General features: G+C 54.8%; 112 protein-coding genes, 1 other RNA gene and 9 pseudogenes (1 of these 122 running past the window's edge). 55 read left to right on the forward strand and 67 right to left on the reverse strand.

Annotated elements, in window-relative coordinates; translation table 11 throughout:
• The 15 genes from ETEE_RS03740 to ETEE_RS03800 all read right to left on the reverse strand — a co-directional run.
• Positions 1–5: the 5' end (the start) of a head-tail connector protein gene (locus tag ETEE_RS03740; protein WP_034166080.1), read on the reverse strand. It extends 319 nt beyond the left edge of the window; only the first 5 of its 324 coding nucleotides appear in the window; its start codon is at positions 3–5; its stop codon lies beyond the left edge, outside the window.
• A 75-nt stretch (positions 6–80) separates the two neighbouring features.
• A complete protein-coding gene (locus ETEE_RS03745) occupies positions 81–1289 on the reverse strand; it encodes a phage major capsid protein (protein ID WP_034166078.1) in 1209 nt (402 codons plus the stop codon).
• A 9-nt stretch (positions 1290–1298) separates the two neighbouring features.
• On the reverse strand, positions 1299–1898 hold the full coding sequence (locus ETEE_RS03750) for an HK97 family phage prohead protease (RefSeq protein WP_034166077.1): 600 nt from the start codon (positions 1896–1898) through the stop codon (positions 1299–1301).
• A complete protein-coding gene (locus ETEE_RS03755) occupies positions 1891–3117 on the reverse strand; it encodes a phage portal protein (protein ID WP_038631226.1) in 1227 nt (408 codons plus the stop codon). The genes ETEE_RS03750 and ETEE_RS03755 overlap by 8 nt, the downstream gene beginning before the upstream one ends.
• A gap of 147 nt (positions 3118–3264) precedes the next feature.
• Entirely contained in the window at positions 3265–4998 is a 1734-nt protein-coding gene (locus ETEE_RS03765; RefSeq protein ID WP_034166098.1) for a terminase large subunit, read from the reverse strand.
• Entirely contained in the window at positions 4995–5489 is a 495-nt protein-coding gene (locus ETEE_RS03770) for a phage terminase small subunit P27 family (RefSeq protein WP_005288507.1), read from the reverse strand. Before ETEE_RS03770 ends, ETEE_RS03765 begins: the two co-directional genes overlap by 4 nt.
• Positions 5490–5613: 124 nt before the next feature.
• Positions 5614–5964 carry an HNH endonuclease gene (locus ETEE_RS19745; protein WP_034166152.1) on the reverse strand — a complete coding sequence of 117 codons (351 nt, stop codon included), beginning with the start codon at positions 5962–5964 and terminating at the stop codon, positions 5614–5616.
• Positions 5906–6028: a hypothetical protein gene (locus ETEE_RS22185; protein WP_265102060.1), complete on the reverse strand. Its 123-nt coding sequence runs from the start codon at positions 6026–6028 to the stop codon at positions 5906–5908. Before ETEE_RS22185 ends, ETEE_RS19745 begins: the two co-directional genes overlap by 59 nt.
• 574 nt (positions 6029–6602) lie before the next feature.
• Complete coding sequence (locus tag ETEE_RS21795) at positions 6603–6914, reverse strand: hypothetical protein (RefSeq protein ID WP_227625201.1); 312 nt, start codon at positions 6912–6914, stop codon at positions 6603–6605.
• Between the two features lie 95 nt (positions 6915–7009).
• Positions 7010–7258 carry an Rz1-like lysis system protein LysC gene (gene lysC / locus ETEE_RS21800; protein WP_420842366.1) on the reverse strand — a complete coding sequence of 83 codons (249 nt, stop codon included), beginning with the start codon at positions 7256–7258 and terminating at the stop codon, positions 7010–7012.
• Positions 7149–7550, reverse strand: coding sequence for a hypothetical protein (locus ETEE_RS20780; protein WP_038631236.1), 402 nt, complete (start codon positions 7548–7550; stop codon positions 7149–7151). Before ETEE_RS20780 ends, lysC begins: the two co-directional genes overlap by 110 nt.
• A 103-nt stretch (positions 7551–7653) precedes the next feature.
• The gene (locus tag ETEE_RS03785; protein ID WP_049703962.1) at positions 7654–8436 is read right to left on the reverse strand and encodes an antA/AntB antirepressor family protein; all 783 of its coding nucleotides are present in this window, start codon (positions 8434–8436) and stop codon (positions 7654–7656) included.
• Positions 8437–8625: 189 nt separating this feature from the next.
• Complete coding sequence (locus ETEE_RS03790) at positions 8626–9171, reverse strand: glycoside hydrolase family 108 protein (RefSeq protein WP_034166122.1); 546 nt, start codon at positions 9169–9171, stop codon at positions 8626–8628.
• Positions 9168–9449: a phage holin family protein gene (locus tag ETEE_RS03795; RefSeq protein ID WP_034162745.1), complete on the reverse strand. Its 282-nt coding sequence runs from the start codon at positions 9447–9449 to the stop codon at positions 9168–9170. The genes ETEE_RS03790 and ETEE_RS03795 overlap by 4 nt, the downstream gene beginning before the upstream one ends.
• Entirely contained in the window at positions 9446–9817 is a 372-nt protein-coding gene (locus ETEE_RS03800) for a phage holin family protein (protein WP_014526530.1), read from the reverse strand. The genes ETEE_RS03795 and ETEE_RS03800 overlap by 4 nt, the downstream gene beginning before the upstream one ends.
• Positions 9818–10015: 198 nt before the next feature.
• On the opposite strand from ETEE_RS03800, the gene ETEE_RS03805 reads away from it, so the two are divergent.
• Positions 10016–10294, forward strand: a complete 279-nt coding sequence (locus ETEE_RS03805) for a hypothetical protein (RefSeq protein WP_014526529.1) — start codon at positions 10016–10018, stop codon at positions 10292–10294.
• A 205-nt stretch (positions 10295–10499) separates the two neighbouring features.
• Here the strand turns inward: ETEE_RS03805 and ETEE_RS03810 are convergent, their stop codons facing one another.
• The 13 genes and pseudogenes from ETEE_RS03810 to ETEE_RS03855 all read right to left on the reverse strand — a co-directional run bounded on the left by ETEE_RS03810 (position 10500) and on the right by ETEE_RS03855 (position 17270).
• Positions 10500–11036, reverse strand: a complete 537-nt coding sequence (locus tag ETEE_RS03810; protein WP_034166109.1) for a DUF1133 family protein — start codon at positions 11034–11036, stop codon at positions 10500–10502.
• Positions 11037–11052: 16 nt separating this feature from the next.
• The gene (locus ETEE_RS03815) at positions 11053–12090 is read right to left on the reverse strand and encodes a DUF968 domain-containing protein (protein WP_227625198.1); all 1038 of its coding nucleotides are present in this window, start codon (positions 12088–12090) and stop codon (positions 11053–11055) included.
• A gap of 20 nt (positions 12091–12110) precedes the next feature.
• A pseudogene (locus tag ETEE_RS03820) lies at positions 12111–12314 on the reverse strand (LexA family protein); the annotation flags it as partial.
• Positions 12311–13126: a KilA-N domain-containing protein gene (locus ETEE_RS03825; protein WP_034166126.1), complete on the reverse strand. Its 816-nt coding sequence runs from the start codon at positions 13124–13126 to the stop codon at positions 12311–12313. The pseudogene ETEE_RS03820 and the gene ETEE_RS03825, both read right to left, overlap by 4 nt.
• Positions 13127–13281: 155 nt before the next feature.
• Positions 13282–13677 (reverse strand): RusA family crossover junction endodeoxyribonuclease, encoded by a 396-nt coding sequence (locus tag ETEE_RS03830; protein ID WP_038631239.1) that lies wholly within the window; start codon positions 13675–13677, stop codon positions 13282–13284.
• Complete coding sequence (locus ETEE_RS03835) at positions 13674–14201, reverse strand: phage N-6-adenine-methyltransferase (RefSeq protein WP_034166140.1); 528 nt, start codon at positions 14199–14201, stop codon at positions 13674–13676. Before ETEE_RS03835 ends, ETEE_RS03830 begins: the two co-directional genes overlap by 4 nt.
• Entirely contained in the window at positions 14198–14419 is a 222-nt protein-coding gene (locus ETEE_RS19755) for a GNAT family acetyltransferase (RefSeq protein WP_227625202.1), read from the reverse strand. Before ETEE_RS19755 ends, ETEE_RS03835 begins: the two co-directional genes overlap by 4 nt.
• Positions 14420–14436: 17 nt before the next feature.
• Positions 14437–15174, reverse strand: coding sequence for a replication protein P (locus tag ETEE_RS03840; protein ID WP_038631242.1), 738 nt, complete (start codon positions 15172–15174; stop codon positions 14437–14439).
• Positions 15171–15578, reverse strand: coding sequence for a conserved phage C-terminal domain-containing protein (locus ETEE_RS22295; RefSeq protein WP_420314969.1), 408 nt, complete (start codon positions 15576–15578; stop codon positions 15171–15173). Before ETEE_RS22295 ends, ETEE_RS03840 begins: the two co-directional genes overlap by 4 nt.
• A 56-nt stretch (positions 15579–15634) precedes the next feature.
• A pseudogene (locus ETEE_RS22300) lies at positions 15635–16112 on the reverse strand (helix-turn-helix domain-containing protein); the annotation flags it as partial.
• Positions 16109–16324 carry a DUF4222 domain-containing protein gene (locus tag ETEE_RS19760; protein WP_337588730.1) on the reverse strand — a complete coding sequence of 72 codons (216 nt, stop codon included), beginning with the start codon at positions 16322–16324 and terminating at the stop codon, positions 16109–16111. The pseudogene ETEE_RS22300 and the gene ETEE_RS19760, both read right to left, overlap by 4 nt.
• Before the next feature lie 155 nt (positions 16325–16479).
• Complete coding sequence (locus ETEE_RS03850; RefSeq protein ID WP_034166046.1) at positions 16480–17010, reverse strand: YmfL family putative regulatory protein; 531 nt, start codon at positions 17008–17010, stop codon at positions 16480–16482.
• Between the two features lie 56 nt (positions 17011–17066).
• Positions 17067–17270 carry a helix-turn-helix domain-containing protein gene (locus ETEE_RS03855; RefSeq protein ID WP_034166047.1) on the reverse strand — a complete coding sequence of 68 codons (204 nt, stop codon included), beginning with the start codon at positions 17268–17270 and terminating at the stop codon, positions 17067–17069.
• A gap of 87 nt (positions 17271–17357) precedes the next feature.
• On the opposite strand from ETEE_RS03855, the gene ETEE_RS19765 reads away from it, so the two are divergent.
• The 11 genes and pseudogenes from ETEE_RS19765 (at position 17358) to xis (ending at position 23583) form a co-directional block, all read left to right on the forward strand.
• The gene (locus ETEE_RS19765) at positions 17358–18026 is read left to right on the forward strand and encodes a LexA family protein (protein ID WP_034166048.1); all 669 of its coding nucleotides are present in this window, start codon (positions 17358–17360) and stop codon (positions 18024–18026) included.
• A 129-nt stretch (positions 18027–18155) separates the two neighbouring features.
• Positions 18156–18623, forward strand: coding sequence for a hypothetical protein (locus ETEE_RS20970; protein WP_034166050.1), 468 nt, complete (start codon positions 18156–18158; stop codon positions 18621–18623).
• A gap of 728 nt (positions 18624–19351) precedes the next feature.
• Positions 19352–20290, forward strand: a complete 939-nt coding sequence (gene rdgC / locus ETEE_RS03870) for a recombination-associated protein RdgC (RefSeq protein ID WP_038631244.1) — start codon at positions 19352–19354, stop codon at positions 20288–20290.
• Positions 20287–20538: pseudogene (locus ETEE_RS22305) on the forward strand (ead/Ea22-like family protein); the annotation flags it as partial. The gene rdgC and the pseudogene ETEE_RS22305, both read left to right, overlap by 4 nt.
• A gap of 142 nt (positions 20539–20680) precedes the next feature.
• Entirely contained in the window at positions 20681–20869 is a 189-nt protein-coding gene (locus tag ETEE_RS03880; protein ID WP_034165593.1) for a hypothetical protein, read from the forward strand.
• 3 nt (positions 20870–20872) lie between these two features.
• Positions 20873–21262, forward strand: a complete 390-nt coding sequence (locus ETEE_RS03885) for a hypothetical protein (protein ID WP_051905075.1) — start codon at positions 20873–20875, stop codon at positions 21260–21262.
• Entirely contained in the window at positions 21259–21561 is a 303-nt protein-coding gene (locus ETEE_RS03890) for a DUF4406 domain-containing protein (protein WP_034165592.1), read from the forward strand. The genes ETEE_RS03885 and ETEE_RS03890 overlap by 4 nt, the downstream gene beginning before the upstream one ends.
• The gene (locus tag ETEE_RS03895; protein WP_034165591.1) at positions 21554–22159 is read left to right on the forward strand and encodes a 3'-5' exonuclease; all 606 of its coding nucleotides are present in this window, start codon (positions 21554–21556) and stop codon (positions 22157–22159) included. Before ETEE_RS03890 ends, ETEE_RS03895 begins: the two co-directional genes overlap by 8 nt.
• Positions 22159–22443 (forward strand): DUF4752 family protein, encoded by a 285-nt coding sequence (locus ETEE_RS03900; RefSeq protein ID WP_034165590.1) that lies wholly within the window; start codon positions 22159–22161, stop codon positions 22441–22443. Before ETEE_RS03895 ends, ETEE_RS03900 begins: the two co-directional genes overlap by 1 nt.
• The gene (locus tag ETEE_RS03905) at positions 22436–23236 is read left to right on the forward strand and encodes a ParB/RepB/Spo0J family partition protein (RefSeq protein WP_034165589.1); all 801 of its coding nucleotides are present in this window, start codon (positions 22436–22438) and stop codon (positions 23234–23236) included. The genes ETEE_RS03900 and ETEE_RS03905 overlap by 8 nt, the downstream gene beginning before the upstream one ends.
• Positions 23237–23298: 62 nt before the next feature.
• Complete coding sequence (gene xis, locus ETEE_RS19775) at positions 23299–23583, forward strand: excisionase Xis (RefSeq protein WP_014526505.1); 285 nt, start codon at positions 23299–23301, stop codon at positions 23581–23583.
• Here xis and ETEE_RS03910 read toward each other — a convergent pair.
• The 7 genes from ETEE_RS03910 to ETEE_RS03940 all read right to left on the reverse strand — a co-directional run bounded on the left by ETEE_RS03910 (position 23561) and on the right by ETEE_RS03940 (position 30640).
• Complete coding sequence (locus tag ETEE_RS03910; protein ID WP_034165588.1) at positions 23561–24790, reverse strand: tyrosine-type recombinase/integrase; 1230 nt, start codon at positions 24788–24790, stop codon at positions 23561–23563. The two genes, xis and ETEE_RS03910, sit on opposite strands and share 23 nt — an antisense overlap.
• A 385-nt stretch (positions 24791–25175) precedes the next feature.
• Positions 25176–25652 (reverse strand): SoxR-reducing system protein RseC, encoded by a 477-nt coding sequence (gene rseC, locus ETEE_RS03915; protein ID WP_034165587.1) that lies wholly within the window; start codon positions 25650–25652, stop codon positions 25176–25178.
• Positions 25653–25659: 7 nt separating this feature from the next.
• Positions 25660–26613, reverse strand: coding sequence for a sigma-E factor regulatory protein RseB (gene rseB, locus ETEE_RS03920; RefSeq protein ID WP_034165586.1), 954 nt, complete (start codon positions 26611–26613; stop codon positions 25660–25662).
• Positions 26613–27251: an anti-sigma-E factor RseA gene (gene rseA / locus ETEE_RS03925; RefSeq protein WP_034165585.1), complete on the reverse strand. Its 639-nt coding sequence runs from the start codon at positions 27249–27251 to the stop codon at positions 26613–26615. The genes rseB and rseA overlap by 1 nt, the downstream gene beginning before the upstream one ends.
• Positions 27252–27280: 29 nt before the next feature.
• The gene (gene rpoE / locus ETEE_RS03930) at positions 27281–27856 is read right to left on the reverse strand and encodes an RNA polymerase sigma factor RpoE (protein WP_034165583.1); all 576 of its coding nucleotides are present in this window, start codon (positions 27854–27856) and stop codon (positions 27281–27283) included.
• A gap of 433 nt (positions 27857–28289) precedes the next feature.
• Positions 28290–29660, reverse strand: coding sequence for a branched-chain amino acid transport system II carrier protein (brnQ, locus tag ETEE_RS03935; protein ID WP_034165582.1), 1371 nt, complete (start codon positions 29658–29660; stop codon positions 28290–28292).
• Positions 29661–29899: 239 nt separating this feature from the next.
• A complete protein-coding gene (locus tag ETEE_RS03940; protein ID WP_034165581.1) occupies positions 29900–30640 on the reverse strand; it encodes a tRNA1(Val) (adenine(37)-N6)-methyltransferase in 741 nt (246 codons plus the stop codon).
• A 243-nt stretch (positions 30641–30883) separates the two neighbouring features.
• Here ETEE_RS03940 and srmB point away from each other — a divergent pair, with 243 nt between their 5' ends.
• Positions 30884–32230, forward strand: coding sequence for an ATP-dependent RNA helicase SrmB (gene srmB / locus ETEE_RS03945; protein WP_034165580.1), 1347 nt, complete (start codon positions 30884–30886; stop codon positions 32228–32230).
• 330 nt (positions 32231–32560) lie between these two features.
• Here the strand turns inward: srmB and ETEE_RS03950 are convergent, their stop codons facing one another.
• The 3 genes from ETEE_RS03950 to ETEE_RS22235 all read right to left on the reverse strand — a co-directional run bounded on the left by ETEE_RS03950 (position 32561) and on the right by ETEE_RS22235 (position 34242).
• Entirely contained in the window at positions 32561–33109 is a 549-nt protein-coding gene (locus ETEE_RS03950; RefSeq protein ID WP_225865113.1) for an Ail/Lom family outer membrane beta-barrel protein, read from the reverse strand.
• Between the two features lie 13 nt (positions 33110–33122).
• Positions 33123–33599 carry a hypothetical protein gene (locus ETEE_RS03955; protein ID WP_034165579.1) on the reverse strand — a complete coding sequence of 159 codons (477 nt, stop codon included), beginning with the start codon at positions 33597–33599 and terminating at the stop codon, positions 33123–33125.
• Positions 33600–34095: 496 nt separating this feature from the next.
• The gene (locus tag ETEE_RS22235; RefSeq protein ID WP_081854092.1) at positions 34096–34242 is read right to left on the reverse strand and encodes a VENN motif pre-toxin domain-containing protein; all 147 of its coding nucleotides are present in this window, start codon (positions 34240–34242) and stop codon (positions 34096–34098) included.
• A 370-nt stretch (positions 34243–34612) separates the two neighbouring features.
• Between ETEE_RS22235 and ETEE_RS19790 the strand changes: the two are divergent.
• The 3 genes and pseudogenes from ETEE_RS19790 (at position 34613) to ETEE_RS19805 (ending at position 37580) form a co-directional block, all read left to right on the forward strand.
• Positions 34613–35713: pseudogene (locus ETEE_RS19790) on the forward strand (IS3 family transposase).
• 531 nt (positions 35714–36244) lie between these two features.
• The gene (locus ETEE_RS19800; protein ID WP_144242792.1) at positions 36245–36931 is read left to right on the forward strand and encodes an SIR2 family NAD-dependent protein deacylase; all 687 of its coding nucleotides are present in this window, start codon (positions 36245–36247) and stop codon (positions 36929–36931) included.
• 148 nt (positions 36932–37079) lie between these two features.
• Complete coding sequence (locus tag ETEE_RS19805) at positions 37080–37580, forward strand: hypothetical protein (RefSeq protein ID WP_071881883.1); 501 nt, start codon at positions 37080–37082, stop codon at positions 37578–37580.
• A 73-nt stretch (positions 37581–37653) separates the two neighbouring features.
• Here the strand turns inward: ETEE_RS19805 and ETEE_RS21510 are convergent, their stop codons facing one another.
• From ETEE_RS21510 to ETEE_RS03970, 5 genes are all read right to left on the reverse strand, one after another.
• On the reverse strand, positions 37654–37815 hold the full coding sequence (locus ETEE_RS21510; protein WP_156119375.1) for a hypothetical protein: 162 nt from the start codon (positions 37813–37815) through the stop codon (positions 37654–37656).
• Between the two features lie 289 nt (positions 37816–38104).
• Positions 38105–38368 (reverse strand): hypothetical protein, encoded by a 264-nt coding sequence (locus ETEE_RS03960; RefSeq protein ID WP_034165577.1) that lies wholly within the window; start codon positions 38366–38368, stop codon positions 38105–38107.
• 21 nt (positions 38369–38389) lie between these two features.
• Positions 38390–38665 carry a hypothetical protein gene (locus tag ETEE_RS19815; protein WP_071844130.1) on the reverse strand — a complete coding sequence of 92 codons (276 nt, stop codon included), beginning with the start codon at positions 38663–38665 and terminating at the stop codon, positions 38390–38392.
• Positions 38637–49712 (reverse strand): two-partner secretion domain-containing protein, encoded by an 11076-nt coding sequence (locus ETEE_RS03965; protein ID WP_034165576.1) that lies wholly within the window; start codon positions 49710–49712, stop codon positions 38637–38639. Before ETEE_RS03965 ends, ETEE_RS19815 begins: the two co-directional genes overlap by 29 nt.
• A 64-nt stretch (positions 49713–49776) precedes the next feature.
• Positions 49777–51516: a ShlB/FhaC/HecB family hemolysin secretion/activation protein gene (locus ETEE_RS03970; RefSeq protein WP_034165574.1), complete on the reverse strand. Its 1740-nt coding sequence runs from the start codon at positions 51514–51516 to the stop codon at positions 49777–49779.
• A gap of 670 nt (positions 51517–52186) precedes the next feature.
• Here ETEE_RS03970 and ETEE_RS21810 point away from each other — a divergent pair.
• A pseudogene (locus ETEE_RS21810) lies at positions 52187–52614 on the forward strand (IS4 family transposase); the annotation flags it as partial.
• A 79-nt stretch (positions 52615–52693) separates the two neighbouring features.
• Here the strand turns inward: ETEE_RS21810 and grcA are convergent.
• On the reverse strand, positions 52694–53077 hold the full coding sequence (gene grcA, locus ETEE_RS03985) for an autonomous glycyl radical cofactor GrcA (protein ID WP_015872299.1): 384 nt from the start codon (positions 53075–53077) through the stop codon (positions 52694–52696).
• 400 nt (positions 53078–53477) lie between these two features.
• On the opposite strand from grcA, the gene ung reads away from it, so the two are divergent.
• Positions 53478–54173, forward strand: a complete 696-nt coding sequence (ung, locus tag ETEE_RS03990) for a uracil-DNA glycosylase (protein ID WP_034165570.1) — start codon at positions 53478–53480, stop codon at positions 54171–54173.
• A 45-nt stretch (positions 54174–54218) separates the two neighbouring features.
• On the opposite strand, the gene grpE is transcribed toward ung, so the two are convergent.
• Positions 54219–54797, reverse strand: a complete 579-nt coding sequence (gene grpE / locus ETEE_RS03995; protein WP_034165569.1) for a nucleotide exchange factor GrpE — start codon at positions 54795–54797, stop codon at positions 54219–54221.
• A gap of 172 nt (positions 54798–54969) precedes the next feature.
• Here grpE and nadK point away from each other — a divergent pair, with 172 nt between their 5' ends.
• From nadK to bamE, 3 genes are all read left to right on the forward strand, one after another.
• On the forward strand, positions 54970–55848 hold the full coding sequence (gene nadK, locus ETEE_RS04000; protein WP_015872303.1) for an NAD(+) kinase: 879 nt from the start codon (positions 54970–54972) through the stop codon (positions 55846–55848).
• 111 nt (positions 55849–55959) lie between these two features.
• Positions 55960–57621 carry a DNA repair protein RecN gene (recN, locus tag ETEE_RS04005; RefSeq protein WP_034165568.1) on the forward strand — a complete coding sequence of 554 codons (1662 nt, stop codon included), beginning with the start codon at positions 55960–55962 and terminating at the stop codon, positions 57619–57621.
• 167 nt (positions 57622–57788) lie between these two features.
• Entirely contained in the window at positions 57789–58139 is a 351-nt protein-coding gene (bamE, locus tag ETEE_RS04010; protein WP_034165566.1) for an outer membrane protein assembly factor BamE, read from the forward strand.
• Positions 58140–58180: 41 nt separating this feature from the next.
• On the opposite strand, the gene ETEE_RS04015 is transcribed toward bamE, so the two are convergent.
• On the reverse strand, positions 58181–58465 hold the full coding sequence (locus tag ETEE_RS04015) for an RnfH family protein (protein ID WP_034165564.1): 285 nt from the start codon (positions 58463–58465) through the stop codon (positions 58181–58183).
• On the reverse strand, positions 58458–58892 hold the full coding sequence (locus ETEE_RS04020; protein WP_034165562.1) for a type II toxin-antitoxin system RatA family toxin: 435 nt from the start codon (positions 58890–58892) through the stop codon (positions 58458–58460). The genes ETEE_RS04015 and ETEE_RS04020 overlap by 8 nt, the downstream gene beginning before the upstream one ends.
• 153 nt (positions 58893–59045) lie before the next feature.
• On the opposite strand from ETEE_RS04020, the gene smpB reads away from it, so the two are divergent.
• From smpB to ETEE_RS04040, 6 genes are all read left to right on the forward strand, one after another.
• Positions 59046–59528, forward strand: a complete 483-nt coding sequence (smpB, locus tag ETEE_RS04025) for an SsrA-binding protein SmpB (RefSeq protein WP_015872308.1) — start codon at positions 59046–59048, stop codon at positions 59526–59528.
• 48 nt (positions 59529–59576) lie between these two features.
• Positions 59577–59940: a transfer-messenger RNA gene (gene ssrA, locus ETEE_RS19820) on the forward strand.
• 184 nt (positions 59941–60124) lie between these two features.
• Entirely contained in the window at positions 60125–61348 is a 1224-nt protein-coding gene (locus ETEE_RS04030) for an integrase domain-containing protein (protein WP_034165561.1), read from the forward strand.
• Complete coding sequence (locus ETEE_RS04035; RefSeq protein WP_034165560.1) at positions 61345–62457, forward strand: hypothetical protein; 1113 nt, start codon at positions 61345–61347, stop codon at positions 62455–62457. The genes ETEE_RS04030 and ETEE_RS04035 overlap by 4 nt, the downstream gene beginning before the upstream one ends.
• A complete protein-coding gene (locus ETEE_RS19825) occupies positions 62438–62773 on the forward strand; it encodes an STAS-like domain-containing protein (protein WP_034165559.1) in 336 nt (111 codons plus the stop codon). The genes ETEE_RS04035 and ETEE_RS19825 overlap by 20 nt, the downstream gene beginning before the upstream one ends.
• 139 nt (positions 62774–62912) lie before the next feature.
• Positions 62913–63260, forward strand: a complete 348-nt coding sequence (locus ETEE_RS04040) for a hypothetical protein (RefSeq protein ID WP_045425719.1) — start codon at positions 62913–62915, stop codon at positions 63258–63260.
• 378 nt (positions 63261–63638) lie between these two features.
• Here the strand turns inward: ETEE_RS04040 and ETEE_RS04045 are convergent, their stop codons facing one another.
• Genes ETEE_RS04045 through ETEE_RS04050 form a run of 3 tightly spaced genes read right to left on the reverse strand, consistent with a single transcriptional unit; the run spans position 63639 to position 65220 of the window.
• Positions 63639–64214, reverse strand: coding sequence for a phage polarity suppression protein (locus ETEE_RS04045; RefSeq protein ID WP_038631249.1), 576 nt, complete (start codon positions 64212–64214; stop codon positions 63639–63641).
• 14 nt (positions 64215–64228) lie between these two features.
• The gene (locus ETEE_RS19830; protein ID WP_071818543.1) at positions 64229–64471 is read right to left on the reverse strand and encodes an ogr/Delta-like zinc finger family protein; all 243 of its coding nucleotides are present in this window, start codon (positions 64469–64471) and stop codon (positions 64229–64231) included.
• Positions 64468–65220 carry a hypothetical protein gene (locus ETEE_RS04050; RefSeq protein WP_049703874.1) on the reverse strand — a complete coding sequence of 251 codons (753 nt, stop codon included), beginning with the start codon at positions 65218–65220 and terminating at the stop codon, positions 64468–64470. The genes ETEE_RS19830 and ETEE_RS04050 overlap by 4 nt, the downstream gene beginning before the upstream one ends.
• 551 nt (positions 65221–65771) lie before the next feature.
• On the opposite strand from ETEE_RS04050, the gene ETEE_RS04055 reads away from it, so the two are divergent.
• The 6 genes from ETEE_RS04055 to ETEE_RS04080 all read left to right on the forward strand — a co-directional run bounded on the left by ETEE_RS04055 (position 65772) and on the right by ETEE_RS04080 (position 70703).
• Complete coding sequence (locus ETEE_RS04055) at positions 65772–66038, forward strand: helix-turn-helix transcriptional regulator (protein ID WP_034165550.1); 267 nt, start codon at positions 65772–65774, stop codon at positions 66036–66038.
• A complete protein-coding gene (locus ETEE_RS19835) occupies positions 66035–66586 on the forward strand; it encodes a host cell division inhibitor Icd-like protein (protein WP_034165548.1) in 552 nt (183 codons plus the stop codon). The genes ETEE_RS04055 and ETEE_RS19835 overlap by 4 nt, the downstream gene beginning before the upstream one ends.
• Entirely contained in the window at positions 66583–66810 is a 228-nt protein-coding gene (locus ETEE_RS04065; protein ID WP_034165547.1) for a hypothetical protein, read from the forward strand. Before ETEE_RS19835 ends, ETEE_RS04065 begins: the two co-directional genes overlap by 4 nt.
• On the forward strand, positions 66807–67127 hold the full coding sequence (locus ETEE_RS04070) for a DUF5375 domain-containing protein (RefSeq protein WP_034165546.1): 321 nt from the start codon (positions 66807–66809) through the stop codon (positions 67125–67127). The genes ETEE_RS04065 and ETEE_RS04070 overlap by 4 nt, the downstream gene beginning before the upstream one ends.
• A gap of 15 nt (positions 67128–67142) precedes the next feature.
• Positions 67143–69476, forward strand: coding sequence for a primase-helicase zinc-binding domain-containing protein (locus tag ETEE_RS04075; protein WP_034165544.1), 2334 nt, complete (start codon positions 67143–67145; stop codon positions 69474–69476).
• Positions 69477–70406: 930 nt separating this feature from the next.
• Complete coding sequence (locus ETEE_RS04080; protein WP_034165543.1) at positions 70407–70703, forward strand: YciI family protein; 297 nt, start codon at positions 70407–70409, stop codon at positions 70701–70703.
• 116 nt (positions 70704–70819) lie between these two features.
• Here ETEE_RS04080 and ETEE_RS04085 read toward each other — a convergent pair whose 3' ends face one another.
• The 5 genes from ETEE_RS04085 to uilS form a co-directional block, all read right to left on the reverse strand.
• Positions 70820–71206 (reverse strand): RidA family protein, encoded by a 387-nt coding sequence (locus tag ETEE_RS04085; RefSeq protein WP_034165541.1) that lies wholly within the window; start codon positions 71204–71206, stop codon positions 70820–70822.
• 36 nt (positions 71207–71242) lie between these two features.
• Positions 71243–71569 carry an AzlD domain-containing protein gene (locus ETEE_RS04090; RefSeq protein WP_034165540.1) on the reverse strand — a complete coding sequence of 109 codons (327 nt, stop codon included), beginning with the start codon at positions 71567–71569 and terminating at the stop codon, positions 71243–71245.
• On the reverse strand, positions 71562–72299 hold the full coding sequence (locus ETEE_RS04095; protein ID WP_174434943.1) for an AzlC family ABC transporter permease: 738 nt from the start codon (positions 72297–72299) through the stop codon (positions 71562–71564). Before ETEE_RS04095 ends, ETEE_RS04090 begins: the two co-directional genes overlap by 8 nt.
• A 63-nt stretch (positions 72300–72362) precedes the next feature.
• Positions 72363–73646, reverse strand: a complete 1284-nt coding sequence (locus ETEE_RS04100) for an L-cysteine desulfidase family protein (protein ID WP_034165538.1) — start codon at positions 73644–73646, stop codon at positions 72363–72365.
• A gap of 526 nt (positions 73647–74172) precedes the next feature.
• The gene (uilS, locus tag ETEE_RS04105; RefSeq protein ID WP_034165536.1) at positions 74173–75033 is read right to left on the reverse strand and encodes a UilS family quorum-quenching N-acyl-homoserine lactonase; all 861 of its coding nucleotides are present in this window, start codon (positions 75031–75033) and stop codon (positions 74173–74175) included.
• A 441-nt stretch (positions 75034–75474) separates the two neighbouring features.
• Here uilS and ETEE_RS04110 point away from each other — a divergent pair, with 441 nt between their 5' ends.
• Complete coding sequence (locus tag ETEE_RS04110; RefSeq protein ID WP_034165534.1) at positions 75475–76182, forward strand: ribonuclease T2 family protein; 708 nt, start codon at positions 75475–75477, stop codon at positions 76180–76182.
• Positions 76183–76821: 639 nt separating this feature from the next.
• On the opposite strand, the gene ETEE_RS04115 is transcribed toward ETEE_RS04110, so the two are convergent.
• A complete protein-coding gene (locus ETEE_RS04115; RefSeq protein ID WP_034165533.1) occupies positions 76822–78291 on the reverse strand; it encodes a sensor domain-containing diguanylate cyclase in 1470 nt (489 codons plus the stop codon).
• Positions 78292–78536: 245 nt separating this feature from the next.
• Complete coding sequence (locus ETEE_RS04120; RefSeq protein WP_174434928.1) at positions 78537–79529, reverse strand: TDT family transporter; 993 nt, start codon at positions 79527–79529, stop codon at positions 78537–78539.
• A 107-nt stretch (positions 79530–79636) separates the two neighbouring features.
• Between ETEE_RS04120 and ETEE_RS04125 the strand changes: the two genes are divergently transcribed.
• The 9 genes from ETEE_RS04125 to ETEE_RS04165 all read left to right on the forward strand — a co-directional run bounded on the left by ETEE_RS04125 (position 79637) and on the right by ETEE_RS04165 (position 89636).
• Positions 79637–80515: a LysR substrate-binding domain-containing protein gene (locus ETEE_RS04125; protein WP_034165531.1), complete on the forward strand. Its 879-nt coding sequence runs from the start codon at positions 79637–79639 to the stop codon at positions 80513–80515.
• Positions 80516–80669: 154 nt separating this feature from the next.
• Positions 80670–81194 carry a Dps family protein gene (locus ETEE_RS04130; protein ID WP_012849587.1) on the forward strand — a complete coding sequence of 175 codons (525 nt, stop codon included), beginning with the start codon at positions 80670–80672 and terminating at the stop codon, positions 81192–81194.
• A gap of 152 nt (positions 81195–81346) precedes the next feature.
• Positions 81347–81832, forward strand: coding sequence for a DUF1198 family protein (locus ETEE_RS04135; protein WP_034165529.1), 486 nt, complete (start codon positions 81347–81349; stop codon positions 81830–81832).
• Between the two features lie 609 nt (positions 81833–82441).
• A complete protein-coding gene (mprA, locus tag ETEE_RS04140; protein ID WP_034165528.1) occupies positions 82442–82960 on the forward strand; it encodes a transcriptional repressor MprA in 519 nt (172 codons plus the stop codon).
• A 343-nt stretch (positions 82961–83303) separates the two neighbouring features.
• On the forward strand, positions 83304–84479 hold the full coding sequence (gene emrA / locus ETEE_RS04145) for a multidrug efflux MFS transporter periplasmic adaptor subunit EmrA (RefSeq protein ID WP_034165527.1): 1176 nt from the start codon (positions 83304–83306) through the stop codon (positions 84477–84479).
• A gap of 17 nt (positions 84480–84496) precedes the next feature.
• The gene (gene emrB / locus ETEE_RS04150; RefSeq protein ID WP_034165525.1) at positions 84497–86032 is read left to right on the forward strand and encodes a multidrug efflux MFS transporter permease subunit EmrB; all 1536 of its coding nucleotides are present in this window, start codon (positions 84497–84499) and stop codon (positions 86030–86032) included.
• Between the two features lie 202 nt (positions 86033–86234).
• Positions 86235–87281 (forward strand): extracellular solute-binding protein, encoded by a 1047-nt coding sequence (locus ETEE_RS04155; RefSeq protein WP_081854083.1) that lies wholly within the window; start codon positions 86235–86237, stop codon positions 87279–87281.
• Positions 87282–87294: 13 nt separating this feature from the next.
• Positions 87295–88956 (forward strand): ABC transporter permease, encoded by a 1662-nt coding sequence (locus tag ETEE_RS04160; protein ID WP_034165524.1) that lies wholly within the window; start codon positions 87295–87297, stop codon positions 88954–88956.
• Positions 88953–89636, forward strand: coding sequence for an ABC transporter ATP-binding protein (locus ETEE_RS04165; protein WP_034165523.1), 684 nt, complete (start codon positions 88953–88955; stop codon positions 89634–89636). The genes ETEE_RS04160 and ETEE_RS04165 overlap by 4 nt, the downstream gene beginning before the upstream one ends.
• A gap of 118 nt (positions 89637–89754) precedes the next feature.
• On the opposite strand, the gene degP is transcribed toward ETEE_RS04165, so the two are convergent.
• Positions 89755–91170 carry a serine endoprotease DegP gene (degP, locus tag ETEE_RS04170; RefSeq protein WP_034165522.1) on the reverse strand — a complete coding sequence of 472 codons (1416 nt, stop codon included), beginning with the start codon at positions 91168–91170 and terminating at the stop codon, positions 89755–89757.
• A 222-nt stretch (positions 91171–91392) separates the two neighbouring features.
• Positions 91393–92916: a dGTPase gene (gene dgt, locus ETEE_RS04175; RefSeq protein ID WP_034165521.1), complete on the reverse strand. Its 1524-nt coding sequence runs from the start codon at positions 92914–92916 to the stop codon at positions 91393–91395.
• 158 nt (positions 92917–93074) lie between these two features.
• Here dgt and mtnN point away from each other — a divergent pair, with 158 nt between their 5' ends.
• The 3 genes from mtnN (at position 93075) to ETEE_RS04190 (ending at position 95528) form a co-directional block, all read left to right on the forward strand.
• Positions 93075–93773, forward strand: coding sequence for a 5'-methylthioadenosine/S-adenosylhomocysteine nucleosidase (gene mtnN / locus ETEE_RS04180; protein ID WP_034165519.1), 699 nt, complete (start codon positions 93075–93077; stop codon positions 93771–93773).
• 3 nt (positions 93774–93776) lie between these two features.
• Entirely contained in the window at positions 93777–94640 is an 864-nt protein-coding gene (gene btuF / locus ETEE_RS04185; protein ID WP_034165518.1) for a vitamin B12 ABC transporter substrate-binding protein BtuF, read from the forward strand.
• 276 nt (positions 94641–94916) lie between these two features.
• Positions 94917–95528, forward strand: coding sequence for a TRIC cation channel family protein (locus ETEE_RS04190; protein ID WP_034165517.1), 612 nt, complete (start codon positions 94917–94919; stop codon positions 95526–95528).
• Positions 95529–95605: 77 nt separating this feature from the next.
• On the opposite strand, the gene erpA is transcribed toward ETEE_RS04190, so the two are convergent.
• Both erpA and clcA read right to left on the reverse strand, forming a co-directional pair.
• Positions 95606–95950 (reverse strand): iron-sulfur cluster insertion protein ErpA, encoded by a 345-nt coding sequence (gene erpA / locus ETEE_RS04195; protein WP_034165515.1) that lies wholly within the window; start codon positions 95948–95950, stop codon positions 95606–95608.
• A gap of 91 nt (positions 95951–96041) precedes the next feature.
• Positions 96042–97481 carry a H(+)/Cl(-) exchange transporter ClcA gene (clcA, locus tag ETEE_RS04200; protein WP_045425676.1) on the reverse strand — a complete coding sequence of 480 codons (1440 nt, stop codon included), beginning with the start codon at positions 97479–97481 and terminating at the stop codon, positions 96042–96044.
• A 229-nt stretch (positions 97482–97710) separates the two neighbouring features.
• Here clcA and hemL point away from each other — a divergent pair, with 229 nt between their 5' ends.
• The 4 genes from hemL (at position 97711) to ETEE_RS04220 (ending at position 102394) form a co-directional block, all read left to right on the forward strand.
• Entirely contained in the window at positions 97711–98994 is a 1284-nt protein-coding gene (gene hemL / locus ETEE_RS04205; RefSeq protein WP_034165514.1) for a glutamate-1-semialdehyde 2,1-aminomutase, read from the forward strand.
• Between the two features lie 357 nt (positions 98995–99351).
• A complete protein-coding gene (xapA, locus tag ETEE_RS04210) occupies positions 99352–100185 on the forward strand; it encodes a xanthosine phosphorylase (protein ID WP_034165513.1) in 834 nt (277 codons plus the stop codon).
• 44 nt (positions 100186–100229) lie between these two features.
• Entirely contained in the window at positions 100230–101438 is a 1209-nt protein-coding gene (gene tsgA, locus ETEE_RS04215) for an MFS transporter TsgA (RefSeq protein WP_034165512.1), read from the forward strand.
• Between the two features lie 56 nt (positions 101439–101494).
• On the forward strand, positions 101495–102394 hold the full coding sequence (locus ETEE_RS04220; RefSeq protein WP_034165551.1) for a LysR family transcriptional regulator: 900 nt from the start codon (positions 101495–101497) through the stop codon (positions 102392–102394).
• Between the two features lie 90 nt (positions 102395–102484).
• On the opposite strand, the gene ETEE_RS04225 is transcribed toward ETEE_RS04220, so the two are convergent.
• Both ETEE_RS04225 and ETEE_RS04230 read right to left on the reverse strand, forming a co-directional pair.
• A complete protein-coding gene (locus ETEE_RS04225; protein WP_034165511.1) occupies positions 102485–103189 on the reverse strand; it encodes a GNAT family N-acetyltransferase in 705 nt (234 codons plus the stop codon).
• 140 nt (positions 103190–103329) lie between these two features.
• Complete coding sequence (locus ETEE_RS04230) at positions 103330–104520, reverse strand: CynX/NimT family MFS transporter (RefSeq protein ID WP_034165510.1); 1191 nt, start codon at positions 104518–104520, stop codon at positions 103330–103332.
• A gap of 99 nt (positions 104521–104619) precedes the next feature.
• Between ETEE_RS04230 and ETEE_RS04235 the strand changes: the two genes are divergently transcribed.
• Positions 104620–105411 carry an AraC family transcriptional regulator gene (locus ETEE_RS04235; RefSeq protein ID WP_034165509.1) on the forward strand — a complete coding sequence of 264 codons (792 nt, stop codon included), beginning with the start codon at positions 104620–104622 and terminating at the stop codon, positions 105409–105411.
• Between the two features lie 788 nt (positions 105412–106199).
• Here ETEE_RS04235 and ETEE_RS21155 read toward each other — a convergent pair.
• Positions 106200–109007, reverse strand: coding sequence for a Fic family protein (locus ETEE_RS21155; protein ID WP_071881885.1), 2808 nt, complete (start codon positions 109005–109007; stop codon positions 106200–106202).
• 537 nt (positions 109008–109544) lie between these two features.
• On the opposite strand from ETEE_RS21155, the gene ETEE_RS22310 reads away from it, so the two are divergent.
• Positions 109545–109658 (forward strand): FaeA/PapI family transcriptional regulator, encoded by a 114-nt coding sequence (locus tag ETEE_RS22310; protein WP_081854090.1) that lies wholly within the window; start codon positions 109545–109547, stop codon positions 109656–109658.
• A gap of 367 nt (positions 109659–110025) precedes the next feature.
• Positions 110026–110124, forward strand: a pseudogene (locus tag ETEE_RS22240) (transposase); the annotation flags it as partial.
• A 225-nt stretch (positions 110125–110349) separates the two neighbouring features.
• On the opposite strand, the gene ETEE_RS04240 reads toward ETEE_RS22240, so the two are convergent.
• Positions 110350–111366 (reverse strand): IS110 family RNA-guided transposase, encoded by a 1017-nt coding sequence (locus tag ETEE_RS04240; protein WP_038631256.1) that lies wholly within the window; start codon positions 111364–111366, stop codon positions 110350–110352.
• 73 nt (positions 111367–111439) lie between these two features.
• On the opposite strand from ETEE_RS04240, the pseudogene ETEE_RS20795 reads away from it, so the two are divergent.
• Positions 111440–111821: pseudogene (locus ETEE_RS20795) on the forward strand (IS3 family transposase); the annotation flags it as partial.
• A gap of 52 nt (positions 111822–111873) precedes the next feature.
• Here the strand turns inward: ETEE_RS20795 and ETEE_RS20800 are convergent.
• Positions 111874–113130: pseudogene (locus ETEE_RS20800) on the reverse strand (IS3 family transposase).
• Between the two features lie 56 nt (positions 113131–113186).
• Between ETEE_RS20800 and ETEE_RS21820 the strand changes: the two are divergent.
• Positions 113187–113704 (forward strand): annotated as a pseudogene (locus ETEE_RS21820) (DDE-type integrase/transposase/recombinase); the annotation flags it as partial.
• A 944-nt stretch (positions 113705–114648) separates the two neighbouring features.
• Here ETEE_RS21820 and ETEE_RS21160 read toward each other — a convergent pair.
• Positions 114649–115239, reverse strand: coding sequence for a LuxR C-terminal-related transcriptional regulator (locus ETEE_RS21160; protein ID WP_144242793.1), 591 nt, complete (start codon positions 115237–115239; stop codon positions 114649–114651).
• Positions 115240–115343 lie beyond the last annotated feature (104 nt).

The raw sequence follows: 115343 nt of genomic DNA on the forward strand, positions 1-115343 counted from the left end.
ATCATAGAAGTTCTCCATGCCCGCCAAACGGCGGGCATAAAAAAACCGCTTTCGCGGCAGAGTGTCGTGCTCGGATCCGGTTATACCGGTTTGCCTACCAACGCCTTGATGGCAGCGACATCCTCCAGCACGCAATCGAAGCGGTGGAATGCCAGGAAGGCGGTCTGGTCAAGCTCTGCATAGCGCTCATCGAGACGCTTCAGCGTCATGTAAGTGACACGGCGCAGGATAAAGCGATCGAAATCGCCCAGGAACACGAACTTTTTACCCGCCGCAATCCCATCAATCGCCTGATCGATAACATAGGGTACGTTCAGGATTGTCGCCGGGGTGCCGCCCGCGACATCAGGCAACCACAGCGGGCGATTTTGACCATCGACCATCTCTTCGATAGCCTGCAGCGTAGCGTCGTTAAATGCCCAGCGGAATTTACCCCCGCCGCGATAAGCAGGATCGATAGCATGCTTAAGCGCGTTCATTTCCTGCCACGTAAACTTCGTAGCAACAGCCGTGCTCACTGTCCCCGTCACTGAGGTAACCAGGCCTTTCGGCTGCACTGGCGTACCGGTGCCAGTACCCTGCACAAGATACTTCGCCTCGCCTCGGCCAATACGCTGGCCAATACGGGATGCCAAATAGGCGCCAATATCAACGCCGCTATCCTGCAGCAGCTCGTTGGATACTCGGATCATCTTTGACGACAGCTTCTTAGCACCCAGCGTTGCACTGCCGAAGGTGACATCTTCCTCAGACACAGCAGTATTTTCGCCCAGCAGCTCACCCTCTTCGGCAGTCCCGTCCGAGGTAGCCCAGGAGATATCGCGCCCTTCAGCCGTTGTCAGGATCTGTGCCACGCTGGCAATGCCGCCGTAAGCTTTCATTGAGTCGACGATTTTGTTCATCATCGTCTTCGGAACGGTATAACCACCTTTCGCGTCAGGTGACACCCCCTGCGCACGCAGCTCTTGGCGCTCTTCCTGAGACAAGCCACCAAAACCGCTCCGTAAATAGCGATCAAATGCGGCTGCACGGCGCTCTGCCTGCTGGGCATCAGGATTGTCTTGGCCGCCACGCTGTTCAGGCTCGTTGGCTACCACGGTATCCAGATCGATACGACGCAGCTCTTCTTCGCGCGTAATCTGCGCATCCAACGCATCCAGCTCTTGCTTGGCCGCGTTCCATTGAGTGCGCTGCTCATCGCTCCAGGTGTTATCACCGATTTTTTCATGCAGTGCGCGCATATCGGCCGCGATCGTATTACGTTTTTGTTTCAGTTCATGCAATTTCATATTTTTTCCTTACGCATTAAGAAGAGTCAGCAGACGCTCACGCGCCATTCGTTTATTGATGGCCTGCGCCAGCGCTCCGCTGTCGCGCGCCTCCTGCCAGGCTTTCATGGAGCGAACCCCAGAATCGGCCTCTTGATAAGCCGGATAGGTCACCGGGCTCACATCAAATAGCCGAGAAAAACGAGAGATCTCGCGGATGACGATACCTTCATCATCCTCGTACCAATGCTCACCATCGCGCGCTATGCGGAAGGAAAAAGAGGATTGGTTAATATCACCGCGCATCATCGGAGCAATAACCAGATCGCGGATCGTCTGCGTATCCGGCGCTTCAATGTCATATCTCAGCCCATTATCATCAACAGCCAACGAGAGTGTGCCGGCGGTGCTGCGGCCTAGAATAAAGTTGGGATCGTGGTTAAAGAGGCCTCGCACGTCATCACTCAGTACATCGTCAAACGCTCCCGGCTTAATAATCTCCCGAAAGCCCCATAACGGCTCTGAGCGGCTATTGAACACCGAGCCATACCCGATAATCCGCGTCGGCTGCTCGCTGTGTTGCTCCGCCCTGACCTCGCCGCTATAACAGCGAACCTCGCGATCATCCATCGGTGTTATCCTCACTTTTTTTGTCAGTGGTAAAGTCTTTCGCCGGGTTGGCCGCATTCACGCTAACCAGCATTTCATCCAGCCCATCGACTGGATTCATATCCTCAAAGGCTCGCGCCTCATTGCGGCTCATCCAGCCATCGGTGATGGCGTAGTGATAGAATTGAGCGCGTTCCTGCGGCGTGCCACGCAGCAATCCAGTCAGGTTAAAACGGACATAGAAACCGGCAGCCCGCTCTGCACGGGTGAATAAGCGGCGATTAAGCTCCTGCTCCCAATTCGTCACCCAAGGCATCATGGTGTAACGAACAAACTGAATAGCCTGCTGAGTGATATTGGAGAACGTAGCCTTCTCCAGATCGTTAATCATGTGAGCGGGAACGTTGAAAATTCCGGCAATCATCGATCTGTTCAGCTTTGACATATCAATGATCTGGGCGTCAATCGGCGATACAGTCAGTGCCTTATAATCCATATCGACTGGCAGCAGCATGGTTTTATTTTCCTGGCTGCGTAACGCCAGTGATGCCTTCTTCCACTGTTCTTTAAGCCATGCCCAGGAATCATTATTCAGTTGGCCTTTAACGGATACGATCCCAGCTGGACGCGCGTTTCCGCTAAAGAAGCTCTCCGTATACTTCTGCCCGCTCATACCCATGCCGATTGTTTCGGCATGCTGCATGATTGGGCTAAGCCCCATTTTCTGGTTATTCCCCAGCGCCCGGATATGGATCATGTCATCAGGGCTAATGGCAAAAGCGCCCTCCTCGTTATATAGGCCATAGGTATAGCGCCCACCGGTTTGCAATAACGCTGTTTGCCATGGCATACAGCAATCCAGCCCAATGACCTCGCCGCGTCGATTCCGTTTTACCCAGGTGTAGCCATTCCCCCACCCCAAAATGTGACGCTGTTTTAACTCGCGCCACTTATAGCTGGTTTGCCAGGCATTCGGCTCATCATGGATGAGGTAAAAAACAGGGTGATCACGTGCCACCTCAACCTTTTTGTCATGCTTGCGCATTACGTGAAGCGGCATCTGGGCAAGGTTCGACGATAGGACGTAAATACAGGAGTAAACTGCCGCCAATTTCATGGCTGTTTCTGGGCTAACACGCTCCCCTGAAAGCAGTATCCCCCCCGTATCCACTGACTCCGCAGTAAGCGGATTCGCCGGGTTTTCCAGTGACTCACTTCTAAATATCGCATCAAGAAGCACGCGCCCTCCTTCTGGCTATTGCCAGGGCCCCAGCCAGCAGCAACCCGCCAGAGATCATAAGAGCCGGAGCGACGCCAAGCTGGAGATAGACGCCAGCCGTGAACAGGCCGAAACCGACCAGCCCGATAACATCGGAAATGAGTGATTTCATAAGATTAAGAGGTCATCATCCGGATCGAGAGTTGAAAGAAAATCGCTAGGCTCTTTAATCATTGCCCGTCCGATCGCCATAATTAGCGCTACCGCGCCATCGATTTTGTTTTCGTTCTGCTCTTTAATCGGCTTCACGACATCATCGTTTCCTGGGATATTCTTCCCGACGACGTTGCCGATACACCACGTCATGATGGGATTACCGTCATGATGAAAGCGGCCAGACTCGATCGCGGCCTCGAGCTCCTTCATCGGATCAGACATGTTGGTATAGTTCTGGATAATCGTGATGGGGTTTAACCCCTCATCGGCCATATCGTGAGAAAGGCCGGTGGCGCCGAACGGGTCAATCGGTGACTCGCTTACCGGGTTCAACTTATTGGCAGCCTTGGCTTCTTCCAGGATGTAGCGATAGTCAACCTCAGCACCATCAGTAACAGACAGAACCCCCATCTCAACCCATTTTTGAAAACGCTCTGCGGTTCGTCGGTCTTCATTTTTCTCGACACTAAAAACCGTGTCATAGGGCACCCAGAAGCGTGGGGAAACGCTGTAGTAATGCGTCTTCCCATCAATCTCTCGAGTGAACAAGCGCGCCATGCTGTTCATGTCCAGCTTTCGCGCCAGGTCGAATGCAAGGATGCACGGCTGCCCCTCAAACTGTTCTAGCGTGAGTGTCTTGTCCTCGCAGTTCTGCCAGGAAACCAGATTGAAGAAAGCAGCACGAGCAGCAACCCAGATGTTGAGGTGCTTGGTTTTAAATACCCCGGCTTGACGGGGATTGTTTACCGCCCTTTGCTGTTGGCTAAGCAAGAAATCACGGTATACCGACACCCCCATATTGGGGTTGGCTTTCTCTAATACAGCCGGATCTGTCCAGTCGTCACCCTCATCGACGGTGTAAATCACACCGAATAGCTCTTCGTTGGGTACAGAGCCATTCAGCATCTCGATCACCTCGCGGCGCTTGTCATAACACGGCCCCTCGATGTTGTACCCCGCCGTTGTGATCGCCCACATCAGCGGCTGCCGGCGCGCGCCCATACCTGTCAGCATGGTTGTGTAAAGCGCATCAGTAGGGTGTTCGTGATACTCATCGACGATAGCGCAATGAGGCGATGAGCCGTCACCGGGATTACCAATCAGTGGCTCGAAGCGGGCGCCATCCTCTGGCCGATTCAGGTTAGAGGCGTTGACCTCGATGCCGAACGCCTCGACCAGTAGCGGTGTCCGCTTGCACATCAAGCGCGCAGGACGGAAGACTTCCCACGCCTGTTTTTCTGTCGTTGCGCCGGAGTAAACCTCAGCGCCGAATTCGTTATCACAGGTGAAGCAATACAGCGCGACGCCAGCAGAAATTGCCGACTTGCCATTCTTACGGGGGATCTCTGTGTAGACCTCTCGGAAACGACGCAACTTTGTGCCTTTCTGGACCCAGCCGAACGCACAGCAAACGATAAAGAGTTGCCACGGTTCCAACGTTATCGGCATGCGCTTAAATGCCCACTCCCCCTTGGTGTGAGGGAGCAACTGAATAAACTTCGCCGCCTTTTCCGCCAGATCTTTATCGAAGCGATAACGGAATTTTTTACTTTTCTCTATGGTGAGATCGTCAAGATGCCGCTGACATGCCTGGACAACAAACTGACACGCCGGGATCTTCCCCCTTACAACGTTGCGGGCATATTGATTTGCTGCATTGACGTTGGGATATGATTTTCGGCTCATGATTCGATCATCTTAAGAAATGGGTTGCTCGCCTTCTTCTGTCCGGCCAAACCGATAAGGCGCTGACGACTACTAGGATCAAGCCCGAGCATTGAGCCTGTGGAGCTCATTTCCGACTCTTGTTCTTTCTTCGCCGTCAATTCAGGGTTTTTTACCGTTCCGCCAGTGGCACCAGGGATCGTGTTTCCTTGAGTGGCGATTTTCCTTACCGCACGACGCCAAAACTCATACGCCACACACCAACGCTCCAGCACGGCAAGGTCTGTCACGCATAACAGTCCCTGCCCGCACAGCTCCTTCGTCGTCAGCTTCCACATAATCGTGGCGAGCGGGAGATCGTCTTCACTAAACCACTCGGGCGGCTCAACACCGGCAATGGGCGTGAATACCGGCTCGTTTTTATTGAGGGTCCGTTTGCCCGGATTTCCGGCCAGTTCCTTGCGTGCCGTTGGCTTCGGACGACGCCCAGACCGACCAGCAGTACCAGCCATAAAAGCTCCGGATTAAATTTCATTTTTCGCGGTCATAAAAATTGAAGGAGGCGGGCAGTACGGAAGGGCTTAGGCGGTAGAGATTTACCCACCCCCTACCCTCTGTAGACGACGATGACGATAGTCACCCTAACCTTTCACGCGCGGTCTTCGACGCGTGACATGACCAGCACAGGCTCTCTAGGTTGCTGTCTGCATCCGTTCCGCCATACGCCTTTGCAATGATGTGGTCAACACAAGATGCCTGCTTCACGATTCCCTGCCGTAAATGATTCCTGCATAGCCCCTTGTCGCGCTTTAATACACGGGCTCGGATGACATCCCACTTCGATCCATAGCCTCTCTGGTGCCGCGACTGACCCGGCTTATATGACTTCCATCCCTGGCCCTTGTGCGCGGCGCAGTATCCATCGGGATCAGTGGTTGTATTCCCACACCCGCGAACGCGGCACGACTTCGGTGTTCTTGGTGGCATTCCCATTCCCCTCAATTTCTTTTTGCTGCCGCAACACCGCAGCACGCTGTTCAATACGAACCATGCCAGCGTGCGTCTTCTGGCAGAATTGAACGATGTGCGTTCTAGAGCCACAGTAAGTGCAGCGCCTATTAGTTATTTGAAGTCGATAATTTTTTTTCATATACCCACCATTAAAAAATGTATAAACATTAAGTAAAAATTCTTTAACTCAAACTCGCAAGCATTTAAAATACATGATCACACTTCTTATAGACTCAACTGGAAATAACAATGCAATTAGAATTTATACAACTCTTATCGACAATCATTGGTTTCATTGGTACATCTGCTATGGCATATGCATCCTATGGTCTTGAACCACCACCAGTAGCACAATGTTGCCCCGCTGAATATGAAGCAATAGTCAACAAAAAAAACAACAGGAGAATAAAAATAAACAAGATTGGGTTACTTCTTTTATGCTTAAGTTTTCTACTCCAAATATTTTCATTGACAAATGAAAACTCACCACAGATGGTTATAAATGTAATAATCAATAAGTAAGTCAATAAAGCAATCTCTCGCAAAAATAAATCAACTCCAGTTAAAAATGCCGCTTATCGCGGCAATATAACAAAAACACATAAAACAAATGATTAACAAGCCATAGAGCTTCTATGTTTTTTGATTTCATCCTTAACAAATTGCAAGAATGTTGGTTGTGGCGAATGATTAAGCTTAACCACACTGGGAAAGCCCGGAGAAGAACGGTAGCGAGCGTCGAACTCACTGCGAGAAACTATAAACTCATCTATTTGAACAATACTTTTCTGATGTGATATCCCACTAGAGTGCTCATCTAGAACTTTAACAACACAATGTTCACTCATTTCAATGAGATCATATCGAACAAGATGTTCGCTTTCATCAGACGTAGCATACAATATTGTAACTTTATCATATATCATAATAATACCTCTTATTTATTGATTTATAATCATAGTTCAATAAATGCATACTATAAAAATACTCAAAAAGATGGCATTCCCTATTTATCCATACACTATAACTTTACATGCCGGATCGCTGCCTTATCCGCATTGCACTGGCCTAACGCTGATAGCAGGCTGACATTCAAATCCAAGCTGCCCCCCCAGGTCAGCGGATCAGGTACAACGGGTACTGGCGTATCAGCGGTTAACTCAGCGCTGATCGGTAGCACTGGCGCCGGGACGTATACCGTCCGCGTATTGACGCAGCCGCTGAGCAGCGACAGCAGGCACAGGCCGACTAGTGCAATCATCGCCCGCAACAGCCACCGCGATATCTCGCGCGGCTCTCTGTGACTCCAGTGCGATCTGGTGCTTTGCATTTCGATTAGCCTCCACCGCCTGATTCATGATGTTGAGCGTCAGCATCACGTTGTCTGTAATCGCCTGAGCTTCCCCGGCATCACGCTGTGACCATTTGGCCTGCCACGCTCGATCAGCCTCAGCCTTTCCATCTGCATGGCCAGCGGCATAGCGCCAGGACGATAGCCCCCAATACGACAAAGTCACCGCCGCGATTAGCGCCAGTGGCTTCCATAACCGTTCACCAACCATGTAATCCCACCCTTGATAGTGATGACCGATGCGATTTTCTTCGCATCATTCAAGGCCTGAACACTGCCACCGCTATTTTTGTAGTGGCGTTAAACAAAAGCCATCACGAACCCAGGCGCCGCGCCATCCAACGCTGGGATAGTCGGGTTAGCTCAACCTTTCGCTGCAGGTAATCCATCCCCATATCCAGCAGGGTTATATTGGTGCTTTCCAGATAAGACAGATGCTCCAACTGCTCGGCATTCATCGAGTCACGCGGATCCCCAACCAACCCATTCATACCCGCCCATTGCTTCGCAGTAAGGCCTCCCAGGACGATGCGGGAGATCATGTTACTTTCGTTGCTATAGTGGTGAGACTGCGTCGCCTTGCCCTGCTCAGCCCTTACCGATTCCAACGCAGAACACATCGGCTTAAACAGGTTTGCCACTCCGATGCGAGCCTTTAGCTTGCGACGATAGCGCGCGGCGGCCTCTGGGGCGGTGAGCTGTAACGCCTCTTCACACTGGATGAAGTAACGACGGATGGCGCGCCCTTGTTCACTACGCTCAACCATTGCCAGCTCTTTGGCTGTGTTCAGCGTCAACAAGTAATCATGCTCTATTTGTTGGCGAGATTTTGCGCTCGCCCGTTTTGGCGAGCTCAAATTTTCAACAGCGATGTAATCAACTCCAACCACGAAGCCGTATTGGCTAACCCGCCCTTTAACCCAGTTGGTGAAGTCTCGGCCAACCCCCAAAGCACCATGCAGTGCTCTGGCACTCACAATATTGGTTTCACGCTCACCGATCCGGCCACTGACAACAGGAACAATGTCAGCGAACTCATTAACGACATGATGATTGCTTGATGCGTCGGTATAAGAAGATGCTACAGATGTGTTCATATCGATGGTTACCTTATAGAAACAAGCCTCGTTGCCCAGAAACGTCGCCCACAGAGAGGTCGCCACCTATAACGGCGTTTCTCCGAGGCCTGTTTCTATAAGGCTCTGTGTGATTGTTTACGCCGGGCATGGCGCAGATACGAAAAAGCCCCGGCATAGCCGAGGCTCTTGGATACACGTCAGATATGGTTAAGACAGAGCGACCCGCTCACGCAGCCAGCCGTACAGAAACGCCTCGTTAGCTGGTCGCGCCTCTGATAGCTCGATGTAGCGAGCCCCCTGGCAGCAGTTCAGCGCCTTGAGCAATACCGCCTCGCCGTCATGTCCACGCTTTGCGAGATAGGCCCGCAGGGCGTTGGCCGTGCGATTACCGATAACCCCATCTACCTGCAGGTCAGGATAAAGGCGCCCGCTATCGTTCAGGGCGGTAAGGCAACGCTGTAGCATCTTGGCCGCTACCGATGGTCCCATGTTAACGCCAGTATCGAGCAGCTCCGCGGCGACGGGTTGAGAAACGACGTCGATCAGATCAAAGCGTGGGCTTTCCCAATAATCTGCGCGATAGATGCGCAGCGCCTGATCGCGTGACAGCATGCTGATATCACCGGTATAGCCGTTTGCTCGCGCCGTTTTCTCTGTAATACCCCAATTCGTCGGGCCACCACGATCAGCGGGATGGTTAACGTATCCGCCCTCACGCTTGAGTAGCCCATCAAAAATTTCATCTTTGGTCATCGCGAAGCCCCCCGAAATAACTGCATAACATTCCCCTTAGCTCTCATCACCAACGCCATGAAGAACACGTTGATGATCGTCTCGGATATGTCGACAGCGTGATACACGCCGATCAGCACCCGGAACGTCACCGATGCCGACGCCACAATCAGTACATAGGCCAGAGCAGCGCCCAGGCGCTTATGCTGCGAGCCATTACGACGAAACAGCAGCAGCCGCATGGCGATTACCCCGCACACAGCTGCATTGATGTGAAGCAGAAACAGATCGATCGTCACTTGCCACCCCCTTTAAAATTCAGGGGCGGCGGGTTCTTGGCTTTCGAGATGATGAACATTAGCACCCAGATAACGCAGGCACTCGCCACCAACGCGCCGATCGGCTTATCGACTACGACCTGGTCAGGGAGAAACCAATCGATAATCGATGCCGTAAACCCTGCCGCAATAACCCCCATCAGGAACGACACAAAGCCAAAAGCGATGCGCTTCCACGCGGGAAACTCCACAGCCGATAGGACAAACACAACGGCCCCCGCAAACGCCGCAATGACTACGCCAGCGTCCGCACCGGAAAAGATCCCGACAAACGTCACCCCAGCCAACGCCCCGGCAGCCGACCCCGTACCGGTTAGCGGATCACTCATGGATAGCTCCTTTTGTTCGCGCTCAGCGAACGCTGGGCGATAGTTGATTGCTCACCCAGGCAAGCAGAGAGCGCGCCACTAATGGCCACTCATTGGAAAGTAGTATTGGTTATCGCAACCGCTGACGAGCCATGGTTAATCTATACTTTGAAATAGATATTTAAGGTATGGCTGGTTAATCATGGTCTGGGAGGCGGCATGGATTACGAGACGAAATCAGAGTTAGACCAAATAAAAATAATGATGGTTGTCAGAGAGCAGGCCGTTAGCCTTATATTTCACAACATAGTAAAAACAATTGAGCGTATCGACCCATCAGGCCATCTGGTAAGGGAGCTCAAGAGCGACATCAACAATTCACTAACATCATTGCATCACGGTAATGATTTAAAGACATTCATTAACAGGCTAATGGATTATCCAGAAGGAACATCCTCTGGATTTCTGGTTAAAGATAAAAAAAGTTTTCTGGACTGAGCGATGACCTATCGCTTATTGACAAACCAAACCCACGATGCGCGCCCATCGGCATCGTTTTAATCGTATACCAGCACTGCTACGGACAAAAACGAAAAACCCGCTCAATGGCGGGTTAATCAAATTCGTTTCGCTTTTGCTGTCTGCCGAGCCGGCGCAGCTTCGCTAAGCGTATATCAAAATACTAACTTTTTCGGTAAGAATGTCAACTGTCTTTTTTTAACGCATCCCGCAGCGGCTTAAACAGCGCAAACTCAGCAGCCGCTAACCACGCATTCACCCGGTTCTGATGCGTTCTCAGGCACGCGCTAGGGTCTTTCTCATGCCGCTCTACAGCAATCTGATAGCAGCTCTTCCGATGGCAATAATGATCCTTGATTACCCTCAACTGGCCCGTACCTAACACCCTTGCAATCACTCCATCAATCACCACCCCCTCATCATCGCTCAGGAATAAAAGGCTACTGGCAGCGCGATCGCCTTTGATGCAGTCGAAAATGGCCTGCAATTCTTCACTCGTTATTCCTGAACGCACCAGCTGCCGCTTGGCCCTCAGCAATGCTGCTTTTGAGATCGTAGGGTCACAAATCAGCTTTGACAGAATACCAGCAGCCCCTTGGTTACGTCTTACCAGCGCCCAGCGACCCCACATACGCAGGCGCCCCTGCAGCCACACCCGATCCAGAGTCCGCAGTTTCAAATCACTACCATTGGCCGTAGCCACACAATCAGGATAAAACATCAGCTATCTCCACACATTAAGCTGTAAAAATTGCGCCGATACCCAGCGCCCTATTGAGGAATTGCACTAGCAGCTCTATCTGGCTGCCGTGCTGCCGCTCCCAGGTACTGACGTCCCGGTGCAGCTCGTCGTGACACCGCCGGCATAGCGGGATCACATACAGGTCATGGGTCTTGGTTCCGACACCACCCAACCCTAGACCTGAATTGATGATGTGATGCGGATCGTCAGCAGAACTACCGCACCCACTGCACTGCTGAATCTTCACCCAGCGCAAATATGTCGGGCACTCCCAGCGCTGCAGCTTGGGGCGCAGCATAAAGCCTGCCGCCGGTGCTTCATCCGCCGCCAGCTTGATCACCGGCTTCATTTTCTCCTGGGGGATGGAGGCTTCCGCCGCCTTCACCTTGGCAGCCAGAACCCCCTGAGCCGTTGGCCGATCCGGGATGATGGTTGACTCGCTCATCACGCCAGTGATCTCCTCCGGCTCTACGCCAGTGATCCGGCGCGCAATGCCTCCGGGGATCAGGTCAGTGACACCGAACTCCAAGGCCCACCAACACAGCTCTGGCTCAGTCAACTGATGCCCTTCCGGCATCTTGAGCCCACGGCGGGCAGACTCGATCACCCACTCAGCACGGTTTTTCTCGCACAGCTCTATAAACAACTTGCCATCAGTACCGCGCATGGCGTTGTCGCAGGTCCAACACAGCCTGGCTCCACCATGCTCGCCATCGGTATTGGTCAGCTGTATGTCGTGGTATCCATCGCGCACACCTTTCCACTGGCAGTAGTGGAAATTTTCCAAATATTCCGAAAAGTTCATGTACAGGCCCGCAGCTTTCTGCACGCGCTCATGTGCAAAGAAGGGACGCCACACCGGATCCGCCGCGATTAGCTGCTCAGACACCAGTTCGCCGGCGGGGCTGTCATGAAATGCCGCGGGTACATCGGCCAGCATCACGCGCTGGCCATCGGTGAAACGGCGCGTCAGTTTTCCGGTTTTCAGCAGGACAACGCCAGCACTCCGCTGCGGGTACGCGGTAAACAGCATGCGCATTACGCTGTCTCCCGAATCCGAATACCACGAGCAGTACCGCGGATCAGCTCAATGGCGCCACTGCGGCTCAGCGCCTTGAGGTGATCCTCTGCGGCGTTAGGTGAGCGGAAGCCAATCCCCCTGGCAATCTCCGCACGCGTTGGAGGGAAACCGTTAGCAGCGATAAAATCACTGATAAAGCTCAACACACCTTCCTGCTTCTTAGTCAGCACCATCACGCCTGCGCCTCCATCATCATCAGCTTGAGCAGGTCGCCCGCCCTGGAGTCAAAGAAGTGTGGTTGCGTCTCGCGCGGGTTGTTCGGGCTCGTGATGTTCTTCCCGTACTGGCAGCCCCGCGCTGTTACTGCCCAGAACGCCTTAACGCCATTCTTGGCCTTAGCTGAGCAGCTAGGGCGCTCACAGTGCTGAACGATGCCTAACTGCACCAGGCGCCGGTATGCGGCCGGTGTCGATATGGGAATGTTGTGACGCTTCAAAATGGCAGTGAGTGAGCTTGTCGGCCTGCTTGACCCATCGGCGGCATCTGATGGGGCATCGATGGCATAGGCCGGCATCAACTCAGGAATGCCAACGAACTGCTGCAGTTTCTGGTAACCGGCCAGTTTAGAGGAATTGGAGAGATTGAGGGTCTTGGCTGCAGACTCCAAGATCATGATACCCGCCTGCACCTTATCGGCAGCGCAGTTATCCCTGGCAGCAGACTGTATCGCGTCAAATGTGCGAATAACTTTTAGATTAAACGCTGCGCTGATCCACATGGCATACGCGTAGACAAGCTCCTTGCACGCATATGTACCACGGTTGTCACCGCCATTTATTACGCTAGTAGGTTGATTATCCAGCACTCCTGTAATCTCAGGAGTGGCGATTATTTCTCCGATAAGCTCTTTGGTCTGCGCCAGAGCCAGCCAGTTTGTGGGCTGGTGACGCTTTTCGCCACCGGCTGCCCGGTGCAAGTCGTTTAAGCAGAAACGTCCACCAACATCCTGACGAACGCAGATACCATCAATCGAGATCAATTGACTCATCACTACCTCCACACAGTTGATTGTCCCCACATACCCCGGCATGGCTATGCGGTCTGTCTATTCTACTGGATATTAAAACAGCCCGCATGAAAATCTTTTTGTTATATAAGGCATTACAAATAAAATGAAAAATCATGATTGGCATAATTGGCATACTATTTGCTCGTAAGCTTCTTAGGTAACGATAAGATTTGCTGTACCGTGATCTCTACACAGCCGCCCTTTACCACTTCGCCGAACTCGGCCGTCAACCGCTTGACCTGACTATCGTCATGCCAGATGCCGATCTTCGTCATGGAGTCCAACGGTGCTTTGAAAAAATTATCCAGATCACGGCGGGCGCGGGTCGGCGGGTACAGGACAACATGCACAGACAGATCACCGGCCATCGGCACCGGATAGCGGCGCAGCTGCTCCAGAACGCGGGCTCGGCATTCGGTGTGGAATGCTCGCCCTTTGGCGCTAACTAAGTGGCGGCCAGCAAGCGGCCCCCGCGAGGGGGCACGCCAGTAAGTGTTAACGCTAGGTGGAAACGGAAGGTACAGCCTCACGCCGCACTCCTTACTGGACGGCCTATAGCCTCCAGCGTGGATTTTGAGACCGTAGTAATACGATGCTGGGGCGTGGTGAACGGGCGCCAAATCAGGATCATTGATCCCTTGCTATTCCCCTTCTGCTCTGCCCCGGTCACAGCGTGGACAAAGTTGACACGGCCACCGGTGATAACCCTCACCTCATCGACCGTTTTCAGCGCATCACTGAACCAACCCACACTCATATCCTCCGGGACAAGCATCACTATCGTCTGGATCTGCCGATCGCTCTGCTCTGCCGCTTTAGCGACCCAAGGCCCGATCTTGCTGTACGGCGGATTACACCAGATAGCTCCCGCGCTCTCCCACTCACATCCCAGGGCGTTGTCTACCTCGGTCAGATATTTAACACACAGGGCGTTGCTCTCTGACGCCGCTGCATCCAGCCAGAAGCCGAACTCGAGATCTAACGCATCGAATAACCATAGCGGGGTCTGCCAGCAGTCCTTGGCCTCTGCCGGGGTATTGGATTTAACGCTCACAGCACGCTCCCTACGCAATTGTCATAGTCCATACGCGAATCACCGCTGACACGCTGGGAGCAACGCACACGGCGCGATAGCTCGTTACGGCGCTCCACAACACCACCGATCTGTGACGCACTGGCGCACATGGCCGCCGCGGTCAGCTCAGTGATCGCCCTACGGTAAAACCCACGCGATGCCAACGCCTCCGCACGCTCGCAATGTGCTGTGGCCATAACTGAATTTTTCATGCTCACGCTGCCCCCTTACCTGTATTACCAAGTACCTGCTGGCGAATGCTAGCCAACGCAGCCAGCCCGATTGATTTGTAATGCTCCGAGTTCCCGGCTAGCTCTGCGGCTGTTTTTGGCCGGCGATTATCGGCAATGCGGGCGACTGGATTCGGGATGGTCTTACCTTTCGCGATATCACGCGCCCAGACGGCGAGCTTAGATTTGATGGACTTCATCACCTCAACGTCGGTGTAGTTGTACTGCTGCATCAGGCGACGCACATCCAACACGATCCAGTACATAACCGGATGCGGCCAGGGGTATGTCTCCGGGGACTGATAGCGACCGCGTTCTGCGGCATACCGCTTGAACTCATCAAAAATATCCGCCGCCGCCGGCAACCCAACCGCTGAAACCATCCCATCACGGCACCAGGCGATAAACTTTCCGCAGCTCGGCCAGAAGTCCGTCTCCTGCTGGCGCGCAATACGCATACCGGCGCGGACCTGCTCGACTGTCGTGATCCCGTTCTCGGCAAATGCCAAGATCCACTGGCGTTTAGTCGCCGCTTCGGCGGATGGGTCAGCCATCACCGTATGCCTGGCCGCCGGGAAGATCTGAACCAGGTTGTCAAACAGCACATCAACCAGCTGCTGGGCGTCGGAGTTTACTACTCGGCGTTGGCTAACATCACCACTGGCCATAGTCGCCAGCGCGCCACCATCGCGATTTTTGATTACCGTGGCTAAATCTTTCATAGCGTACTCTCCCAACCTTCCGGGCTATTCCAGTGTGGTCCAGTAGACGCGCCGAACGGCGATGCACTCCCGCGATTCCAGGAGTTACCGCAACGCGACGGTCGGCCAGCATTGGCCCAGTTAGTCGCCTTCACAACGCGCTCATCGAATCTCGATGCTCTAAAAATCGTGGTTGGGCAGAGATGCTCTCGCATTTCAGGATCTGCGCCCCACATCTCGGACAGGTAGTCCATGACTAACCGGCAATCATCAACGGTGAAACCCTCACGCAAGCGAGCCGCAATCTGCTTGGACGCAATCGTCCCTTTGCGGAATCCAAGCGGCTTTGGCTTGCCCAGCTTGTCGGCCAGGGTGGCGATGTTTTGGTTCAGGTGGTCAATCAGGATTGATACCTGTTCGGCCATCCCCTCCCCCTGGGGGGCTAGGGGGGTAGATCTTTTATCTTTTAGGTTCCTGATAGATTCCGGATCCCGTTTTTGGGGGTCTTTCCCTCCAAAATTGGGTGTCTTTCCCTGTGTAACGCTACCGTTTTCGGGTGTCTTTACATCTGAAACACACCCGTTTTCGGTAATGTTCCCGTTTTTGGGTGTCTTTGCTTTTTTAACAGTACCGTTTTTGGGTGTCTTTAAAGATTCCCGTTTTTGGGTGTGTTTCGAATCCTCATAGCTCTCGGACACTCCCACCAGGCGATAGACGATAACTTGCCGGGTGGCGCCACGGCGTTCTCCGGTATCCTCAATCAGCCCCAACTCAACCAGGTGCTTCAGGCTTGACTGCACTGTCTTTACGTTCAACTCGGTGGCATCAGCCAAGGCAGCAATAGACGGGTACGCACAAAGATCCGCACCGCACATGTCAGCCAGCCAGGTTAGAACCGCCTTGGATGATGAGCGTCCCGTCTTGATGGGCTTGGCCCACCGCATCGCATCAATGCTCACGCTAACCTCCGAAAACTGGCGTTAAATACGATCAGGGCCGCGTTAATCGTCCAGCCATAGTCGGGTTCTAACTGATAGGTGACCAGTTGTCTTTCTGTGCATGTCGAAACTACACGCACGCCATTGCCATAGCGATCTATGTACAGATGGCCAACCCTCGGAAACTTAGCCATGCGCCCTCCCGTTCCCGTAAAACTCGCCCCATGCCGCATCAACCGCTGCACGACCGACTACCAAACCCCGGCGAGGTTGGTTGTTGCCTGACCGATTAGACGCCGCTACGATTTGCTCATAGCTCAGGCGGCCACCGACGATCCGGCACCGAAATTGCGTTGATGGTCTGTTTTGGCTTAAAATGTTCATGCGTTTAATCTCCACACAGAGTTTTATGCGCAGGCGCACTGGGACGGCATTCCCGGTGCGCCACCCATACCGCTGAGTCATCAGCAATCGCAGCACCATTCAGAGCCATGAACGCGAAGAAGCCATACGCGTGATGGCGCATCTTCTTCCAGAACAACGTCGTCAACTCCTGCTTCTCATCACTACAGATCACCCCATCAGCGACACCCTCTACCTTTGCTTTGGCCAACTCGCCATCGGCTACCATTTCCCGCATGGAATGCTCGTAAAGCTCCACGTTGTCGATCTGCTCCAATACGGGGATATCAACCAGCAACTTTCCCCGGCGGGCAGCGTGGTACTCGGCCAGCAGTGACGTCCCGGATAAATCTTCCATCTGCTCAAGCTCGATGAGCGTGAAGAAGCGGCTAGCGCACTTCTGATCCAGGTGATTGCGGAACGCGTCATAGGTCATACCCAGCTGTATGGCCATCGCCTTCTGGCCTCCTGGATACGCCTTGCACATTTCTTTGATCGTTGTCTTAATGTCCACCATCTCTTTTGTCCTTTGGTAGGTGCGTTGTTTTATCGATTGCAACTAAACTGAAATCATCATGTTCTGTTCGGGTAGATGTCAGGGCGAAGCTCGCTTTTGGATACCTTCCCGCGAGTAACGTCCTCTAGACGTTGAGCAAGAGAGAATCCGGCTTTCTTGTGCCCCTTAAAGACAAGGCGCAGATAGCCAGCGCTGCTGCCAACCTGCTTAGCAAGATCGGCTTTTTGGTCAGTAGTAAGAGTGTTCCAATAATCAGACATAGTGTACCTCCTGGATACATTATGCACCTTTACGATGAACCTGCAAGACACTTGTACCTATTTGGTACAGGATGTCTAATAGGAACCATGAAAACTAACGATGAAATCAGGCGAGAAAACGCCCGTAGTCTCAGAGATAGTTCCGGCGGGAATAAATTTTTCGCGGGGATCATCGATAGAGAACCTACGCAGATAAGCCGCATCATTGGAAAGAATCCCTCTAAAAACATTGGGGATGATTTGGCTCGTCATATAGAGAAGTGCTTTTCTTTACCAGCAGGCTGGTTAGATCAAGAGCATGTATCGTCAACGTCATGTAAAATAAAAGAAGTTTCAGATACAGAGTTAAACATACACTTAGTACCTGTCATCTCTTGGGTGCAAGCAGGCGCATGGAAAGAGATGGGGTTTTCTGAGGTCGATTTGAGTAGCGTAGACCATTACCCTTGCCCAGTACCTTGTGGGCCAATGACATACATCCTGAGGGTCATCGGCGACTCAATGATCGAAGAGTACCGCCCTGGAGAGATGATTTTTGTAGATCCAGAAGTCCCGCCTGAACATGGGGACGATGTAGTCGCTCTCATGCTGGATAGCGGAGAAACGACGTTTAAAAGGCTTATAGAAGATGGTGGGAAAAGATATCTAAAAGCCTTAAACAAGGACTGGCCAGAGCCATACCTTCCAATAAATGGCAATTGCTCCATCATTGGAACTGTAATATTTTCAGGAAAACCAAGAAGATACGCAGTGTAAAAAATCAAAAATTAAACCAGGCCCGCAATGCGGGTCTTTTTTTTATTGACAATGTACCCATGCGGTACATAATGTACTCATAAGATACACGAACGGATAGTAACAACGATGTGAAGATGAGGAGGCGTTATGCCACGCTTAGTCGGCACAGCAACATCGATAAAGTTTTGGGAGATGGTTGAGGCAAAAGCCAGAATTGCGATCTGCTCCATTAAGTACGGTGAACTCTCTGGTAATGATGTTGCCGCGTTGCATTCAGAGTGTATTGCTGATCTAAAAAGCAATATTGACATGGAAGAGCATGCCAAAGCATATGGTGAATTTTTGCACGGTGTCGATAAAGATATTACACATGGTAGAGTTATTGAGCTTCGCATTAATAACTCGCCGCTTGCAATGTTAAAAACTAATAGTGCTGTGGCGGCTGACTATCTGTTGTTCCTGGAAGGAGTCATCAAAGCCCTCCTGAGTGATCGTGAGAGCCTCGAACGAGAAGCAAATAAAAGTGGCCGCACTATCAATGGGCACGGGTTTAGTTTTATCGGCTCAGTGGATATCCCACAGATCGCGGATGAACAAATCAACTCTGATCTGTGAGGCGCGACCAACGGTTTTAATTATTTGCTTTCCGGTGTCTTCGTTTATTTCGATATCCCAGCTAGAAAAGTTTTTTGTTGGGAATGACTCAGAGAAAACGAGCTTAATTCGCTCCTTAATATCCTCTCTGTCTAGATTACATCCGGAGTTTTGTAAGCACCGAAGAATGACATCTGATCTAGTCATTTAGATTTCCTTCTCAGTTATAGGACTTTGAAGGATACCACCGCCGCCTGAGGTGGTAAAACGACCAGGCTCTAATTTATGTGTGGAGATAGCGCCGAACCGGCGGCACCGTAGGGAAACCGAGCGCGGATATCCGGATAAATTACCATTGCCTTGTATCAATTGGCGGCCCCGGCAGCATCAACACCAGGGCGCTTCTCGGGTCGCAGCCCTTTTTACAGCAGCATGAGTATTTGGCCTTCGTGGGGCGTTGGCTGAGTGCTCATCCTGCTGTACTACGGGAAACCCACGGCCAGCTGGCGGTGCCGTTATAACACCAGCAGTGATCGATGTGACTTCCAACGCAGGCGATCACCGTGGCCACACGATACGTGGCACACACAGAGAAGGGTTCTGGCTAACCTTAACTTAAGTATGAAGTGAGTTATTCAGTCTATCCGGCTAGAGCTCTTCTCTGTGTGAATCCCTTATATGCCAATCGTGTTGATTATCCGTAATCAGCGCCGGGGACACTCGTACCTAAAAAATGTGTGGAGATAACGATGAAACTTGCTCAAATCAAAAATGCCATCGCCTATAAGGCGACGCTCCCTAACACTGAGAACCTGCTGGCTCACATGCAGGAGCAGCTGTTCACCGATGTTATAGAAACAGCGTTCCATGGATATGGCTTCGTGGCCAATGACATTACCGGCGAGATGATCACCCCGATTACTGGCGGGTTTTCTTTCACTATTCGCTACGATGAAAAAGTGATCCCTGCGAAGGCGGTCGTCGCCAAACTCAGTGAACGCATTGCGGAGCTACAGGCAAAGAATTTGCTGGGTGAGAAAATTAGCCGTCCGGTGAAAAACGAACTCAAGCAAGCGGTCTTAGCCGAAATGTGCAAGACAGCATTTATAAAAACAACGCTTCTTACCTGCTACTACAACGAGGAAAATCACCTTCTGTTTGTAGATACGCCAAGCGCGAATATGGCCAACATGTGCATGCACCTATTGGTAAAGGTCACCGGGTCCGTTAAAACCGAGACGATCAACATCAGTGACCCTAAGCACGGCCTGACAACTCGCCTGGAAAACTATCTGCAAAATGACAGACAGCCATTTGACGGGTTCACTGTCGGCAATATGGTGCAGCTCGGGCGCAAGGATGAGCAGAAAGAGGTGATCACATACTCAGAGACTGAGCTGTTCTTAATCTCTGATGAGATCCTTGATAAATTATCCACAGGCTTCACCGTCGAAAAACTTCGCCTGGTATTCAATGGCGACATCACGTTCGTACTCACTAATAAATTTCACTTTAAGCAGATCAACCTCCTGTCAGATCCAGCCTATGAAGATGATGACGATCTCCCCTACCGCTGGCGCCATGAGGCGGGGCTAAAGCTATTCCTCCTGTCCAATATCGTCCTCGGTCTGGTTTCTGTTCTTGAGTACAAAAACGACGCTGAGAAAAGCGCGGAGGCGTCAGCATGAGCCAGGTAGACAAACAGGCACTGCGTAGCGTTGCGGAAAATGCGACAGCCGGAGAATGGTGCACAGATGCCCACCATGGCGTTATTGCCGATGCCGGGTTGAACGCCAATTACTATATAGCGTCTTGCTCAGGCCCAGAGCATCAAGCCAATGCTCGTTACATCGCCGCAGCTAACCCCGCCACCATGCTAGCGCTGCTGGATGAAAACGAGGCACTAGAGAAGCGCATGGCTGGAATGGAGGATGATGTGCGCAACATCATAGCGCTGCTGAACGCAAACGAATGGGCCGAACATTGCACCCGTACCAGACTAGGACAACGCCTTGAACTACAGGTAACGCGCCTTATAGGTGCTTTATCCGCTGCTAGCGCCAGTAAGGGGGAGTGAGATGAAAATTGGCGATCACATGGAACTAGTAATCGGGATCATCGAAGAAATTAATGGCGATAATACCGATGCAAAACTGAAACTGCTGTCACTAATTATTGCTGAATACATGCTCAATGCGGACGTAACTGGTTTTGAAGTCTCTGCCGGGAAAATGAAAGTTTCAGTAGAAATAAGCGCGGAGGACTAACCCATGACCACTATTACCAAAGAATTTGCGCAGGACATTATCAAAGGTCACGGCTATGGCGTTGCTCCGTCAGCAGTAGAGGCGCTTGCCCGCATCGCGCTGGCGTCGCTGGAGGATGATCCAGCAGCGATAGACGAGCGGGCATCGTTCGACGCGTGGAATAACGAAGACAATCTTCCAATTGCAGGGGTTGGTGCGAAAAACGCTGCCTGGTTAGCATGGCAAGCCCGATCTCAATTGGCCTCTCATCCATCGCCAGCGCCAGTGGTGCCGGAGAAAATGATAGCTGATCCAGATGCTGATGTTATTGACCCTGGGTTTATCGCTGGCTGGAACGCCTGCCGCGCGGCCATGCTCAATTCCCCTAGCACTAGTAAAGGGGGAGTGAAGTGAAAATTTACATTGCAGGGCCAATGAGCGGCATCCCAAAGTTTAACCGCCCTGCCTTTCATTTCGAGGCGCTGCGCTTGTCGACCTTGGGGCACGTAGTCTTAAACCCGGCAACGCTTCCTGATGGTTTGAGCCAGCCAGAGTACATGGATATTTGTCTAGCGATGCTCCGCTGTGCTGACGCTATTTTCATGCTGCCAGGCTGGCAGAACTCAGCAGGAGCGAAAGCGGAGTTCGCCCTGGCTAAAAAACTGAATCTGGAAATCATCCATCAGACCACAAAGGCGGCCAGCAATGACTAAAGACGTCGTTATCGATACCGAAACCATGGACATCGAGCCAAGCGCCCTACTGCTGTCTATTGGCGCCTTTGCTCTCGATGTCAGTGATCTGGATGCTACCCAGGCCGACATACTGAAAGTCGCTCGCGATATCGATCTGCAAGACTTCTCCGTGCTGGCCTTTTATACCCGGCTCGACGCCACAGATCAGCTGATGTTAGGCAGAACCGTCAGCAAGAAGACCCAGGAATGGTGGAAAGACCAAGCAGAGGATGCACACGAAGCCCTAACCGGCGATCGCGTAGCCCTCAGCGAAGCCCTGATCGGTCTCTCTCGCTGGCTGGATTATCACCCCGGAGCCAGAGTGTTCTTCCGTGGTCCAGACTTCGATGGTGCCATTCTAGAGAACGCCTACCGCATGTGCGGCCTAGAGTGCCCGTGGCGATATAACGGCAAGCGCGACGTAAGGACATACATCGACACCAAGCTCCCTACGCGTGGCCGTAATGGCTATTTAGAGGGGCATCAGCCGTGCTTCCATATGATTAAGCACCATGCGCTTCATGACGCAATGAACGATGCAGAGCAGATGGCTATCGCATATCGGGAGGAATGCTAATGGAAACCTTTGCTAAATACTCCGCCATCGATTGGATGATCCTGCTTCAGGTTGCAATCATCTGGTTCTATATGGCCTGCAAAGCAGGGCAATGGATTTCCACTATAGCCTTGCGTAAAGGCTGGCGGTGGTTGAATCGCAAGGACGAGAAGTCACTGGCTTTGGATTCATTTTGCAAGGCGTTCAACCTTGAGGCTATTCAGCCGGGGAACTCCATCGCAGTCAAAACCAAAGGTGACATGCTGATTCTCGTAAGCAGGACAAAGGAGACCAGCAATGGCTAACTCATTCAAGCAAATGTTGAAAAATGGAACCATCAAGCGCCGTGATAGCGGCATGTTCATCAAGTTGGAAAATATCCATGTACAGCAGGGCTTCAATAAGCGCGTAGACGATGAGCGCACACAGCTGGCTGATGATGAGTTGTTCCAGTACATCCTAACCGGCGGCACCGTTCCGCCGATCGAGGTCCGCCCTCGTGATGATGGTGGCGTGTGGGTCGTTGAAGGACATCGCCGTACAGCCGCATTTCGCCGCGTTCAAGATGACGGAAAGCCATTGGAGTGGATCGCCATCGTCCCATTCACTGGCAGCGATGTAGAACGCGTGGCGCGCATCATGACCAGCAACAACCAATTGCCGCTGACGCAGTTCGAACAAAGCCTCGTTGTGAAGGAGTTGGCCGCGTTCAATCTGACACCGGATGAGATCGCCAAGCTGATCCACAAAAGCCGCGCCACCGTAGACAAACTGCTGATCCTCAGTACATCGAATCATGACGTACAGCAGCTGGTGAAATCAGGCGAGGTGGCCATGGACGTAGCCGTCGATCGCGTCAAAGAACACGGGGAAAGCGCTGGGGATGTACTGCAAGAGGATGTGAAGCGGGCAAAGGCTCAGGGCAGGAAGAAAGTCACGCGCAGCGTCACCGGCGGCCAGTTTAGCGCGACGCGCGCCCGCCGGCTGGTTGAGCTATTAAGTGATGCCGAGATGTACGATGACGGACGCACGCTGGTCCTGCGTGATGGGATCGGTGAGGAAGTGATGAAGATTATCAACGAATACATGCAGAAATAGAACTGCAGGCATAGACACACTGAATATCAACAACGGCCCCGGATTGGGCCTATGGAAAAATGATGAGCACAAAAACCGATAGCTTTGAGCTGATGAGTACTCGCGATATCTGCTGCCAGTTAAGCATTTCGCCAAGAACCCTAGAGCGCTACCGCAAGCGCCCAGACGACGGAAACCCATTCCCTGAGCCTGACTGCTCTTACATGGGCGGTTCAAACAGATGGCTCAAAACGAGAGTTCACGAGTGGCAGATTCGGGAAATGTCACGGCCAGTCCGCCGCCCGATGTCGCACCTGAATCTTCCGCGCGACAGCAAAGGGAGGCTCATCCGACCTGACGAGGCGTAAACTCTAACACATCGGGCTCGATGATGCTCATCAGTCGGGCCCACCACTTACTATATGCATCTCTCATTTCATCGATATAGGTGTACTTGTCATAAACCGCCCACACGCCGGGAAGCTTATGACCCAGCATAATCTCAGCAATGTGTGGCTCAGTCAGCTCAGAAAAGTTAGTGCGCGCGGTCCTGCGCAGATCATGAATAGTGAAGTGAGGAACCTGCTCGTTATAGGCCTTCAGCATAAACTTAACCAGATTACTGCTGATGCTCATGTGAAAGCATTCACTCATAGGCTTGTCCTCATATTTAGAGAAAACAAATCGTCCTGGGGCAAGCTCAATAGCCCGTTTAAGTAGTGGGAGCAACTCAGGAATGATCGGGCGAACTATCGGCTTCTTACTCTTTCGTCCAGTCTTGTGGTTTTCCCATGGCACAGTCCATATGCCCTCCTCAAAATCGAAATGCACAGTTTCTGCCAGCCTGAGTTCTCCCACCCTACACGCCCAAACCAGAGATAATTTATAAAGGATCTTATTTCTTTCAATGAGTCGGGAGTCTTCTATGGCCCGCCATACCATCGCCAACTCTTTGCGATTTAGGGTTCGCTCGCCCATTTTCTTCTGGATGCCGAAGTCGCGGCCAGTCATTTCAGAAAGCGGGTTAACATCAAGCAATTGGCGTTTCACTGCCCAGGAATAACACTGTCGGCCGTTGCTGATTACGCGTCGTGTTATCTCGGTGTACCCCTGCGCTAGTCGATCCAGAACGGTCAGCCAGTTGTGTAGTGTGAGCTGATGTGCCGGATACTTGCCAAGCTTGGGGAAAACGTGCAATTCAAACGTACGCAGGATCTGCCCAGCTGTTTCTTTCTGAATGCACACCATTGAGTACCACTCCCGAAAAAGCTCCTCGAAGGTGTACTGACTGTTAATCTTCGCTTTGTCTAGGCTTTGCCTGATTCGTGGATTTTCGCCGCGTGCAAGAATCGCAGCCCACTTCGCAACCTCATCACGCGCTGCCTTTAAACTGAACTCAGGATAGCTACCGATCGTCATCTTGTCCTGCTTGCCAAGGAATCGGAATCGGTAAAAAAAGGTGACCGCCCCCTTTTTGGAAATGCGCACCCACAGACCATCACGGTCTGATTTTTCCTCAACCCTTTCACGCTCGCGCCCGAGGCACGACTTTAGATAACTATCTGAAATAGACATATTTTTCACCTACGTGTGTCCATTGGAACGAGAGGTACTATGTCCATCATAGAATATGGACACACTGATGGACACAAAAAACATGACTTATGATGTCGTAGGTTGACTGTACATGCAAACAGTATAAATTGCCGGATGGCTGATTTGGCGGGGATCTTTGGGTGGTTTTGTCGGAGGTTTGCGGAGAGTGTCGAGGTGTTAACTATCGATGTGCGCGATAATGGAGAAATTGCGTATGTTCTTCATTATTAATATATATGCCTGATGATTTCTGAATTACTCGCCTAAGGACACGCGGACGGGCTCAAAGCGATGATTTGGGTTAAGTGGCGCCGGGCGCCGAATCGCTGCATTTTACACAGCCCATCGGCCAAAACCTAGCGCTTCACTCGCGATTGGGTGGATTCGTTATGCTGCACAGCTGGGTGGACGGCAGCGCCACCTGCAGCAGCACCGGTTGATAGGCCTCGCCCTGCGTCATACTGCGCGCCCAGCGGCGAGCCAGGATAAAACCGAGAACGCCGCCGGCCAGGGCACAGAGCGCGCTAGCACCATCCGATCCCAGCCACAGCTGACCGGCAGCGCCGCCGCCCAGCAGCCCGACCAATGGCGTAATATAAACCAACAGCGCAGAGCGTAGCACGCTGGCCTCCTGCAGGCCGATTTCGACCCGCTGCCCCGGCTGCAGCGGCTGGCTAACGGCCAACCTCAGCTGATGCCGGGTCTGCGGCCCCAGCTCGGCCAGCGCCGCGCTGCCGCACCCCTGACGGGCCCGGCAGCCGCTGCACCCGGCGTGCGCCTCGCACTGCAGCAGGGCCTCCCCCTGCCGCCAGCTGATCACCGTAGCCCACTCACGCATCATCGCGGCATTACCGGCTGAAACGGACGGAGGCGGCGATGCGCTTGGCGGTCATCGGCGGCAGCTCGCCCACCACGCTGATTTCGGCGTTATTGCGGGTTTCGGTATGAATGGTCCGCCGCCCCTGACGCAAAAACTGATCGTCGCGGCTATCGCCGGTCGTCGGACTGACGTTGACAGAGAAGCTGAACAGCCCGTCGCTATACAGACGAGACTCGACCGGTTCGGACAGAGAAGGCAGGGTTCGACGACTGCGGGAAACCTCTTTGAAACCGTCGGGCACCCAGGCGGTACGCCAGCTGAAGCTGACGTGCTCGGCCGGCGGCAGGCGCAGCAGCGGCGGCAGGGTCAGACGGCTAAAGCTACGCATCTCGTTGGCCACCTGCTGTCCCACGTCAAAGGCGATGACCCGGAACTGCTCCAGCGTCTCACCGTCGCGGTCGAGCAAATCCACCCGCAGCGGCAGCTTGGAGTCCTCATCGATCCAGACGATATAGCTAAAGCGCATGCCGTCGCGCGACACCACCCGGATCACCTCACAGGGGCGATCGGCTACGCGGGTGCGTCCAACGGAGATGAAGTTGTAGTAGGGCGCCAGCTGAGCAATATCGGCAAAGATCACCGACGGCAGCGCATCGACAATGTGATCGCCGGCCAGGGTAAAGGGCTCCAGGCCCGGCTCAAAGTAGCTGACCTCATTGCCGCGCAGCACCACCTCGCGCCGCGGGCCATCCATCTGCAGCAGCTGCGCCAAGGCCTGCTGGTTTTCCAGTGCGTGACGATAGCGCAGCGACTCGACGCCCTGCTTGGTGATATTGATGAACGCCAGTTCGTAATTGAGTGACTGGCTGGCCTTGTTCATCTGCTGCAGCATCAGCCCCGGCGCAGTATCCTGGGCCAGGGCGGAAGAGGAGATAAACAGGCTGCCGGTCAACAGACTCAGGGCAAACCAAATGTGCTTCATTACTGCTGCTGAGTTCCCAATGACAGCGTGCCGGGCACCTGGATAGACGCCTGCGCGTTGCTATCCTCGGTCTGCAGCTGTTCAGCGTGGAGACGGCGCTGCAGCTCATAGTCCTGCAGGATCGCATTGATGCGCTTGCGCTGCTGCTGGATCTGCTGCTGCGCGTTGTTGCCCTCGCTCGGCACGCCAAAGCTCACCGGCGACGCCTGTCCACCCAGCGGCAGGGTGTTGAAGACCGGCGACTCGGGTTCGGAGACACCCTCAAGAGGCTTGTTGTAATGCTGCACGCCCAGCAGCACCGCCAGGGAAACACCGGCGGCGATCCCCATCTGGGAGATCTGCCCCGCCCACGGACGCACCCGGCTCCAGAATGGCATGCGCTGCCAGGCGGAGGGCTGTGGCTGAGACTCAGGAATGGCGTTGGGCACCAGACGCACCGGCTCGTCCTCCAGCGCGGCGGCGATGCGATCGGTGAGATCGATCTGCAGCGTCTCACCCACGTCACCGCGCAGGGTGTCACGGATCAGGTGGTAACGCTGCCAGGTCTGCTGCAGCTCAGGCGCCTTGCTCAGTGAGCCGATCAGCTCGCTGTCCAGCAATTCGCCATCCATTAGAGCCGAAAGTTTTTCTTTCTGCATGCCTTATACCCTTTGCTGTGTCCGCATGACTAACGCTGAATCAGCGGCTGAACTTTACTGTCGATCGCTTCCCTGGCGCGGAAGATACGTGAACGTACCGTACCGACCGGACAGTCCATGATAGCCGCTATCTCTTCATAGCTGAGGCCATCCAGCTCCCTGAGCGTAATCGCCAGGCGCAAATCCTCTGGCAATGACTCAATGGTGCGAAAAACGATCTTCTTTAGCTCATCTGACAACATTAAGTTCTCAGGGTTCGAAATTTCTTTCAGCGCGCTGGCGCCTTCAAAGTTTTCGGCTTCGACCGCGTCCACGTCGCTTGACGGTGGGCGGCGCCCCTGAGCAACCAGATAATTTTTGGCCGTATTCACGGCAATACGATAGAGCCAGGTATAAAACGCACTGTCACCGCGGAACGACGCCAGCGCGCGATAGGCCTTGATGAACGACTCCTGCGCCACATCCGGCACATCGCCGGGCGGAACATAGCGGGACACCAGGCTCGCGACCTTATTCTGGTAACGCGCTACCAGCAGGTTAAACGCCTTCTTGTCCCCCTTCTGGACGCGCTCGACCAATACCTGATCCGTTAACTGCTCGCTCATCCGAGGTAATGTCTCCCCAAATCTGTCTCCACGTATGAAATAGATCGCCAGTCGTCAAAAAAACTGAGCAAGCATTGAATTAGAGTTCATACGCGCCCAAAAGTTCCCTGCCCGTTATTTTTATCCTGCGGGCACACGATCCGCCGCCCACGCCGGGGCACAGACATCCGCCCAGCGGTGCTCCGTTACCCGATGCAGAGTCGATACGCCTTGGCAATGAGTGGCTGGACGCAACAGCCTAACACGATTTTTCTGATTCGGCTGCCCCCTGACTACGGCGGCGACAAAATTCAGAGTAGAGACACAGGGTTACCCCCGGCGCTGCGCCCTGCGGCGCGACAAACGGCGCCCCGGCGACCGGGGCGAGGGACACGCGCTAAAAAATCGGGCGCCCCAAGGGCGCCCGACGATGCTCCGTGAACCGCGATCTGACTCAGGCGGCCTGCGGCGCACCGGCGTTGCGGGCTCCCGCCGGCAGCAGCAGCGCCACCAGCAGCGCCAGCGCAGACGGCAGCACCCAGGCCATACCGTCGGCGGCCAGCGGCATGGTACGCATCTGCCACGCCAGCAGCTCGCCCAGCCAACCGCTCTCGGCGCCGGCAGCGCGGGCGCCATCCATCAGACTGCACAGCAGAGCGACCAGCATCACCAGGCGATAGCCCAGCAGCGGATTACGCAGCCAGCGGCGGATGAAGGTCAGCACCACCAACGCGATCGCCAGCGGATAGAGCGCCATCAGCACCGGCACCGACAGGGCGATCAGACGGCTCAGGCCCACGTTGGCCACCACCGCACAGATCACGCACAGCAGCACCACCCACTGACGGTAGCGCAGCGGCGTCAGGGTTGAGAAGTAGTCGGCGCAGGCGCTCACCAGCCCCACCGCCGTGGTCAGACAGGCCAGCAGCACCACCAGCGATAGGATCCACTGCCCCGGCTGGCCGAACAGCGCCTGCACATAGGCCGCGAGCACCACCCCGCCGTTGCTCGCGCCCGGTGCAACGCTAGACGAGGTCGCCCCCAGCCAGAACAGGGAAACATAGACAAAGGCCAGGCCGATAGCGGCGATCACCCCGGCGATGCTCAGATAGCGGAAGCAGGCGCGCGGCGCCGTGACTCCCTTGCCGCGCAGCACGTCCACCAGCAGCATGCCAAACATCAGGGCAGCGAAGGTATCCATGGTGTTATAGCCACCGATAAAGCCCTTGCTGAAGGCCATGGTCTGGTAGGCCTCCACCGGAGCGACGATCTCGCCCTGCGGGCGCAGCAGTACGCCGAGCGCCAGCACCACCAGCAGCAGAAACAGCATCGGCGTCAGCAGTTTACCCACGCTGTCGATCAGCTTGCCGCGGCTCCAGGCCAGCGCCAGCGTCACCACAAAGAACAGCGCCGTAACGACCATCTGCGCCCCGTCCAGGGTCACGCCGCCGACCTGCAGCGCGCTGTCGCTCTGGCTCCCCAGCAGCGGACGGATCGCCATCTCAAAGGCCACCAGGCCGGTACGCGGCGCGGCGAAGGCCGGCCCGATGATGATAAACAGCAGCACGGCGGCAAAGGTGCCGGTGCCGCGCGGTAAATCGCGGGTCATCGCCGGCAGGCCGCCGCCGGCGCTGGCGACGGCGATAATGGACACCAGAGGCAGGCCGACGGCGGTCAGCAGGAAGCCGCCCATGGCGTACAGCACATTCTCACCGGCCATCTGGCCTTCCAGCGGCGGAAAAATAATGTTGCCGGCGCCCAGGAAAAAAGCAAAGGTCATTAACCCCAGCCCCAGAGTGTCAGCCATCGATAAACGTTGTTGCATATTCTGCCCTCTTATCTCTCTTACCCAACCGTCTACGCCGCAGAAACGCACGGGGGTGCCGCATCAAAACGCGGTCTGTCCAGAAGTAAACTCAGGTATGTGGCAATAAAGCGGGTGCGATGTATTGGATTTGTCCCTGAATCCCGTAAATACCCCTGCCCTCGGACCAGGATATTATGGACAGGATACGCCTGCCCTGTGAGGAATATTGGAATATCATGCTGATTAAAGCAACAGCACTAGAAGAAAAGGTAGAAATCTTTCGTCATGTCGCGAAAAATGCAGGAGTATTCGCTGGAATCATCGCGAATATCCAGTGTATTCGACTGTATGCTCGCGGGGATGCGTCCGAACAGAAGCAGCGCCCGCCGCACCGGTTTATCGGCGCGATCGCGCACCCATGTCCGGCGTAGCAGGTGCCAGCCGTGCGCCGTCCCCTCCCTGATCACCGGCTCGGCGACCTCGACGGGCAGCACCAGCGCCAGGCGCCCATCTGCGCAGCCCAGCGCGGCGGCGTGCCGCAGCAGCGTCGCATGATCCAGGGAGTCCGTATAGCGCGCCGTCGCCCGGGCCGCCGTACGACAGGCGACGCCCGGCGTAAAATAGGGTGGATTGCTGACGATCAGATCGTAGCGGCGTCCGCACCCGGCGCTAAACGCCTGCAGAGAGAGCGTATGCATGGTCAGCCGCGTCGGCCAGGGCGAAGCCAGAAAATTCTCCTGCCCCTGCGTCGCCGCGTCGGGCTCAATCTCCACGCCGTCAACCTGCGCCGCGCTGCGCTGTGCCATCATCAGCGCCAACACCCCGCTGCCGCTGCCGATATCCAGAATATGCCGTTCATCGCCGCGCAGGGGTAGCCAGGCCCCAAGCATAATGCTATCGGTACCGACCTTCATTTCACAGCGATCGTGAGCGACAAAGAAACGCTTGAGGGTAAATCCGTTGCGCGGCAGGGGCGCGGCGGAGGGCGGATGCGGCACAGCAGGCTCCTTGGGACTGAGAGAGTAACGCGCATAACATACCCGCGCCGCCGTAAAAAAGGAATGGCCATCGCCGCGCCTGCGCGACTGCAGTGTAGTCAGTGTAATAAAGGCAGACCAGCACGGCCCTGCAGACGACGCGGCGGCTGCGCTGCTGGGCATGGGGGAGGCGCACATCGCGCTTTAATGGATGAATATAGTCGCCAACCCGTCTATAATCTGCGCCCCAAGCAGAGGTAGACCATGACAGCAACCAACTTTTCCGAACTCGAACTCGACGAGCGCCTGCTCGACGCCCTGCGCGACAAAGGCTATGAGCGCCCGACCGCCATCCAGATCGCCGCCATCCCGCCCGCCATGGACGGACGGGACGTTTTGGGTTCCGCACCAACGGGAACCGGCAAGACCGCCGCCTTCCTGCTGCCCGCGCTGCAGCACCTGCTCGACTTCCCGCGTAAGAAGTCCGGCCCGCCGCGCGTTCTGATCCTGACGCCGACCCGCGAACTTGCCATGCAGGTGGCCGATCAGGCCCGGGAGCTGGCACGCCACACCAGCCTGGACATCACCACCATCACCGGCGGCGTTTCCTATATTAACCACGCCGAGATCTTTAACACCAACCAGGATCTGGTGGTCGCCACGCCGGGGCGTCTGTTGCAGTATATCAAAGAAGAGAACTTTGACTGCCGGGCGGTAGAGACCCTGATCCTCGATGAAGCTGACCGCATGCTGGACATGGGCTTTGCCAGCGACATCGAAACCGTCTCCGCCGAAACCCGCTGGCGTCGGCAGACCCTGCTGTTCTCCGCTACCCTGGAGTCCGACGCGGTTCACGACTTTGCCGATCGCCTGCTCAACGATCCCGTTGACGTCAGCGCCGAGCCGCCGCGCCGTGAACGTAAGAAGATCCAGCAGTGGTACTATCGCGCCGATAGCCTGAAACACAAGACCGCCCTGCTGTGTAATCTGCTGCGCCAGCCGGACGTCACCAAGTCCGTTATCTTTGTGCGCAAGCGTGAGCGCGTGCATGAGCTGGTCACCTGGCTGCATCAGGCCGGTATCCAGGCCTGTTTCTTAGAAGGCGAAATGGTGCAGGCCAAGCGTAACGAGGCCATTAAGCGCATGCTGGACGGACGGGTCAACGTACTGGTCGCCACCGACGTCGCCGCCCGCGGCCTGGATATTCCGGATATCAGCCACGTGTTCAACTTTGACATGCCGCGCAGCGCCGATGTCTACCTGCACCGCATCGGGCGTACCGCCCGCGCCGGGCGTAAGGGCACCGCCATCTCCCTGATCGAGGCGCACGACCAGCTGCTGCTCGGCAAGGTGAGCCGCTATGTGCAGGAGCCGTTGAAGTCACGCGTCGTCGATGATCTACGCCCGGAAACCAAGGCGCCGAGCCTGAAAAACAAGGGTAAGCCGTCGAAGAAGGTGCAGGCCAAGCGGGCGCAGAAAAAGCTCGACGAGCAGAAGAAAAAGGTCAAGACCAAAGTGCGCCACCGCGACAGTAAAAACGTCGGCAAGCGCCGCCAGCCCAACGCCCAGAGCAATCCCGCCACCGCGGGCGCCGAGGATAGCGGCAAATAAGCCCAGCGTCACCGCCGCCCGCGCGATGCGGGCGATAAAAAAGGAGCCTTTAGACCTGATGGCTCCCCCATAAATAAAGGCGGACATTGCGAGTTGTGATCTACGTAGTGTTCCATGATAACCGTAGCGTAACGCTATGTTACATGGCATAAATCTCAATAATTACATCAAGGTAACCGAGATAACGCTTTTAAAGCGTTACCAGAATGAGATTATGTTGGATCACCTTATCCGACAGGCGGCCGCGAAAACTGCCTGCGTAGCACGCAATGCGTTGCCTTGCTATTGCGTATGGGTCTTCACCCTGTTACTGACAACGAACTATCAGTATCAGAAACGGTATCCCAGGCTCACGTTAAAGCCATTGGTTGAAGCCTTACTGCCTTCGTTATCTCCATTGAAGTTGAACCGACTTCCTTCATAACCAACAGTAATTGCCAGATTATCCATCGGGTTCACAATGAATCCTGCCCCCCAGCCCAACGCTGTTACTGAGGCGCTACTGTGTTCGCTATAGCCATCGTCATAATTGGCTTCAAATTTGGCATTGAAGTAGGCTAGACCCAGCTGGCCGTATACGCTGATGTATTCATTAATCCGGTAAGTTGGCCCGGCCATCAGTGAATAATATTTAAAATCGCCTTTAGCGAAATCGTCGGTTTCTTTTCTGCCACCTTTGGCAAAGGTAACATTGCCCAACACGCCCCAGTCATTGTCAAACTCATACTGATAGCCAAGTATTGCACCGTTCAAGGCCTTTTCTTCCTGAGGCCTGATATGCGCGTAACCCAGAGAGACGGTTTGCGTCTCCGCCAATGCCAGAGTACTCACCATAAAACCTGCTGCAATCAACGGCATAACCAACATCTTTTTCATCATCATCATCTCCTTGTTATTGATAATTCTCCGCATAAATCGTGCAATACCAGCCAAATAAACGTCGCTGATACCGTAGGTTGTAAATATCCTCCAACGCCCACTGGCGTTTCACCTCATTCTGACAGTCCAAAGCTTCCTTTAACTTCAGGCGAGCCGTAGCCTGTTTATCACCGATATACTTACTTATCTGCCGATGAACATCCTCCGCCTGCACGGTACAGATAGCCGACATCACGTTGCGGTTTTCATCACCTCCACCGCCTACTCGGCCCAACATCGCTACGGTATGGCGATCATCGGATGTTTCACTTTCGTTGCGAATATCCGCCCAGCCGCGCGTGCCTGTCTCCAACCTATTGTTGTTACCGCCGGATGGTAGAGGCGATAACCGCCCGTCCCGCAGGGTATGGTTATCCACGGTGATATCAAAACCGCCTTTAGCGGTAAAAATGCCGGTATAGCTATCTAGCGAGGCATACGCACGCTGCATCTTATCGCGGCTGGCGGCGAAACCGATGCTCCTCCAGCGCAGAGGCGAGCTTGTCTAGCTTTATAATTATCAATGAACTGCTCACCGCTTAGGGTCAATTATTACCAACATTCACCATCATAAATTCTCCCTATCTATGCACCCTGCTGTGTGATTTCATTACTGTGGCTCAGGCACGCATTCAGCATTCCATCCATGACGTAGCGGTGTTGCCTGTTTTAACCCCGTTGCCCTTGTTCACGCCAACGCAGAGCAATCTGCATTTCTTGGAAATTATGTGTATCGTACTCATAAGAGAAAATCTCTTACCTTATTATCCAAAACGGATAGATAATAAAACAAACTCCAGCTGGTTATTGGCTGGCGCTAACAAATAGACTTATATGTGACAATACAGTATTTTTGATGGCATGTCGTATTGTGATATTGCATTGGTATCTAAATAAGCATAACCAATTATTATTATTCTACGACTCATCATCAGAGATGATTAATATCAGAATGACTGGCTTAATCCCATAGAGTTATTCTCAATCGCCGTCTTGCACGACCGGGCCGTGGTCAAAACGGAATCCCCGGCATTACCTATAAGGCCGCCAACAAGCCCGGCAGCACAGCAACCACCGGGATCGAAACCGTCTATTCCTCGCTCTCGCTCAGTTTATCGACCAGTTTCTGCTAATCTCTGACACCAGCATACCTACGATTTCGCCCGTGGTAGCCTCGGCAAGCGCGCTCTGATGATGTAGCTTTTAATGTGGAGCAGATGGAGCGGGACAGCCTATATTAGCCAGATCTGGATATTGATCTATCTATTGATAGTATCCACCATCCAGAAAATTATCCTTTGGTGTCCCACTCCCAACGGAGGCGACAATAGCAAACACGCAGTTTAACCAGCGACTATCGTTAACCAGCATTCGGTCTGACGGGGTGATTCACTCCCTTTGTTCAGGAACAGTGTAAAGTAGAGCTTTCGGTCTTCATTTTCCTGAAAAAAGAGATTATCTGGTATGAAAAAGACATGTTATACCGAGGAACAGGTTGCTTTTGCGCTGAAACAGACCGAAACCGGCACTCGAGTAGGGGGAATTCTGCAGAAAGATGGGAATTTCTGAGGCCACTTTTTACAATTGGAAAAAAAGTTTGGCGGCATGGGCATAACCGAATTGCGTCGTTTGTGCCAGCTCGAGGAAGAAAATCTACGTTTGAAACGTCTGGTGGCAGATTTAAGCTTGGACAAAGAGATGCTGCAGGAGGTTTATCAAAACGGCGCAGAAGCGCGAGGTCATCGCCTGACTGTTGGAGGCCTACCGTATCGGGTTACGTCGGCTTGTCGTCTGATGCTGCAAAGCCACACGGTGTATAACTATCGTAGCTGCCGTGCAGATCAAGCCATCACCTTACGGATAAGGGAAATAGCTAAAACCCGCATTCGCTACGGTGTTCAGCGTATTCATATTCTTCTACGCCGGGAAGAGTAGCTGATTAATCATAAGAAAACACACCGAATTTATTGTCAGGAAGGTCTGAGTTTACGGACGAAACGCTCCCGCCGGCATGTGACAGCCCAACATAGAAGTATCCCTCCAGAAGTGACGGCCATAGACCAGTGCTGGAGCATGGACTTCGTTGCTGATAATCCGTTCAACGGACGCCGTATCCGTGCATTGACTGTAGTCGATAATTTTAGTCGTGAGTGCCTGGCGATCCATGTAGCTCAAGGGCTACATGGGGAAGATGTCGTCACAGTGATGGTACGTTTAAAAGCGTTAAGACAGCGAATGCCCGAACGGATTCAGACAGACAATGATAGTGAATTTATATCTAAAGCACTGGATCACTGGGCATATGAAAACGGTATAACAATGGACTTCTCACGGCCAGGAAAACTGATGGATAATGCGCCGATCGAGTCATTTAGCGGTAGTTTTCGGGATGAGTGTCTGAACGTTCATTGATTCCTGTCACTGGACGATACGCAGGAAAAGATCGAACAGTGGCGACAAGAATGTAGCTGAAGCAGACCCCATTCATCGTTAAATAACCAGACTCCGGAGAAATTCATCCAAAGTCTGCAAAAGGCCCGGTTCTCTGATTTAGCCAGGCCCTAATATTAGGGGGAGAATACTTAACACTACCGCAATCCTAACATTCAGTTAAACAGCATAGCGTATGTGCGCTTGCGTACGCAGCGGTTTGAAATAGGCGTAAAATTCACACAATGAATGCCAATTTCACAATATCCCTGTTTGAACTTGTTGCTATCAAAATGATAACTTAAAAATAAAATCACCTATATCTATTTATATCATCAATGCCAAGTTACACCTTAATCTTAGCAGAAGAATTTGCTGAGTGAATTTTTATTATTGGAAGTATAAGACCACGGGTTATTACTTCTTCCTAGATCCAAACTATGACGTCATATCCAGTACCACAGGTATCATCGCCTAAATCATGAGCAGGGCTAATTTCTTTCACGCCCCCGGTTCTAATAACTTAATTGCCTCATCATGCCAATATGTTCTAACCCATCCGGGTGGAGTTACCCGCTCGCCATCAAGAAAAATCCTCATACAAATCCCATATGACTACTACAATAAGCTGAGTTATGATATGGTCTATAGAATTTATACGACACTGTGTCAATAATAATTATTTTTAAAGTTCATATGCACTGCATACAATCACTACATACTCAAAAGATTGTTATCCTTTCTGGCGCTGGAGTCAGTGCAGAAAGTGGAATCCCAACGATTAGAAGTTCAGATGGACTTTGGCAGATATTTTCGTGGACTAAACTTGCCAGTATCGATGCTTGGCTGCCTGATCCCGCTGCGCTACTTGATTTTTTTAATTACATAAGAGAACTAATAGCTCCAAATGAGGCAAATTTATCACTAAAACGCTTAGAAGATAGATATGAGGTCTTCATAATAACTCAAAATATAGATAACCTGCACGAAAAAGTGGGATCACAAACAGTCATATATGTTCATGGCGAGATCGATTATGCCCACAGTGAACATAACGCTACTGTACGATTAAAATTAAACGGAAAACCTCTTTTTATTGGTAACTTGGCAAGTGGCCATCATCAACTTCGCCCAGACGTTGTCCTATTTGGTGAAGATATGCACAATCTTGAACTATGCCAACGTTACATGCCTCCCGCAGATAAGGTTTTGGTTATTGGCACATCACTATCAGTATACCCTATTAATATACCGCTAAAGCTATCACCTAAAAATTCGAAAAAATCATCATTTATTTACATTCTCAAAAATGACATTACGGATTTTAATTTATTCAAGACCGAGCAAGCATAGCAGTACCGAATCTTGTTACTAAATGGCTAGCAAATTACTAAGCGAGAACAAGTAGCGCATAAAAAATCACACTTTACTTCACAAACAAATCACAAAATAGATTATATCGAATCAATAAACAATTATAGCGAAGGTTAATGCTAGTAATATGAAAAAGATACATATCCAATGGGATGGCCCATACTCACTAGAACAAATTAAGAGCATGAACTCTGGAAAAGATTATGGTCTATACCAAGCCTATGGAGTTCATACAGTTTATGGTTCAAACGTCTTGCTATACATAGGTCAAGCTACATATCAAACATTTGGTGTTCGTATTATTCAACATACCAAATGGGGATATGTGCAAGATGAAAATGAACTAAAAATTTATGTTGGGCGATTTGCTGGAAATGAGGAAGTTTCCGATAAGGAGTGGAACGAGCAGATCTCTGTAGCAGAAAAACTACTCATCTTCACGCACTCTCCAGCATTGAACTCTTCAAACATAAATACCATCAGTAATGACATTCCGCTAGAGACACATGTCTATAATTGGGGTAACAGAAGAAATCTATTACCTGAAGTTTCGGTATTTAGATATCTATATAACGATAATGTACACTTCCCAACATACAGAATATTTGGACAAGAGGAGTGTGAATAATAAATACTTAATTCGCCGCAGCATCATGCTGCGGCAGTAATATGGTATGAGCATAACAAGATGAAAATGGATGTTAATCTTTTGTTATACCACAATTAACAGCGAACCCATTTTTCTTACTTTTAGAAGATCTAACAATCAAATTTAAATTACCTAATGAGTTTACCGCTTTGGTAAACTCCGCCTTAGAGCCTATCTCAATAGGCATTGATTTTCCATTTTGGTCTTGGGCCATGCTCACAATCCTCACATACTGCGTGTACGCTCCGCTTGTTGAGTGCTGCCCGTATCTAAACTGGATGCAACAATATATGCCTACTGAGATAGGATCTTAGAATCCTTTTAATTTTAATAAACGAGCCATCCACATTCCACCGCCGACAAACCCTCCAACACCAAGACTAATCTTACTGAGTATAAATATATTTTCCATAGTGAAGTTTATTGGCACCCCTTTTAAAAAAAAGAACAATAACTCTCCTGAGACGTATAAAGTAATTGATGCCAAAAAATAGTCACGACATTTAATACAATAAAAATAGATACCACGCTCCTGCAATCATCACCCCATCCTGATAACCTTCAACAATAGCTTTGGTGATATTGACACCCTCTGGCAGATCGCCTTTCGCCAGCCTATCCAGCCCAGCCTGCTTCTGTTCGGGTGTCAGGCCATTTGCTTCGACATATTGATTCCAAGATTGTGCTGCTGCACCATAATCCATCAGCCCTTTTGGCAGCTTAAATCCATCACCGAGCGAGTTATTCTCAACAACAATCCCAGTCAAAAAACTGAGATTATTATTGACTTATTTACCATCTTTTTTTCTTTCTTGTAGTTTTGCCTTTATCCAGATACCGCCACCTGCTAACGTACCAGCAAAAACACCTACTTTCAAAGAGTAAAAAAGATCCTTTGTCCAATCAAAAAACAAGACATTAGTTTTAAAAAACACCATTAACCTGCCAAGGAGACAGCCAACTACTGCTAGAATAAAAATACATATTACACAACGTAATATTAGTATAATGAGGGTGTTCAGGTTAATCCCCTGATCACTTTTTAATGGATTTATCAGCTTCATCAAGTGTTCCTTTTGTCACATTCCCAATAGTTTCACTAGTAATCGAGCCCCCAATATTACTAATGATATCCGATGTCCCTTCCTTGACAGACGACCCCATAGACCCTGATATAATTTTTCCCATACCGCCACCAAATAATGAACCTAATCCCGTTCCAATTACTGAGTTCGTCGGTTCCTCCCCCTTAATACTACTACCAATTGCCGCACCACCCATATTGATAGGGGTTGAGACGATAATACCTTTTCCTGTTGTCGCTGCTGCTGTTACGCCAGCCATTATCGCATCCACATAACTAAATGGGTCTTTTCCGGTAAGCTGAGCGGCAGAGTTAACTCCAACACCAATTGCGGCATTAGCTGCCATACCTTTCACAGTAAGTCCCAGCACGCTGCCTCCGAACATTACAGGCGCATCACCAATACTGGCATTCGATTTATGGTAACCCCATGTATTCATAATGTTCTGGGCCTTCGCCATCGCCTCAGAATCTGGATTGCGTTTTATGTAATCTTGCCCAGACAGCAACCCCTTAACCAGTTCCTGGGACACCGCTTGGCCATATTCTTTTTCCATTTCACTAGCGTAAATGCGTAGATAAGTCGCCAGCTCAGCTTGTTCCGCGCTGCTCATCTGTGAAGGATCTTTAAGATATTTTGAGATCAGCGCATCGCTGCGCTTATCGGCATTCTCCAGTTTAATAAGGTCATTCGCGATGGCTAATGTCTTATCACCGTTTTTGATCTTTTCAATAACCTTCTCAAGCTTGTCTGAAGATGTTGCACCCAGCAGATTATTCTCCACCTCCACCCGGGCTGCGTTTGCACCGATGACGGCCATTGCTATATCGGTGTCACCCGCCGTATAGCCCGTGATGCCACCGATAACAGACACCAGATTGCTCACCAGACGTTTCTCATCCGGGCTCAGCCCGTCCATATCCTCTTTGCCGTACAGCGCCCTCACCAGACGCGGCCCTGCCAGCGACGCCGTCACCGCACCCGCGGCACCTGCCTTCAGCCCATCTCCGCCATGCCCGCCACCCAGCTCCGTTAATGCCGCCGCCACTATCCCATGCAGGGCCGCCCGCGCCGCGTCGTTCTGCACATCCCTGACCAGAGAGGCCAGCAGCGGTGCCGCTCCGGCCGCCGCTCCCGCCTTCAGGTTGCCTCCGAGCGCACCCGCCAGCAGCCCCGCGGCCGCACTGCCCTTTGTCCAGAACTCGCTTCCGGGACCATAGTCTGTACCCTGATAACCCGGCTGGCTCTTCAGGTACGCCTCCCGCTCCTGCGCCGTTTTCCCCTCCATTCGCCCCTCCGCCGTCAGTCTGGCTGCCAGCGCGGTATTAGACTCCCTTGCCTTCTGCTCCGCATACTTGCCGTACACATCCAGCGCGGCAGCCCCCAGCGCCATCCCCTCACTCTGCGCCGCCAGGCTATCCCTCACCTTTTGCACCGCGCCACTCACCCCCACACCCTGATGGGCATTCGCTGTATCACGGCTCAGACCCGCAATATCCTGAATCTGATTATCTTTATCCCCAATGATTATGCTGCCGTGACTGATGGCCGCTGACGTGATGCCACTGCCGCGCTCTGCCGCCTGCCCGCTACCGACAGCCGGCGCCACATTGCGGTTTTCCCCCCCGCCCGCACTGCCCGATATCGCCAAGGTATGACTATTACCGCTCGTTTCGCTTGTGTTACGGATATCCGTCCAGCCGAGTGTGCCGGTCTCCAGCCGGTTATTGCCGCCAGCGGCGCCAGAGGCGATAACCGCCCCGTCCAGCTGGGTATGGTTACCCACGGTGATGTCAAAGCCGCCCTCAGCGGCAAAAATGCCGGTCTGGCTGGACACACTCCGGCCATTCTGGGTGACGTTTTCCCCTGATGCGCTGACGTTACCGGAAGACACGCCATAGCACAGCGGGGGAATGCACAGGCTCAGGCCTGCACCGGAGGAGGAGAGTTTACTGTCATAGCTGGCGGTATCCTGAACGCTGCTGAGGATCAGGTCTCGTCCGCTGCTTACCACCACACGGTTACCCTTCAGCTCTGCGCCTTTCAGCACGGAGTCCCGCCCGCTGTTTACCGTAAGCTGCCCGTCGGCACGGATGACGCTGTTGGTGTTGCCCAGTGACTGGCTGTGTTCCCTCCCCTTCTGCTGCGACGCCCCCAGCTCCACCGAGATACCGTTCTGGGCACCCATCAGGCTCACGCCCACCCCGGCGCTGAACTGACGGCCGCGGCTTTGGCTTTCATGGCCGTTTGTATCCTGGGAAGCGGTCAGCAGGATATCCCGTCCCGCATCCAGCACCCCCTGCTTAGCGCCAATCTGTACACCCTGACCGGCGATATCGCCGCGGGCGTTAATGGAGACCTTCTCACCGGCATTGATGGTGGTGCCCTGCGTACGGGTACTGTGGTATCGGCTGTCCTGCGCGGAGGAGCCCAGAGTGACAGAGACCCCGCCTTTGATGACGGCGCTGTCCGACAGTGCGCCCTGTGCCGCCGTGGCGCCTGCCCGGCCAGCCCTGAGGGCGGTCAGATATGCATTGTCACCGCTCTCCATCCGGCGGGCTGCGGCCTCAGCCGCTTTGGCCGTGTCAATCGCCCAGCCTCCGGCGGTGGCCGTCACCCCGTACTGCGAGCTGCGGCTGTGAGTTTCACCGTCACGGCTGTCACGGCTGACGTCCATCAGCACGTTCTGACCGCTCAGGCTGGCCGACTTCCCGGCCCGGACATCCGTCCCCGACAGGGAGATATCCCCTCCTGCCCGGGCGATGATGTTGCCGTTGGCGCCCGTTAACCGGCTGCGCTGTCCGCTTTCGCTGACCGCATCCTCACGGCTGCTGTGTTGCTCGCGACGGTAACCCACCGTGGCGCTGTAGCCGTCCCCGCCCAGGGTGCCGAAAGTTTGGCTGCTGCTGCTGTGTTCACTGTGAGACGTGTCACGCCCGACGGCCACCGTAATATTACCCTTAATGGCCGACAGCAGCAGGTCGTCCGTGGCGCTAAGCCGGCTGCCACCGATGTTTACGCTGCCCTGACGGCTGTTGACGTAAATATCCGTGCCCTGAACGGCCGACGCGCGCTCCATGGTCCTGGTGCCGTTACTGTTGTCCTCTGAGCGGATCATGCCGCCCGGCAGGAGCTGGCTGCCGTGTTTTCCGCCTCCGGTTATGGCCCGGACGACGCTGCCGGCAGTCGGCATTTCAGAGGTGATACCCCAGCCGGAGGATTTACTGCTGTTGCTGTACTGTTCGGTATCCATGGCGGTGGTGATATTAACGTCACGCTTCGCCTCCAGCATCGTCGCCTCACCCGCGCTCACCCGGCTTCCGGCGATCAGAATATTTCCGCTGTCGCTGCCCCCCGTTTTGCCGGTGGCGGTCATCTGAATATTGCCCGCAGCGGCAAGGTGACTACCGTGGTTAAATTCCCCCTGGTAATGCGATTCAGCAGAAGATTTACTGCGACCCACGGAGAGCGCCATCGCCTGCCCCGGACCGTCCAGCGCCAGTGCCGCCCCTTCCGCACTCAGAGACTTCACCTTATCGACGATCGCGCTGCCGTTTTTATCCCTTCCGCGAAGCGTGTCACGTATGTTACGCACGGTATTTTCAAACGGCGCTTTCACGCTGACGGTAATACCGGAGAATTTGCTCTCATGCATCACCGAGTCAGTGACGGTGTCCCGTCCCGGGATAATGGCGATATTGCTACCGGTAATATCGATATGTCCGGTGGTACGGGATGTGCCATCCACTATCCGGCCGGCGATGATATCGGCAGCGCTCAGCGTCGCCTGGTTTCCACCGAGGATGATGACATTACCGCCGGGGGTACCCACCGTGCTGCGTGTATCGCTTTGCGTGGTTTCGGTACGCTGACGGGTAGATTCTGACGACTGCGAGCCGACGCTGATGCCGATACCAGAGCCGCTGCCAAAAACACCCGATCTCTTCGTCTCTGTCCTGTGGTAAACGTTACTGCGATCCGTGGCCGCCTCCACCGTAACGTTTTTGGCGGCACTGATCCGCACATCCTTTTCTGCCACCACATTGCTGCCGGTGACCCGCGTATTTCCCCCTGAGGCGATTCTGACGCTGGCGCCGGAAAGGGTGGAGCTGAGCGCCCGGAGGTCATGGGCTTCGTCGTGCGTTTCCAGCGATGAGGAGGACAGCAGGCCCCGGCTGCGTTGTTTACTGTGTTCAACCAGGTCAGTGATGGCATCGCCGGTGGTGAGCCGGATATCCCGCCCCGCCAGCACCGTCAGGGCGTCCCCGGCGGCGACATCCGCCGCGGTGGTGGTGAGGTCCCGGCCGGCACCGAGCATCAGTGCCCCCCGGGTGCTGAGCCGGGTGCCGACATCGGCCTGCTGTACGAGGTCCCGGGTAGTACCACCCCCCCAGTCACCGTACTCGCTGTGACGGGTGGTTACCGCGTTCAGCCGCAGGTCGTTACCCGCCTGAAGCCGGCTCGTGCCGTTATCGCCGGCATTATTGATGTCCGTCGCGGAGAGCGTGATATCGTTGAGCGCGCTGAGCGTCAACATACCGTTCGGAGCCTGTACATATATCCCCGCCGGCCGGTCAAGCCAGCGCTCGCTGCCGTCCGTGCGGGCGGTGGTCTGGCTGACAATATCGCGCCCGGCCAGCAGGGAAAGCGACGCGTCACCCCGCAGCCGGCCACCGACGTTATGGATATCCTGACGGGCGGTCAGATCAACGCTGTTACCCTGAATATACCCGCTGTTGGTCAGGGTCTGCCCAGTCAGTTGCGTCACCTCACGCCCCATAATCGTACCGCTGTTGGTGAGATCGCCGCGGCTGTTAAGCACCGCCTGTGTTCCCCCCAGCAGGGCGCCGTCACCGGTCAGGTCACCCTCCCTCATCCTGGCGTACACCTGCGGCACCCGCACCGTCTGCGAGCTGCCGTCCGGCAGGGTGACGGTCTGATCCACCAGCCAGACCATGTCCGCGGTCAACAACGCCATCTGGGCCGCGCTTAGGGCCACCCCCAGCTCAAGACCATACTGCCTGGCAAACACGATGCCGCTGTTCATCAGCCCCAGATACTGCTCTTCATCACTGCCGTAACCGGCCAGATAACGGCTGCCGGTCAGTTGCGTGACCTGATCGCGTATCAGCCGCTGCTCATAGTACCCGTCACCCAGGCGTTTATGCATCCTGGCGGGGTCACTGAGCAGGGCGTTTTGCATATAGTCGCTGTCCAGCCATTGTCTCTGGTCGGTGAACCTTGGGTCGGCCTCCACCAGATAGTGGCTGTCGATACTCTGGTGCAGGGTGAACAGGCTGTTGTCCGGCAGGCGCGTGTCCGGGGACACTATCCTGATAACCGGCGTCACGGATTGTCCGTCGGCCAGCGTGGGCGGCAGCGTCAGCGCAAACCGCTGGCCGGCCGGCAGTACCAGCGGACGGTCCTTCATTTCCGCCAGGCCCGTCAGGGTGACGGTGCCGCCCGGTAATGCCGTCATGGGCACCGGCCCCCGCGCGCTGATGGCATCGATGTTGCTGACGCTGGCTACCGCTGTACCGACGCGGGCCGTCTGACGCCCGTCTGCCCGGTAGCCGCTGCCATCCGGCGCGGTCTCTCCGCGCCATATCAGGCTGTTCAGGTCGATGGTTTCTGTCACCGGTGGCGGGCTGTAATTACTGGTGCTCTGCCCCTGAGAGGTTTCGGTGCCGCCAATTATTTTCTTTGTCTTCTTCGCATACCAGCGTTTTTGCCGGCCGACATCTGTGGTGGTGCGCTCACCTTTCGTGGCCTGATTATTGACCTCACCGATAACGCCGCCCAAGGTACCGCCAGCCACCATATGGCTGTCGTGGTTGACCACCCGGTCGGCCGTCAGCGTCAGGTTGCCCCCGGCAAGAATTTTGCCCGGATCGGTATCCTTGATTTGGGTCTCCATAACGGTGCGGGTGTACCGGTATTCGTAAAACTCGTCATTGCGGCTGCCGTCCGGCATCACTGCGGTGTGAACGCCATACTTGTTCTGTTCACGGGTATCCACCTTATCCCAGTCATAGCGGGTGGTCTGCCCTTGCAGCACCGCGTCGTGATGCAGGCTTTCCTCCACCTGTACCACTTCTGTCTCCAGATGACGGTTGGTGTTATTCACCGCCCGCATGCTGATGCTGCCGTCACGGCCCGCTTCAAGGATGGCGCCGTGGTTATTGAGCACACCCCCCTGACCGGTAGCCTGATACTGCGTATCCAACTGCCCGCCAATGTGCAGGTCACCCTGGCTGGTTATCAGGGCATGGTCATGGTTATTGACACTGTCGGCACCAATCTCCAGCCGTTCACGCGCGGCGATAACCGCCGCCCTGTTATCGGCATTCAGATTATTGAGCGTAGCGGCCTGAATGGCCACATGGTTGCCGTAAAGACGCCCGGTACCGGTGTTCGTGAGGATATTTGCGGTCAGGTGGGTAAGCGCGCCGTCTATCAGCCCGCTATTGCTGAGTAACTCCCGGGCGGTGACATGGGTCTCCTGCGCACCGATTTCAGCCTGTGCGCTGTTGATGACCTGCTGTCCCGTGAGGGTGAGCGTATCGCCGGCAGTGATACGTCCGTCGTTGACGACAGCTGCCGGCGTCTCCAGGGTCAGATGGCCATTGGCACCCGCCGTCTGCGTATTGTGGAAAGTGCGGGCCAGATGGAGACCCAGATTGCCCCGGGACAACACCTGGCCGTCGCCGCTCAGTGCGGCGGCGGTGATCTGCCCCTCCGTCCCGGCAATGAGCGTACCACGCAGGTTATGTATCGACAGTGTCTGCCCCTGCGCGTCATCCTGAACCGTCAGCTCCCCGCCTGATGAAATCAATCCGGCCACATTATCCAGCGCCTGACGCACGGTGGCCACCAGTTGCGCGCTCGCCCTGAGCGCGCCGTGGGTGTTGTCCAGCCGCCGCGCTGACAGCGTGAGCGATGCCGCCTCAATCCCGGTGCCCTGCGCGTTGGTCTCCCGGTTTATGATCTGGCGGGCGGTGATGGCCAAGGACTGACCCGCTCGCACCCGTCCCTGCGTGTTATCAAGTTGCTGACTGAGAGTAAGTTGCCCGTTACCCAGGCTGGTTATCTCACCGGAATGATTGTTGAGCTGAGCGGCCTCAAGCGTCAATGCTTCCACAGCAAGCAGGGTGCCATGCTGATTGGCCAGACCATTCTGCCGGGTATTGACCGTCAGGCCAGTGCCCCCCTGAAGGGTTCCGTACCGGTTATCCAGCGCGCCGCTGTCGATGCGTGTCTGGGCATCACCCGTTATCTGTCCGCGCTGATTGTCGAGCGCGTGCCCTGCCGTATCGATCAGTAGCTTGGCCGCCGACTGCAATTTACCGTTCGTGTTGCTGAGCGCCAGGCTATGAACTGACAGGCCACCGTTACCGGCCACCTGCCCATCGGCGTTGTTCAATATGGCGGTAACAAGATCAGCCTGTCCGCTGGCGGCGATAAAACCCGCATAATTATTCAGGTAGCCACTGCTGAGGCGGAGATCGTTCAGTGCGACGATACCGCCCTGTTCACCACTGTCGGTGTTTTCCAGCGCATACCCCTGTGTGTCGAGCGTCAAACCGGCGCCAGAGTAAAGGCGACCCGCGGTATTGGTCAATGTGTGGGTGGTGAGTACCAGTCCGTCATGACCGGCCAGCTGCCCGCGCTGATTATTCAGGTCAGTGGTATTCAGTCGGGCCAGCCCCAATGACGCTATCACACCCCGTGGGTTGTCGAGCGTGCCGCTCGTCAGGGTCAGCACACCCTGACTGCGAATGCCGCCGGTGTCCCCGCTGTCGGCGTTGAACAACGATTGCCCCTGTGTATCCAGCGTCAGGGCGCTCGCCCCCTGCAGCAGACCGCCCTGGTTGTGGGTTTCACCCACGGCCAGACGGAGGTGTCCGGCGGCGCTTGCCAGGGTGCCGGTACGGTTATCGAGATGCCCCGCCGTCACGGTGGTATCGCCGTGGCCGATAAGCGTGCCCAGCAGGTTATCAATATTGCCCGCGCTGAGCGTCAGCGCTCCGCCGGTGACGATCCCCCCGCGCTTACTGCTCTCCCGGTTGATCAACGTCTGTCCGTGGGTGTTGAGTTGCCCGTTGCCTCCCGACTGGATGAGCCCCGCGCTGTTATCCAGCAGACCGCTATCGAGCTGCAATTCCCCACCGGCCACCAGTTGACCGTTCTGGTGGCTGAATGCCTGCCGATGGGTATCGATACGGACATTTTCCCCGAAAATCACACCCTGATGGCCGTCGAATAGCCCGGTATTCAGCAGCAGATCACCCCGGGCGACCAGCCCTCCCGTGGCACCGCTGTCGCTGTTGGTCAGCCGTTCACCCTGCGTATTCAGGGACAGCTGCGCGCCTGACTGCAGCAGCCCGCGTGCGTTGTTGAGAGCGAGGCCGGTCAGGGTCAGCCCCTGGCCGGCGAGCAGCTTGCCCGCGGTATTGTTGAGTTCCTGGCTGGTAATGGTCATTCCGCCCGTGGCTGCCATCACCCCCTGGCTATTGTCGATATCCCCGGTGATCAACGACAGAGCGCCCCCGCTCAGTATCCCCGCTGATGCAGTCCGGGTATTGCTCAGTGCCTGGCCGTGGGTATCCAGACGCAGATAGTCCCCGGCCTGCAGGCGTCCGCCTGCGTTGTCAAGCCCGCCGCTGTTAATCTGCAGACGTCCGTCGGCCACTATGCTGCCGTCGGTATTGAACAGTTGGCCCTGTCGGGTATCGATGGATACCCATTTCCCCAGCACGGTACCCACGACGTTACTGAGCACCTGGCTGCGGGTGTCAACCGCGTACCTGGCCTCAATGCGTCCACCGGCGTTATTCAGCGCCTGACTCAGGGAAAGGGTCGCATCTCCGCCGCGGGCGGAAACCAGCCCACTCTGGCTGTCCAGCTGACGGGCGGTCAGACTCACGGCCCCACTGGCCAGCAGTTTGCCACGGCTGTTGGTGATATCGCCCTGTATATTCAGCGTCAGATTGCCATGGCCGGCGGCCTGCAGGGTGCCATCGGTATTATCCAGCTCCGCCGCGCTGAACGTCAGGCTGCCGTCGCTTTCTACCCATCCAGCGCGGTTGTCCGCATGACCGCTGAGGGTCACCATCATCCCGCCGTCACCGCGTTGCGACAGCAAGCCGTTCTGGCTATTCAGTGTGTCAGCGGTGACCGAAAGTTGCTGCGCCCGGGTTTGTCCACCGGAAAGGTCCAGGTCATGACCGGCGAGGCGCAGTGCCCCCGCCGACTGGAGGGTACCCTGATGCCCCTGCAGGGCGTCAGCCTGTACTGACAGCGTCCCGTTCCCGGCCAGCTGTACCGTGCCCTGCTGATTATCCAGCAGCGCGGCGGTGACGCTGAGATCCCGCCCGTTACCGGCCAACAGCCCCCCGCGATTCTCCACCCGCCCGGCCCGGATAACGGTATTACCCCCACTGATCAGAGTACCCTGGTTGTTGCGTATCAGCCCGCTGTCGAGGATCAGATCCTGCGTACGCTCCTGACGCAACAACCCGTGATTATTGTCGATGCTCTGTGCACGCAACGACAATGAGCCCACCGATAGTCGGCCGTCGTCGTTATTAAATCCGGTGGCGGCCTGTATATGAGCATGTTCTGCCTTTAGGGTTGCCCCCGCCGTGCGGACGTCGTCGTGTGTCGCCGTCAGCGTCAGGTTTTTCGCAGAGGTCTGACTGCCACTGATATCAACCCGGCTACCCCGGGCCTCCAGCGTATGCTGTACCAGATTCTGGCCATGGGCTTTTAACACTCCCTGGCTGGTCAGTACCAGATTGCCCGGCTGGGTTATCCCGCCCTGAGCGTCCACTCCGGCGGCCAGCTGGCTGCCGGATGTACTCTCAATGCGGCGTGCGGTCAGGGAGGCATTATTCCCCGCGCCAATCAGCCCATCGTTATGCAACATGCCGCCGACTGACAGGCTGACATTTTTGCCCGCCGTCAGGCGCCCGGGATTGTTAACATCTCCCTGGCTGGCTATCAGCAGAGAGCTCTGGCTTTGCAGCTGGCCGCGGTTATCCAGCGTGCCGTCCACATTAAGCGTCAGCTCACCCGCGCCAGCGCCCAGCTCACCACCGTTACGCACCCCCAGGCCCTTTTCGGTGCCCACCAGGGTGATTTTATTGGCATACATGCCGCCCAGCGCCGCCACATCAAGAGCAAACGCCGGTTTATCGTCAGCGCCCGGGGGTTTTATCCGGGTAACGCTGCCCTGGCTGTCCGTTACGTTCTGGCCGACGGCCACCTTGAGCTCGCGGGCATGTACCTTACCGTTAACCGTTACCGCCCGGGCAATCAGCGCCGTATAATCGGTATCACTGGCATTCAGCCCCTTGCCGTCGATATTGATGCGGCCACCATTCACATCAAACCCTTTCAGTTGACCGTTATCCATTTGTGCCTGACCCGCGGCCAATGTGGCACGATTGGCATTAATAAAGCCGCAGCCACTGCAGGTGATGCCGGACGGATTGGCAATCACCACCTCGGCACGTCTGCCGGCAACTTCGATGAACCCGTTCAGTTGGCTGGGGTTACGGCTGTTGACCTCGTTGAGGATGATGCTGGCCTCCTGTTTCGCCAACCAGGGGTTACCCGCAACCATTCCCGCGAGCTGAGTGGCGGTATTTTTATGGCTGTTATTCAAAATGGCGCCGCGAGCGCCCACCTCAAACTGGGTATACTGGTTGCGCGAAACCCCGCGGTCGTTCGGGGTCTGGATATTGACCTGCGGTAGCCCGTTGGCCGTGGACAGCACGGTAGGCTGCCGGTTACCGGGAGCATTACCATCCGCCACAATATTGGCCTGCGCCGGCAGAGTGACGAACCCCGCCGCCAGCCACAGTGCCAGAGATAGCGGGGAGAGTCGCACCTGGGCCTCTGGACCACCCGCAGGTGAACGGCGGCGCGCTGTACGGAACCGCCCGCTGCGGGCAATCTCAGCCACCACCATCAACATGCCGCGGACATAGCTAAAAACAATACGGTAGAGGTGTTTGTTCATGATCAGGAGCTCCCCGGGTATCTTAGGTGACAGACCCAAGCGGGTCGCCGCTCGTCATAAAGGGTTAATAGTTCCAGCTCAGGCTAAAGCCAAACGTCACCGGGTCGGTTTTGAACCCCGTCGGTTTAGACAGGGGGAGCCCGGTAAACAGGTCATAACTGACACCGACGGAGGAGACGGCACCGCGTACCCCCAGAACCGAACCGGCCAGATGACGGCCCGTCAGGTCGCTCAGCGTGGTGCTGTTGCCGCTCACTTCCCCGTAGTCCGCCCCCAGATACAGCTCCTGCGCTGGCAACGGTGTGCGCCAGGCCAGCGTATTCTGTACCGTCCAGCCGTTGGTGGCGCTGAGCATACGTTCACCATCGAAGCCGCGCACCGTCCAGCGGTTGCCAATGGAGAACTCATCCTGCGGCGTGAGCGGCGTATTGCTCATTTGTCGTCGCCAGGTGGTATTCCAGCTGAACGCCTGCCCGGCGAGCGTAAAGGGCACAGTGATCGACGCATTCCAACTGAGAATTTTTGATAGCGCGGTCACGCCACCATAGTCGTCCCACTGCTCTTCCGGTGCCGGCAGAGCGCCGAACCAGCGCGTACCGCGCTGATAACTCCCCCCCACATCCAGCGTTGCCCCGCCCAGATAACGATGGTGGGTTAACCCCAGCCGCCAGGCGCTGGTACGCCGCTGCTGGTCACCGATTTCAACGTTACTGATAAAATTGCGGGTTTCGCGCACCAGTACGTCATAGGTGGCGATGGTTTTTGAGGTGGCGTTACGATGCAGCACGCGGCTGAGCTGCACATCCAGCGAACGGCTTTTACCCGCATACAGGATATCGGCATTGCGCCCCGCAACGGTCTGATGATAGTCATAATCACTGGCGGTGATGCCCAGCAGCCAGTAACCAAACGGCACCGAATAGTGACCGGACAGGCTTTTATTGCTTTTCCCGCCGGTAAACCCCAGGTCCCGGCTGGCAGTGACGTAAAGCAGGTCGGAAAACGAGGTCGGATTATCCAGCGCCAGCATCACGCCGCCCTGGTAACGACCGGTATCTCGGGTGCCGGTGTCATCGACCCAGGCACCGACACGCCAAAAGCGTGACTGGGTACGCTCTACCAGAATATCGCTTTCCCCCGGTGCCTCGCCCGGGTGGAGGGCCATCCGGGCGGTCACCGTCGGTAACCGCTGCAGATTCTCCAGCCCCTGTTCAATATCCCGCACGTCCAGCAGGTTGCCACGACGGGCTGGCATCGCTGAATACAGGCTGAACCGGGATGACGATGAAGGCGTCAGCTGCACATCCCGCACGATCCCCGGAACGATGCGCAACTGCAGCACCCCACGGCTCAAGTCCTGTTGTGGTGCCAGCACCCGGGATGTCACCCATCCATGGTTGATCAGCCGGTTTTGCAGCGCACTCATCAGTAGATTGATGCCCTTTACCCCCACGCAGTGCCCCACAGCCTGGTTCGCCAGACGTGTGAGCGGAATCCAGTGAGGCAGGGCATCCTGCCCGGTCAGCATTACCTGGTTAATCGCAAAGCAGGGCGTTTCTTCAGGAAAGATCAGATGAGAGGGAGAGGGGGCATTCTCAGAAAGGCGGATATCCGGCGCTTTTGGCGTCAGGGCATCATTGCGGGCTTTTTGCTGCAGCTCCTGCTGCTGAAACTGCCGGGCGGCATCCTGTTGCAGTCTGCTTTCCTCTCCCGGTGCCGCCAGGGCACCCGACACCATCCAACCTCCCAGCATCCCCAGCCATAGTGACCGGGCTGATAAGCGCGGCCTGAGTCTTCCCTGCATGTATGATCCCTGAAATGGCCACTGTAACAAAGTGTAAATAAGCATATATTATCCACAGGGGTTGTTCATAAAACAACCAGACTGGATGCATAACTGACCTCCGCTGGGATTCACTTTCTCTGAAAAGTCGATAATTGAGGAGCGGTGACCCGACCAGATCGCTTTTGAGTCACAGGTTTTCCTGATGATGCTACCGGGAGAGGGTGGCAGTAACATCGTGGGGGAGTTCGGCAACACCGGCGAGGCGCAGGCTGTCTGTTGCATAACTTCCCTGATCTTCTCAGCAATATCCATTCACGTAAGACGCGCCAGCTTCGCGCAAATATCCGGCGCAATACGCCCGGGAAGGGAGAACCAGGCCAGGGCCGTGTAAAACGTCAATCTGTTGCTGGTGTATCTCCTTCCATATGGGGTGTTGGATACCATCATAGGGCCGTTCCCGCAGGGCAGGCATACAGGCCGGAACCATCGCACCCGCGACGACTCGCCCTATACCATCAATATCCGCTGCCACCAATACACGCATCGCCGCCCAGCTGGCGACGAAATCGCACAACGTCTTCATATCTCACCGCTGGCGGTATGCAAGAAGATGTTTTCCGCCTTTCCCAGTCAGTGGGATATCGCGGTGAGCCTCCTCCCCGTCATGACCGCCTGCAGCGCGCTCACTGCGACGGGCAGGAAAAGCAGGCAGCACTACCCCAACACTGACAGAAAATACCGGAAAAACGTCCGTCAGCCGTGACTGTCTTTACCATTCTAATGGGGGATAAGCCGCACAAGAGAGTGAAGATCTACCGTTACCGGATGCAGATGGTGCAGAATTTTCGGGATGGGAAACGTGGGCGTTATGATCTGAGCCGGGGAGATATGTAAATACCCGCATTGTGTCTGATCTATAGCATCATTATATGATTCACGGAGTATTGCCCCGGAAAAAATATAAGCGGGCAATGTGAAGTCGGGACGGATGTTGTCGTATCTGACGTTGAGTGAAAATGCGCACCGTCAGCCACCGGAGAAACTGTCGGGGATAAACCCCGACAGGTATACGCTGAGATAGCGCGGGCCTACAGAAACATCACCGTGGTACATTGACAATGTTTCCAGGAGCCCTCAGACCTTTCGGCTCCTTTTTGTTTGATTGACGCCACCGTGCGGCCCGTGCCGCCGCCCCTTACAGGCTCTGGGTGAAGGTACGGGTGATCACGTCGCGCTGCTGCTCCGGGGTCAGGGAGTTGAAGCGCACCGCGTAGCCGGACACACGGATGGTCAGCTGCGGGTACTTTTCCGGATGCTTCACGGCGTCTTCCAGCGTTTCACGGCGCAGCACGTTAACGTTCAGGTGCTGACCGCCTTCCACGCGCACGCTCGGCGCGACGTCCAGCTCCACGTCACGGGATTCGAATGCGCCCAGCTCGTCCAGCGCGACCATCTGATCCTCAGCGTAGCCGCCCTTGGCGCACAGGCAGCGCGCGGCGCCTTTCTCTGTGTCCAGCAGCCAGAAAGAGTTCAGCAGGTCAGCGTTGTCAGCCTTGGTGATCTGAATACCTTTAATCATTTGTTGCCTCCAATTGAGATAGAGCAAAAATCGGCCAATTCGGTCATGGTGCCAGCCCCGTCGGCGGGCCATTTGGTAAAACCAATGTTGTCTTGATGTGTTATATACCAGTTAAATACCCCGCATTCTTTGATCTAAATCAATTTTATTTGGCTTGGCATTTTTACCACATTAGCAAATTTATGTTTTACATCAATTTTGATAAAAATTGCCATAAGGTAAAAAGAGTTTTTTTTGCTAAGGAGACGGCGTGAAATGCGCCGCTGGGCGGTTCCCCTACTAGCGGGGACAGGGTAAGCTACCCTTAAGGCAGCCCAAAGCCTGTGCGCACCGGAAAACCGGACGCGCACAGGCGCTGCAACCACATGAGAATCAACGAATAAAAACAAAGGAAGTGCAGATGACCACGTCACTCACCTGGCATGACGTAATCGGTGCCGAGAAAGATCAGCCCTATTTCCGCGACACACTGACCTTTGTTGCCACTGAGCGCAGTAATGGTAAGACCATTTATCCTCCGCAGCAGGATGTGTTCAACGCATTCCGCTTTACCGAGTTCAACGACGTGAAGGTGGTGATCCTGGGGCAGGATCCCTATCACGGCCCGAATCAGGCGCACGGCCTCTCCTTTTCGGTACTGCCCGGCGTGCCGACACCGCCCTCCCTGCAGAATATGTACAAAGAGCTGAAGAGCGACATTCCCGGCTTTGAGATCCCCAGCCATGGCTATCTGAAAAGCTGGGCCGATCAGGGGGTGCTGCTGCTCAACACCGTACTGACCGTCGAGCGCGGCCAGGCGCACTCTCACGCCCAACTGGGCTGGGAGCAGTTTACCGATCGGGTGGTTGAGGCGCTGAACAGCCAGCGCAGCGGCATCGTCTTTCTGCTGTGGGGCGCCCATGCTCAGAAGAAGGGACGCATCATCGATACCCAGCGCCACCGCGTGCTGAAGGCGCCGCACCCCTCTCCCCTGTCGGCTCACCGCGGCTTTTTGGGCTGCAAACACTTCTCCATGACCAACCAACTTCTGCAGGAGCAGGGGATGACGCCTATCGACTGGCAGCCACGCCTGCCGCAGGATGAGCCGCAGGCATAAAAAAACCAGCCCGCGGGCTGGTTTTTGCGCCTATCCTGAACCGAATCAGCCTTTAGAGACAGCGACCATCGCCGGGCGGATCAGGCGACCGTTCAGGGTATAGCCTTTCTGCATCACCATCATCACCTGGTTCGGCGCATGATCCGGCGAATCCATCATGGTCATCGCCTGGTGAACCTCGGGGTTGAACGGCACGTTCACCTCCGCCACCTGCTCCACGCCGAACTTACGTACGACGTCCAGCAGGGATTTCAGGGTCAGCTCCACCCCTTCGATCATCGACACCAGCTCGGTATTGGACTTGTCGGCAAGCTCCAGCGCACGCTCCAGGTTATCGATCACCGGCAGCAGCTCCCCGGAAAACTTCTCCAGCGCGAACTTATGCGCCTTCTCGACATCCTGCTCGGCGCGGCGGCGGATATTGTCCACGTCGGCACGGGCGCGCAGCATCGTCTCACGCTCATGCTCCCCCATGGCCTTCAGCTGGGCCTCCAGCTCTGCAATGCGGGCATCACGCGCGTCCGGCTCCACACCGGCGCCCTGAGTCTCAGCCTGAAGCGCTTCGTTTTCAACCTGTTCTACGTTAGCCGGCTCTTGCGTCATGTTTTGTTGTTCACTGCTCATGGAATTCTCCGCGGTTTTTGGCATTTATCTCGCTACTTGGCTTATTATGGGGATGAAAGCCGGCGATTCAAGAGAGCCGGGCACAATGGGCGTCATTCTGTCGCCCGCATCAGGCTGAGATCCACCTGCGCCGCCGCCCAGACGATGGCGCGCAGCCAAGGAAAATCGGAACATGAACAAACGCTTTGAATCCATTGGGCTGGTCGGTCACCCGCGCCACCCCGCCGCACTGGCGACCCATGAGATGCTGTTTCACTGGCTGACGGGGAAGGGCTACCCGGTGATCGTGGAGCGGCAGATCGCCCGCGATTTAAAGCTACAGCATGCGCTGACCGGCACCCTGGCCGACATCGGCCAACAGGCCGATCTGGCGGTGGTGGTCGGCGGCGACGGCAATATGCTGGGGGCGGCGCGCATTCTGGCGCGCTATGACGTCGACGTCATCGGCGTCAACCGGGGCAATCTGGGCTTTCTGACCGATCTCGACCCGGACAACGCTAAACAGCAGCTCTCCTGCGTGCTGGAGGGAGAATATAGCCGCGAACGCCGCTTTCTGCTGGAGGTCAAGGTCTGCCGCGACGGACAGATGCACCGGCGTAGTACCGCCATCAACGAAGTGGTGCTGCACCCGGGCAAAGTGGCGCACATGATCGAGTTTGAGGTGTACATCAACGACACCTTCGCCTTTTCCCAGCGCTCCGACGGACTGATCATCTCCACGCCGACCGGATCCACCGCCTATTCACTCTCCGCCGGCGGGCCGATTCTGGCCCCCACCCTGGACGCTATCGCCCTGGTACCGATGTTCCCCCATACCCTCTCGGCGCGCCCGCTGGTGATCGACAGCAACAGCAAAATTCACCTGCGCTTCTCCCACTTCAGCAATGAGCTGGAGATCAGCTGCGACAGCCAAATTGCGCTGCCTATTCAGCAGGGAGAGGAGGTGATCGTTCAGCGCAGCCCGTTTTATCTGAGCCTGATCCACCCTAAGGATTACAGCTACTTCAATACCCTCAGCAGCAAGCTGGGCTGGTCAAAGAAGCTGTTTTAACCGGGTATACGGCGCGGCGCGCAAATATTTGCGCCGGACACTTTACTGTATAAAAAACCAGTTTATACTGGAATTAAACACAGTAGTGTAATTCCGTACAGGGGAATATCCATGCTGACGCAGCTGACCGTCGCCAACTTTGCCATCGTCCGTGAACTGGAAGTCGACTTCCAGCGCGGAATGACCGCCATTACCGGCGAAACCGGGGCCGGTAAATCCATCGCCATCGACGCCCTGACCCTGTGCCTGGGGGGGCGCAGCGAAGCCGCCATGGTGCGGATGAATATGCCGCGCGCCGATATCTGCGCCCGCTTCTCGCTGGCCGATACCCCCTCTGCCCGCGCCTGGCTGGAGTCCAACCAGCTCGACGACAGCAACGAATGCCTGCTGCGCCGAGTGATCAGCGCCGACGGGCGCTCGCGCGGCTTTATCAACGGCACCGCGGTTCCCCTGTCCCAGCTGCGCGATCTGGGCCAGCTGCTGATCCAAATCCACGGTCAGCACGCGCACCAGCTGCTGCTGAAGCCGGAGCACCAGCGCCACCTGCTGGATGCCTATGGGCAGCAGCACCCCCTACTGCACGAGATGCAGGCCGCCTATCGCCAATGGCACCACAGCGTGCGCCTGCTGGCCGACCACCGCCGCCAGATCAGCGATCGCGAGGCGCGCCGCGAGCTGCTGCAGTACCAGCTAAAAGAGCTGAATGAGTTTGCGCCGCAGCCCGGCGAGTACGAACAGATCGACGAGGAGTACAAGCGTCAGGCCAACAGCGGCCAGCTGCTCAGCCTGAGCCAGCAGATCCTGGCGGCGCTCTGCGACGGCGACGACGGCAACGCCCTGAGCCTGGTACACAGCGCGCGCCACAGCCTGGGCGAGCTTATCAGCTACGACGCGCGCTTTGCCCCGCTGCTGGAGATGCTGGAGGAGGCGGCGATCCAGATCGACGAAGCCGGCAACGAACTGCGCCACTACGGCGATAGCATTGAGATGGATCCCGCCCGCCTGCAGCAGCTGGAGCAGCGCCTGTCGCGCCAGATCGCGCTGGCGCGCAAGCATCAGGTGGCGCCGGAGCAGCTACCGCAGCTCCATCAGCAGCTGCTGGAGGAACTGCACGCGCTGGATCGCCAGCAGGATGATGAAGCCCAGCTTGAGGACACCGTGCGCCAGCACCATCAGCAGGCGCTCAGCCTGGCACAGCGCCTGCACCAGCAGCGCAGCGCCTGTGCGGCAGAGCTGTGCGGCCAGATCAGCGCCCGCATGCAGGAGCTGGCCATGCCCCACGGCCGCTTTACCATCGACGTGACCTTTACCCCCGATGCGCTGACCGCCGACGGCGCCGATCGCATCGAATTCCGCGTCACCACCAACCCCGGCCAGCCGCTGCAGCCGCTGGGCAAGGTGGCCTCCGGCGGCGAACTGTCGCGCATCGCGCTGGCCATCCAGGTGATCACCGCCCAGAAGATGGATACCCCGGCGCTGATCTTTGATGAAGTGGACGTCGGCATCAGCGGACCGACCGCCGCCATCGTCGGGCGCCTGCTGCGCCAGCTGGGTGAATCGACCCAGGTGATGTGCGTGACCCATCTGCCGCAGGTGGCCGGCTGTGGACACCAGCACTACTACGTTAGCAAAGAGACCGACGGCGAAGAGACCGAAACCCGCATGCGGGCGCTAAATAAAAAGGCGCGGCTGCAGGAGCTGGCGCGTCTGCTGGGCGGCAGCGAGGTCACCCGCAATACCCTGGCCAACGCCCGCGAACTGCTGGCCGCCTGAGAGCCGCCGACGGCGCGGGAAAAGCGCATAATCCGGGAACCAATTCCCCGCGCCGTTGCCTATACTCCCGTCGGCGTGGTAATCTCGACGCCCAGAAGATCCTGCACCAAGATGCAGAGTCGCGCCGCAGCTACCCTGGCTTTGTGTCCAAAAGGAATGAATTAACTATGCGTTGTAAAATGCTGACTGCCGCCGCCGTGGTCCTGGTTATGCTGACCGCAGGCTGCGCCACCGTGGAAAAAGTGGTTTACCGTCCTGACATCAACCAGGGCAACTATCTGACCGCGGCCGACGTCGCCAAAATCCACCGTGGCATGACGCAGCAGCAGGTCGCCTATACCCTGGGCACCCCGCTGCTACAGGATCCCTTCGGCAGCAGCACATGGTTCTACGTATTCCGCCAGGAGCCTAGCCACGAGGGAATTACCCAGCAGACCCTGACCCTGACCTTTAACGCGAGCGGCGTGCTGACCAACGTTGAAAACACCAAAAAGCTGCCGAACGACGGCGACGCCTAGGCGTGCAGCGGCAGTTAAAAAAATAAGGCGCCCACGGCGCCTTATTTTTTGGCCCGCTCGGCGCGCTGGCGCCGCAGCTCACGCGGATCGGCGATCAGCGGGCGATAGATCTCCACCCGATCACCGTCGCGCAGCGGATCCTCCAGGCGCACCGGGCGACTGAAAATCCCCACCTTATTCTTACCCAGATCGATCTCGCTGCGCTGCGCCAGCAGCCCGGAGCGCTCGATAGCCACTCCCACGCTGCTGCCCTGCGGCAGGGTCAGGCGGCGCAGATACTGTTTTTCCGGCAGCGCGTACACCACCTCAATGCTCATCTCAGACACGGTAAACCTCTTTGGCCCGCAGGGTAAACGCCTGTACCATACTGCCAGCCAACTCCTTAAATATCTTGCCAAAGGCCAGCTCAACCAGCTTATTGGTAAACTCAAAATCCAGATGCAGCTCCACCTTACAGGCCTCCTCTCCCAGAGGAGTAAAGCGCCAATCCCCCATCAGGCGGCGAAATGGCCCCTCGATCAGCTGCATCTTAATATTACGGTTGTCCGACAACGTATTGCGGGTGGTAAAGGTCTTACTAATCCCCGCCTTACAGACATCGACCGAAGCGGTCATGCTCTGCGGCGAACTCTCCAGCACCCGACTGCCGACACAGCCCGGCAAAAAGGCTGGATAGGCATCAACGTCGTTGACCAACTGGTACATCTGCTGCGCGCTGAACGGCACCAGCGCGGAACGGCTAATCTGCGGCATATCAATTCCCGGACAACATAAACCGAGGCATAATACCATTTATTGCTAGACAGAGAGAATTGGCTTACGCACACTGGATGCCGTCCAGGGATCCGTGGCCACCCCCGGCAAAAAGTATTCATTCGCCGCTTGTAACAGTATAATGACGCTACTATGACAAAGAAAAAAGCATACAAACCGGGTTCGGCAACCATTGCCATGAACAAGCGCGCGCGCCACGACTACTTCATTGAAGAAGAGTTCGAGGCCGGGCTGTCGCTGCAAGGCTGGGAGGTCAAATCCCTGCGGGCCGGCAAGGCCAACATCAGCGAAAGCTATATTCTGCTGCAAAACGGCGAGGCGTTTCTGTTTGGCGCCACCTTTACCCCGCTGAACGTAGCCTCCAGCCACGTGGTGTGCGATCCGACGCGCACCCGCAAGCTGCTGCTCAAAGAGCGCGAGCTGGCGAGCCTGTTCGGCAGTGCCAACCGCGACGGTTACACCATCGTCCCGCTGTCGCTGTACTGGAAGAACGCCTGGGCCAAGCTGAAGATCGGCGTGGCTAAGGGTAAGAAAGAGCACGACAAACGCGACGACATCAAAACCCGCGAATGGAAGCAGGACAAAGCGCGGATTATGAAAAACGCCAACCGCTAACGCTGGCGCAGCGGCGGTAAACTCTGGTATACTGCCGCCTACACACTTGGGCCTGATTCTGGATTCGACGGGATTTGCGAAACTCAAGGTGCATGCCGAGGGGCGGTTTGCCTCGTAAAAAGCCGCAAAAAAATAGTCGCAAACGACGAAAACTACGCACTCGCAGCTTAATAACCTGCGCAGAGCCCTCTCTCCCTAGCCTCCGCTCTTAGGACGGGGATCAAGAGAGGTCAAACCCAAAAGAGATCGCGTGGAGCTCCTGCCTGGGGGTGAAGCGTTAAATCCAATCAGGCTAGTTTGTTAGTGGCGTGTCTGTCCGCAGCTGGCAAGCGAATGTAAAGACCAGACTAAGCATGTAGTACCGACAGCGTAGTAATTTCGGACGCGGGTTCAACTCCCGCCAGGTCCACCACATACGCTTCCGGAGACGTCCGGGAAAGTCTAGAAAGCCCGCATGGCACAAGCTCTGCGGGCTTTTTTGTGTCTGTTTTCGTCCGAGAGCATCCGGCTAAATCCGATGATTATTGGTATACGTTTAGGTATACGGTAGGATGTATACTTAAAAGTGTATACCAATTCATGAAGGAGCGGCCACAGTGGCACGGACAACACGCCCCCTGACCAACACCGAAGTTCTGCGCGCTAAGGCGTTAGAGAAGGATCTAACGCTGCATGATGGTGATGGGCTTTTCCTGATAGTGAAAACCAACGGGAAGAAGCTCTGGCGTTTCCGTTATCAACGTCCGGCAACAAAGCAGCGAACAATGATGGGGCTCGGTTCCTTCCCCGCCCTTTCACTTGCTGATGCCCGAGGGTTAAGAGCGGATTACCTTGCCCTATTAGCCAACGAAATCGACCCGCAAATTCAAGCTGAAGTTGCAAAGGAACAGCAACAAATCGCTCAGGACAGTATTTTTTCGACCGTTGCGGCAAACTGGTTCCAGCTCAAAAGTAAGAGCGTCACTCCTGATTACGCGAAAGATATTTGGCGCTCACTGGAAAAAGACATATTCCCTGCCATCGGTGAGACTCCTGTACAGCAGATCAAAGCCCGCACATTGGTTGAAGCGCTTGAACCAATCAAAGCTCGTGGAGCGCTGGAAACAGTTCGTCGTCTGGTACAGCGTATCAACGAAATAATGATTTACGCGGTTAACACCGGTTTGATTGATGCCAATCCAGCATCAGGTGTTGGTATGGCTTTTGAGAAACCAAAAAAGCAAAATATGCCAACGCTGCGGCCAGAAGAATTACCTAAACTGATGCACTCTTTAGTCATGTCAAACCTGTCAGTTCCGACTCGTTGTCTTATCGAGTGGCAGCTCCTGACCCTTGTGCGTCCTTCTGAAGCTTCTGGTGCTCAATGGGCTGAAATTGATCTCGACACTAAACTTTGGACAATCCCAGCCAATCGAATGAAAGCAAAAAGAGAGCATGTTGTTCCATTATCTCCACAAGCGTTAGATGTTTTGGATAGAATGAAAGCCATAAGTAAACACCGTGAGCATGTCTTTCCCAGTAGAATCAACCCAATGGTGCCTATGAACAGCCAAACTGCAAATGCAGCCCTTAAGCGTATTGGTTATGGAGGGAAACTTGTTGCTCATGGGCTTCGATCGCTCGCAAGTACTATCTTAAACGAAGCCGAATTCAACCCAGACGTGATTGAAGCAGCTCTTGCACATAGTGATAGAAACGAAATTCGAAAAGCGTATAACCGAGCACAGTATCTCACTCAGCGAATTGAACTACTAAATTGGTGGGGAAAAAAAGTAGCGACCAATAGTTTTAATGAATTTCACAACAAGGAAGAAAAATGAAAAAAAACAATGAGTTAATAAGATCTGCAATCGCAAGAAAGCGTTGGCAATATGAGGTATTGCGTAAGGACATAGAATATTGTCCTTATCGCCCTAAGAAAAAGAACAAGTCAAAAAAAGCAGTTGAATACATTAGATTCCCTGCTAATTTCAGTATCTATTCCGCTGATAAAAACAAGCATTATAGAGACACTATGAATATCATATATGCTATTTCTCGCATGGCAGATATGGAAACTAAAAAAGTTCATCTTGATTTTTCCCAAATGGAATATATCAAAGCTGCTTCTATATTAATTCTTTACGCTACTATTGAACAAGCTATAAAATCTGGAGTTAATTTTAGAATTGTTGCTTTTCCGAAAGATTTTAAAGCCACTAGAATAATAAAACGTTCAGGCTTAGAGGTATTATGCAAAGAAAATACACATCAACCTAATTTTGATGGGGATTCTATACCGGTTATAAGTGGTAGCGGTGGTGATTTTCGCGATGAAATCGTAGATTTTATTCAGCATAAAATTTACAAAAACAAGATGACGCCTGATACGGAAAGTAAATATGGGGGTGCAGTGCAGGAGGCCATTAACAATGTTGCATATCATGCGTACCCAGATATTCCTGAGTCCGACATGAAAAAATGGTGGGTGAAATGCGATCTTGCAGGTGACCAATTATTTTTAGCAATATACGATAAAGGCGTAGGCATACCTAAAACGGTCATGAACAGAACGTGGTTTGAGCAAATTCTTCAAAGCACATATCCAGATTTAGCATCTCAAATTAAGCGAGAGCTGGAAGAAGAAGGCATTGCAAAAAAAGATTTACTTAGTTACAAATTAGGCATTATCAGCGACGCGATGAAAATAGCCATTTCTATGGTTGGTGATGTTACAGGGACCGAGGAGAGCAAGCATGGGCAAGGAAGTAAAAGCATTAAAGCTTTAGTTACAGAAAATGACCAAGGAACTCTGTGGATTTACAGTAACAATGGATTATATAAGCTAAACTCTGGTATAGTTGAAACATACGATTTGCAAAAGCCGATGCCAGGCACCTTGCTACAGTGGAACATTAAGGTTGATCAAGATGAACTTGAAAAAAATTAGTATCGTCAATGACTTCAGCAAGAGCCCCTATGGCCGATATCCTTCTGATGGCAAGTGGAACGGTCAGGTTTTTCGTCAAGAAATCTTGGTGCCAGCCCTGAATAGCCATGATAAAGTTATAGTAGACTTGACAGGTTATAATAGATATGGCCGCTCATTTATCGATGAAGCCTTTGGCGGACTTATTCGCGAAGAAAACTTTACTAAATCTGATTTAGACAAAAAACTCGAGTATTATCACAATGATCTAAAGAGTTTTGAGTTATTAATTACGGAACGTATCGAGAAAGCCGCAAATGATACCAGAAAATACTAGCCACGCTCTAGATCTGAAATATATTGCCGTGATTATTTCCTCTATAATCGCGGTGTTTGGATGGCTTATTTCGTCTTATATTAACACTCGAACCTTTAAGCGAAATGAAACATCTAAGCTTAAAGATAAAATCTCGTCCATGGTTGAAACCTTCTTTGACTCCCTTGAGGAAAAAATAAAATCAAGGGGTATTAAGGAAACTGAACTTGATGATTTAATTGCAGGAAAACTTACTTTAATAGAACTACACTTGAATCATTTGGACAAAAAGATAAACATCAAGCTAATTTCTGATGAACATATAAATAAAATTAGAAGTGAACCATATGATTACCTAACATCATCTAACGGTGATTATAAGAAAAAACTAAACGACTTAAAATTCAATACGCTAGAGCTTATTGAAGAAAACTATACGGAATGGTATTTCAGAAACTCCACTAAATATCACTGGATGAAACTCAAGTCACTCCTCTTTCAAAAATAACAATTCACATCACCTCTCATTATTTTGCGAGGTGATTCTTTCATCAGGTTCGCTAATACCTCAACTGCATTTAAATTAATAAAACCTTCAGCCTATTCCTATCCATTTAATCACACTTCTTTACGAAAAAGCTAATAACTGAGCAATAATCAGATCATGTCCGGAACTGGATGCTATTAACATCCTGCGCGCAATGCTTTCCCCGCCTCGCCTGCCCGCTTCATGGGGCGCTTTTAATGCAGATGCATGAGACGGCACAGGGCGCGCCAGGACTGGCGCGGCGAGGGTTAAAAAATATCGTAAGGCGCATGCAAAACCATGCACGCTATGCATGCATGGCTTTTTAGAGAAAAAATGCGGGAATTTATGGCAATTTTTTTATGCCGGGTGCTGCTGTTCCAGTGCGATTTTTCGGTGCATAAATTTCAGGTTTTCGGCAGGCGTCGTGCGGCTGATGACATCCTGCCGGGCGGCTGTTTCTGGCCGTAGTCCCGCACTGTTTAAAATATCCCGACTGGCCTCGGCGTACTCAATGGCCGGGCTGATGGTCATACTGACGGCCAGCGCTTCCCGCAGGTATTCCAGTGCCCGATCGGCGGCCCGTGTGCGTAACAGTTCCGGTTGATGATTCAGCCCTATTAACTCCGGGGCCAGCGCACTGAGCAGCTCGGTGCCGTGACGTTGCATGAAGCTGCGCAGCTCCGTACGCACACTGACACGCAACAGTTCATCATGGGTATGTAGGTATCGATCAGCGTGTTGATTCATCTCCCACTGTTTCACGGCGATCAATTCACGCAGATAGGCCAGGCGATCGCCAGACTTGCCGCTGCTATCGGTCTGTAGGCTAGCCATCTCTAGCGTCGCCTTGGTCCATGCCTGACGGCTATCCTGCCAACGTGTTTTGGCCGCTTGGCACGCCATTGCCGCTTTTTGTAATGGGGTTGTCGTCATGTTGGTGTTCTCGGTTAATGTGAAAAGGGAGAGCGATAGCAACCGGATACCCGACGCGGCTCCGCCTGTGGTGTTGGCCGTTCTGCTGTTACCGGCTTGGCTGGTTGATGGATAATTTCATCGATGGATTCCAGCGTGCGGAACGTCGCCGAGCAGTGAACATTGGTGCACTGGTGATAGCGTTGCTTGACGTTATCCGATAAGTATCGGCTGCTGCGGGTATGGGCGGATTTCCCGCAAAAAGGACAATGCATCATGCGATCAGCCCCCGCGCCTGAAGCTGGGCTTTACGCTGCTGCATTTCTTCGTAAAAACGCATGCTCTGTGCCGGTGTTGCGGCGAGCTCATAGTCCATATGGGGGAGCGGGCTGGGCGATAACCCTATTTTGTACAGTACCGGCTCATCGTTTAAACGGATCTCATATTGGTCTACTTGCGCTTTCAGCCAGCGACTGATTTCTGCCAGAACCTCTTGTTCGCTCGATTCAATATCATGATGGCCAGCGCGATAGCGCTGTTGTTGCAGGGCGAAAATTTTGAGCTTGATTGCCCGGATGAGCGCAGAGACTCCCTGTGACAGGGTGGTCTCAAACTCGCGCTGCACGTAGTCGTTCAACAGCGAAGAGTGTGCATCACGGTAGGCTTTTGCCGAGCTGCAACATGTGCCCTTTCCCTGCTCAAGTTCATAAGCCAGTACCTCGGCAGCGTTCTCACACTCCTGCATCAGCTCCCGGCAGGCGACACGCTCCATATGCTGTTGCTTGAGCGCATCGGTGAGCACGGCGCCATTGCGCAGGAATTGCTCGCGCCAGGCTTGCGTATCATCGAGGCCCGTTTGTTCCAGACGGGTTTTCTGCTGTTTGGCCTGCTCAATGGCATGCTGGATTTCATCCATCCGGTGCACGTTATTCAGATGATGAGTTTTGGCGCTCTCCAGCACTTGGAATGCCTTATCCAGCGCGGCGGGGATCGCCGTCTCTTGCTGGGGGTGAGTGGTCGGTTTCATGGTGTTCTCCTGCTGCGTTATCAAGGTGAAATCATTCTGCAACGCACCACACAACCACACGAGCGATCACGGTTGTCGCAGGGATGGCACAAACAGAATCGGGCAGAACGGCAATCAGGAGGGCTAGCCAGAGAAAGGTCTCAGCAAAACCCTACTCTCCATTTGTTTTTTTACTTATAACTGTTCACTACTATTCACCTTAAATAAAAAAATAGGTAATACAGTAAGTTAAAGGGTGAACAGTTGAGGGTCTGACTGTTCACCGTCTGTTCACTACTGTTCACCCTTCTGCTTTTCTCTGGCCATACCTTTTAGACTTTATTTCGATTAAAAATTAAAAAAATATAACTAAAGAAAATAGAAATTGCTGCATTGTAATGCAGTGATTTGCATCTGTTTTCCAGCGTTTGCCTTTGTTTGCCATAGAGAAAAGTCAATGTTTGTTTCCACGAAAATCTCACATGACCTGAGGGAAAATATAGACATAATAAGGAGCTACCCGAAGCCGGACGGACACGACCGGCACTGTATGGACTTTGTGAGGTAGCCTGATGTACACCGCTTTTTCTTCCCCATCTTCTGCTCCTGCCACGCCGCTGATGCCGGTTTCTGATACCGTTTACGAGCGCTTTATTCGCCTGCCCGAAGTAATGCATCTGTGCGGCCTGTCCCGCTCGACCATTTACGACCTCATCAGCCGGGAAGCCTTCCCGAAACAAATCTCCCTCGGCGGAAAAAATGTGGCGTGGGCGCAGTCTGAAATCACTGCATGGATGGCGGATCGCATTGCCGAACGCAACCGGGGCTATGACGCATGATGATGACCGTTCAGCAAACAGCCCCTTTTTCTGGCTTGCTTCTTTTCGCCGTTTCCAGGTATAGTTTTCCCGCTGTCGCAAAATCGGCAGCCGGGCGTAGGAACCCGTGTTTAACTATGGCGACACCGGACGCGCCTTGCGTCTTTTTTTGTGTCTGTGCCTTGATGCACCCATTCAATACACAGTGGCCTTTTCGCCATTGTGGGTATCGCGTAATGGTGGCTCAGGCGGGGCAGCTTTCGGGCTGGCCGGTTCTCATAGTTACCGGTATTCCTACCCCCGTCTGGGCTACCACCCATGAGCGTAGGAACTCCGGTGGTAGCTGTAACCAGCTAACTATGGAGGTTGCCCTTATGGCTACGACCCTCACCCCGTCACACCCGCAGTTTGTCTTTGTGTTTGCCGCCGTTCGTCGCGCAGACCGTACCCCCCGTATTTGTATGCTCCGCACCGTTGCCGGTGATGAGCACGCCGCACGCCTTTCTCTCGTTCGCGATTACGTTCTCTCGTTCGCTGGCCGTCTGCCGGTTGCGGAGGTGCGCGCATGAGACACACCACCATTACCGCCCGTGACCTCGAATGTCTTGAGCATATGCGCAATGTTGGCCAGCTCGTCGGCGACCTGATGCAGGTGCAGGACTGCGCGACCATTAGGCGTGACCCGGCGCAGCAGTTACAGCTCACCTCCGTGATTTACCTCATGACCGCCCAGCTCGACGGCGTGGTCGAACGCTGCAATCAGCAGTGGCTGACCGGGGAGGGTAACGTATGAAAAAGCCATTACCGCCCGTATTACGCGCCGCGCTGTATCGTCGCGCCGTGGCCTGCGCCTGGCTGACCCTGTGCGAACGCCAGCACCGCTATCCGCACCTCACCCTTGATGCACTGGAAAGCGCCATTGCCGCCGAGCTGGAGGGCTTCTACCTGCGCCAGCACGGCGAGGAAAAAGGCCGCCAGATTGCCTGTGCACTGCTGGAAGATTTAATGGAAGCCGGCCCACTCAAAGCCGCGCCATCGCTGTCCTTTCTCGGGCTGGCCGTGATGGATGAGCTTTGCGCCCGTCATATCACGTCGCTGGTACTGCACTGAGGGGAGAAAACAACGATGAAAATGAACGTAACGGACACCGTAAAACAGGCATGTGGCCACTGGCCGCGCATTCTCCCGGCGCTGGGTGTGAAGGTGATTAAAAACCGCCATCAGTCCTGCCCGGTGTGCGGCGGCTCTGACCGTTTCCGCTTTGACGATAAAGAAGGGCGCGGGACGTGGTACTGCAATCAGTGTGGCGCAGGTGACGGGCTTAAGCTGGTAGAAAAAGTGTTTGGCGTGACTCCCTCAGAGGCCGCCGGGAAGGTGAACGCCGTGACCGGCAATCTGTCGCCGGTTGCCCCGGAAGTGATTGCGGCCGCAGAGGCCGAAACTGTGGCCGACCGTAAAACGGCGGCTGCGCTGGCCGGCAGGCTCATGGAGAAAACCCGACCGGCCACCGGCAATGCCTACCTCACCTGCAAGGGTTTCCCCGCTCTGGAATGTCTGACGCTCACCGCCATACATAAAACCGGCGGCGTGACGTTCCGCACCGGTGATGTGGTTGTCCCGCTGTCTGACTATACCGGCGCACTGGTTAACCTTCAGCTTATCAATGCAGACGGTCTAAAACGCACCCTGAAAGGCGGTCAGGTCAAAGGGGCATGTCATATCATCGAAGGGAAAAAACAGGCCGGAAAACGCCTGTGGATTGCAGAGGGTTATGCGACCGCACTCACCGTGCATCACCTGACCGGGGAAACCGTCATGGTGGCGCTGTCCTCCGTGAACCTCCTTTCTCTGGCGAGCCTTGCCCGTCACAAATACCCGGCCTGTCAGATTGTCCTCGCCGCCGACCGTGACCTTAACGGCGATGGCCAGAAAAAAGCCGCCGCGGCCGCAGAAGCCTGTGAGGGTGTTGTTGCCCTGCCGCCGGTGTTCGGTGACTGGAATGATACGTTTACGCAGCACGGCGAGGAAGCCACGCGGAAAGCCATTTATGACGCCATCCGGCCACCGGCGCAAAGTCCGTTTGATACCATGAGCGAGGCGGAATTTACCGCCATGAGCGCCAGCGACAAGGCTCTGCGGGTGCATGAGCATTACGGCGAAGCGCTGGCGGTGGATGCGAACGGCCAGCTCCTGTCCCGCTATGAAAACGGCATCTGGAAAAATATCCCTGCCGCCACTTTTTCACGGAATGTGGCTGACTTATTCCAGCGTCTGCGCGCCCCGTTCTCATCCGGGAAAATTGCCTCGGTGGTGGAGACCCTGAAACTGATTATTCCGCAGCAGGATACACCGGCGCGCCGTCTGATTGGCTTTCGCAACGGGGTACTTGATACCCTGAGCGGCGTATTCAGCCCGCACCACAAATCGCACTGGCTGCGCACGCTGTGCGACGTGGATTTCACCCCACCGGTGGGCGGGGAAACGCTGGAAACCCACGCGCCGAATTTCTGGCGCTGGCTCGACCGTGCGGCCGGTAAAAATCCACAAAAACGCGACGTGATTCTGGCCGCTCTGTTTATGGTACTGGCGAACCGTTACGACTGGCAGCTCTTTCTCGAAGTGACAGGTCCCGGCGGGAGTGGCAAAAGTATTCTCGCTGAAATCGCGACCCTGCTCGCCGGAGAGGATAACGCCACGTCAGCTGATATCGACACACTGGAAGACCCGCGCAAGCGTGCCTCCCTGATTGGCTTCTCGCTAATCCGTCTGCCAGACCAGGAAAAATGGAGCGGTGACGGCGCAGGGCTTAAGGCCATCACCGGCGGCGATGCGGTCTCGGTTGACCCGAAATACCAGAACCCGTACTCAACACATATTCCGGCGGTGATTCTGGCCGTGAACAATAACCCGATGCGCTTCACCGACCGCAGCGGCGGCGTCTCCCGTCGCCGGGTGATTATTCATTTCCCGGAGCAGATTGCCCCGGAGGAACGCGACCCGCAGCTCAGGGATAAAATTGCGCGCGAGCTGGCCGTCATCGTGCGCCAGCTTATGCAGAAATTCATCGACCCGATGACCGCGCGCGCACTGCTCCAGTCGCAGCAGAACTCCGACGAGGCACTCAGCATTAAGCGCGATGCTGACCCGACGTTTGATTTTTGCGGCTATCTGGAAATGCTCCCGCAGACCAACGGGATGTTTATGGGTAATGCCAGCATCATCCCGCGTAATTACCGTAAATACCTATATCATGCATATCTGGCCTATATGGAGGCTAACGGGTACAGGAACGTGCTCAGCCTGAAAATGTTCGGGCTGGGGCTGCCCATGATGCTGAAAGAGTACGGACTGAATTATGAGAAGCGGCACACTAAACAGGGGATACAAACCAATCTGTCGATGAAAGAGGAAAGCTACGGCGACTGGCTGCCGAAATGCGACGAACCCGCAGCAACATAACCTCACTCAGACCGGCAACAGCCGGTCTTTTCCTTTCTGGCCATTGCCACAAGGTGAACAATCCACTGTTCACCCTTCACCGTATCTTCACTCTGTATCACAATGAAATTATTAATAAAAAACCAGAAGTGAACAGTGTGAACAGTAAAACCGAAAAAAACTTTTTATCCCCCCACGCATCGCCTAAGCGGACGGATCCAGAACGAGCAAAAATCACAAAGGTGAAGAGTCGACTGTTCACTCTTCACCAACTCATCACCACCTAACCACATGATATAAAATGATAAATAACCGAGGTGAACAGTGTGAAAAGTTAAATGCAAAAAAACTTTTTTTCTGTGCTTATTGTTTAAAAAAAAGACCACATGAAAAAGGTGACACATTTCTAAAGAGGGATCGTATTACTATGACATTTCATAATTGGTACACGTTTAGGTACACAATTGAAAGTTGAATACGGAAAAATCCTTTATATTTAATATATTGAGAAATTTATTCAGATTCCGCCAGGTCCACCAAAATTCTCCATCGGTGATTACCAGAGTCATCCGATGAAGTCCTAAGAACCCGCACGGCGCAAGCCCTGCGGGCTTTTTTGTGCCCTCAATTTGTCCCGCGAAGTCCGAAGAGAACTAATTAAATCCGAATCTTTTAGGCCCATTGAGGCGTTACAGCCCCTCGGCTATGGCCGATGACTCTTACCGCGTAGTAACGTCGGACGCAGATTCAACTCCCGCCAGCCCATATAGCGAGCCGCTCGCCTCTCAAGCATACCGTCTCGGAAAACACAATCCACGTTCGCTCCCCGCGCCATGACATGATAACGTTTTCGCTCACGGCGCAGCATCGCCGGATAGGCGCGGCCGCGGCGGTGGACATACACCGCCATGGGCCGAGCGATACGCACTCTTCTTTAAACGGGATAATCCGATGAGCGTCATTTACGTTGTGGTGTTGACCTATAGTAAACCCCTGTCCGAAATCGATGCGCAGATGGCGGCGCATATCGAGTGGCTGAACCAGGGCTATGATGAGGGGTTTTTTCTGACCTCTGGGCGGCGTATTCCGCGCAGCGGCGGCGTGATCCTGGCGCGCAGCGACACGCTGGAGGCTCTACAGGCGAGACTGCAGCGCGATCCGTTTCAGCAGCATGGGCTGGTCGCTACCGAGATCATCCCCTTTGAGGCCAGCCGCTGCGCCGATACGATCCAGGGGCTGTTGGCGTAAGGCGACCGTCATCGGCTGTACTGACGGGACAGCCTCTGCGTTTCCATAAACAACGCCACCGACGGGTGGCGTTTGGGCGACATGGCGACGTCATCCGCGGGTTGATCCCCGGCAGATTAGCGTCGCACGGCGATGGCCTCGATCTCGATCAGGGCATCCTTTGGCAGACGAGCAACCTCGACGCAGGAGCGCGCTGGAAAGGGGGCGCCGTGAGCCGTGAAAAACGCCTCATAGGCGGCGTTGACGGCGGTGAACGCATTGAGATCCTTAACAAACACCGTCGTTTTCACGATGGAGGCCACGCTCAGCCCGGCGGCGTCGACGATAGCCTTAACATTCTCCAGCGACTGGCGGGTCTGCTCCGCGACGTCCTGCGGCATGGCGCCGCTGACGGGATCCAGCGGAAGCTGGCCGGAGGTCAGCACCATGCTGCCCAGATCGATGCCCTGAACATAGGGGCCAATGGCGGCCGGGGCGTACGGTGTGTTGATAACGTTAGACATAATGACTCCTGAATGCGCCTTCAGCGCGGACGGGGATTACACAAAGACAAACTGATTCAGCAGGATCAGCGAGACAACGCCGCTGATAACCACCCAGATCAGGCCAAAGCGCAGGCTGACCAGAGTACAGATCACCGCGGCGATCACCTTCGGGTTGCGCAGATCAAACTCCATATGGGAGTCAACGCTGAGGATCTGGATCGCAATGATGGCCGGCAGTACGGTGACCGGCACGAAGCGCAGCGTCTTTTTTACCCGGGGTGACATGTTGATGCGGCTGCCCAGCCCGATTAGGGAGAAGCGGATCGCAAAGGTGACTGCGGCCATGCCGATCGTGAGCATAGCAAAAAAAGCATTAGTCATTTACGCTCACCTCACGCATCTCCTTAAGTTCGTTAAATATCTTATGCTGCTCTTGGGTTTCACGCAGAGCCTCCTGCCTTTCATCCGCCAGATCGACCGCCAGACCGGCGGCGACGCCCAGCACCGAGGCCACGACGATCCCCAGGGAGTAAGGCAGGATCACCAGCAGCACGCCGGAGACGCTGGCCACCACCGCGGCAATGATACAAGCGCGGCTTTTCACCTGCGGGATCACGATGGCAATAAAGGCGGCGATCATCGCGAAATCCAGCCCATATTTTTCAATGTTGGGAAACGCCGCCCCCAGCAATGCGCCGAGAAAGTCGGCTACCACCCAGATAAACCAGAAGGTCAGCATCGCGGACATATAGAAATAGACTTTCTCGTGCTTATTTTCCTGCATCGGTTTAACGGTAATCGCATACACCTCATCCGTCAGCCCGTATGCCATCAGACATTTTTTCCAGAGTGCGTAGTGGCGCATTTTATCCGACATGGATGCGCTATACAGCACATGACGCAGGTTAATGATCAGCGTCGTTAATACGATAACCCCTATCGAGGCACCGGTTCTAATCATATTCAGCGCCAGCATCTGCGCCGATCCGGCGATAACAATGCAGGACCAGGCGGTGCTCTGCCAGATACTCATTCCCGCACCGACGCTCAGCGCGCCAACGATAAATGAGAATGGAAAGTCCCCGACGCACAGCGGAAAAATCATCTTCATTCCGCTGAGTATTGCTTGCTTTCTTTTCATATTAGCCTTCATCCTGCGGCGCTAATTTTTCAATTATTTTTGAGTCATGATGCTAATAATTTCTTTATCGGTGAAGCGCATCGGTTTTATCACCAGGCGGCACAGATTCTGAATCGAGTCTTCCACGTCATGGGCCACGATGCCGTCATTTTCACCGGCGCAGTGGTTCTGCCGCGCCATCAGCACCGATTTAAAGGCGCTCATGGTGGTCGTAGAGACTTTCATCGCACAGCTGTTGGAGGCGCCGTCGCAGATAATGCCGCTGACGTCGCTGATCATGTTGGTAATCGCTTGACCGATCGCCTGGAAGCTGTGGGTAAACAGCCAGGCCATGCCGGCGGCCGAGCCCATGGCGGCCGTCGAGGCGGCGCACAGCGCGGACAGGCGGGTATAGCGCGCATGAATCGAGATCGCCACCAGATGGGAGAGCGCCAGCGCACGGGCCAGTTGGTCATCGTTAACCCTGAGGTGGCGAGCCACCGCAACGACCGGCAGGGTCGCGGCAATCCCCTGATTACCTGAGCCAAAGTTAGACATGGCAGGAACCGGCGCGCCGCCCATACGGGCATCAGAGGCGGCCACCGTGTCGATCAGCACCCGGGTCATCAGCGAATCGCTCATCATCCCCTCATCAATGGCGGCGGAGAGGGTCTGGTTAATGTTCAGGCCATAGGGCTGAGCCTTACCGGCCTTCGACAGGGTGCCGTTAATCTCGGCGGCCTGCAGGATAAACGCCAGCTCATCAAACGGCGCCTGATTCACATAATCAAAGGCCTCACGCAGCGTAAACAGCGGCAGCTCACCCGCCGTATCCTCCTTGCCGCGCGGTTGTTCCACGGCGACCGCCTCACCGTTCAGGTACAGTTCGGTCACGTTGGTATGGCTGCCGTTCACCACGATACGGCACTCGCTGTGCTGGCTGCGCAGGGTCAGATCCAGATGGATAAAGTCCTCGGTATCGGCGGCGCCGATATTCACCCTGCCGCAGGCAACCATCGTTTTTGCCTGTTCGACGCACGCATCGCCGATCCCTTTTAAGGTTTCCAGGCCACGGCTGGCATCGCCCCCGAGGGCGCCGATGGCCGCCGCCAGATTAACACCGCAGCAGGTGGTGCCGGGGATGGTGACCCCCATGGCGTTTTTATATAGGTTTTCCGAGATGGCGCCGTGAATGGTCTCCACCGGCTCCCCCAGGAGCCGCTGGGCATAGGCGGCCGCATAGGCAACGGCGACAGGCTCAGTGCAACCCAGCGCCGGTGCGACCTCTTTTTTCAGCCATTGCACGAATAACGGTGTCGCGGTAATTGGCGTAGTCATTATGATTTCCCTCAAGATTAAAAAAGCAAATGCTCTGGCAAATACTCTATGGGAATCTTCAGGAAATAACTTTCTATAATCATGCGTCTTATTGACAATAAAAAGAAAAAACACTCTATTTTTAAAAAATAGAAAAAAGCAAATGATAAAAATGTTAACTGATTGATTTTTATTGATTTAATAATGATATCAATTATCAATTGTCGGTTTTTAGTGCATTGCATCACACTTCACAAAGAGAATAATTTTCTTATTCCAAATAAAATACAGTAAACAATTTTCATCAAGCCACCACATTGCAGCAAAAAATCCTAGCAATCTGTTTCTAATCGTTTCTGTAAACACCACTATTTAAATATATTTATAAAAATATGAAATATTATTTTCAATAAGTAAATCTCGCAATAGAGATAATAAAAAGGGGAGGTAAAAAGAGATTGCCAATGATACGGTCAGGTACCCTTATCGATAATGTCGGCGACGCGAACGCCTTACCGCCAGACCCCGGCGGTAAGGCCTGAATTGATTACAGGTGCGCGTTAAACCACGCCAGCTGCTCGGCGAGAGAGCGGCAGAAGTGCTCACCGTCGTACATATCGTAGTGGTGCGCTCCCTCTTCGACATACAACCGCTTGGTCGCGGCACCCGCGGCGGCAAACAGGGCGATCCCCTGCTGCGGGGGATTCACCGTATCCTGTTCCGCCACCACCACCAGCGTGGGACACTGTACCTGCGCCGCAAAGCGCGCCGGCTGATAGCGAACGGTTTCCAGCACCGTCAGAAAGGGAATTTTGATATCCATCTGGGGATAACGCAGCCGATAGTCGGCAAAGAAAGCCTTGGACTCCTCATCGCTCAGCACCCGCGTAACGGCCACCATCATCTCTTTACCGCTGGCGTTCTTTTTCTCCTCCATCCGCAGCAGAGAGGCGATAAAGGCGCCCTTCTCCTCTTCCGTCATCTGCCCGGTGACCATGGCCTCGCCGTCGGCAAAGGCCAGCTGGCTCACAATACACTTCACCCGGGCGTCACCGGCGGCAGCGGCAAAGACATGACAGCCGCCAAATGAGGTGCCCCACAGGCCAATGCGCCCGGCATCGATAGCCGGCTGGGCCGCCGCCCAGTCAATCACGCTTGTAATATCCGCCGTCTGCATAGCGGGCACTAGACGACCACGCTCTCCCGCGCTGGCGCCAAATCCGCGATAATCAAAGGTCAGCGCAGAGAATCCAGCCTGCGCGAAGGCTTCTGCAAATGCGGGTAATAGCGCCTGCTGAATACCACAAAATCCATGACATAAAATAATCACTGGGGAAGCGGTCATCTCAGCGGGGTGATACCAGGTCAGGGCAATACCGTCAGGTAAGGTATGAGTTGATATTTGCATTAGTCAGGAACGATCCGTTTTTTATTAGGAATACTACTATCGGCCAAAATACGATAGGCATTCAAGGAAAATCAAATAAGCGCCAGAGCACCGTTTAGCTCTCGTTGACAATCACATTAAAACAGTAAGATAACGCCTAAACGTGTCCAGAATCGCGGCGATGACGCCGCGCCGATATACTTATTTTGAGGTAACCCGATACTGGACGATTTATTGTAAAGACGGGCATCGCGCTTTAGTATTAGTGTGGCAGCTTTGCATTTCTACACAATAATCAACGATCATCCCAATTCTCACCCTCTCCGTTGAGACAGGGTTTTATTTTTAGTGTTAGTCTGTACCTCGATATTCATCAATACGCGAAGGATACGATCGCGTGATGACCCGAGCTTCGCTAAACCCGAAATAAGCTATACGGCTACCTGACGGAGAGAGACGACCGTGCGCCAAATTCAATATTTGCTGTTACTGAGCCTGCTTTGCGTTTCCGGCTCCCTGTATGCGCTGGATAAAGATGAGCAGGATCTTCCTGGCCTGCCCAGCGGCGCCTACGACTATCTGGTTTACGCCGTCACCTGGCAACCCACGTTTTGTCTGCTAAATCCGACGGCGCCGGGGTGTAAAGCCTACCGCGCCGACTTTTATACCCATGGGATCTGGCCCTACTTCCTCTCTACCGAGCGGAGCGCCAACCGCCATCCCTCCCACTGTATCCAATCGCCCGGCTGCCCCACGGGCAGCAGCTGCACATTATTGCCGGAGGTGATCGACACCCTGCTGCAGGATACGGCGTTCCGAAAAATCGTCAGCGCCCAGCCCGAAGGGCTGATGAAGCACGAGTGGAGTAAGCACGGCACCTGCCTCGGCAGCGGTCAGCGGGAATATTTTACCCGCTTTACGCAGCTGAGATCGGCGGTGAAATATGACGATGAATTCAAAAAGCATATGGGACAGTCCGTCTCTCTGCACACCCTGCGCGCCTGGTTCCCCGATAACGTTCGCTTTCGCTGCGCAACCCACGGCGGCAGGCACTATCTCTTTGAAGCGTTTTACCTGCTGGACAGGCAGGGCGCACCCGATGGCCGCGACGCCACGCTGCAGATAGGCGACCCCTGCCCGTTAGATGCGATCTGGATCCCCGCGCCGTAGCCGCCCGATGCGCGCTAAGGCGTACCACCAATCCCATAACGCCACGCCGGAGCGGCATCGCTGCGCATCCCGGCGAGGCGTGGGCTCACCGGCGGTGCGCCCTCGCGCAGGGCGGCCTGTACGCCGCCGCCCAAGCACCTGACAGCGCGCGCCGGTCAGTGCCGCGCGGTCCCGGGTGACGCCGCGCCGGAGTTTAGCCACGGTAATCCGCTATCTCCCCGGAATAAGATAGCTACCGTGTAAAGAGAATATCCTGGCCATAGGGCCCCGGGGTGAATACCGCGGCGCAGTACACCGTCACTCGGTAAAACAGGGCTGACGCGATAACTCAGAGAGAATCACCATCATCCCTGACTTGGAGGTTAACGGACGCAGATAAACGGTACCTCTTCACACGGTGACGGTCCAGCAGCCAAAGATACGCCATAACCACCGGGCGGCACTCAGGCAAGGCGTAGAAAAAACCACATCCGACGCAGCGCAGAGCGGCAAAATAACACTCCGACGCCCAACAGAGCCAACGGGCCAACGCAGACAACCGGGGCCCACAAGATGGGACATTCGCTATCAGCATAGTCAGACCCATGTGGTTCATGGGTTAATCCCCACCCCTATCGCCTCACCCCATAGCGCCGCCATTTATCGCTTAAGTGACGTGAGCACGCGGTGCTTCAGCCGGTTACGCCCGGTATTTTTGGCCTGATACAGCATTTCATCGGCGTAGCGCACCAGCACATCGAATGACTGAGGCGTTACACACTCCCGTGGCACCAGCACGCAGCCGATGCTGACAGTGAGATGGCCCGGCAAGGACTCATCGCTACCGTAATCCAGGGACTCGCGCAGCTTATCCAGCCGTTCTAAGATATCGCACTGGCCATCAGCGCTGCACAGCGCAATAAACTCCTCGCCGCCGAAGCGGCCGATCAGGCTGTCCGGCTCCTTAAAATGACGACGCATTTCACTGGAAAAGTAGATCAGCGCTTCATCTCCAGCCTGATGACCATAGGTATCGTTGTAATGCTTAAAGTAGTCCAGATCGAACAACGCCAGCGCTACCAGCGACCTGGCATGCTGCAGCAGCGGCGCAAAGCGTTGAACAAAGCTGCGTCGATTGCGGATCCCGGTCAGATAGTCGATGCTGGCCTGCAGGGTCAGCGCCTGGTTTAGCTGCTCCAGCTGCTCACGCTGGGTGGCCAGCGCCTGCAGCACGACTTTATCTGCGCCAATGTCCTGGATCTGTGAAATATAAAACAGCACCACATCCTGCTCAAAAATGGCCGATACGCTCAGACGTACCCACAGATAGGCGCCATCCCGCTTCAGGTAGCGCTTCTCCACCGAGTAAAACTCAATGCGGCGCTGTGCCAGATCCTGCAGGTATTGCAAATCCAGCGCCAGATCATCCGGATGGGTTATCGACTGAAAGCTGGTATGCAGCATCTCCGCCTCGCTGTATCCCAGCATCTTACAAAAGGTGCGGTTGGCCCGTCGGAAGTAGCCCTCCGGCGATGCCAACGCCATCCCAATCGCCGCGTATTTAAACGCCTTATCAATGATCTCATTGATACGCTGATTCTCCCGCAGCAGCTGCGCGTTACGCTGGAGCAGCGTCGCCTGATACAGCATATGGCCGATGCTGCTGGCCATAAAGCGCACGCAGGCGATCTGTCCACTGCTGAAGGGGCGATTACGTCCACTGCGTGACAGCAGCTCCAGCAGGCCGTAAAACTCGCCGTCCACCGTCAGCGGAATACCGATATAGCTGGCAACGGGAAGCGCGCGGTAGGGCGGCGGCAGGCGCTGACGCTGCGCATCGGAGACCGCGGTCTGCACGACCAGCGTCCTCTGATCCACCACGCTGGCGCTGAAGCCCGCTGCGAGCGCGAGATGGTGCCCCTCCTGCAGCCCCGCGAGCGCGGGATACTGAAAGACGACGCTGGCGATCCGATTGTTCACCCGGCTGATAACCCCGATCTGCATGTTAAGGATCTTCAGCCCCAGCCCCAGGATATGGTGGTACACCTCATCGCCCGCGTCATGCTGCCGCGAGGTAAGGGATACCAGCTCGGGGGAGTAACGCGCCAGCTGCGGATCGCTGTCGTTCACGGCCTCTCTCCTTCAGGACATCGGGGGATATCACTTTATTACTATAGAACAGCCGGGGCGGCTGCTGTGGGCGGGGAGAATATAAAAAAAACCCCGGCGCAGTGGGCCGGGGAATACGACAGAACACTTACAGAGTCATCACAGTTTTAAAGAAACAGAGCCCAAGCTGTACAGCCGATAAATAGGACGATAGCCATCAAGGGTACGACGTTAATGCAGTTGCTCTTCATACGATATTCCACACCTTAAGCCACGTTGTTAAACGTTGTATCGTTCTTGCCGGCCAGACGCAGACCCGGCAGCCAGTAGTTGTGGGCATAGCGCAGGGCGACATAGGCGATGATCACCGTGGCCACCGCCACCTCTACCGTCGCCATCAGGTGAAGCTGCGCCGCGTAGTCCGCCGCCCCCGGATACTGGGCAACCAGATGGGACATCTTGTACAGCGCGGTGGCGCCGATGGCCATAGGGAAGGTAAAGGCCGCATAGCCCGGGCTGAACGGCAGCTGCAGCAGACGGAAGAAGGAGCAGTAAATCACGACCGTCATCAGCAGGGCGATCCCCAGCAGAATGGCGCAGATCAGTAATGACGGCTGCTGAACGACGGTCAGGTAGCCGGCCAGAGAGAGGCTTGCCGGAGCGGCCATAATGGCGATCGTCGGCTTCGCGGCATCCGGCACCTCATTGCAGAACATGAAGCGGTAAATCATCAGCGGCAGCATGATCAGGTAGCTGACCATCCCGATCACCAGCAGGACCTGTGCGAACGGGATAAAGGCGGCGCCAGGGCAGCAGACATCGGCGACAATGATACCGACCGGCGGCACGAACCAGCTCGGCACCATATGGTGCATGCGCGGCTCACGGGCGCGGTGGAAGAAAAACAGCGCCAGCGCGATCAGGTGTACCGCGACCGCCGCCAACCACAGCCCCTGCCCTACGCGGGGAAAGTAGTGGCCTACGGCCACGGAGACCACCATCGTCGCCATGGCGAAGGTCGGTACGATACTGCCCACCACCGGATGCTTAATATCCTGCATCAGAGTGTCGGGGTGAAAAATAAAGCGAACGGTCAACGCCAGCAGGATCGCGGCAGCGATCAGCGCGCCAATATTCTGTCCGATGCCGTGCAACGGTAGAGCGTTTTCCAATCCCCAGCCAATGCTGGCAATACCCAGAGCCAATCCAGCCGCCGGCGTCGGCATGCTGCGAACCTTGCGATGAATTAATCTTAACACTTGAACACCTCTACGTTTTTCATTGTTTCTATGGCGCATACTATAGCCACAGGATATTATTTAAAAAATCAATAAATTTCTTACCATTGGTTTAGGAAACCTAAACAATGAACATCACCTTCAAACAGCTGCGCGTCTTTGTCGCCATTGCCCGCAGCGGCACCCTGACCCAGGCGGCGTCGCAGTTGTTTATGACCAAGGGGGCCCTGTCGCAAACCCTGAGCGAGCTGGAAAACCAGCTCGAGGTGCGGCTGTTTGAGCGCCAGCACGCCCGCCTGCTGCTGAACCATGAGGGACAGCGCCTACTGCCGGTGGCCGACGAGCTGCTGACCCGGATGCAGGGGGTGGAGAGTCTGTTCAACAATGGCAACGGCGATACTCGGCTGATGGTCGGCTGCACCAAGACCATCGGCAGCTATCTGCTGCCGGAGCTGCTCAGCGCATTCCAGCTGCGCTACGGCTGGCTGCCCCTGCCGATCATCGCCAACACCCAGAGCATTGCCGGCATGGTGGCCGGATTTGAGCTAGATGTGGCGCTGCTGGAGGGGCCGGTCACCGACCCTGCGCTAATCAGCCAGCCGTGGCTGGAGGATGAGATGGTGGTGGTCGCGAGCCTTGAACACCCGCTGGCCGGACGGGGCCCGCTGAGCTATGCGCAGCTCAGCCGGGAGCGCTGGCTGCTGCGCGAGGCGGGTTCAGCCAGCCGGGCATTCTTTGACCACCAGCTGGCGCCCCGCCTGGACAACCCACAGGTGGTGCTGTCGCTGGATGCCTTTGACGCTATCCTGGCGTGCGTCAAAAACAATCTGGGCATTACCTTTATTTCCCGCCGCATGCTGGAGCAGCCGCTGTACGCAGGGCAGTTCTGTATCCTCCCCTGCGAACCGCGCTTTAGCCGCCGTTTCTCCCTGTGCCTGCAGCGCAGCAAGTATATCTCCCCCACCCTAAATCTATGGCTTGAATTTTGCCGTCACTGGTCAGCTTAGGCGGGCGCCATACACGCCCGTGTAACGATTACTGGCCGCATCTACTTGAAACTCTTTGTATTACAAATAAATCCACACTGACGTTGAATGATCTATACTGCTTGGGTACTGAGCACTACTGCTGCTTTGATTATCTAATTCTAAGGAGATCAAGATGAGCACGGTTAAAAAAAGCGACGTCCAAGCACGCCAACGCCTTCCCCTGGCCACGCCAACCGATCTGGGCCATGAGGCAACCAAAGCAATCAGCGCAGCAATGAACGCACTGCTGGCCGACATTTTTGCCCTTTACCTGAAAACCAAGAATTTCCACTGGCATATGAGTGGCCCGCATTTCCGCGACTACCATCTGCTGCTGGACGAGCAAAGCGCACAGCTGTTTGCCATGACCGATGATATTGCTGAACGCGTACGTAAAGTTGGCGGCAATACCCTGCACTCCATCGGCGAAATCTCCCGGATGCAGCGCATTAAGGACAACGATGCCGAGTACGTCGATCCCATCGACATGCTGGCCGAGCTGTGTGAAGACAACAAACAGGTCGCCGCTGAGCTGCGCGCCGCCCATGCGGTCTGCGATGAGTATCACGACATCTCCAGCGCCAGCCTGATCGAAAACTGGATCGACGAAACTGAACGCCGCGTCTGGTTCCTGTTTGAAGCCTGCCGCCGCGCATAAGATCGTTTATTGTCGCTGTCACGGCGCCCTCTGCGGCGCCGTTTTCCTGCGTGGTACTTTCGTAGGGCGCTGCGTGCCCTGTCTCCCCCCTGCGCTGGCTGAACCGACCCTTTATCCGTATGATGGAGCGACTGTCACTCCCGGAGACCGGCATGATTTGGTTAATGCTCGCCACGCTGGCACTGGTGTTTATCGCCGGCTTCCGCGTTCTCAATACCCCCACCCGACGGGCCTGCCAACGCCTGACCCAGCGTCTGAATATCGAGCCCGTGCACGTCGAGTCGCTGCTCAGCCAGATGGGGAAGACGCAGGGGGAGGCATTTGTCCGCTATCTGCAGTGCGGCGGTGAATCTCACCTCAATAATGGCGCGGTGGTGTTACTCATCTATCAAACGTTTATCGTTAACGGTGACGACGACAACCTGCGCTACTGGCGCTCACTGCTGCGCAAGGCCGGTTTTAACGCCGATATCAGCCCGCATCAGGTGCGTCTGACGCTCGATTTTTTACGCGATCTGGAGCCAGATACAGATGAAATGTTGGCATTCCGCCTGCGCTATCAGCAATTGTTTGCACCGCAGGCGCTGGAGACAGAAGAAAATGGTGATAATGTCTACATCCTTGACCATTTCCGTTGACTATAATAAGGGCCGTTAACGTTTCTTGCGGCACATGTCACAAATCTGACATGTAATCTGTTGCATATTAAAAACCAGAACTTTTCATTCTCACACTAACTAATTAACGATATGGTTCAATCCGTGCGTTTTCTCCTCGAACAAGGTCGTCGCGTCGTACTGCGGCGTACCCGTTTCCCGTGGGCATGGCTCCCTGAACCGACACCGCCGTCATGGCCATGACGGCGGTGCAATACCCAGGCGTCCACGGCGGATGCCTGTGCCGGCCGATCGACCCGGTGCCATCAGTAAGGACATTTTTTATAAAAATAAAGAGTTACTGGCCTAACTCAATAACAGTGAAAAAATGTATAACTCACACGCACACTTCCCACTCCGTCCGGCAGACGAGCGTCGCCTGACGGCACTGTGGCATCCGCAGCGCTCCCGCGCCCACGGCAGTCTCCGTGCGCCCTTGCGTAAGAGATCATTAAAAAAATTCATTAATGCCGTTATGATTTCGCCATTAAATTTATTAGCACGCGGCTTCACTTTTTTCTCAGAAACATCGTTTACAAGACTGATAACCAAAGTTACTATACCCAATGAAACTAATGAGGTCATGATCCAATGCCACGTTCTATCACTCAAATCGAAGAGATGCTAAAGCAGCGCGCTAAGCGACAGCTGGATTTTCCCTATCAGGAGATTCTGCTGACCCGTCTGTGCATGCATATGCAGAATAAGTTGCTGGAAAATCGCAACAAGATGCTGAAAGAACAAGGGATTAATGAAACGCTGTTCATGGCGCTGATTACGCTGGATGCGCAGGAAGACTATAGTATTCAACCCTCCGAGCTGAGCGCGGCGCTGGGATCATCGCGTACTAACGCGACCCGTATCGCCGATGAGCTGGAGAAGCGCGGCTGGATCGAGCGCCGCGAAAGTGACAACGATCGCCGCTGCCTGCATCTGCACCTGACGGAGGCAGGCAAGGCATTTCTGGCCGAGATCATTCCGCCGCAGCATAAGTGTCTACACTTCTTATGGTCAACGCTGACTCAGGAGGAGCAGCAGCAGCTGGAAGTGTTGACTCGTAAGCTGTTATCGCGCATTGAAGAGATGGAACAGTCCGGATTGCCACAGTAAGCCATTCACCTGAGATTATGCTTACCGTTACGTAGACGATCGCGCGTTTGTATCGCCAGCCCTCGGGGCAGCGCCGAACGACGCGCGGTCTGACCCGCCATCCAGAATGTACAATCGCTCTTTCTCTGACCGCACAGCGCACGTATCCACCAGACGATGTGTATCCGTGTCTGTTTCAATGCGCGGTTAAGACGATCTATCTTTTCATTCCTCCGCCCACTCTCCTATGCTGCCCAACGCCGGCGGCACGGCGACGGTGGTTATCAGCGTGCGCGCGGGGAAAATTCGACATGCAATACCCATCATATGACTATGGTTCCAAGAGGAAATGCGGAGAAACACCATGAGTGAAAACCTGGCGACACAGGCAACCCTGCCGCCTGCACCCAATAAAAAGAAACAACGTAAAACCTGGATGCTAGGGATGACCGGCGTGTTCATCCTGATCGCCGCTGCCTACCTGGTCTATTGGTTTATCGTTCTGCGCCACCACCAGGAGACCGATGATGCCTATGTCACCGGCAACCTGGTACAGATCAACGCCCAGGTCTCCGGCAGCGTAACCCGGGTTAACTTTGAGGGCACCGATCTGGTGAAGGCGGGCGACATCCTGGTCACGCTGGATAAAACCGACGCCCAGCAGGCCTATGAGCGGGCGAAAACCGCGCTGGCCAACAGCGTACGCCAGACCCACCAGCTGATGGTCAACGCCAAGCAGTACCAGGCCAACATCGCCGTGAGTCAGGTGGCACTGAGTAAGGCTAGCAGCGACTACCAGCGCCGTCTGGCGCTGAGCCGCTCCGGCGCCATTGGCCGCGAGGAGCTGCAGCATGCGCAGGACGCCATGGAGAGCGCCCGCGCCGCGCTGGACGTCGCGGTCCAGCAGTACAACGCTAATCAGGCGCTGATCCTGAATACCCCGCTGGAAAAACAGCCGGCGGTGCTGCAGGCCGCTGCCCAGGTGCGCGATGCCTGGCTGGCGCTGGAGCGTACCCAGATCCGCAGCCCGGTAACCGGCTATGTCTCCCAACGCAGCGTACAGGTCGGCGCTCAAATCAGCCCCAACACGCCGCTGATGGCCATCGTCCCAGCCAGCCAGATGTGGATAGACGCCAACTTCAAAGAGACTCAGCTGGCCAATATGCGTATCGGCCAGCCGGCCACCGTCGTCAGCGATATGTACGGCGACGGCGTGGTGTTTAAAGGCAAAGTGGCCGGTTTGGATATGGGCACCGGCAGCGCCTTCTCTCTGCTGCCGGCGCAGAACGCCACCGGCAACTGGATCAAGGTCGTGCAGCGCCTGCCGGTACGCATTGAGCTGGATCCTCAGCAGCTGGCGCAGCATCCGCTGCGCATCGGGCTTTCCACGCTGGTCACCGTCGACACCGCCAATACCCGCGGCGAGGTGCTAGCCCAACAGGTGCGTAAGACGCCGGCCTACCAGAGCAATGTGCTGACGCTGGATCTGGCGCCGGTGAATCGCGAGATCGCCGGGATCATCCAGGCCAATGCCGCTTAATCTGCGCCGAGGTGACTGTGCAACAAAAACCGCTTGAGGGAGCCAAGCTTGCCTGGGTGACCATCGCGCTGTCGATGGCCACCTTCATGCAGGTGCTGGACTCCACGATCGCCAACGTGGCCATCCCGACCATCTCCGGAAACCTGGGCGCCTCCAACTCTCAGGGAACCTGGGTCATCACCTCGTTTGGGGTGGCCAACGCCATTTCGATCCCCATCACCGGATGGCTGGCCAAGCGCTTTGGCGAGGTGCGGCTATTTCTGTGGTCAACCGGGCTCTTCGCCCTGACCTCTTGGCTGTGCGGGATATCTCAAAGCCTGGAGATGCTGATCCTGTTCCGCGTGCTGCAGGGACTGGTCGCCGGGCCGCTGATCCCGCTCTCTCAGAGTCTGCTGCTCGGTAACTATCCCCCCGCCAAACGCAACATGGCGCTGGCCCTCTGGTCGATGACGGTGATCGTCGCCCCGATCTGTGGGCCTATACTCGGCGGCTATATCAGCGACAACTACCACTGGGGCTGGATCTTCTTTATCAACGTGCCGCTGGGGATCGGCGTGGTGCTGGTGAGCATGTCGACCCTGAAAGGGCGAGAGACGCGCATCGAGCATAAGCCTATCGATACCGTCGGCCTGATCCTGCTGGCGCTGGGCGTCGGCTGCCTGCAGGTGATGCTGGACAAAGGCAAGGAGCTGGACTGGTTTAACTCGCCGGAGATCGTTCTGCTGACGGTGATCGCCGTCGTGTCGCTGATCTTCCTGCTGATCTGGGAGCTGACGGACGATCACCCGGTGGTAGATCTTTCGCTGTTCAAGATCCGCAACTTTACCATCGGCGTCCTGTGCATCAGCCTGGCCTACATGCTCTACTTTGGCGCCATCGTGCTGCTGCCGCAGCTGCTGCAGGAGGTGTATGGCTATACCGCCACCTGGGCCGGACTGGCCTCGGCGCCGGTAGGGTTAATTCCGGTGCTGCTCTCCCCGATCATCGGCCGCTTCGGCGCCCGGCTCGACATGCGACGGCTGGTCACCTTCAGCTTCATCATGTATGCCGTCTGCTTCTATTGGCGTGCCTACAGCTTTGAGCCAGGCATGGACTTTGGCGCCTCGGCCTGGCCGCAGTTTGTCCAGGGGTTTGCCGTGGCCTGCTTCTTTATGCCGCTGACCACCATCAGCCTGTCCGGTCTGCCGCCGGAGCGCATCGCCGCGGCCTCCAGCCTGAGCAACTTCTGCCGTACCCTGGCCGGCTCGATCGGGGTCTCGATCACCACCACGCTGTGGACGCGGCGCGAAGCGCTGCACCATACCCACCTGGCCGAATCGATCACCCCGTATAATCCCGTCGCCCAGCAGGCCTATGGCGAAATGGAAAAGCTGGGGCTGAACAGCCACCAGGCCTCCGCCCTGATAGCCCAGGACATCACCGCCCAGGGCCTGATCATCTCGGCAAACGAGATCTTCTGGGCCTCGGCCGGCGTCTTCCTGGTGCTGCTGATACTGATTTGGTTCGCCAAGCCCCCCTTCTCCAGCGCAGGCGACAGCGGCGGCGCCCACTGATCCAATGCGCCACGTGCCTCTCTCAACCGCCCATCCTGGGCGGTTTTTTTTAACGTTTTTTCCCTGCCATCCCCTCGACCTGGGGCTCTCGTTGACGATAAACAGAATTAAATTGAAATTAAAAGTAATTATCATTTACTATCTCATTCCCTAGGGCGGCGCCGAACGTCGTGCGCAGGCCCGCTGACCAGGAGAAAAACCGATGATGCGTAGCTTATCCACCGCCGTTACCGCCTGGCTGCGGCTCGGTGCCGCCGGCCTGCTGTTTGGCCTCAGCGCTCTGCCCGCCGCCGCCGACGGCTCGCTGACGCTGTATACCACCCGGGAACCGGGTCTGATCAAACCGCTGCTGGAGGGATGGACACAGCAGAGCGGCGTGCAGGTCAACACCGTCTATATCAAAGACGGAATGCTGGAGCGACTGAAGGCCGAAGGCGCCAACTCACCGGCCGATCTGCTGATGACCGTCGACGCCGGTAATCTGCTGGATCTGGTCGAGGCGGGCGTCACCCAGCCGGTCGACTCCGCAACGCTGACCCAGGCCATCCCCGCCAACCTGCGCGGCAGCGACAACCAGTGGTTCGCGCTATCGATGCGCGCCCGCGTACTCTACATCGCCAAGGATCTCCCCGGCCGTACGCTGCAGTATCAGGATCTGGCCAAGCCGGAGTGGCACAACCGCATCTGCATGCGGTCGGGCCAGCACCCCTACAACACCGCGCTGGTGGCAGCGATGATCGCCCATCAGGGCGAAGCCAAAACCGAGCAATGGCTGCGGGCGCTGAAGGCCAATCTGGCGCGTAAGCCGACCGGCGGCGATCGCGACGTGGCGCGCGATATTCTGGGCGGCATCTGTGATATCGGTATCGCCAACTCCTACTATGTGGGACACCTGAAAAACGCCAAGCCGGGCAGCGATGCCCGCCAATGGGGCGAGGCGATCGACGTGATCAGACCGACCTTCGCCAACGGCGGCACCCACGTCAACATCAGCGGCGCCGCCGTGGCCCGCCATGCGCCAAACCGTCAGGCCGCCGTACAGCTGATGGAGTATCTGGTCTCCCCAGAAGCCCAGCAGCGCTATGCCCGCGCCAACTACGAATACCCGGTGCGCCAGGGCGTGGCGCTGGACCCAACCATCGCCGACGCCATTGGCACCATTACCCCGGATCCGCTGCCGCTGACCGAGATCGTCAAACACCGTAAACAGGCCAGCCTGCTGGTGGATAAAGTTGGCTTCGATCAGTAAGCGATGGCCCCCGATGGGCCTCCGGATACGCGACGCCCTGCCGCGCCCGACGCCGCTGGCGCTGGGCGCGATGAGCGTCGCCCTGCTGGCGGTCACGCCGCTGCTCTCGCTGCTGTGGCTGGCCGCCGACGGTGGGGTTCAGCACTGGCGCGATCTGTGGCGCTATGTCCTGCCGCAGGCCGCGCTGAATACCCTGCTGCTGCTGGCCGGGGTAGCGCTGCTGGCCGGCGCCATCGGCGTCGGCTGCGCCTGGGCGGTGAGCGCCTTTCAGTTCCCCGGGCGGCGCCTGCTGAGCTGGGGACTGCTGCTGCCGCTGGCGATGCCAACCTACATCGTCGCCTTCTCCTGGCTGGATCTGCTGCACCCGATTGGCCCGCTGCAGAGCGCGCTGCGCCTGCTGCTCGGCTATGACAGCCCGCGCCAGTTCCGCCTGCCGGATATTCGCGGCGTCGCCGGGGCCATCGTACTGTTTAGCCTGGTACTCTACCCCTATATCTATCTGACGATGCGGGCGATGTTCATCAGCCAGCCCGCACACCTGCTCGAGGCGGCGCGCACCCTCGGCGAAAACGGGCGCGGTACCTTTCTGCGCGTCGTGCTGCCCATGGCCAGGCCGGCGCTGGCGGTCGGCATCAGCCTGGCGCTGCTGGAGACCCTGAACGATCTCGGCGCCTCGGAGTTCCTTGGGGTGCAGACCCTGACCGTCGCCGTCTATACCACCTGGATCACCCGTTCAGACATCGCCGCCGCCGCCCAGATCGCCTGCATGATGCTGGGATTTATCTTCCTGCTGCTGACGCTGGAGCTATACGGACGCCGGCGCCAACGCTATGCGGGCCGCGGCCTGCGCACCCTGCAGCCGCAGCCCCTGCGCGGCGCGCGCGCCTGGCTGCTCAGCGCCGCGACGGCGCTGCCGCTGCTGCTCGGCTTTATCATTCCGCTGCTGCACCTGATCTGGCAGAGCCTGAAGCGGCTGGAAAGCCAGACCCTGCTCTCCGCCGAGCTGCTGGCGGCGCTGCGCAATACCCTACTGCTGTCGCTGGGTGTCACGCTGCTGGCGGTGGCGATCAGCCTGGCGCTGAGCTGGTATGCGCGTATTCGGGCGCTGGCGCCGCCCACGCCGCCGCTGCGCCGGATCACCCTGCGCCTCGCCTCGCTGGGCTATGCCGTACCGGGCACCATTCTGGCCATTGGCTTTATGCCGCCGGCGCTGCGCGCCGATGCCTGGCTGGCGACGGCGCTGGAGATACGCGGTCTGCCGCTGTTCTCCTGCGGCCTGCTGCTGGTTCTGTGCTGCACCCTGCGCTTTCAGACCATTACCCTCGGCGCGCTGGACGCCGGGCTGGCGCGTATCGCCCCATCGCTGGAGCAGGCGGCCCGTTCGCTGGGCGAGCGAGAGGGAGCTACCTTTTGGCGCATACACCTGCCGCTGCTGCGGCCGGCGCTGATCGGCAGCGCGCTGCTGGTCTTCGCCGACGTCATGAAAGAGCTGCCCATTACCCTGCTGCTGCGTCCGGTCAACGTGGAAACGCTGGCGACCCTGCTGTATGCCGAGGCCGCGCGCGGCACCTACGAAGACGGCGCCATCGCGGCGCTGCTGATCGTACTGGCCGGCACCCTACCCATGACGCTGTTGGTACGCAACCAGTTAAAACACGCGGGAGAGTCGCGATGAACGAAATGGCCTTATGCCTGGATAATCTGCACGTCAGCTATGGCGCGGGCGCCGGTGCCCAGCCGGTGCTGAACGGTTTCTCCCTGTCTCTGCGTCAGGGGACGCTGGCCTGCCTGCTCGGCGCCTCCGGCAGCGGTAAGACCACCGTGCTACGCGCGATCGCCGGATTTGAGCGCCTCAGCCACGGCAGCATCCGCATCGCCGGGCGCTGCGTGGCATCGCCACAGCAGCACCTGGCGCCGGAGCTGCGCCGCGTCGGCATGGTGTTTCAGGACTACGCGCTGTTCCCGCACCTGACCGTAGCGCAGAACATCGCCTTTGGCCTGCGTCGCCAGCCGCGCGCCGTCCAGCGGACGCGCGTCGCCGATCTGCTGCAGCTGATCGAGCTGTCAGGGATCGGCGAACGCTACCCGCACGCCCTATCCGGCGGCCAGCAGCAGCGCGTCGCCCTGGCGCGGGCCCTGGCCCCCCAGCCGGATATCCTGCTGCTGGATGAGCCCTTCTCCAGCCTGGACGAGGGCACCCGCGAACGCTTAGGACAAGAGGTGCGGGCGATCCTCGCCGCCGCCGGACAGACCGCGCTGCTGGTGACCCATAGCGCCCAGGAGGCGCGCACGATGGGCGGCCCGATCCTGCATATCGCCCACGGTCAGGCGCTGAGCTGCGCCGACGCGGCGTAACCCACGCGCGCCGCCGCCACGGTGAGGTGCGGATAAAAAAATACCCCGTGGGCAGTACGCTCACGGGGTATTTGTTTTTCCAGATGCGCCGCCCGATGTCAGGCGGTGTGCGGAGCGATTACTGCATCAGCAGATACAGGGTGTTGTCGCCACGCTGGATGTTCAGCGCCAGCACCGGCGGCTTGGCATCCAGAATTTTACGCAGCTCACCGATGTTGGCGATCGCCTGCTGGTTCACGCCCAGGATCACGTCGCCCTTCTGCAGGCCGATACGCGCGGCGGTGGAGCCTTTCTTCACGTTATCCACCTTCACGCCCTTGCCACCGGCGGCGTTGCTCAGCTCGGCCCCTTCGATACCGCTGAAGATGTTGTCAGAGGCCACCTGGCTCTGCGCGCTCTGCTCCAGGGTCACCTCCACGTTCATCGGCTTACCGTCGCGGATAATTCCCAGCGCCAGCTTGCTGCCGACCGGCATGGTGCCGATTTCAGCGCGGAAGGAGGCGAAGCTGGAGATGTTCTTCCCGTTCAGGGAGACGATGACATCACCGGCTTTCAGCCCGGCCTTCGCGGCGGCTGACTTCGGCAGCACCTGGCTGATGAAGGCGCCGCGCTGGGCGTCGATCTTCATCGCCTTCGCCAGCTCGGAGTTCAGCTCGGTCCCCATGATCCCCAGCTCACCGCGTTTCACCTGGCCATACTCCACCATCTGACCGGTCAGGTTTTTCACCATGTTGCTCGGAATGGCGAAGCCGATGCCGATGTTGCCGCCGTCCGGCGCCAGGATCGCGGTATTGATCCCAATCAGATCGCCGTTCAGGTTCACCAGCGCACCGCCGGAGTTACCGCGGTTGATCGCCGCGTCGGTCTGAATAAAGTTCTCGTAGTTTTCCACGTTCAAGCCACTGCGGCCCAGCGCGGAAACGATCCCGGAGGTGACGGTCTCACCCAGCCCGTAGGGGTTGCCGATCGCCACCGCATAGTCGCCCACCCGCAGATTGTCAGAGTCCGCCATCTTAATGGCAGTCAGGTTCTTGGCATCCTTCAGCTGAATCAGCGCGATATCGGTGCGCGGATCGGTGCCGATCACCTTGGCGTCGAAGCGGCGGCCGTCGCTCAGCTGCACTTTAATGCTGTCGGCGTTAGCCACGACGTGGTTGTTGGTGACAACATAGCCTTTCCCCGCGTCGATAATCACCCCGGAGCCCAGCGCCTTAAAGCGCTCTTTGGACGGCGCATTGCCGCCGCCCTGACACATCGGCGAACCGCCGAACGGCGAGCCCGGCTGGCACAGCGGAGAGTCTTCGCCAAAAAACTGCTGGAACTGCGGCGGCACGCGGCTGTTATTGACGGTCGCGCTGCCCTCGACGTTGATGCTGACCACGGACGGCATCACTTTCTCCAGCATCGGTGCCAGGCTCGGCAACGCCTGGGCGGTGGTGGCGGAAGAGGTCTCTGCCGCACTGGCCGACATCGGGCTCAGCGCCATTCCCAGACTCAATGCAACGGCACTCAATACTAAAGTGGTTTTTTTCATAGCACGATTTTCTCTCGTATTAGCAACGATAAAACAGATTCATTCAGCGGCGCTGAACGGCGTTGCGCCAGACGGCGCCGCTATCACCGAGACGGTGATATTATGTTTACTAAGAGTAGTAAACTGAAATGAAGTTCACCGCGATAAAGTCAAGGAAGCGTAAATATTTATACGCCCGACTTTACAAAGCCAGCGTATGCGCGCGATATATCCAGCAGATGATTATTCCGCCGCCATCAGCCGGCGATACTCATCATAGGCATATAAATCCGTCATTCCACTGATATAGTCCTGTATCAGGCGCGCCCGATAATAATACTCCCGCACCTGCAGCTGGGCACCGTCAAACGCCGCCAGGCCGTCCACCGCCTCCCGGTAGGCCAAGCGATGCTTCACGGAGAGCTTGTGAAACAGCCGCGTCTCGATCAGGTAGTCGGGGTGGCGATCGTCGCGTACCAGGCGCAGAAAATCCGACTGCGGCATGGCCAACAGCGGACTATAAATATCCAGCAGTCCCTTAATCACCCGATACCCCTGCAGCTCCAGCTGTTCGACCTCGAAATGATTGAATACGTGCTTCAGCGCAACCTGTTTAAATATATTCAGCAGCCGATACTCTTCAGCCCCGGCGGACAGCAGCGGCTCATTAAATGCGCCAATAAAAATGTGTTGCAGGTTATTTAAAAAACAGTCGGCGGCATAGGGAACCAGACGCTTCACTACATTCACCCGCAAATACATAAAAAAGATATCGTCAGCGCTGCGCCGACCGTATTTTTTATTGCAGCGCTCGAAGGCATCCTGCACGGTGACGCTGAACAGATCGCCGCTGGTCACCGTCCCCCATTCCTCCTTCAGCAGGGCGTACAGCTGCTCCACGCTGAGCAGGTGCTTTTCGACCGTATCCTCAAGATCGGCCACGCAGTACGAAATATCATCCGCCGCCTCCATGATATAGGTCAGCGGAAAGCGATGATACGGCAGCAGATCGACCTGCTGGCGCAGCTGCGCGACAAACGCCTCTTCTGCCCAGTAGTAACCGGGCTTTTTCATCAGATAGTCAAAGCCCGCCGGCAGCGGCCCCTGCCAGTAGGCCGGGCGAGTGTACTTTAAGACGCAGGCGGTCTGGGCATAGGTCAGATTCAGCTTGAGCAGGGTATGGATTAAACGGATAGACTGGGCGTTACCCTCAAAGTTGCTCAGGTCGATACGCAGACGGGCGCGCAGGGTATCTAGCTCGGCATCCTGCCCGTCGCGGCGCAGGAACGCCACCTGACAGGCCGCATCGTCCAGCCGGTTATGGCCATCGGCGCTGACCCCCAGCGCGCGGCTGAACCAGGCCTTGATGGCCGCCTCGCCAAAGTGGCCGAAGGGCGGATTGCCCATGTCATGCATCAGGCAGGCCATCTCGACGCAGCTTGCAAAGGCGTCGGTGTAGTCCGCAAGGCCCAGCTCCACGATATGCCCCTGGCTAGAGAGGCAGTGCAGGATCTCCCGGGCGATATGCCGCCCCACCTGCTGAACCTCCATCGAGTGCGTCAGGCGCGAACGCACCGCCGCGTTGCGCTCCAGCGGAAACACCTGGGTCTTCTGCTGCAAGCGGCGGATGGCCGCCGAGTTGATGATACGTCCACGATCGCTCTCAAACTGGCGTCCGATCTCGTAAGCGCCGTGCAGGAACAGCGCCTCCTCCGCCGAGCGCAGGGGACGCTGGTAACTGAGTTTGGACGCAAAATCGATGCTCATGGTGAATCTCCCACCGTGGAGGGCGTCGCAGACACGCCCGATGTCCACAGCCTAACAGATAATTTCCGCCATTGCCGCCCTGCGCAGCGGTCTGGGACAGAGCTATGCTAAACTGCGCAACCGGATTCCCGTTATTACTCCCAATTACAGGTATTGATATGAAAGTAGGCATCATTGGCGCCATGGAGCAGGAAGTTACCCTGCTGCGCGACCACATCGAAAATCGTCAGACCCTTAGCCTGGCCGGCTGCGAAATCTATACTGGCCGCCTGCACGGCGTTGAGGTTGCGCTGCTGAAGTCCGGCATCGGCAAAGTCTCTGCGGCGATGGGAACCACCCTGCTGCTGGATCACTGCCGCCCGGACGTGGTGATCAACACCGGCTCCGCCGGTGGCCTGGCCAGCACCCTGCGGGTCGGCGACATCGTTATCTCCGATGAGGTGCGCTACCACGACGCCGACGTCACCGCCTTTGGCTATCAGCCGGGACAGATGGCCGGCTGTCCGGCGGCCTTTAGCGCCGATGCGGCGCTGATCGCCCTGGCCGAACGCTGCATCACCGCGCTACAGCTGAACGCCGTGCGCGGCCTGATCTGCAGCGGCGACGCCTTCATCAACGGCGCCGAGCCGTTGGCCCGTATTCGCAGCACCTTCCCGCAGGTCGCCGCGGTAGAGATGGAAGCGGCGGCCATCGGCCACGTTTGCCACGCCTTCCAAACCCCATTTGTGGTGGTGCGCGCCATCTCCGACGTCGCCGATCAGGAGTCCCATATCAGCTTTGATGAGTTCCTCAAGGTCGCCGCCGAGCAGTCCACCCTGATGGTGGAAGCGATGCTGCGCGCACTGGCCGCCCAGTAATCCATGGCCCTGCGACGCGCCAAACGCCGCCGCGGATCGGGCGGCATACTGTCGCTGGCCGTGCTGCTGCTGGGCCTCGGCCTGAGCCTGCCCCCGCTGCAGGCGGCGGCGCTGCGCGTCGTCAGCCTGTCGCCGCATACTACCGAACTTGCCTACGCCGCCGGCCTCGGCGATAGCCTGGTCGCCGCCAGCGCCTATTCCGACTACCCGCCGCAGGCGGCAGGGCTAGAAAAGGTGGCCTCCTGGAACGGGATCAACCTGGAGCGCATCCTGGTCCTTAAGCCCGATCTGATCCTGGCCTGGCACGGCGGCAATCCCCGACGCGTACTCGATCAGCTGAGCGCGCTGGGGATCCCCCTCTTCTACTCCGATCCCCAGCGCGTGGATCAGGTGGCTGACGATCTCGATAGGCTGGCGGTCTATAGCCCTCACCCCGGGCAGGCGCACCGCGCCGCCGCCCAGTTTCGCCAGCGTCTACAGCAGCTGCGCCAGCGCTACGCCCGGGGCGCGCCGCTGCGGGTGATGATGCAGTTCGGTAACCAGCCGCTGTTTTCGACCTCCGCTAAAACGCTGCAGAGCGATCTGCTGACGCTGTGCGGCGCACAGAATATCTTTGCCGACAGCCCGGTGCCCTGGCCGCAGGTCAGCCGCGAACAGGTGATGGTGCGCCACCCGCAGGCGATCGTCATCGGCGGCGACGCTGCTCAGGCGGCCATCGTCGCCGACTATTGGCGCCCCCAGCTCGCGGTGCCGGTGATCGCCGTCAACCAGGACTGGCTCAACCGCAGCGGCCCGCGCATTCTGCTGGCCGCCGACGCCCTCTGCGCACAGCTGCATACGCTGAGCGCCGCAGCGCCTCCCCGCTGAGCCCCGGCGGGCGCGCCCTGCGCCCGCCTTTCTTCCCCGCGCTTGTCAGACAAAACGCCGCTGGATTCGGTGGGATCCGCCGCTGGCGCGAGCCGACGCACAGAATAGCCAAAAGCTGGCTCTCTCCTCATCCGCCAACGTGGCGTAATCCCCGTTTTCACGCTATCTTATGCGCCGCCGCTGGAAGGTGATTCCCAATCAAAACAATAAGATCACAAATAATTGTCATTACAACTAATCCTGCCGGAGTCCGGTGGCGTTGAAGAGGTAAGGGTTATGCTGGTTTACTGGTTGGATATTTTGGGGACGGCGGTCTTTGCCATCTCTGGCGTGTTACTGGCGGGCAAACTGCGCATGGACCCCTTTGGCGTCCTGGTGCTGGGAGTTGTCACCGCCGTAGGCGGCGGCACCATCCGCGATATGGCGCTGGATAATGGCCCGGCCTTTTGGGTACGCGATCCCACCGATCTGGTGGTGGCGATGGTGACCTGTCTGCTGACCATTGCCCTGGTGCGCCAGCCGCGCCGTCTGCCCGGCTGGGTGCTGCCGGTGCTGGACGCCGTGGGTCTGGCCGTCTTCGTCGGCATCGGGGTCAATAAGGCCTTCGCCGCCGGCGCCGGCCCCATGATCGCCGTCTGTATGGGGGTGATCACCGGGGTGGGCGGCGGCATTATTCGCGACGTGCTGGCGCGGGAGATCCCGATGATCCTGCGCACCGAAATTTACGCCACCGCCTGCATCATCGGGGGCATCGTCCACGTCACCGCCTATGTCACCTTTGGCATGGCGCTACAGCATGCCATGATGCTGGGCATGGCGATCACGCTGGGTATCCGTCTGGCGGCTATCCGCTGGCATCTCAAGCTGCCGACCTTCACACTGGACTAAGCCCCGGGCGCCGCCGATAAAAAAATGGCGCCTTCCACAGGAAGGCGCCACGCGAGATCCCGCGCTCCGGCTTACGCTTAGATACTGAACGACGATCCGCAGCCGCAGGTCGTCTTCGCGTTGGGGTTATTGACGATAAAGCGCGATCCTTCCAGCCCTTCGGTATAGTCCACCGAACCGCCGACCAGGTACTGCAGGCTCATCGCATCCACTACCAGCGCAACGCCCTGGTTCTCAATCGTCATATCACCGTCGTTGACGTTATCATCGAAGGTAAAGCCATACTGAAAACCGCTGCAGCCGCCGCCGGTAATGTACACGCGCAGCTTCAGGTTCGGGTTATCTTCGTCTGCGATCAGGGATTTCACCTTGTTTGCCGCCGCATCGGTAAACTGCAGCGGCACTGCCATTTCATCACTCATTGATTGCTCCAGCCAGTGTACATGTCAGAATGCCGCTTGGCCCAGGGCATACTGACTCATCGGACGATTATCTAATACCCGAGTAATCCATTCAAGTATTGGTGGTTTGCTGCCCACTCTGCTCCGCCCGTTTCTGCGCGGCCTCCTGCTCCTGCATCTGGCGATGCAGCGTACGCTCCAGAATGCGGGAGTACAGCGGTTTACCACCCAGGAACTGCGCCAGTAGTGTAGCGCCAAGGCAGGTAATGATCATGGGCAAAATAAGCTGATAGTTGTCGGTCATCTCCAGCACCAACACAATACCGGTCAGCGGCGCGCGCACCGTGGCGGCAAACAGCGCCCCCATGCCGGCGATAGCAAAGGTGCCCGGATCGATGCCATAGTGCGGAAACAGATAGGCGGCCGCCATGCCAAACGCCGTTCCCAGTAGGGTGCCGAGCGCCAGCATCGGGGCAAAGATCCCGCCCGGCGCGCCGGAGCCAAAGCACAGCAGCGTCGTCACCACGCGGGCGATGAAGATAAACAGCAGCATGCCGACGGTATAGTTGCCTTCGGCGGCGATGGGGATCAGGGCAAAGCCGCCGCCCGCCGCCTCCTGCTGGATCAGCCCCAGCGCGCCGCACAGGCCGCCAAGCGCCGCGCCGATCAGCATTAGCTTACGCCAGTTACCGCCGTGCATGCGCTGGAACATATCCTGGGTACGAAAGACTCCCATGTTAAACAGCACGCCGACGATACCGAACACCATGCCCAGCACCAGATAAAGCCACAGGGTATTGATCTCCGCAACGCCCAGACGCCCGACCTCGATCACCGAGTGTTCGCCATTGAAGAGGCGGAACACCACGCAGGACATGATCACGCCGATAAACACCGCCTTGATCGACACCAGGCTATAGTGGAACTGTGGGCGCATCTCTTCAATGATAAACAGGATCCCAGCCAGCGGCGCGTTGAACGCCGCCGTCAGGCCCGCTGCCGCACCGGTGGCCAACAGCGTATGACGCGTCTCGTTGTCACGCTTGGGCAGGCGGAACAGGTCATATACCATCTGCCCCAGGTTGCCGCCCATCTGCACCGTGGGTCCCTCGCGTCCCAGCACCATGCCGGCCCCCAGGGTGCCCAGACCGCCGATGAATTTCACCGGGATCACCCGCCACCAGCGCGCCGGGCGCAGATCCTCCAGCGCCCCCTCAATCTCCGGGATACCGGATCCACCGGCCTCTGGCGCAAAGCGGCGCACCAGATAGTAGCCGCACATGGCCAGCAGCGCTGACCCCAGGATCGCCGCAGGCCAGACGATAAACCAGTAGTTAGCGACCTCCGCCAGACCGGCCAGACGCTGCTGCTGCACCCAGTCCACGCAGCGCTCAAAGGCGACGCCCATCAGTCCGGCCAAGGTTCCGACGATCGCCGCCAGCACCAAAGTGGCGAGCGGCGTCTTATCCCGGTGTATTACGCGTTTCAGCACGTTACTGCGCCGTAGATGGGGCGTCGTCGGCTGAGAGATCGAGTCTTGTTGCGTAGTCATAGTTAATTCAGTCAGTGAAGTTGGTCAAGGAATAGATAAATAGTACAAATAGGTTGAGCATTTTACTCTCTCTGAGAGGTCTCGTCTCCGCAAACGATTAGACAATGCCTCTAACGGCCAAAATTGACACGCCATGCCATGGCGCATCACGACGCATTTCATCTGGCGCCAGACTTCTCTAGAATAGCACAGGCTTATTACCTTATTTTCTACACGTCTGGAGCCGATAATGAACAAGTCCGAACGACTGTACGAGCAGGCCAAAACGCTGATCCCCGGCGGCGTTAACTCCCCGGTGCGCGCCTTTACCGGCGTTGGCGGTACGCCGCTGTTTATCGAGCGGGCCGACGGCGCCTACCTGTATGATGCCGATGGCAAGGCCTACGTCGACTACGTAGGCTCCTGGGGCCCCATGATCCTGGGCCATAATCACCCGGCGATCCGCGATGCGGTAATCGCCGCCGTCGAGCGCGGGCTGAGCTTCGGCGCACCGACCGAGATGGAGGTGCGTATGGCCGACCTGGTCACCTCGCTGATCGACAGCATGGACATGGTACGCATGGTGAACTCCGGTACCGAGGCCACCATGAGCGCCATCCGTCTGGCGCGCGGCTTTACCGGCCGCGATAAGCTCATCAAGTTCGAGGGCTGCTACCACGGGCACGCCGATCATCTGCTGGTCAAGGCGGGCTCCGGCGCCCTGACCCTGGGTCAGCCCAACTCCCCGGGGGTACCGGCCGATTTCGCCAAACACACCCTGACCTGCAGCTACAACGATCTGGACTCGGTGCGTGCCGCTTTCGCCCGCTATCCGCAGGAGATCGCCTGCATCATCGTCGAGCCGGTGGCGGGCAACATGAACTGCATTCCGCCCCAGCCGGGCTTCCTGCAGGGGCTGCGTGAACTGTGCGATCAGTACGGCGCCCTGCTGATCATCGACGAGGTGATGACCGGCTTCCGCGTCGCCCTCGGCGGCGCCCAGGAGTACTACGACGTCGCCCCGGATCTGACCTGCCTGGGCAAGATCATCGGCGGCGGCATGCCGGTGGGCGCCTTCGGTGGACGCCGCGAGGTGATGGAGGCGCTGGCGCCGACCGGTCCGGTCTACCAGGCCGGGACGCTGTCCGGCAACCCGGTCGCCATGGCCGCCGGCTACGCCTGCCTGAACGAGATCAACCAGCCGGGGATCTACCCACGGCTGACGGAGCTGACCGATAGCCTGGCCGAGGGGCTGCTGGCGGCCGCACGCGAAGAAGGGATCCCGCTGGTGGTGAACCACGTCGGCGGCATGTTCGGTATCTTCTTCACCGACCAGTCCGCCGTCACCGGCTATCAGGACGTACTGCGCTGCGACGCCGAGCGCTTCAAGCGCTTCTTCCACCTGATGCTGGAGCAGGGTATCTACCTGGCGCCGTCCGCGTTCGAGGCGGGCTTTATGTCCCTGGCCCACAGCCAGGAGGATATCCAGAAAACCATCGACGCCGCCCGCCGCAGCTTCGCCAAGCTGAAGTAACCCCCGCCTTGCCTCCTGCGGGGGGCGTTGATGGGGCGGACCACGCGAGCCGCCAAGCGCGTAGCCATCCACGCACAGGGGGCTCCGCCGGCGGCGCGCGGGTTAGGCATGATGGTGCGATGGACGAGAGGCTGCCCATCGCACCTGCGCCTCAGCCCAGATGATCGCCATCACACTTCCCCTCGCGTTTTTGCATTCTATTCTGCGTCCCCTTCCGCACTATCCCATTGAAACGTTGTATACCCTTAACCAATCAATACTAAAAATCGAATCAATACACGCGCCAATAATATTGGAGGGCAAATCAAATCACTTTGAGAATGGCGTCAATAACGCGACTCAACTCAGGAGTGATTTATGTCCCGCGATGTTTTCAACGACTCCCCCTATCAGGCCGCCGAGATCCTGCGCGCGGCAAAGCCAAATTTCTCGCCGCGCATTGCGATGATCCTCGGTTCTGGCCTGGGCACATTGGCCGACCGTCTGGACAACAAAACCGGCGTCTCCTACGACGCTCTGCCGGGCTTTCCCGTCAGCAGCGTAAGCGGGCACGCCGGTGAGGTAGTCATGGGCACGCTACACGGTATTCCGCTGCTGTGCATGAAAGGCCGCGGCCACTTCTATGAAGGCGCCGGCATGGGCATCATGACCCAGGCGGTACGCACCTTTAAGCTGCTTGGCTGCGAACTGATGCTCTGTACCAACGCCGCCGGCTCACTCAACCCGGCCATTCCGGCCGGTTCACTGGTCGCGCTGAGCGATCACATCAACACCCTGCCATCAACGCCGCTGGTGGGGCCGAACGACGAGCGATTCGGCCCGCGCTTCTTCAGCCTCGCCAATGCCTATGACACCGGGCTGCGCCAGCGGCTGCATGCCTCGGCCCGCGAGCTCAACCTGACGCTGTACGAAGGGGTATATGTTTCCTATCCGGGCCCCAACTTTGAAACCGCCGCCGAGATCCGCATGATGCAGCGCATGGGCGGTGACGTCGTGGGAATGTCGGTCGTGCCAGAGGTCATCGCCGCCCGCCACTGCGGGCTAAAGGTACTGGCCGTCTCCGCCATTACCAATATGGCCGAGGGGCTGGGCGACGTTGAGCTTTCCCATGAGCAGACGCTGAAATGCGCGGCGATGCTCACCGACGACTTTATCCATTTAATCAGCCAGTTCGTGAAGAACTCCCGCTGATCCCCTGCCACCGGCAGGCCGTTCGCCTGCCAGGAGAACCGCAGATGCAAAATCATTACGACTCCCGCGGCAGACTGAATGCCATCTCATACCTGAGCTACTATTTTGTCGGTGCGCTGGTTTCAACCCTGGGCATTGTCCTCGGCCCGCTGTGCGTCGCCTTCCAGAAAGAGCCGAGCTTTATCGGTCAGATCTTTACCTTAATGAATATCGGCATGTTTATACCGATTATGTTCGGCGGCCTACTGATCAAAAAGTGGGGGCTACAAAAGCCGCTGGCGGCGGCCGCGCTGTTCACTATCATCATCAGCATCGCACTGTTCACAACCCCCACACTCACGCTGTTCAGCGTGGCGGTCGCGGTAATCGGCGCCTGCGGCGGTATTTTTATGACGATAGGGAGCTACCTGGTCGTCCGCATCAATCCCGATGAAAAAAGTCGCTCCTCAAGCCTGATTTTCACTGACTTTTTCTTTAGCCTCGCCGGCGCAACGCTCTCCTTTCTTTTGGCATGGATGTTTAAACTCGGCGCCGGCTGGATCGCAATGTATGCCATCATGGGCGCGCTTGGCGTGCTGATGCTGCTGTTCGTCCTGCGCGCTCGCTTTCCCAGCGATGAGACAGCGGCGCAAAAGCAAACCGCGGCCCCTGCCGCGGCCGCCGCAGAGTCATGGGGCATATCGGTATGGCTTATCTGCCTGGCGCTGTTCTTATTCCTGCTGGCGGAGCCGATTTTTACCCTGTGGACACCGGGATACCTGCAGCTACGCTTTGCCATGCAGCCCGAGCAGGCCGCGCTCTACACCACCGTATATTGGGTGAGTAAGGCTATCGGCCTCTTCCTGAATCAGTTCACCGTAAAATGGATGAGACTACGCACCTTTCTGCTGATCTGTACCGTTATCGGCATGGGGTCGATCGCACTGATTAGCAACGGCGCCGACGCCGGCCTGATCCTGATCGCCTGTGGCACCTTCGGATTCTTTAACTCTGGCCTATTCTCGGGACTGATGAGCTACGGCTCACTGCAGGTCCGCCGCAGCTCACCGACGCTGATCTCTGCGCTGCTCACCTGCGGTACCGTCGGCACCCTGCTGTTCGCCAGCGTCTCCTCGCTGATCAATGGCCGGTTCGGCCTGCACGGTGCGCTCAACAGCGCCACCGTTGCCTACGGTCTGCTGCTGCTGACGCTGCTGGGCGCTGCGTTTTTCAGTAAGGCCGAACGTCTGCAGACAAGCGTCCCCGCCGTTTGACAGATCTGAGAGGGAGGGCAAGAATGGGCGCTCCCTCTCCCTACATGATGACCTCCATGACCGAACCCCCGCTTCTCAGCCATATCCGCCTCCGTATGCTGCGCTACTTCCAAGTACTCGCTGACGAGCTTCACTTTGGCCGGGCCGCCGCCCTGCTCAATATCTCCCAGCCGCCGCTCAGTATGCAGATCAAAGAGCTTGAGACGATCCTGGAGGTCGAACTCTTTGAGCGTTCCAGTCGGCGCGTCGCATTAACCCACGCCGGAAAGGTGCTTAAAACCGAAGTCGATCGCCTGTTCAGCGCAGCAGAGCAATCGCTGAGCTACGTGCGTCAAATCGGCCGGCGTGAAAAACAGCATATCAATATCGGCATCATCGGCAGCGCTATCTGGGGAGTCTTGCTCACCCGGCTAAAAATGTTTCGCGCTCACCACCCGGACGCCGACTGGAGCCTCAGCGAACTCGCCCAGCAGCAGCAAATCGCCGCCCTGCGCGCCCGAACGATCGATATCGCGATCAACCGCAATGTCATCCCCTGTGCGGAGGCCAATATTCGCTGCCAGCTCATCGCCCGAGAGACGATACGCCTGGCGGTTCAGGAGGATGACCCGCTGGCGCGCCGCCGCCGGGTCTCGCTCCACGAACTGGCCACGCGACCCTTGATCTCGCTGTCGTTTAACCAGGGGGATTTCGCGCGCCAAGTGTATGACGCCTGCGTAGAGCGCGGCTTTCACCCGCTGATCGTTCAGCAGGCGTCCGAGCCGCAAACCGTGCTGGCGCTGGTGAGCGCCGGCAACGGCGTCGCGCTGCTGCCGGAAACCTGTGCGACGATCGCCTGGCCAGGCGTCGCCTTCGTCGAGCTGGAGGAGACGATCCCTGCCGACCTCTACGCCCTGTGGAATGACGAACCGCAGCCGGAGATCCTCAACCGGCTACTGAGCGCGCTGCGTGGCTAGAGCGTCGGTGAGCGCCGTGCGATCGCCCTGCTGCCGTGGCCCCGCAGCGCGGCGCCCCCCGCCCGGGGCAGCGCCGTCGAGGGCACCGACTCATCGTTCACGACACTGCGTCAGCGTACGTCGCTGCCGCCCCATCGCATCAAAATTGTCCTCCGCCAGCCACGCCTGCAGCACCGCATCCACCTCAGACCACTCCTTATCAATAACCGAGAGCCAATCGGTGTCACGGCTACGCCCCTTGCGTACCATATGCTGACGGAAACGCCCCTCAAACCTAAAACCAATACGCTCCGCCGCCCGGCGCGACGCCGTATTCAGCGAATCACACTTCCACTCCACGCGACGATAGCCACCGCTAAACGCCTCGCGTAGCAGCAGCCAGATGGCCTCCGTACTCAGCGTCGTGCGCTGCATACGCGGCGACCAGCTAACGTGGCCGATCTCTAGCGAGCCATTCGCTGGATCGATCGCCATCAGGCACACCACGCCAACCGCCTGCGCGGTGTGCAAATCGACCACCACGAAAGGGATTAGCGACGCGTCATCTACCTTTTTCTGCATCCACGCCTGCATCGCGACCGCCGTTGAAGGACGCACGCTGCTCAGCCATGTCCAGTCGCGATCGCCCTCGGCCTCGGCAAAGGCGGCGAACAGATCGGCGGCATCGCGGCGGGCATCCATGGGAACCAGCCGACAGGTGCGTCCGCTAAGCGTGTTCCCCGCTAAGATGCCACCCCCGACCCAGTCAGGAAGCGCCTCTCCGACACGCTGCCCATATTCATTGATCTCATTCATATGGCATTCCCTCGCTCTGGTTATCCGCCGAGTATATCCCCCCCTCCACCCAAGATCTTTGTACTCCCGCAGAAAGCGGCATATTCAGCGGCGGCGGTAGCCGGGGAGCAATAGGCGATGCCCTTCTTGCCAGAGGGCCATCACATGACGCGAGGCGTTATCTCCCGGGCTCGTCCGGCAAGGCCACCGAAGATAGCCATCAGCAGCGAAATAACGGCGAGAGCCGCCAGGGGAGTATGCCAATTACCGCTGATATCATGCATTTTACCGATCAGCGGTGGCCCACAGGCGGCCAGGAGATAGCCTACCGACTGCGCCATCCCCGAGAGTGCCGCGGCCTGATGCGCCGAGCCGGCCCGCAGCCCGATAAAGGTGAGACCGAGGATCATCGTCGCCCCAGAGCCAAAACCGAACATCAGCGTCCACAGCACCGCCTGCGCGGGCAGCAGCCAATAACCTATCGCACTGAGACCACACAGCAGCGCCACCAGAATAGCGATACCGCGCTGATCTCTTAACTTATGCAAAATGAGGGGAATCAAAAGGCCCGGTAGCGCGGTAGCCAGCTGTAACAATCCATGCAGCGATCCTGCCTGCGCATCGCTATAGCCAAGGCTGATCAGAATGGCGGGAAGCCAGCCGATGATCACATAATAAACCAGCGAATTAAGACCAAGAAAGAGCGTCACCTGCCAGGCTAAGGCTGAGCGCCAGATGGCTTTATCATGCAAACTACGCGCCCCGGTCATCTGCGTTGGATGCCGATTACGCCACTGTGGTAACCACATGATCAGCGCCAACAGCGGAAATATTATCAGCGCCAGCAACGCGCCTCGCCAACCCAAACCATACAACGCCAATGGCACAACCAGCGCGGAGCCGAGCGCGGCAGCCCCGCCCATGACCACGGAATAGGCACCGGTCATCTTGGCAACATGATCAGAGAAGTCGCGTTTAATCAGCCCCGGCAGCAGAACATTACCGAGCGCAATGCCGCTACCGATAACGGCTGTACCGATAAACAGCCAAGCTGGCGAAGGGAGCGCTCGTAGAACAATCCCTAGGCAAATTAAGAGCAGTGCGGCAAACAGGCTGCGCTCAATGCTGAAACGTCGCGCAATACCGGCCGCCAAGGGGGAAATCAGACCAAAGGCCAGCAATGGCAGCGTCGTCAACAACCCGACCTCGGACGTCGTCAAATCGTCGCCAGAGCGGATCACATCCAACAACGGCGCCGCGCCGGTAAACGTCACGCGCAGAGTGGACGCGATGAGCATAATGCCGATGATCAGGAGAATATTGCACTGATATAAAGGGGGGGCTTTTAACATGATGCTCTCTGTCAATCAGGGGTGGCCGCCACAATAACGTTTTTCATACCTGTTTCAATCAAGCTAAAATGACAATTTATCGCTAATATAGGACAAAGCATGCTCGGCCTTGGGCTTGATGGCTACGAACCAGACCTTCACCATGACGCCGCGGTGGCGTTCCGCATCCAGGTCACCGCTGACGAGCAGTTTACCCCTGAGCACCAACACCGTAAGGGGCAGCTGATCCTGGCACTGCACGGCGCGATTACCTGCGAGGTAGAAGACGCCATGTGGATGGTGCCACCGCAGTATGCGGTATGGGTTCCCGGACAGACGCGACACAGTAACCACGCCACCCCCAATGCCACGCTATGCTTTTTGTTTATTGAACCGAGCGCGGCGGCCATGCCCGCCCACTGCTGTACGCTCAAAATCTCCCCCCTGGTGCGGGAGCTCATTTTAACGCTGGCGCAGCGTGAGCGCGTGGCGCGGGAACACCCTGCGACGCAACGCCTCACTCACGTACTTTTCGATGAGTTGCCACAGCAGCCGCAGGAGCAACTGCACCTTCCCGTATCTAATCACCCCAAGATCCGCCTGATGGTCGATACGATGGCCGCAGAGCCTGCGCAGTGGCAGACGCTAAGGCAGTGGGCGACACGCTTTGCCATGAGTGAGCGCAACTTAGCGCGTCTGATTGAAAAAGAGACCGGGCTCAGCTTTCGCCGCTGGCGGCATCAGCTACAGCTGATACTGGCGTTGCACATGCTCGTCTGCGGTCAAGCCGTTAATCAGGTAGCCCATGCGCTTGGCTATGAATCTACCACCGCTTTTATCACGATGTTTCGCAAGGGATTAGGGCAAACACCCGGGCGCTACCTCAACGCGCTGGCAGCAAATACCCCGTAGCTGCGGCGGCCGGCGCATATGGATAGATAGCCTGGCTACCCTACTGGGAAGCTGCCTGGCATCGAGTTAGTGAGAATGTAGCGGGCCGATAATATATCTAAAAGTGAATATTTAGATTTACCAGAATATTTCCATCATCACTGACCTTACGGCTCGCATCTGTGGCTTGACTATCGGTCAGTTTAATACATCTTAGGCAACTTTTTTCGTCAACGTTTTCAGCCACCCTGTTGAAGTTTTCAAAATTATGGAGTAACCGCACAGATGGACTCAGCTCCCTAAAATCCCCACTTCATTTACCTAGCTCATTATTATATAAGCATTACCTATAAGTAGTGAAAACAATGATATAATTAACAATATATTACCTAGCCGTATTGATATTAGATATACAGAGATTACGGTTAATCAAAGATATCCATATCGTTTTCATTGAATAGTGCGTAATAGCTGAAAACTCTATCAAGAGATCCCCCAATAATTTGGCAGTTCTTAACACATTGCTGAAGCTTCAGATAAACTACTTATTTTATGCTTGGCTATAGCATTTCCAGCATGATAATTATTTTATTTCCTGATAACTCACAAGGGGTACAGGAGTACCGCAGTACATTTCGGTATATTAATAGCATATAATAAATTGAGTTGAATAAATTTATTAATTCAAAAGGCGAATTTTATATGCAAAGCTATATACGAAGTGCTCTATGATATTTTTGCAGCCAGAGTTATAAGCGTTCATTTGAAAGCATATAATGTAACCCCTGGCTGCAATATTATATTTACAGTTAGCTAAGTGGGCCTGGTGGGTTAAGGATATCCTCCCCTTCTTGACTCAACGCTATAAAAGAATCTGTGTCTTTTTTCAATTTATCTAAAGCATAAATGGTTCGTGCAGTTCTACCGTTACCATCACCAAAAGGATGGTAACGTACAATTGCTGCATAAAGCACATCTCCTAAATCGACAGGTGCAACAACATTTTTAGCTTCAATTGAAATGAGTGATTTCTCAAAGCCAACTCGAGCTACATCTGATCCCATGAATATGGGATCACTACTGGAGCGATATGTCCTTACTAAATGCCCTGCAGCGGGTTTATATACTTCATCATGGATAGCATCTATAGTATTAATATTTAACAGATCTGCATCACGATGACGAATTAATATTTCTTTTATTCTATTTGTCAGCTCTTGACTTTGCTCAACCGTTTTAATTGAAGTACTTTTACTAACGATCCACTCAGCTGCTGCCTCCTCTGTCCTCCCTGATATTCCAGATATTATCTGTCTAGACACTGTTGGCGGATTTAATAGTAATTGTTCAATATGATTATTGGCATCATGAAGACGAGCGAGATCTGAATTAATTCGGCGTTGTACATGGGCTTGCTCTAGTTCAAACCCTCCCCATGCAATATTTGCTTTAGGCAGGCCTTCAAAATCTAATAGTAAATTATTACGGACCGATCTTTGGACTGTTTCACGACTAGTCAATTTTACTAAACTTTTCCCTTGAGCATTCTCCAGCGTTGTGTCAATCAATAGTTTTATTTTCTTTTGATCTACTAAACGGTTCCAATTAAGCTCGCTAAGTACTGATGGGATTACTCTACGTGATACGGCTTTAGCTTGTCGATAAAGCATAATAGCTCTGTTTATATTTTTTACTGAATATGCTGACTTAATTCCCTGCGAAATTAGTGGTACGCCTCCAGCTATTGCACCCACACCGCCCAGTACTCCAGCGATTATGGCCTCATTACGAAATGTTTCTGCTTGATCAGGACGATCTGTTGTATGATATTGAGCTACACTTATGCCAACATAGATAGCATCTAATGCGAGCGCGGTCATAAAAATACTTAATCTAGCTAATACGGCACCAGTCCCTGGTATAGCCGCTATAGATAAAGATATAGCACCAATCAGTAAAATTGCTTTAGCTACCTCTAAAGTTTTTTCAGTGATTTGTTCTGGGTAACTAAAAACAAGAGTATCAATATCAGATTTAGTTCTGTTCATCAGCGCATTATATAGTCTATCAGCAAGATTTTCTCGACTATTAGTTGCACTAAATGTAAATGGACGAACCATTATTCTATTAACATATTGAAATGGGCCATATGCAATATAGGTATCTGTAACATATTTAAAAGCCAAGCTATTTCTCTCTAGATCTATATAATTATAAGTAGGGATTTTACTGAATATCCATTTTTTAAACTCACTAGTTTGTGGAAAGGAGGGTAGCATTTCAGTATATTCTTTATCCTCCCAATATACATGCTTAGTTTGTCCAATATAAAAATATTTTTCCTCGTCAACACAGAACATAATACCAGCTGATGCTCCGACAGGTATTAGAAAAACACCATTAACTATAGCGCCATGAAAAGAAACTTCTTTTGCCTGAAGTTCACCCCTTAAAAATTTTTTCACGGCTTGAACATATACAGCAGGCTGATGCTTCCTATCTAAGAATCTTAAACAGCGTATATTAATCATATCTTGGTAGAATGATTTCATATTTTCTGCGTTTATTGCTTGCCCATGATAAGTATTGAAGTCTTGCTCCATTATTGACTGTAAATTTTTTTTCGCAAATTCACTGATTAACTCCTGATGATCCATTGATATTATCTTATATTTTCTACCTAGAGGATCCCTTAACTCCTTACTTTTGTATAAATATTGACCAGTGATTATTTCGGTTAAAGAAAAATATAGACTGATAGCTACTGGTGATTTATGTCCTTGAAGATTTGGGTTTGGGCTAACATCAGGAAAATAGTTTACTTGAATATTACTAATTGGTGTTAAATAAGTTTTGAATCCTTTTGTTTTTTCAAAAGAATCAATTCCATCCTTAATGTAATTATTAATGTAACTGGAAGGATTGAGTATTGGTTGATATAATTTCTCAACCCGCTCTAAACATTCAGCACCCAATTTCATGATTGCATCCGTTAATATGACATCATCACTTCTCTCAACGGGTGACTCTGTAGTAAGCTTGACTTCTGTTTCTTGATGTTTCTTTATAAAAAAACACTCTTTATAGCGTTCTAAAATACTCCTACTCAATTCATCAGTTTGAGAGTCGCCAAGTGCCAGTAGTTTTTTGAATAACTCAATGCTAATTTCAAGAGTAGTTTCTATATTTTCCTTTCCTTTAATTTCATCAATGAAAGCACTGATTAATTCGATTGTTTTAATTAATTGCCTGATATCCCGTTCTTTTCCTGGAGGGACTGATTGCACCTCTCTAGCTTCTTCAGCCTTTATAAAAATTATATTAAATCCAGCTCTAACTTCTGATTCAGAAGATCCCTCCTTACTCATATCTAAATCAAGTAATATTTTCTTTATCTGAAGTGATAAATCACCAACAATATCTGATGACTCACTTCTACGGCTCCTTTGCGTATGCGTTTTCATTATAGATTCTATATATATAGGGTTAGAGTCAACAACAAAAGAAATATCAACAACATCAATATTATTTGCGATATCAATAATGCTTGTTGATTGAGAGCTATCGCTCCCTGATTCATCAATGTATTCAATTGGTTTATGGGAGTTGCTAGTCATAACATGTTTTCCTTATCACTTGGTTATAAACAAATAAAGACTAGCAATAATAACTTAAACAATTAACTAACAAGACTGTGTGAAACCAACTCTTTATTACCTCATAGCGCTAGCAATGGTTATCTAGATGATATTAATTATTTGAATTCAGATGGTAAGAGGATCATTTCATTCTACTAGATAGTCTAGTTGTATATGTAGGTATACTAGTTATAGAATCAACATATATCGTATATATATAATATATGTGCAATTTCATTCAGCATAACAATGGATTATTTAATAAGAATTTTCTTAGCCCCTGTCAATGTTCAGAGCACACGACCAAGATGAGGATGATTGACTATCACATATTCAATAAAATAGCCATCTTATAACACATCAATCTCACACATATTATATATATTCATCATACATTATCCTTTTGATAATTTAACCTCTTGAGATAAATAACAAAATGAGAGAATAAATTTCGATATAAAATGGAGGGAAAAACATTCACTTATATCAAACAGAAAAACCATGTAAGACGTTGATATTGCTTATGCAATTAACTTCTCTATTTATCAGGCTAAACACTATTTTGATCGGCTATTACTTAAAGGGCTTATTACACGAAGTACTCTTCAGCGAGAGACTCCTGTGTTATGAACGTTGAATAATAATATGGATTAACTAAAATCGGTCAGTGGCTTCACTAATGGAATGATGCCCCCCTCTCTTACACCACTGTGAGACAATAAATCATCACTAATTGAGCGGAACGGCCATCGTGTACATTAAAACAATTGGCATCGATTTGGCAAAAAACGGTTTCCAGATTCACGAGGTTACAAGAACGGCAAACGGTTGTTTAATAAACAATTCAGACCAGCACAAATGCCCCTTTTTTACCAACACACAATTCGGTTTGATCGGTATGGTGGCCTCTTCCCTTTGTTCATAACCAGCGTAAAGCAGAGTTTTCGACCTTTCTTCTTCTGAAAAAAGAGGTTATCTTGCATGAAAAACAGGTTATATCGAGGAACAGACGGTTTTTACTCTAAAACAGACCGAACCAGGCACTCCAGAGGAGGAGGTCTGCAGAAAGATGGGAATTTCTGAGGCTACTTTTTACATCTATGGACTACCTCCGTTTTGCAAGTACTGAATCTGGTTTTGGGTTGTCGCTTACATCTATCCGGCATCAGGAAAATCTGTGCCCAAATGGGTAATTCGCACACAATCGCCTCAACAACTGGACGGCCTCTGAGGCCAGTATAAAAATCAGGTTCCGATTGTGCAGGTGCAACCTGTCACCATTTCTCAGTACGCTGCAACTTTTTCTGGCAGGGGATTAATTTCACACTACCTGATACTCGGTCTCATTTCTCAGCATCGACCAGATTATTCGCGCGTTTTTGTTAGCGACCGCCACGGTCGTTTTATTAAATCCGCGCTGTTCCTTTAACTGGTTAACCCACTGATTCATATGGCCATCATTGTTATTTGTGGCAACCCTGACGACAGCGCGGGCACCATGAATAAAAAGAGTCCGCAGATGCTTGTCGCCTTTTTTCGTCATATTCATCAGCACCTGCCTGTCGCCACTCGAATGCTGGCGTGGAACCAGACCCAGCCATGCAGCAAAGTGGCGGCCATTCTTAAATTCAGTTCCTTTGCCAATAGCAGCAACAACGGCCGTAGCCGTTTTAGGGCCAATGCCTTTAACTCTGGCGATACGCTGACAGGCTTCTGATTGCCTGAATACTGTTTCAATTTCCTTATCAAAAAAATGGATCCGACGCTCGAGATCGTTAAAGAGATCATAGAGCTCGGCAATTGTTCTGCGCATACGGGAACTTAGACCGTTTTCTGCATCTTCAAGGATAAGAGGAATAGCCCGGCGAGCTCTGGAGACAGTACTGCCAATGGGGATCCCCCGGTCAAGTAACAGCCCTCTTATTTGACAGACTGTAGCAGTGCGGTGATTGACAATACGCTGCCTTGCCCGGTGTAAAGCCTGGATATCCTGCTGTTCGGGGCTTTTTGGCGGCACGAACTGCATTGTCGGTTGCATCAGAGCCACTGCGATGGCCTGTGCATCATTACCATCATTTTTTTGCCCGCGGACAAAGGGTTTTACATACTGAGGACTGATGACCTTTACTTTGTGCCCCAGTTTCTCAAACTCACGCTGCCAGTAAAATGCCCCGGTGGACGCTTCGATCCCAATCAGACATGCAGGAATATTTGCCAGCGTCTGGAGTAATTCTTTTCGGCCAGTTCGTTTCGTATAAACCGGTTTGCCGGCCTGGTTTAACCCGCAGAGTTGAAAAATATTTTTAGCCAGATCAATACCCAGAAATACGATATTCATGGTGATTCTCCTGGTGAGCACATTTCGTACAGTTAACCGCAGCGGGAGGAGGTAGTCCATCCCATTAATTGGAAAGAAGTTCGGCGACATTGGCGTAACAGAATTACGTCGTTTGCGCCGGCTCAAGGAAGAAAGTCTACGTTTGAAACGTCTGGTGACAGATTTAAGTCTAGACAAAGAGATGATGCAGTAAGCTATCAAGAAAAAGTGCTAAGGCTGGCGCAGAAGCGTGAGGCCATCACCTGACTGCCGGGGGCCTACCGTATCGGGTTACGTCGGGCTTGTCGTCTGATGCTGCAAAGCCACCGGTATATAACTATCGTAGCTACCGTGCTGATCGGGCCATCATCTTATGGATAAGAGAAATAACTGAAACCCGTGTTCGCTACGGTGTTCAGCGTATTCATATTCTTCTACGCCGGGAAGGCTGGCAGAAAACACACCGAATTTATTGTTAGGAAGGTCTGGATTTACGGACGAAACGCCCCCGACGGCATGTGGCATTGACTAGTCCTGATATAGGTTAACCGTTTTTTGTCTGTAAAACGCCTGATGAACATCACCGGGCGTTTTATATTTCAGGGCCAGATGTGGCCGCTCATGGCTATACATATCTACAGATCCTTTTACCATGGTTCTGGCCTGCGCAAGATCCGCCGGGCGTGAGAGTAAAAACTCACTTTTCAGTGATGCCGTTTATCCGCTCAGCCAGTGCATTCTGGTAACAGTCATAACCATCGGTCATTGAACAGGTTACCCCGTTTCTTGCATGTATTGACTGATAAAGCGCTGAACAGTATTGCACTCCTCTGCCAGAGTGATGTACCAGAGGACCCGCCGTTTTTCTCCGCCTTAGTGCCTGCCTGAACGCTTTCACCACATTTTCAGTCTGCAAATTTTCCCCTACACGATACCCCATGATTCTCCTGGAACAGACATCCGTGACCAGACTCAGATAGACAGTGCCACTGCGCAGCGGAAGGTAAGTAATGTCAACAATCCAGACCTGCTCCGGCTTAAGGGCTGTAACCTGTTCAGGGCCGGGTTTCAGCAGATTCGGATGCCGATAAAGCCGATGATGGCTGTTGGTGGTTTTGTGATATTCCCGTTTCATCGGTACCAGGAGTCGGTGTTCATCCAGTAGGGTAAACAAGCGGCCCCGCCCGATATCCAACATTCTATCGGCCTGACTGTTCACCAGGTAGTCCAGTTTACGCGTACCAATTCGTGGCTGACGAGAACGGATATGGACAATAAAATCAAGGATATGAGTATTCTGCTCTCGTCGTTTATTGTACCTTGCCTTGCCCTGATACTAGGCCTGTCTGCTGTGCCCCAGGAACTAGTATGCGTGCATAACGGTTATTTTTGCGGCCTGACGTTGCGCGAGGACTTGCCGGGCCGCTTTTTTACCATGCTCACCCCGTAATCGTTTTTAAGAACGTTGATAACCGACTCAACAAACTCAGCTTTCTGATTTACCCGCTTCAGCTGCTCTTCAAGTTCGTTGATTCTTTGCTCGGGGGGGAGTGAGAGATTTATCTGTGCCACAGGCCGTTTCCTCTTTACTAGGTCAAGGAGCCTAGGGCTCCAGTCAAATCGGCCATATTTGCACAACCCGACAAGAGCGGTGGATCGCCCCGGAATACCGTATCGTTGCTGGGCCTGTTTATAGGTCATCTCGCCTTTTTCGACCTACTCAACAACGGCTATCTTAAAGGATAGAGGATAATCACGTTGGGTAGGTTTGAGCCCAGTCATCATTATGTTCTCCAGATTTTAGCCAGGAACGTGTCAACGCTCTTCAGGACGGGTCACATGCCCGACATAGAAGCATCCGTCCAGAAGTGACGGCCATAGGCCAGTACTGGAGCATGGACTTTGTTGCTGATAATCCGTTCAACGGATGCCATATCCGAGCATTGACTGTAGTCGATAATTTTAGTCGTGAATGCCTGGCGATCCATGTAGGTCAAGGGCTGCGTGGGGAGGATATCATCGCGGTGATGGCGCGTTGAAAAGCGTTAAGGCAACGAGTACCCGAACGGCTTCAGACAGACAATGGTAGTGAATTTATATCTAAAACGCTGGGGCACTGGGCGTATGAAAACGGTATAACAATGGACTTCCCACGGCCTGAAAAAACGACGGATAATGCGCTGATCGAGTCATTTAACGGTAGTTTTCACGATGGGTATCTGAACCTGTCACCGGACGATGCGCAGGAAAAGATCGAGTAGTGGCGATAGGAATATAACCGAAACAGACCCTCTCCATCGTTAAATAACCAGACCCTGCGGACTTTATCCAAAGTCTGCAAAAAGGTCCGGATTTCTGATTTAGCCAGACTCTAATATTGATGGAAGATCAACAAGGTCATCCCGGATGGGAGGGTTAAAATTGATGTTAACTAATCTGGAATATTTACTGAAACTGCTGTAATCCGGGTTCGTTCATCAGGGCAAAACGGAGTCAATAAAGCCATGTGCGGCCCACAGGGTGAGCCGGAACACATATTTAATCACCAAGGTGGTGTGAGGTCAGAATAGCACAGGTACCGTCCCTGTAATAAGTATGATACTGCCCCATATCAGGAGTAAACGCCTCATCATTCAGTCATAAAATAATGTAGTCTTGGTTGATAAAGGCCTTGCTGTTATGCCAATTGGTGATTCTGAACATCTGCTTTGTCACGGGACGATCACTGTTGCTAGATGATGCGAAATCAGATCATTCAAATCACCCATATAGATTATAGTAATTAATCTGCCATCGCTGATAAGTGCATTTATGGCAAAATATAGCGACCAACTCATGTTCTGATCTTGCGGCACGGAAGCGAGTTACCATTCAGTTGATAATCCTTTATAATACCATCTACTCTTTACATCTAATTCGTTAAAATAGTAAATAGGATGTGTATAAAACCTTTCCTAGCACAATAGCATATCAAATATGCCGATAACCAAAACGTCGGTGCTCAAGTACCTGCTCCACGATGTACGCAGATAAATGCACACCAATAGCAATGCATTGATTTATATAGAATAATAAGTCTATCAGTTGCGATAGATCCGCTACCTTACAGGTGATTTCTACAGCTTTCCACCTCTTGTCCATTGACAGAGATTTCGCTCTTGCTTCCTCTAAATCCAGCATAACCTCGGCAAGCAGATTCTTGAAGCTGGCGTATGAACTAAGACACTTTACTTCAGTTATACATCCATGTGGCTAAATTTAACATGTCAGGTATAGAGGATCGCATCAATAACCCTATCAATATTAGATATCTATATTACACCCAATAAAGAAAAGCCTAGCCACTTGTCGATGTTTAAAGCCTAATATTTTCCTAGTATAATTTGTTCTATGAGAATAGACTGTTTTTGGTGAAATTTGTAACTTTGTCGCTATTTTACTAATATTTTCCGAGCGCAAAGTTTGATAAAAAGCATATTTCCCACTGCTTTCTTTAAATTTATTTTTTCTAATTAAATCATACCTATTAGTATACAATGCGGCTTTTAATAGTAAAAGCATCCTCAATAGTGTTCGACAGTAAGGAATAACGCTGACGTTATACATATAATCGATTGATGCTCTCGGAACAGAGGCTGGAAGAAAAATAATTATTTTACTGGTGTGTTTTTTTCTTATTCTATCAATACGATTTGCCATGCCTAACAAAGGACTATCACTTAAACAGTAAATATGAATTTCTTCAACACAACTCCTGAGTGTAAAACTTAGAGAGCCTGCTTTTACAAGGTATACTGAATCAATTAATTGTAATAATTTCATTACTCCATACTTTTCATATGTACTATCTCCCCAAATATATACATTACCGTGTCGATAATATTCTCGGTTCATTTACATAACTACCCCGCATACAGTTTACATTGAAGCATTTGCATTATCCTACAACGATAAATAAATCTTTTTCAATAAAAAAATCACAGACGAATATATATACA

The sequence above is a fragment of the Edwardsiella anguillarum ET080813 genome (genome assembly GCF_000264765.2).
GTDB lineage: Bacteria > Pseudomonadota > Gammaproteobacteria > Enterobacterales > Enterobacteriaceae > Edwardsiella > Edwardsiella anguillarum.

Coding starts and splice junctions, on each gene's coding strand:
- ETEE_RS03810 (WP_034166109.1), bottom strand. CDS start 11,036: ATGTTTTATCCTGATTGTGTGGCTACGGCCAATGGTAGTGATTTGAAA.
- srmB (WP_034165580.1), top strand. CDS start 30,884: ATGACAGCAACCAACTTTTCCGAACTCGAACTCGACGAGCGCCTGCTC.
- tsgA (WP_034165512.1), top strand. CDS start 100,230: ATGCAAAATCATTACGACTCCCGCGGCAGACTGAATGCCATCTCATAC.
- ETEE_RS21510 (WP_156119375.1), bottom strand. CDS start 37,815: ATGGCCCAAGACCAAAATGGAAAATCAATGCCTATTGAGATAGGCTCT.
- rdgC (WP_038631244.1), top strand. CDS start 19,352: ATGAAACTTGCTCAAATCAAAAATGCCATCGCCTATAAGGCGACGCTC.
- emrA (WP_034165527.1), top strand. CDS start 83,304: ATGAGTGAAAACCTGGCGACACAGGCAACCCTGCCGCCTGCACCCAAT.
- ETEE_RS03840 (WP_038631242.1), bottom strand. CDS start 15,174: ATGAAAGATTTAGCCACGGTAATCAAAAATCGCGATGGTGGCGCGCTG.
- recN (WP_034165568.1), top strand. CDS start 55,960: ATGCTGACGCAGCTGACCGTCGCCAACTTTGCCATCGTCCGTGAACTG.
- ETEE_RS04070 (WP_034165546.1), top strand. CDS start 66,807: ATGAAAAAGCCATTACCGCCCGTATTACGCGCCGCGCTGTATCGTCGC.
- ETEE_RS04055 (WP_034165550.1), top strand. CDS start 65,772: ATGTACACCGCTTTTTCTTCCCCATCTTCTGCTCCTGCCACGCCGCTG.
- ETEE_RS19755 (WP_227625202.1), bottom strand. CDS start 14,419: ATGGCCACAGCACATTGCGAGCGTGCGGAGGCGTTGGCATCGCGTGGG.
- ETEE_RS03885 (WP_051905075.1), top strand. CDS start 20,873: ATGACCACTATTACCAAAGAATTTGCGCAGGACATTATCAAAGGTCAC.
- ETEE_RS03895 (WP_034165591.1), top strand. CDS start 21,554: ATGACTAAAGACGTCGTTATCGATACCGAAACCATGGACATCGAGCCA.
- brnQ (WP_034165582.1), bottom strand. CDS start 29,660: ATGCAACAACGTTTATCGATGGCTGACACTCTGGGGCTGGGGTTAATG.
- ETEE_RS21160 (WP_144242793.1), bottom strand. CDS start 115,239: ATGAACCGAGAATATTATCGACACGGTAATGTATATATTTGGGGAGAT.
- smpB (WP_015872308.1), top strand. CDS start 59,046: ATGACAAAGAAAAAAGCATACAAACCGGGTTCGGCAACCATTGCCATG.
- ETEE_RS04135 (WP_034165529.1), top strand. CDS start 81,347: ATGATTTGGTTAATGCTCGCCACGCTGGCACTGGTGTTTATCGCCGGC.
- ETEE_RS03765 (WP_034166098.1), bottom strand. CDS start 4,998: ATGAGCCGAAAATCATATCCCAACGTCAATGCAGCAAATCAATATGCC.
- ETEE_RS03970 (WP_034165574.1), bottom strand. CDS start 51,516: ATGCAGGGAAGACTCAGGCCGCGCTTATCAGCCCGGTCACTATGGCTG.
- ETEE_RS03790 (WP_034166122.1), bottom strand. CDS start 9,171: ATGACCAAAGATGAAATTTTTGATGGGCTACTCAAGCGTGAGGGCGGA.
- grpE (WP_034165569.1), bottom strand. CDS start 54,797: ATGAGCAGTGAACAACAAAACATGACGCAAGAGCCGGCTAACGTAGAA.
- ETEE_RS04160 (WP_034165524.1), top strand. CDS start 87,295: ATGGGCCTCCGGATACGCGACGCCCTGCCGCGCCCGACGCCGCTGGCG.
- ETEE_RS03910 (WP_034165588.1), bottom strand. CDS start 24,790: ATGTCTATTTCAGATAGTTATCTAAAGTCGTGCCTCGGGCGCGAGCGT.
- ETEE_RS04125 (WP_034165531.1), top strand. CDS start 79,637: ATGAACATCACCTTCAAACAGCTGCGCGTCTTTGTCGCCATTGCCCGC.
- ETEE_RS03815 (WP_227625198.1), bottom strand. CDS start 12,090: ATGCTGTTTACCGCGTACCCGCAGCGGAGTGCTGGCGTTGTCCTGCTG.
- ETEE_RS03825 (WP_034166126.1), bottom strand. CDS start 13,126: ATGAGTCAATTGATCTCGATTGATGGTATCTGCGTTCGTCAGGATGTT.
- ETEE_RS04240 (WP_038631256.1), bottom strand. CDS start 111,366: ATGAATATCGTATTTCTGGGTATTGATCTGGCTAAAAATATTTTTCAA.
- ETEE_RS04220 (WP_034165551.1), top strand. CDS start 101,495: ATGACCGAACCCCCGCTTCTCAGCCATATCCGCCTCCGTATGCTGCGC.
- nadK (WP_015872303.1), top strand. CDS start 54,970: ATGAACAAACGCTTTGAATCCATTGGGCTGGTCGGTCACCCGCGCCAC.
- rseC (WP_034165587.1), bottom strand. CDS start 25,652: ATGATGCGTGAGTGGGCTACGGTGATCAGCTGGCGGCAGGGGGAGGCC.
- ETEE_RS04155 (WP_081854083.1), top strand. CDS start 86,235: ATGATGCGTAGCTTATCCACCGCCGTTACCGCCTGGCTGCGGCTCGGT.
- ETEE_RS04085 (WP_034165541.1), bottom strand. CDS start 71,206: ATGTCTAACGTTATCAACACACCGTACGCCCCGGCCGCCATTGGCCCC.
- mprA (WP_034165528.1), top strand. CDS start 82,442: ATGCCACGTTCTATCACTCAAATCGAAGAGATGCTAAAGCAGCGCGCT.
- hemL (WP_034165514.1), top strand. CDS start 97,711: ATGAACAAGTCCGAACGACTGTACGAGCAGGCCAAAACGCTGATCCCC.
- ETEE_RS04020 (WP_034165562.1), bottom strand. CDS start 58,892: ATGCCGCAGATTAGCCGTTCCGCGCTGGTGCCGTTCAGCGCGCAGCAG.
- ETEE_RS04045 (WP_038631249.1), bottom strand. CDS start 64,214: ATGACGACAACCCCATTACAAAAAGCGGCAATGGCGTGCCAAGCGGCC.
- ETEE_RS04190 (WP_034165517.1), top strand. CDS start 94,917: ATGCTGGTTTACTGGTTGGATATTTTGGGGACGGCGGTCTTTGCCATC.
- ETEE_RS04095 (WP_174434943.1), bottom strand. CDS start 72,299: ATGAAGATGATTTTTCCGCTGTGCGTCGGGGACTTTCCATTCTCATTT.
- ETEE_RS03770 (WP_005288507.1), bottom strand. CDS start 5,489: ATGGCTGGTACTGCTGGTCGGTCTGGGCGTCGTCCGAAGCCAACGGCA.
- degP (WP_034165522.1), bottom strand. CDS start 91,170: ATGAAAAAAACCACTTTAGTATTGAGTGCCGTTGCATTGAGTCTGGGA.
- ETEE_RS19805 (WP_071881883.1), top strand. CDS start 37,080: ATGAAAAAGATACATATCCAATGGGATGGCCCATACTCACTAGAACAA.
- ETEE_RS03905 (WP_034165589.1), top strand. CDS start 22,436: ATGGCTAACTCATTCAAGCAAATGTTGAAAAATGGAACCATCAAGCGC.
- ETEE_RS03800 (WP_014526530.1), bottom strand. CDS start 9,817: ATGAGTGATCCGCTAACCGGTACGGGGTCGGCTGCCGGGGCGTTGGCT.
- ETEE_RS19825 (WP_034165559.1), top strand. CDS start 62,438: ATGAACTTGAAAAAAATTAGTATCGTCAATGACTTCAGCAAGAGCCCC.
- ung (WP_034165570.1), top strand. CDS start 53,478: ATGACCACGTCACTCACCTGGCATGACGTAATCGGTGCCGAGAAAGAT.
- dgt (WP_034165521.1), bottom strand. CDS start 92,916: ATGAGCATCGATTTTGCGTCCAAACTCAGTTACCAGCGTCCCCTGCGC.
- rseA (WP_034165585.1), bottom strand. CDS start 27,251: ATGCAGAAAGAAAAACTTTCGGCTCTAATGGATGGCGAATTGCTGGAC.
- rseB (WP_034165586.1), bottom strand. CDS start 26,613: ATGAAGCACATTTGGTTTGCCCTGAGTCTGTTGACCGGCAGCCTGTTT.
- ETEE_RS04235 (WP_034165509.1), top strand. CDS start 104,620: ATGCTCGGCCTTGGGCTTGATGGCTACGAACCAGACCTTCACCATGAC.
- ETEE_RS04230 (WP_034165510.1), bottom strand. CDS start 104,520: ATGTTAAAAGCCCCCCCTTTATATCAGTGCAATATTCTCCTGATCATC.
- ETEE_RS19745 (WP_034166152.1), bottom strand. CDS start 5,964: ATGCCACCAAGAACACCGAAGTCGTGCCGCGTTCGCGGGTGTGGGAAT.
- ETEE_RS03880 (WP_034165593.1), top strand. CDS start 20,681: ATGAAAATTGGCGATCACATGGAACTAGTAATCGGGATCATCGAAGAA.
- mtnN (WP_034165519.1), top strand. CDS start 93,075: ATGAAAGTAGGCATCATTGGCGCCATGGAGCAGGAAGTTACCCTGCTG.
- xapA (WP_034165513.1), top strand. CDS start 99,352: ATGTCCCGCGATGTTTTCAACGACTCCCCCTATCAGGCCGCCGAGATC.
- ETEE_RS04080 (WP_034165543.1), top strand. CDS start 70,407: ATGAGCGTCATTTACGTTGTGGTGTTGACCTATAGTAAACCCCTGTCC.
- ETEE_RS19835 (WP_034165548.1), top strand. CDS start 66,035: ATGATGATGACCGTTCAGCAAACAGCCCCTTTTTCTGGCTTGCTTCTT.
- ETEE_RS19830 (WP_071818543.1), bottom strand. CDS start 64,471: ATGATGCATTGTCCTTTTTGCGGGAAATCCGCCCATACCCGCAGCAGC.
- ETEE_RS03955 (WP_034165579.1), bottom strand. CDS start 33,599: ATGCAGCGTGCGTATGCCTCGCTAGATAGCTATACCGGCATTTTTACC.
- ETEE_RS22185 (WP_265102060.1), bottom strand. CDS start 6,028: ATGGTTCGTATTGAACAGCGTGCTGCGGTGTTGCGGCAGCAAAAAGAA.
- clcA (WP_045425676.1), bottom strand. CDS start 97,481: ATGACTACGCAACAAGACTCGATCTCTCAGCCGACGACGCCCCATCTA.
- ETEE_RS03745 (WP_034166078.1), bottom strand. CDS start 1,289: ATGAAATTGCATGAACTGAAACAAAAACGTAATACGATCGCGGCCGAT.
- grcA (WP_015872299.1), bottom strand. CDS start 53,077: ATGATTAAAGGTATTCAGATCACCAAGGCTGACAACGCTGACCTGCTG.
- ETEE_RS04225 (WP_034165511.1), bottom strand. CDS start 103,189: ATGAATGAGATCAATGAATATGGGCAGCGTGTCGGAGAGGCGCTTCCT.
- ETEE_RS20780 (WP_038631236.1), bottom strand. CDS start 7,550: ATGGTTGGTGAACGGTTATGGAAGCCACTGGCGCTAATCGCGGCGGTG.
- bamE (WP_034165566.1), top strand. CDS start 57,789: ATGCGTTGTAAAATGCTGACTGCCGCCGCCGTGGTCCTGGTTATGCTG.
- ETEE_RS04090 (WP_034165540.1), bottom strand. CDS start 71,569: ATGACTAATGCTTTTTTTGCTATGCTCACGATCGGCATGGCCGCAGTC.
- erpA (WP_034165515.1), bottom strand. CDS start 95,950: ATGAGTGATGAAATGGCAGTGCCGCTGCAGTTTACCGATGCGGCGGCA.
- ETEE_RS21155 (WP_071881885.1), bottom strand. CDS start 109,007: ATGACTAGCAACTCCCATAAACCAATTGAATACATTGATGAATCAGGG.
- rpoE (WP_034165583.1), bottom strand. CDS start 27,856: ATGAGCGAGCAGTTAACGGATCAGGTATTGGTCGAGCGCGTCCAGAAG.
- ETEE_RS03900 (WP_034165590.1), top strand. CDS start 22,159: ATGGAAACCTTTGCTAAATACTCCGCCATCGATTGGATGATCCTGCTT.
- ETEE_RS03965 (WP_034165576.1), bottom strand. CDS start 49,712: ATGAACAAACACCTCTACCGTATTGTTTTTAGCTATGTCCGCGGCATG.
- ETEE_RS04075 (WP_034165544.1), top strand. CDS start 67,143: ATGAAAATGAACGTAACGGACACCGTAAAACAGGCATGTGGCCACTGG.
- ETEE_RS03850 (WP_034166046.1), bottom strand. CDS start 17,010: ATGGTGGACATTAAGACAACGATCAAAGAAATGTGCAAGGCGTATCCA.
- ETEE_RS04165 (WP_034165523.1), top strand. CDS start 88,953: ATGAACGAAATGGCCTTATGCCTGGATAATCTGCACGTCAGCTATGGC.
- ETEE_RS21795 (WP_227625201.1), bottom strand. CDS start 6,914: ATGATATATGATAAAGTTACAATATTGTATGCTACGTCTGATGAAAGC.
- ETEE_RS19815 (WP_071844130.1), bottom strand. CDS start 38,665: ATGAAGCTGATAAATCCATTAAAAAGTGATCAGGGGATTAACCTGAAC.
- ETEE_RS04035 (WP_034165560.1), top strand. CDS start 61,345: ATGAAAAAAAACAATGAGTTAATAAGATCTGCAATCGCAAGAAAGCGT.
- ETEE_RS03785 (WP_049703962.1), bottom strand. CDS start 8,436: ATGAACACATCTGTAGCATCTTCTTATACCGACGCATCAAGCAATCAT.
- btuF (WP_034165518.1), top strand. CDS start 93,777: ATGGCCCTGCGACGCGCCAAACGCCGCCGCGGATCGGGCGGCATACTG.
- ETEE_RS19760 (WP_337588730.1), bottom strand. CDS start 16,324: ATGCGGCATGGGGCGAGTTTTACGGGAACGGGAGGGCGCATGGCTAAG.
- ETEE_RS19765 (WP_034166048.1), top strand. CDS start 17,358: ATGAAAACTAACGATGAAATCAGGCGAGAAAACGCCCGTAGTCTCAGA.
- uilS (WP_034165536.1), bottom strand. CDS start 75,033: ATGCAAATATCAACTCATACCTTACCTGACGGTATTGCCCTGACCTGG.
- ETEE_RS04100 (WP_034165538.1), bottom strand. CDS start 73,646: ATGACTACGCCAATTACCGCGACACCGTTATTCGTGCAATGGCTGAAA.
- ETEE_RS04050 (WP_049703874.1), bottom strand. CDS start 65,220: ATGAAACCGACCACTCACCCCCAGCAAGAGACGGCGATCCCCGCCGCG.
- ETEE_RS04130 (WP_012849587.1), top strand. CDS start 80,670: ATGAGCACGGTTAAAAAAAGCGACGTCCAAGCACGCCAACGCCTTCCC.
- ETEE_RS20970 (WP_034166050.1), top strand. CDS start 18,156: ATGCCACGCTTAGTCGGCACAGCAACATCGATAAAGTTTTGGGAGATG.
- ETEE_RS03855 (WP_034166047.1), bottom strand. CDS start 17,270: ATGTCTGATTATTGGAACACTCTTACTACTGACCAAAAAGCCGATCTT.
- ETEE_RS03805 (WP_014526529.1), top strand. CDS start 10,016: ATGGATTACGAGACGAAATCAGAGTTAGACCAAATAAAAATAATGATG.
- ETEE_RS04040 (WP_045425719.1), top strand. CDS start 62,913: ATGGTTGAAACCTTCTTTGACTCCCTTGAGGAAAAAATAAAATCAAGG.
- ETEE_RS22295 (WP_420314969.1), bottom strand. CDS start 15,578: ATGGCCGAACAGGTATCAATCCTGATTGACCACCTGAACCAAAACATC.
- ETEE_RS04065 (WP_034165547.1), top strand. CDS start 66,583: ATGAGACACACCACCATTACCGCCCGTGACCTCGAATGTCTTGAGCAT.
- ETEE_RS03950 (WP_225865113.1), bottom strand. CDS start 33,109: ATGATGAAAAAGATGTTGGTTATGCCGTTGATTGCAGCAGGTTTTATG.
- ETEE_RS03750 (WP_034166077.1), bottom strand. CDS start 1,898: ATGGATGATCGCGAGGTTCGCTGTTATAGCGGCGAGGTCAGGGCGGAG.
- xis (WP_014526505.1), top strand. CDS start 23,299: ATGAGCACAAAAACCGATAGCTTTGAGCTGATGAGTACTCGCGATATC.